The organism is Pseudomonas farsensis (genome assembly GCF_014268805.2).
Taxonomy (GTDB): Bacteria; Pseudomonadota; Gammaproteobacteria; order Pseudomonadales; family Pseudomonadaceae; genus Aquipseudomonas; species Aquipseudomonas farsensis.
In genome coordinates this window covers 1,261,906-1,375,947 of sequence record NZ_JABWRF020000002.1, presented here as the reverse complement: position 1 = coordinate 1,375,947, position 114,042 = coordinate 1,261,906, and the positions used below count along the sequence as shown (strand labels likewise).

104 protein-coding genes, 1 other RNA gene and 1 pseudogene (1 of these 106 only partly in view) are annotated in these 114,042 nt (G+C 62.0%); 61 read left to right on the top strand and 45 right to left on the bottom strand.

Features of this window, described 5'->3' with window-relative positions; genetic code table 11:
* The 15 genes from lldD to HU719_RS15475 form a co-directional block, all read left to right on the top strand.
* Positions 1-1,101, top strand: the 3' portion of a protein-coding gene (lldD, locus tag HU719_RS15540; RefSeq protein ID WP_186522053.1) for an FMN-dependent L-lactate dehydrogenase LldD. Its footprint begins 45 nt before the window's first position; only the last 1,101 of its 1,146 coding nucleotides appear in the window; its start codon lies off the left edge, out of view; it ends in the stop codon at positions 1,099-1,101.
* A gap of 75 nt (positions 1,102-1,176) precedes the next feature.
* Entirely contained in the window at positions 1,177-3,987 is a 2,811-nt protein-coding gene (locus HU719_RS15535; RefSeq protein ID WP_186536677.1) for an FAD-binding and (Fe-S)-binding domain-containing protein, read from the top strand.
* 490 nt (positions 3,988-4,477) lie between these two features.
* On the top strand, positions 4,478-4,717 hold the full coding sequence (locus HU719_RS15530; protein ID WP_186536676.1) for a hypothetical protein: 240 nt from the start codon (positions 4,478-4,480) through the stop codon (positions 4,715-4,717).
* The gene (locus HU719_RS15525) at positions 4,714-4,965 is read left to right on the top strand and encodes a DUF3077 domain-containing protein (protein WP_186536675.1); all 252 of its coding nucleotides are present in this window, start codon (positions 4,714-4,716) and stop codon (positions 4,963-4,965) included. The genes HU719_RS15530 and HU719_RS15525 overlap by 4 nt, the downstream gene beginning before the upstream one ends.
* A 331-nt stretch (positions 4,966-5,296) precedes the next feature.
* Positions 5,297-5,590, top strand: a complete 294-nt coding sequence (locus tag HU719_RS15520) for a PA2433 domain-containing protein (RefSeq protein WP_186522060.1) — start codon at positions 5,297-5,299, stop codon at positions 5,588-5,590.
* A gap of 97 nt (positions 5,591-5,687) precedes the next feature.
* Positions 5,688-6,079, top strand: a transfer-messenger RNA (tmRNA) gene (gene ssrA / locus HU719_RS15515).
* A gap of 187 nt (positions 6,080-6,266) precedes the next feature.
* Positions 6,267-7,523: an integrase domain-containing protein gene (locus HU719_RS15510; protein ID WP_186536674.1), complete on the top strand. Its 1,257-nt coding sequence runs from the start codon at positions 6,267-6,269 to the stop codon at positions 7,521-7,523.
* A gap of 964 nt (positions 7,524-8,487) precedes the next feature.
* Positions 8,488-9,885 carry a YfjI family protein gene (locus HU719_RS15505; RefSeq protein WP_186536673.1) on the top strand — a complete coding sequence of 466 codons (1,398 nt, stop codon included), beginning with the start codon at positions 8,488-8,490 and terminating at the stop codon, positions 9,883-9,885.
* Positions 9,869-10,228 carry a hypothetical protein gene (locus HU719_RS15500; RefSeq protein ID WP_186536672.1) on the top strand — a complete coding sequence of 120 codons (360 nt, stop codon included), beginning with the start codon at positions 9,869-9,871 and terminating at the stop codon, positions 10,226-10,228. The genes HU719_RS15505 and HU719_RS15500 overlap by 17 nt, the downstream gene beginning before the upstream one ends.
* Positions 10,206-11,186, top strand: coding sequence for an integrase domain-containing protein (locus HU719_RS15495; protein ID WP_186536671.1), 981 nt, complete (start codon positions 10,206-10,208; stop codon positions 11,184-11,186). The genes HU719_RS15500 and HU719_RS15495 overlap by 23 nt, the downstream gene beginning before the upstream one ends.
* Positions 11,183-11,509, top strand: a complete 327-nt coding sequence (locus tag HU719_RS23620; RefSeq protein ID WP_225917242.1) for a hypothetical protein — start codon at positions 11,183-11,185, stop codon at positions 11,507-11,509. Before HU719_RS15495 ends, HU719_RS23620 begins: the two co-directional genes overlap by 4 nt.
* A 282-nt stretch (positions 11,510-11,791) precedes the next feature.
* On the top strand, positions 11,792-13,219 hold the full coding sequence (locus HU719_RS15490) for an ATP-binding protein (protein WP_186536670.1): 1,428 nt from the start codon (positions 11,792-11,794) through the stop codon (positions 13,217-13,219).
* Positions 13,220-15,916 carry a Z1 domain-containing protein gene (locus tag HU719_RS15485; RefSeq protein WP_186536669.1) on the top strand — a complete coding sequence of 899 codons (2,697 nt, stop codon included), beginning with the start codon at positions 13,220-13,222 and terminating at the stop codon, positions 15,914-15,916.
* On the top strand, positions 15,909-16,892 hold the full coding sequence (locus HU719_RS15480; protein ID WP_186536668.1) for a PD-(D/E)XK motif protein: 984 nt from the start codon (positions 15,909-15,911) through the stop codon (positions 16,890-16,892). The genes HU719_RS15485 and HU719_RS15480 overlap by 8 nt, the downstream gene beginning before the upstream one ends.
* The gene (locus HU719_RS15475; RefSeq protein ID WP_186536667.1) at positions 16,889-18,964 is read left to right on the top strand and encodes an AIPR family protein; all 2,076 of its coding nucleotides are present in this window, start codon (positions 16,889-16,891) and stop codon (positions 18,962-18,964) included. Before HU719_RS15480 ends, HU719_RS15475 begins: the two co-directional genes overlap by 4 nt.
* 188 nt (positions 18,965-19,152) lie before the next feature.
* Here the strand turns inward: HU719_RS15475 and HU719_RS15470 are convergent, their stop codons facing one another.
* Complete coding sequence (locus tag HU719_RS15470) at positions 19,153-20,820, bottom strand: DNA cytosine methyltransferase (protein WP_225917241.1); 1,668 nt, start codon at positions 20,818-20,820, stop codon at positions 19,153-19,155.
* A gap of 280 nt (positions 20,821-21,100) precedes the next feature.
* Between HU719_RS15470 and HU719_RS15465 the strand changes: the two genes are divergently transcribed.
* Complete coding sequence (locus tag HU719_RS15465; RefSeq protein WP_186536666.1) at positions 21,101-21,604, top strand: very short patch repair endonuclease; 504 nt, start codon at positions 21,101-21,103, stop codon at positions 21,602-21,604.
* Positions 21,605-22,033: 429 nt separating this feature from the next.
* On the opposite strand, the gene HU719_RS15460 is transcribed toward HU719_RS15465, so the two are convergent.
* Complete coding sequence (locus HU719_RS15460) at positions 22,034-22,372, bottom strand: YkvA family protein (RefSeq protein ID WP_186536665.1); 339 nt, start codon at positions 22,370-22,372, stop codon at positions 22,034-22,036.
* Between the two features lie 905 nt (positions 22,373-23,277).
* Between HU719_RS15460 and HU719_RS23915 the strand changes: the two are divergent.
* From HU719_RS23915 to HU719_RS15430, 7 genes and pseudogenes are all read left to right on the top strand, one after another.
* Positions 23,278-24,051 (top strand): annotated as a pseudogene (locus HU719_RS23915) (CHASE3 domain-containing protein); the annotation flags it as partial.
* On the top strand, positions 24,046-24,909 hold the full coding sequence (locus HU719_RS23910; RefSeq protein ID WP_437179680.1) for a methyl-accepting chemotaxis protein: 864 nt from the start codon (positions 24,046-24,048) through the stop codon (positions 24,907-24,909). The pseudogene HU719_RS23915 and the gene HU719_RS23910, both read left to right, overlap by 6 nt.
* A 199-nt stretch (positions 24,910-25,108) precedes the next feature.
* A complete protein-coding gene (locus HU719_RS15450) occupies positions 25,109-25,660 on the top strand; it encodes a hypothetical protein (protein ID WP_186536663.1) in 552 nt (183 codons plus the stop codon).
* Positions 25,657-26,001, top strand: coding sequence for a hypothetical protein (locus HU719_RS15445; RefSeq protein ID WP_186536662.1), 345 nt, complete (start codon positions 25,657-25,659; stop codon positions 25,999-26,001). The genes HU719_RS15450 and HU719_RS15445 overlap by 4 nt, the downstream gene beginning before the upstream one ends.
* The gene (locus HU719_RS15440; protein ID WP_186536661.1) at positions 25,991-26,746 is read left to right on the top strand and encodes a hypothetical protein; all 756 of its coding nucleotides are present in this window, start codon (positions 25,991-25,993) and stop codon (positions 26,744-26,746) included. The genes HU719_RS15445 and HU719_RS15440 overlap by 11 nt, the downstream gene beginning before the upstream one ends.
* 63 nt (positions 26,747-26,809) lie before the next feature.
* Entirely contained in the window at positions 26,810-27,121 is a 312-nt protein-coding gene (locus HU719_RS15435) for a ParE family toxin-like protein (RefSeq protein WP_186536660.1), read from the top strand.
* Positions 27,118-27,621: a glycine-rich domain-containing protein gene (locus HU719_RS15430; RefSeq protein WP_186536659.1), complete on the top strand. Its 504-nt coding sequence runs from the start codon at positions 27,118-27,120 to the stop codon at positions 27,619-27,621. Before HU719_RS15435 ends, HU719_RS15430 begins: the two co-directional genes overlap by 4 nt.
* 181 nt (positions 27,622-27,802) lie before the next feature.
* On the opposite strand, the gene HU719_RS15425 is transcribed toward HU719_RS15430, so the two are convergent.
* The 3 genes from HU719_RS15425 to HU719_RS15415 all read right to left on the bottom strand — a co-directional run bounded on the left by HU719_RS15425 (position 27,803) and on the right by HU719_RS15415 (position 32,276).
* Positions 27,803-29,194 (bottom strand): amino acid permease, encoded by a 1,392-nt coding sequence (locus HU719_RS15425; RefSeq protein ID WP_186536658.1) that lies wholly within the window; start codon positions 29,192-29,194, stop codon positions 27,803-27,805.
* 349 nt (positions 29,195-29,543) lie between these two features.
* Positions 29,544-30,887 (bottom strand): MFS transporter, encoded by a 1,344-nt coding sequence (locus tag HU719_RS15420; RefSeq protein WP_186536657.1) that lies wholly within the window; start codon positions 30,885-30,887, stop codon positions 29,544-29,546.
* A gap of 444 nt (positions 30,888-31,331) precedes the next feature.
* On the bottom strand, positions 31,332-32,276 hold the full coding sequence (locus tag HU719_RS15415) for a 2-hydroxyacid dehydrogenase (protein ID WP_186537493.1): 945 nt from the start codon (positions 32,274-32,276) through the stop codon (positions 31,332-31,334).
* Positions 32,277-32,375: 99 nt separating this feature from the next.
* Here HU719_RS15415 and HU719_RS15410 point away from each other — a divergent pair, with 99 nt between their 5' ends.
* Positions 32,376-33,263: a LysR family transcriptional regulator gene (locus tag HU719_RS15410; protein WP_186537494.1), complete on the top strand. Its 888-nt coding sequence runs from the start codon at positions 32,376-32,378 to the stop codon at positions 33,261-33,263.
* A 421-nt stretch (positions 33,264-33,684) separates the two neighbouring features.
* Here HU719_RS15410 and gudD read toward each other — a convergent pair whose 3' ends face one another.
* Both gudD and HU719_RS15400 read right to left on the bottom strand, forming a co-directional pair.
* Entirely contained in the window at positions 33,685-35,034 is a 1,350-nt protein-coding gene (gene gudD / locus HU719_RS15405; protein WP_186537484.1) for a glucarate dehydratase, read from the bottom strand.
* A 15-nt stretch (positions 35,035-35,049) separates the two neighbouring features.
* Positions 35,050-36,402 (bottom strand): MFS transporter, encoded by a 1,353-nt coding sequence (locus HU719_RS15400; protein ID WP_186537485.1) that lies wholly within the window; start codon positions 36,400-36,402, stop codon positions 35,050-35,052.
* Between the two features lie 257 nt (positions 36,403-36,659).
* On the opposite strand from HU719_RS15400, the gene HU719_RS15395 reads away from it, so the two are divergent.
* Positions 36,660-37,358 carry a FadR/GntR family transcriptional regulator gene (locus tag HU719_RS15395; RefSeq protein WP_186523579.1) on the top strand — a complete coding sequence of 233 codons (699 nt, stop codon included), beginning with the start codon at positions 36,660-36,662 and terminating at the stop codon, positions 37,356-37,358.
* A gap of 489 nt (positions 37,359-37,847) precedes the next feature.
* Here HU719_RS15395 and HU719_RS15390 read toward each other — a convergent pair whose 3' ends face one another.
* From HU719_RS15390 to HU719_RS15380, 3 genes are all read right to left on the bottom strand, one after another.
* Entirely contained in the window at positions 37,848-38,438 is a 591-nt protein-coding gene (locus HU719_RS15390) for an HAD family hydrolase (RefSeq protein WP_186537411.1), read from the bottom strand.
* Complete coding sequence (tesB, locus tag HU719_RS15385) at positions 38,435-39,304, bottom strand: acyl-CoA thioesterase II (RefSeq protein ID WP_186519211.1); 870 nt, start codon at positions 39,302-39,304, stop codon at positions 38,435-38,437. Before tesB ends, HU719_RS15390 begins: the two co-directional genes overlap by 4 nt.
* Before the next feature lie 89 nt (positions 39,305-39,393).
* Positions 39,394-39,963: a GNAT family N-acetyltransferase gene (locus tag HU719_RS15380; protein WP_186537410.1), complete on the bottom strand. Its 570-nt coding sequence runs from the start codon at positions 39,961-39,963 to the stop codon at positions 39,394-39,396.
* A gap of 184 nt (positions 39,964-40,147) precedes the next feature.
* On the opposite strand from HU719_RS15380, the gene pmrG reads away from it, so the two are divergent.
* The 3 genes from pmrG to HU719_RS15365 all read left to right on the top strand — a co-directional run bounded on the left by pmrG (position 40,148) and on the right by HU719_RS15365 (position 43,183).
* Positions 40,148-40,813, top strand: a complete 666-nt coding sequence (pmrG, locus tag HU719_RS15375) for a lipopolysaccharide core heptose(II)-phosphate phosphatase PmrG (RefSeq protein ID WP_189660053.1) — start codon at positions 40,148-40,150, stop codon at positions 40,811-40,813.
* A gap of 70 nt (positions 40,814-40,883) precedes the next feature.
* Positions 40,884-41,798: a histone deacetylase family protein gene (locus tag HU719_RS15370; protein WP_186537409.1), complete on the top strand. Its 915-nt coding sequence runs from the start codon at positions 40,884-40,886 to the stop codon at positions 41,796-41,798.
* A gap of 149 nt (positions 41,799-41,947) precedes the next feature.
* Entirely contained in the window at positions 41,948-43,183 is a 1,236-nt protein-coding gene (locus HU719_RS15365; RefSeq protein ID WP_186537412.1) for a TIGR03862 family flavoprotein, read from the top strand.
* 185 nt (positions 43,184-43,368) lie between these two features.
* Here HU719_RS15365 and rhlE1 read toward each other — a convergent pair whose 3' ends face one another.
* From rhlE1 to HU719_RS15350, 3 genes are all read right to left on the bottom strand, one after another.
* Positions 43,369-44,700, bottom strand: coding sequence for an RNA helicase RhlE1 (gene rhlE1, locus HU719_RS15360; protein WP_186519205.1), 1,332 nt, complete (start codon positions 44,698-44,700; stop codon positions 43,369-43,371).
* Positions 44,701-44,754: 54 nt separating this feature from the next.
* Entirely contained in the window at positions 44,755-45,234 is a 480-nt protein-coding gene (locus tag HU719_RS15355) for an NYN domain-containing protein (RefSeq protein ID WP_186537408.1), read from the bottom strand.
* Between the two features lie 86 nt (positions 45,235-45,320).
* Complete coding sequence (locus HU719_RS15350) at positions 45,321-45,944, bottom strand: DUF2076 domain-containing protein (protein ID WP_186537407.1); 624 nt, start codon at positions 45,942-45,944, stop codon at positions 45,321-45,323.
* Between the two features lie 155 nt (positions 45,945-46,099).
* Here HU719_RS15350 and HU719_RS15345 point away from each other — a divergent pair, with 155 nt between their 5' ends.
* Positions 46,100-46,756: a YciC family protein gene (locus tag HU719_RS15345; protein WP_186537406.1), complete on the top strand. Its 657-nt coding sequence runs from the start codon at positions 46,100-46,102 to the stop codon at positions 46,754-46,756.
* 60 nt (positions 46,757-46,816) lie between these two features.
* Positions 46,817-47,884: an endonuclease/exonuclease/phosphatase family protein gene (locus HU719_RS15340; protein ID WP_186537405.1), complete on the top strand. Its 1,068-nt coding sequence runs from the start codon at positions 46,817-46,819 to the stop codon at positions 47,882-47,884.
* A gap of 385 nt (positions 47,885-48,269) precedes the next feature.
* Here HU719_RS15340 and hrpB read toward each other — a convergent pair whose 3' ends face one another.
* Complete coding sequence (gene hrpB, locus HU719_RS15335; RefSeq protein ID WP_186534759.1) at positions 48,270-50,795, bottom strand: ATP-dependent helicase HrpB; 2,526 nt, start codon at positions 50,793-50,795, stop codon at positions 48,270-48,272.
* Positions 50,796-50,912: 117 nt separating this feature from the next.
* Between hrpB and pmcY the strand changes: the two genes are divergently transcribed.
* Both pmcY and HU719_RS15325 read left to right on the top strand, forming a co-directional pair.
* The gene (pmcY, locus tag HU719_RS15330; protein ID WP_186519192.1) at positions 50,913-51,332 is read left to right on the top strand and encodes a periplasmic Zn2+ metallochaperone PmcY; all 420 of its coding nucleotides are present in this window, start codon (positions 50,913-50,915) and stop codon (positions 51,330-51,332) included.
* 25 nt (positions 51,333-51,357) lie between these two features.
* Positions 51,358-52,227, top strand: a complete 870-nt coding sequence (locus tag HU719_RS15325; protein ID WP_186534758.1) for a cation diffusion facilitator family transporter — start codon at positions 51,358-51,360, stop codon at positions 52,225-52,227.
* Positions 52,228-52,230: 3 nt separating this feature from the next.
* Here the strand turns inward: HU719_RS15325 and HU719_RS15320 are convergent, their stop codons facing one another.
* On the bottom strand, positions 52,231-53,061 hold the full coding sequence (locus HU719_RS15320; protein ID WP_186534757.1) for a DUF6515 family protein: 831 nt from the start codon (positions 53,059-53,061) through the stop codon (positions 52,231-52,233).
* A 378-nt stretch (positions 53,062-53,439) separates the two neighbouring features.
* Here HU719_RS15320 and HU719_RS15315 point away from each other — a divergent pair, with 378 nt between their 5' ends.
* Entirely contained in the window at positions 53,440-53,916 is a 477-nt protein-coding gene (locus tag HU719_RS15315; protein ID WP_016712159.1) for an Lrp/AsnC family transcriptional regulator, read from the top strand.
* Between the two features lie 53 nt (positions 53,917-53,969).
* A complete protein-coding gene (locus tag HU719_RS15310) occupies positions 53,970-54,173 on the top strand; it encodes a DUF2788 domain-containing protein (RefSeq protein WP_186519186.1) in 204 nt (67 codons plus the stop codon).
* 180 nt (positions 54,174-54,353) lie between these two features.
* On the opposite strand, the gene HU719_RS15305 is transcribed toward HU719_RS15310, so the two are convergent.
* The 4 genes from HU719_RS15305 to HU719_RS15290 form a co-directional block, all read right to left on the bottom strand.
* Positions 54,354-54,983: a pseudouridine synthase gene (locus tag HU719_RS15305; RefSeq protein WP_225917239.1), complete on the bottom strand. Its 630-nt coding sequence runs from the start codon at positions 54,981-54,983 to the stop codon at positions 54,354-54,356.
* Positions 54,984-54,989: 6 nt separating this feature from the next.
* Complete coding sequence (gene amn / locus HU719_RS15300; RefSeq protein ID WP_186534756.1) at positions 54,990-56,477, bottom strand: AMP nucleosidase; 1,488 nt, start codon at positions 56,475-56,477, stop codon at positions 54,990-54,992.
* A gap of 200 nt (positions 56,478-56,677) precedes the next feature.
* Positions 56,678-58,321, bottom strand: coding sequence for an acyl-CoA dehydrogenase family protein (locus HU719_RS15295; RefSeq protein ID WP_186534755.1), 1,644 nt, complete (start codon positions 58,319-58,321; stop codon positions 56,678-56,680).
* Positions 58,322-58,406: 85 nt separating this feature from the next.
* The gene (locus tag HU719_RS15290) at positions 58,407-60,398 is read right to left on the bottom strand and encodes a sensor histidine kinase (protein ID WP_186534754.1); all 1,992 of its coding nucleotides are present in this window, start codon (positions 60,396-60,398) and stop codon (positions 58,407-58,409) included.
* A gap of 263 nt (positions 60,399-60,661) precedes the next feature.
* Here HU719_RS15290 and HU719_RS15285 point away from each other — a divergent pair, with 263 nt between their 5' ends.
* The 8 genes from HU719_RS15285 (at position 60,662) to lnt (ending at position 68,261) form a co-directional block, all read left to right on the top strand.
* Positions 60,662-61,459, top strand: a complete 798-nt coding sequence (locus HU719_RS15285; RefSeq protein WP_186534753.1) for a hydroxymethylpyrimidine/phosphomethylpyrimidine kinase — start codon at positions 60,662-60,664, stop codon at positions 61,457-61,459.
* Between the two features lie 15 nt (positions 61,460-61,474).
* Entirely contained in the window at positions 61,475-62,098 is a 624-nt protein-coding gene (thiE, locus tag HU719_RS15280) for a thiamine phosphate synthase (RefSeq protein WP_186519176.1), read from the top strand.
* A 17-nt stretch (positions 62,099-62,115) separates the two neighbouring features.
* Positions 62,116-63,399 (top strand): glutamate-1-semialdehyde 2,1-aminomutase, encoded by a 1,284-nt coding sequence (hemL, locus tag HU719_RS15275; RefSeq protein ID WP_186519174.1) that lies wholly within the window; start codon positions 62,116-62,118, stop codon positions 63,397-63,399.
* A 154-nt stretch (positions 63,400-63,553) separates the two neighbouring features.
* Positions 63,554-64,099 carry a tetratricopeptide repeat protein gene (locus HU719_RS15270; protein ID WP_186519172.1) on the top strand — a complete coding sequence of 182 codons (546 nt, stop codon included), beginning with the start codon at positions 63,554-63,556 and terminating at the stop codon, positions 64,097-64,099.
* Between the two features lie 305 nt (positions 64,100-64,404).
* On the top strand, positions 64,405-65,403 hold the full coding sequence (locus HU719_RS15265) for a PhoH family protein (RefSeq protein ID WP_186519170.1): 999 nt from the start codon (positions 64,405-64,407) through the stop codon (positions 65,401-65,403).
* Positions 65,396-65,869, top strand: coding sequence for an rRNA maturation RNase YbeY (gene ybeY, locus HU719_RS15260; RefSeq protein ID WP_186519168.1), 474 nt, complete (start codon positions 65,396-65,398; stop codon positions 65,867-65,869). Before HU719_RS15265 ends, ybeY begins: the two co-directional genes overlap by 8 nt.
* A 26-nt stretch (positions 65,870-65,895) precedes the next feature.
* Positions 65,896-66,735, top strand: a complete 840-nt coding sequence (locus HU719_RS15255) for a CorC family transporter (RefSeq protein ID WP_186519166.1) — start codon at positions 65,896-65,898, stop codon at positions 66,733-66,735.
* Between the two features lie 8 nt (positions 66,736-66,743).
* Entirely contained in the window at positions 66,744-68,261 is a 1,518-nt protein-coding gene (lnt, locus tag HU719_RS15250) for an apolipoprotein N-acyltransferase (protein WP_186534752.1), read from the top strand.
* A 48-nt stretch (positions 68,262-68,309) separates the two neighbouring features.
* Here the strand turns inward: lnt and HU719_RS15245 are convergent, their stop codons facing one another.
* The gene (locus HU719_RS15245) at positions 68,310-69,071 is read right to left on the bottom strand and encodes a YdcF family protein (RefSeq protein ID WP_186534751.1); all 762 of its coding nucleotides are present in this window, start codon (positions 69,069-69,071) and stop codon (positions 68,310-68,312) included.
* A gap of 125 nt (positions 69,072-69,196) precedes the next feature.
* The gene (locus tag HU719_RS15240; protein ID WP_186534750.1) at positions 69,197-69,505 is read right to left on the bottom strand and encodes a hypothetical protein; all 309 of its coding nucleotides are present in this window, start codon (positions 69,503-69,505) and stop codon (positions 69,197-69,199) included.
* 241 nt (positions 69,506-69,746) lie between these two features.
* On the opposite strand from HU719_RS15240, the gene leuS reads away from it, so the two are divergent.
* The 5 genes from leuS (at position 69,747) to HU719_RS15215 (ending at position 75,717) form a co-directional block, all read left to right on the top strand.
* On the top strand, positions 69,747-72,353 hold the full coding sequence (gene leuS / locus HU719_RS15235) for a leucine--tRNA ligase (RefSeq protein WP_186534749.1): 2,607 nt from the start codon (positions 69,747-69,749) through the stop codon (positions 72,351-72,353).
* A gap of 58 nt (positions 72,354-72,411) precedes the next feature.
* Positions 72,412-73,017: an LPS-assembly lipoprotein LptE gene (locus HU719_RS15230; RefSeq protein ID WP_186519156.1), complete on the top strand. Its 606-nt coding sequence runs from the start codon at positions 72,412-72,414 to the stop codon at positions 73,015-73,017.
* A gap of 36 nt (positions 73,018-73,053) precedes the next feature.
* Complete coding sequence (holA, locus tag HU719_RS15225) at positions 73,054-74,091, top strand: DNA polymerase III subunit delta (RefSeq protein WP_186534748.1); 1,038 nt, start codon at positions 73,054-73,056, stop codon at positions 74,089-74,091.
* Positions 74,092-74,177: 86 nt separating this feature from the next.
* Complete coding sequence (gene arfA / locus HU719_RS15220) at positions 74,178-74,342, top strand: alternative ribosome rescue factor ArfA (protein ID WP_186519152.1); 165 nt, start codon at positions 74,178-74,180, stop codon at positions 74,340-74,342.
* A gap of 61 nt (positions 74,343-74,403) precedes the next feature.
* Entirely contained in the window at positions 74,404-75,717 is a 1,314-nt protein-coding gene (locus HU719_RS15215) for a lytic murein transglycosylase (RefSeq protein ID WP_186519150.1), read from the top strand.
* A 155-nt stretch (positions 75,718-75,872) separates the two neighbouring features.
* Here HU719_RS15215 and HU719_RS15210 read toward each other — a convergent pair whose 3' ends face one another.
* From HU719_RS15210 to HU719_RS15150, 13 genes are all read right to left on the bottom strand, one after another.
* The gene (locus HU719_RS15210; RefSeq protein WP_186534747.1) at positions 75,873-76,811 is read right to left on the bottom strand and encodes a S66 peptidase family protein; all 939 of its coding nucleotides are present in this window, start codon (positions 76,809-76,811) and stop codon (positions 75,873-75,875) included.
* A 137-nt stretch (positions 76,812-76,948) separates the two neighbouring features.
* Positions 76,949-77,965: a lipoyl synthase gene (gene lipA, locus HU719_RS15205; RefSeq protein ID WP_225917238.1), complete on the bottom strand. Its 1,017-nt coding sequence runs from the start codon at positions 77,963-77,965 to the stop codon at positions 76,949-76,951.
* 2 nt (positions 77,966-77,967) lie between these two features.
* Positions 77,968-78,615 (bottom strand): lipoyl(octanoyl) transferase LipB, encoded by a 648-nt coding sequence (lipB, locus tag HU719_RS15200; RefSeq protein ID WP_186534746.1) that lies wholly within the window; start codon positions 78,613-78,615, stop codon positions 77,968-77,970.
* The gene (locus HU719_RS15195) at positions 78,615-78,890 is read right to left on the bottom strand and encodes a DUF493 domain-containing protein (RefSeq protein WP_186519143.1); all 276 of its coding nucleotides are present in this window, start codon (positions 78,888-78,890) and stop codon (positions 78,615-78,617) included. Before HU719_RS15195 ends, lipB begins: the two co-directional genes overlap by 1 nt.
* Positions 78,891-78,963: 73 nt before the next feature.
* Positions 78,964-80,124 (bottom strand): D-alanyl-D-alanine carboxypeptidase family protein, encoded by a 1,161-nt coding sequence (locus HU719_RS15190; protein ID WP_186519141.1) that lies wholly within the window; start codon positions 80,122-80,124, stop codon positions 78,964-78,966.
* Positions 80,125-80,400: 276 nt separating this feature from the next.
* Complete coding sequence (locus HU719_RS15185; RefSeq protein ID WP_186519139.1) at positions 80,401-81,405, bottom strand: septal ring lytic transglycosylase RlpA family protein; 1,005 nt, start codon at positions 81,403-81,405, stop codon at positions 80,401-80,403.
* Positions 81,405-82,415, bottom strand: a complete 1,011-nt coding sequence (gene mltB / locus HU719_RS15180; protein ID WP_186534745.1) for a lytic murein transglycosylase B — start codon at positions 82,413-82,415, stop codon at positions 81,405-81,407. Before mltB ends, HU719_RS15185 begins: the two co-directional genes overlap by 1 nt.
* Before the next feature lie 17 nt (positions 82,416-82,432).
* Positions 82,433-83,536 (bottom strand): rod shape-determining protein RodA, encoded by a 1,104-nt coding sequence (rodA, locus tag HU719_RS15175; protein WP_186519222.1) that lies wholly within the window; start codon positions 83,534-83,536, stop codon positions 82,433-82,435.
* A gap of 38 nt (positions 83,537-83,574) precedes the next feature.
* Positions 83,575-85,473, bottom strand: a complete 1,899-nt coding sequence (gene mrdA / locus HU719_RS15170) for a penicillin-binding protein 2 (protein WP_186519135.1) — start codon at positions 85,471-85,473, stop codon at positions 83,575-83,577.
* A 17-nt stretch (positions 85,474-85,490) separates the two neighbouring features.
* Positions 85,491-85,958 (bottom strand): 23S rRNA (pseudouridine(1915)-N(3))-methyltransferase RlmH, encoded by a 468-nt coding sequence (gene rlmH, locus HU719_RS15165; protein WP_186519133.1) that lies wholly within the window; start codon positions 85,956-85,958, stop codon positions 85,491-85,493.
* Between the two features lie 10 nt (positions 85,959-85,968).
* Positions 85,969-86,394 carry a ribosome silencing factor gene (gene rsfS / locus HU719_RS15160; protein ID WP_186534744.1) on the bottom strand — a complete coding sequence of 142 codons (426 nt, stop codon included), beginning with the start codon at positions 86,392-86,394 and terminating at the stop codon, positions 85,969-85,971.
* Positions 86,395-86,437: 43 nt separating this feature from the next.
* Complete coding sequence (gene nadD, locus HU719_RS15155; protein WP_186534743.1) at positions 86,438-87,097, bottom strand: nicotinate-nucleotide adenylyltransferase; 660 nt, start codon at positions 87,095-87,097, stop codon at positions 86,438-86,440.
* Between the two features lies 1 nt (position 87,098).
* Entirely contained in the window at positions 87,099-88,370 is a 1,272-nt protein-coding gene (locus HU719_RS15150; protein ID WP_186534742.1) for a glutamate-5-semialdehyde dehydrogenase, read from the bottom strand.
* Between the two features lie 251 nt (positions 88,371-88,621).
* Here HU719_RS15150 and HU719_RS15145 point away from each other — a divergent pair, with 251 nt between their 5' ends.
* On the top strand, positions 88,622-89,308 hold the full coding sequence (locus HU719_RS15145; protein ID WP_186534741.1) for a DNA-3-methyladenine glycosylase: 687 nt from the start codon (positions 88,622-88,624) through the stop codon (positions 89,306-89,308).
* A 3-nt stretch (positions 89,309-89,311) separates the two neighbouring features.
* Positions 89,312-90,628: a bifunctional DedA family/phosphatase PAP2 family protein gene (locus HU719_RS15140; RefSeq protein WP_186534740.1), complete on the top strand. Its 1,317-nt coding sequence runs from the start codon at positions 89,312-89,314 to the stop codon at positions 90,626-90,628.
* Positions 90,629-90,803: 175 nt separating this feature from the next.
* Here HU719_RS15140 and HU719_RS15135 read toward each other — a convergent pair whose 3' ends face one another.
* Genes HU719_RS15135 through HU719_RS15125 form a run of 3 tightly spaced genes read right to left on the bottom strand, consistent with a single transcriptional unit; the run spans position 90,804 to position 92,479 of the window.
* Positions 90,804-91,394, bottom strand: a complete 591-nt coding sequence (locus HU719_RS15135; protein WP_186534739.1) for an LON peptidase substrate-binding domain-containing protein — start codon at positions 91,392-91,394, stop codon at positions 90,804-90,806.
* Between the two features lie 9 nt (positions 91,395-91,403).
* Positions 91,404-92,120: an LrgB family protein gene (locus tag HU719_RS15130; RefSeq protein ID WP_186534738.1), complete on the bottom strand. Its 717-nt coding sequence runs from the start codon at positions 92,118-92,120 to the stop codon at positions 91,404-91,406.
* Entirely contained in the window at positions 92,117-92,479 is a 363-nt protein-coding gene (locus HU719_RS15125; protein WP_186534737.1) for a CidA/LrgA family protein, read from the bottom strand. The genes HU719_RS15130 and HU719_RS15125 overlap by 4 nt, the downstream gene beginning before the upstream one ends.
* A 148-nt stretch (positions 92,480-92,627) precedes the next feature.
* On the opposite strand from HU719_RS15125, the gene HU719_RS15120 reads away from it, so the two are divergent.
* From HU719_RS15120 to HU719_RS15110, 3 genes are all read left to right on the top strand, one after another.
* Entirely contained in the window at positions 92,628-93,083 is a 456-nt protein-coding gene (locus HU719_RS15120) for a MaoC family dehydratase (protein ID WP_186519114.1), read from the top strand.
* A gap of 86 nt (positions 93,084-93,169) precedes the next feature.
* Positions 93,170-94,903 (top strand): C13 family peptidase, encoded by a 1,734-nt coding sequence (locus HU719_RS15115; protein ID WP_186534736.1) that lies wholly within the window; start codon positions 93,170-93,172, stop codon positions 94,901-94,903.
* A 27-nt stretch (positions 94,904-94,930) separates the two neighbouring features.
* Positions 94,931-95,575, top strand: coding sequence for an oxidoreductase (locus tag HU719_RS15110; protein ID WP_186519110.1), 645 nt, complete (start codon positions 94,931-94,933; stop codon positions 95,573-95,575).
* A 207-nt stretch (positions 95,576-95,782) separates the two neighbouring features.
* Here HU719_RS15110 and HU719_RS15105 read toward each other — a convergent pair whose 3' ends face one another.
* The 4 genes from HU719_RS15105 to HU719_RS15090 all read right to left on the bottom strand — a co-directional run bounded on the left by HU719_RS15105 (position 95,783) and on the right by HU719_RS15090 (position 100,067).
* Entirely contained in the window at positions 95,783-96,043 is a 261-nt protein-coding gene (locus tag HU719_RS15105; protein ID WP_189659756.1) for a YceK/YidQ family lipoprotein, read from the bottom strand.
* A gap of 23 nt (positions 96,044-96,066) precedes the next feature.
* Entirely contained in the window at positions 96,067-96,696 is a 630-nt protein-coding gene (ubiX, locus tag HU719_RS15100) for a flavin prenyltransferase UbiX (RefSeq protein WP_186534734.1), read from the bottom strand.
* Positions 96,693-98,042, bottom strand: a complete 1,350-nt coding sequence (mpl, locus tag HU719_RS15095; RefSeq protein ID WP_186519856.1) for a UDP-N-acetylmuramate:L-alanyl-gamma-D-glutamyl-meso-diaminopimelate ligase — start codon at positions 98,040-98,042, stop codon at positions 96,693-96,695. The genes ubiX and mpl overlap by 4 nt, the downstream gene beginning before the upstream one ends.
* Positions 98,043-98,108: 66 nt before the next feature.
* Positions 98,109-100,067 carry a sigma-54-dependent Fis family transcriptional regulator gene (locus tag HU719_RS15090; protein WP_186534733.1) on the bottom strand — a complete coding sequence of 653 codons (1,959 nt, stop codon included), beginning with the start codon at positions 100,065-100,067 and terminating at the stop codon, positions 98,109-98,111.
* A 254-nt stretch (positions 100,068-100,321) separates the two neighbouring features.
* Here HU719_RS15090 and exaC point away from each other — a divergent pair, with 254 nt between their 5' ends.
* The 9 genes from exaC to HU719_RS15045 all read left to right on the top strand — a co-directional run bounded on the left by exaC (position 100,322) and on the right by HU719_RS15045 (position 109,657).
* Entirely contained in the window at positions 100,322-101,842 is a 1,521-nt protein-coding gene (gene exaC, locus HU719_RS15085; protein WP_186519858.1) for an acetaldehyde dehydrogenase ExaC, read from the top strand.
* Between the two features lie 197 nt (positions 101,843-102,039).
* The gene (gene eat, locus HU719_RS15080) at positions 102,040-103,488 is read left to right on the top strand and encodes an ethanolamine permease (protein WP_186534732.1); all 1,449 of its coding nucleotides are present in this window, start codon (positions 102,040-102,042) and stop codon (positions 103,486-103,488) included.
* A 49-nt stretch (positions 103,489-103,537) separates the two neighbouring features.
* Positions 103,538-104,932: an ethanolamine ammonia-lyase subunit EutB gene (locus HU719_RS15075; protein WP_186519860.1), complete on the top strand. Its 1,395-nt coding sequence runs from the start codon at positions 103,538-103,540 to the stop codon at positions 104,930-104,932.
* Positions 104,933-104,941: 9 nt separating this feature from the next.
* Positions 104,942-105,760 (top strand): ethanolamine ammonia-lyase subunit EutC, encoded by an 819-nt coding sequence (gene eutC / locus HU719_RS15070; RefSeq protein WP_186534731.1) that lies wholly within the window; start codon positions 104,942-104,944, stop codon positions 105,758-105,760.
* A gap of 109 nt (positions 105,761-105,869) precedes the next feature.
* Positions 105,870-106,328 (top strand): GNAT family N-acetyltransferase, encoded by a 459-nt coding sequence (locus tag HU719_RS15065; protein ID WP_186519862.1) that lies wholly within the window; start codon positions 105,870-105,872, stop codon positions 106,326-106,328.
* Between the two features lie 378 nt (positions 106,329-106,706).
* A complete protein-coding gene (locus HU719_RS15060) occupies positions 106,707-107,354 on the top strand; it encodes a DedA family protein (protein ID WP_186519863.1) in 648 nt (215 codons plus the stop codon).
* A 7-nt stretch (positions 107,355-107,361) separates the two neighbouring features.
* Complete coding sequence (locus HU719_RS15055) at positions 107,362-108,177, top strand: M90 family metallopeptidase (RefSeq protein WP_186534730.1); 816 nt, start codon at positions 107,362-107,364, stop codon at positions 108,175-108,177.
* A gap of 94 nt (positions 108,178-108,271) precedes the next feature.
* Entirely contained in the window at positions 108,272-108,799 is a 528-nt protein-coding gene (gene ppa, locus HU719_RS15050; protein WP_186519865.1) for an inorganic diphosphatase, read from the top strand.
* 162 nt (positions 108,800-108,961) lie between these two features.
* Positions 108,962-109,657, top strand: coding sequence for a LexA family transcriptional regulator (locus HU719_RS15045; RefSeq protein ID WP_186519866.1), 696 nt, complete (start codon positions 108,962-108,964; stop codon positions 109,655-109,657).
* A gap of 453 nt (positions 109,658-110,110) precedes the next feature.
* Here HU719_RS15045 and HU719_RS15040 read toward each other — a convergent pair whose 3' ends face one another.
* The 4 genes from HU719_RS15040 to HU719_RS15025 form a co-directional block, all read right to left on the bottom strand.
* Positions 110,111-110,482, bottom strand: a complete 372-nt coding sequence (locus HU719_RS15040; RefSeq protein WP_225917235.1) for a helix-turn-helix domain-containing protein — start codon at positions 110,480-110,482, stop codon at positions 110,111-110,113.
* Positions 110,483-110,942: 460 nt separating this feature from the next.
* A complete protein-coding gene (locus HU719_RS15035) occupies positions 110,943-111,710 on the bottom strand; it encodes a PP2C family protein-serine/threonine phosphatase (RefSeq protein WP_186534729.1) in 768 nt (255 codons plus the stop codon).
* Positions 111,710-112,462: a serine/threonine protein kinase gene (locus tag HU719_RS15030; protein ID WP_186534728.1), complete on the bottom strand. Its 753-nt coding sequence runs from the start codon at positions 112,460-112,462 to the stop codon at positions 111,710-111,712. The genes HU719_RS15035 and HU719_RS15030 overlap by 1 nt, the downstream gene beginning before the upstream one ends.
* Before the next feature lie 338 nt (positions 112,463-112,800).
* The gene (locus HU719_RS15025; RefSeq protein ID WP_186534727.1) at positions 112,801-114,006 is read right to left on the bottom strand and encodes an RtcB family protein; all 1,206 of its coding nucleotides are present in this window, start codon (positions 114,004-114,006) and stop codon (positions 112,801-112,803) included.
* Between the last annotated feature and the right edge of the window lie 36 nt (positions 114,007-114,042).

Below are 114,042 nucleotides of genomic sequence, written 5' to 3'. Positions count from 1 at the left end.
AAGCTGCCCCCTTTCCTGTTCCACTACGCCGACGGCGGCGCCTACGCCGAACACACCCTGCGCCACAACGTTTCCGACCTTGCCAGCATCGCCCTGCGTCAGCGCGTGCTGAAAAACATGTCGGAACTGAGCCTTGAGACGCGGCTGTTCGACGAAACCCTGAGCATGCCCGTGGCCCTCGCCCCGGTCGGCCTGACCGGCATGTACGCCCGCCGCGGCGAAGTGCAGGCCGCCCGCGCCGCCGCCGAGCACGGCATCCCGTTCACCATGTCGACGGTGTCGGTGTGCCCGATTGAAGAGGTCGCGCCGGCCATCAACCGGCCGATGTGGTTCCAGCTGTACGTGCTCAAAGACCGCGGCTTCATGCGCAACGCCCTGGAGCGCGCCAAGGCCGCCGGCGTGAAAACCCTGGTGTTCACTGTCGACATGCCCGTGCCCGGCGCCCGCTACCGCGACGCCCACTCCGGCATGAGCGGCGCCAACGGCCCGCTGCGCCGCATGCTGCAAGCCATGACCCACCCCGAATGGGCCTGGGACGTCGGCGTGATGGGCCGCCCGCACGACCTGGGCAACATCTCCAAATACCGGGGCAACCCCACGGGCCTGGCCGACTACATCGGCTGGCTGGGGGCCAACTTCGACCCGTCGATTTCGTGGAAAGACCTTGAGTGGATCCGCGAATTCTGGGACGGCCCGATGATCATCAAAGGCATCCTCGATGCCGACGACGCCCGCGATGCGGTCAAGTTCGGCGCCGACGGCATCGTCGTCTCCAACCACGGCGGCCGCCAGCTCGACGGCGTGCTGTCCAGCGCCCGTGCGCTGCCAGCCATTGCCGATGCGGTCAAAGGCGACATCAAGATCCTCGCCGACTCCGGTATCCGCAGCGGCCTGGACGTGGTGCGCATGATCGCCATGGGCGCCGACACCGTGCTTATCGGCCGCGCCTTCCTTTATGCACTGGCGGTCCACGGCCAGGCCGGCGTGAAAAACCTGCTGGAGCTGTTCGAGAAAGAAATGCGCGTGGCCATGGTGCTGACCGGCGCCAAGTCCATCAGCGAGATCACCCGCGACTCGCTGGTCCGCGAACTGGGCGCCTGAGCGCCCGCCCCCGATTCCGCCTGAATGACCGGGGCACGCCGCGCGCCAGACGCGGTGGCCCCGCGAGGAGACTGCATGAGCCTGCCCGCCGCGTTCCTGCGTGACGCCGAGCGCCTGATCCCCGCCGAACGCCGCTTCGACGACCCCACCTCGACCCTGGCCTTCGGCACCGATGCCAGCTTCTACCGGCTGATCCCCAAGCTGGTGGTGCGCGTCGAATCCGAGGACGAAGTGGTCGCGCTGATCCAACTGGCCCAGCGCGAGCGCGTGCCGGTGACCTTCCGCGCCGCCGGTACCAGTTTGTCCGGCCAGGCCATCAGTGATTCGGTGCTGATCGTGCTCGGTGACAACTGGAACGGCCGAGAGATACGCGGCCAGGGCGAACAGATCCGCCTGCAGCCCGGCGTCATCGGCGCCCAGGCCAACGCCTGGCTGGCCCCGTACGGGCGCAAGATCGGCCCCGACCCCGCCTCGATCAATGCCTGCAAGATCGGCGGCATCGTCGCCAACAACGCCAGCGGCATGTGTTGCGGCACCGCGCAGAACACCTACCACACCCTCGCCGGCCTGCGCCTGGTGCTGGCCGACGGCACCCGCCTGGACAGCGAAGACCCCGCCAGCGTCGCCGCCTTCGAACACAGCCACGCCAGCCTGCTCGAAGCCCTTGCCCGCTTGGGCCGCGAAACCCGCGCCAACACCGAGCTGGCCGACCGAATTCGCCACAAGTACCGGCTGAAAAACACCACCGGTCTGTCGCTTAATGCCCTGGTGGACTACGACCAGCCGCTGGACATCCTGCAGCACCTGCTGGTTGGGTCTGAAGGCACGCTGGGCTTTATCAGCGCCGTCACCTACAACACCGTGCCCGACCACCCGCACAAGGCCAGCGCCTTGCTGGTCTTCCCCAGCGTCGAAAGCTGCTGCCGCGCCGTCCCCGTGCTCAAACGCCAGCCCGTGTCCGCTGTAGAACTGCTGGACCGGCGCAGCATGCGCTCGGTGCAGGACATGCCCGGCATGCCGCTGTGGGTAAAAGGGCTGTCAGACAACGCCTGCGCGCTGCTGATCGAGTCCCGCGCCGCCAGCCAGAGCCTGCTGCACGAGCAACTGCAGCAGATCATGGCCTCCATTGCCGATTACCCCCTGGAGCAAAAAGTCGAGTTCAGCGAAGACCCCGCGGTGTACAACCAGCTGTGGAAAATCCGCAAGGACACCTTCCCCGCGGTCGGCGCCGTGCGCCAGACCGGCACCACCGTCATCATCGAAGACGTCACCTTCCCGGTGGAACAACTGGCCGAAGGCGTCAACCGCCTGATCCAGTTGTTCGACAAGCACCACTACGACGAAGCGATCATTTTTGGCCACGCGCTGGAAGGCAACCTGCACTTCGTCTTCACCCAAGGCTTCAACAGCCCCGCAGAAATCGCCCGTTACCAAGCCTTCATGGACGACGTCGCGCAACTGGTGGCAGTCGAATTCGGCGGCTCGCTCAAAGCCGAGCACGGCACCGGCCGCAACATGGCGCCGTTCGTCGAGCTTGAGTGGGGCAAAGACGCCTACCAACTGATGTGGTCGCTCAAACGCATGCTTGACCCCAACGGCATCCTCAACCCCGACGTGGTGCTGAGTGAAGACCCCGATATCCATCTGAAAAATCTGAAACCGCTGCCAGCTGCGGACGAAATCGTCGACAAGTGCATCGAATGCGGCTTCTGCGAACCGGTGTGCCCCTCCAAGGGCCTGACCCTCAGCCCCCGCCAGCGCATCGTGATGTGGCGCGACATCCAGGCCAAGACCCGCGCCGGCATCGACACCCGCGAGCTGCTGCAAACCTACCAGTACCAAGGCATCGACACCTGCGCCGCCACCGGCCTGTGCGCCCAGCGCTGCCCGGTGGGCATCAACACCGGGGAACTGGTGAAGAAGCTGCGCAGCCAGGCCGCCGCGCACCTCAAGACCGCCGACTGGCTGGCCGAACACTTCCACACCACCCTGCGCGGCGCCCGCCTGACCCTGGCCGCCGCCAACAGCGCGCGCAAACTGCTCGGCGCGCCGCGCATGGCCCGCCTCAGCGCCACCCTGAACAAAGCCAGCAACGGCCGCCTGCCGCAGTGGACCCCGGCCATGCCGCAGCCACTCAAGCCCATCGCCTTCGGCCCGGCCAGCCACGACGCCCGCCCTCGCGTGGTCTACCTGGCCGCCTGCGTATCGCGAGTAATGGGCCCGGCCTACGCCGACCGCGAGCAAAGCTCGCTGCTCGACAAAACCCGCGCCCTGCTGGAAAAAGCCGGTTACCAAGTCATCTTCCCCGACAACGCCGACAGCCTGTGCTGCGGCCAGCCGTTCGCCTCCAAGGGTTACCCCGAGCAGGCCGAGCACAAGCGCCAGGAGCTGATCAACGCCCTGCTGCACGCCAGCCGCGGCGGCCTCGACCCGATCTACTGCGACACCAGCCCCTGCACCCTGCGCTTGGTGCAAGACCTCGGCGAAACCCGCCTCGACCTGTACGACCCGGTGCGCTTCATCCGCACCCACCTGGTCGAGCGCCTGGAGTTCCACCCCCAGGACGAGCCCGTGGCCGTGCACGTCACCTGCAGCACCCAACACCTGGGCGAAAGCCAGGCCCTGATCGACCTGGCGCGGCGCTGCAGCAAACAGGTGGTCATCCCCGAAGGCATTCATTGCTGCGGTTTTGCCGGCGACAAAGGCTTCACCACGCCCGAGCTGAATGCGCATTCGCTGCGCACGCTGAAGGACGCCGTGCAGTATTGCAGCGAAGGCATTTCGACCAGCCGCACCTGCGAGATTGGCCTGTCGAGCCACAGCGGCATCGACTATCACGGCCTGGTGTACCTCGTGGACCGAGTCACCCGCGCAAGAAGCATCTAACCATAGCCCCCCCTGTGGGAGCGGCCTTGCGCCGCGAAAGGCCCGCAAAGCGGGCCCGGCAATCCCGCTTGGTGGGCAACACCCGCCCACAGCATCAACAACGCAAGCGGGCCCATAAACTGTGGGAGCTGGCGCCAGCCTGCGATAGGGCCCCCACAGGCCAACCCTGTAGGACATGTCCTAACTTGATACCAAATGCTTCTGCCAATCAGTCTTCGGACCTATCCTACGCAACTGTCGGAAGCCGCCGCGTTGTTCAGAAAGCACCTCAGGGATAACTTCACCGGGTCGCCACATTTGGTGACCAGGTGTGAGAATCCTGAAGCTTAAGAAATTCGCGTTTGCTCTATGGCAGCCGTGTGCGGGCAGACTTCGGTCTGACCGGGTTTCTTGTGCCCCGGATTCTCACCCCGCCCACGGCTGCCGCCCTTCGGCTTGTGAGATTGCTCGGAGGGTGGTGCTTCCCTGAGACAGCACAAGAGATACACCCATGAAAAAACTAGTCCCAGATCCCCCTCAACTACACCCCTACCTCATCCTCTCCCCAGCCCTAACCCCCGAAGCCGCCCGCTACGAAGCCACCGTGCTGATGAACTGCCTGCACCACGTCCTCAACATCTACTTCGCCAGCACCGACGCCCCCTTGCGCAACACCCTGCTCACCACCAGCCTGTACCTCAGCCAGCTCCTGCAACCCCTGACCGAACGCGTCCAGGAGCAGCCCCAATGACCACCCCACCGCCCAACCTCACCACCGCCGGCATCACCCAGTGCCTGGACCTCTACCGCATCCAGCCCGGCATCCCCTTCCAGCACGCCTTCGGCGAGCTCTCCGTCCTACTAGGCTGCATCCGCCACCTGACCTGCGAAGCCGAAATGGAAAACGACCAGATCGCCGCCAGCACCGCCCGCATCCTCAGCGCCCTGGCCAAAGCCCTGATCGACGACCTGGAAATCGGCATGAACCGCACCCAATAGCGATTCCATGCTTCCAGACACCTCGCCTCCAGTCGTGGTAGGAGCGGCCTCGTGTCGCGAAAGGGCCGCAAAGCGGCCCCGGCGATCCTGCATAAGCCCCAGATTTCGGGGCAACCCCGCCCCCCCTGTGGGAGCTGGCGACAGCCTGCGATGAGGCCATCACAGGCCGGCACATACCTATATCCCCAAAACATGGCGTATGACCGGGCATGCCCCGCGCGCCCGTCAAAGCCAGTGCCATCCCCCCCAACCCAACCGGATTGAACCCTCGCCACCCGCCCACAGTCCACCCAACAGGCCCACCTTCCAGAGGCCTCACGAGGAGACACCCATGAAAGGTACTGCGCTTTCCGCCCTATTCGCGGCCGCCACCCTGCTGGCCTCGCCTGTATTCGCCGCCGACGACCTGTGCGCGATCAACCTGCAGAAAATCAACGACAGCATGGCCACCACCGGCGCCACCTCCGAAGGCCTGGACAAAGCCATCACCGAGCACGTCGACAAAGCCAAGGCCGCCCAAGCCAGCGGCGACACCAAGGAATGCATCGCCATCACCAGCAAAGTGCTTGAGCGCCTCGAAAAAACCGAGAAAGGCAGCGGCACCTCCGGCGGCAGCGGTACCTGATGTAGAGCGGGCGGCGCATCGCCTGTCGACGCCGCCCGCGTAACGGCGTATACTCCACCCCACGTGCCGAAAGGTGCGGTCAGCTAGAGCTGAGTGTGGGGCCGATTAGGATTCGACGCCGGTAGCGAAACTCTAGGTGCATGCCGAGTTGGTAACAGAACTCGTAAATCCACTGTTGCAACTTTCTATAGTTGCCAATGACGAAAACTACGAGGGTTACGCTCTCGCTGCGTAAGCAGCCGAGCCCGCTCTCCTGGTAGCTTCGGCTCCAGCAATCACTAGGGGATGCCTGTAAACCCGAAGTGATTGTCATACAGAACAGGATCGTCGTGCAGCACGTTGGGGGCGAATCGACTAAAACTTACCCAACTCGTCCAAAGCACCCTGCCCGTCGGGCGGCTGCGGATTAACTCAGTAGACACGGCTAAGCATGTAGTACCGACAGCGGAGTACTGGCGGACGGGGGTTCAAATCCCCCCGGCTCCACCAAATGATCAATCAAAGACGTCCACGGACGTCTTTTTTTGTGCCTCCGACCCAGTAAATACGCGGCTTCCAGCGCTTTTGTGGTCTTTTGAGGGTTTTTGAGTTCCAACCGTTCGGGTATTCCCGGTGGTATTCCCGCCTACCTAGGGCTAATCTTGGGAATACCAAAAGGTGTCAGGGAGCTCATCCCATGTGCGCTCAAACAGCTCGTCTCTCCGACCGCCAGCTCAAGGCAGTCAAGCCCAAAGACAAGGACTATGTCATCACGGATGGCGACGGCCTCCAGCTCCGCGTCCGGGTCAATCGCTCGATGCAATGGAATTTCAACTACAGGCATCCGGTCACCAAAAATCGAATCAACATGGCGCTCGGCTCCTATCCCGAAGTCTCTCTAGCGCAAGCTCGGCGGAAAGCGGTTGAGGCTAGGGAAGTACTTGCGCAGGGGATCGACCCAAAAGCTCAGCGCAATGATCTCGCGCAGGCCAAGCTAGCCGAGACGGAACATACGTTCGAGAAAGTAGCTACCTCCTGGTTCGAGCTGAAAAAGGACTCGGTCACGCCGGCTTATGCCGAGGACATCTGGCGCTCACTCACGCTGCACATTTTCCCGAGCATGAAATCGACTCCGATCTCGGAAGTCAGCGCACCGATGGTGATAAAAATTCTTCGTCCCATCGAAGCCAAAGGCAGCTTGGAAACCGTGAAGCGGCTTAGCCAGCGCCTCAACGAGATCATGACCTATGGGGTCAATTCGGGAATGATTTTCGCGAACCCCCTAAGCGGGATTCGGGCGGTATTCAAGAAACCGAAGAAAGAAAACATGGCGGCACTATCACCCGAGGAGCTTCCTGAGCTCATGCTGGAAATAGCGAATGCCAGTATCAAGCGCACGACCCGCTGCCTGATCGAGTGGCAGTTGCACACCATGACTCGCCCCGCTGAGGCGGCAACTACTCGCTGGGTAGACATCGACTTTGAAAGGCGTGTCTGGACCATCCCGCCGGAGCGGATGAAGAAGCGCCGCCCGCACAGCATCCCGTTGAGCGATCAAGCCATGTCATTGCTGGAGATACTGAAGTCCCACAGTGGTCATCGGGAATACGTCTTCCCCGCAGACCGAAACCCTCGTACTCATGCCAATAGCCAGACCGCCAACATGGCATTGAAACGCATGGGCTTCCAGGACCGCTTGGTCAGCCACGGCATGCGCTCGATGGCCAGCACCATCTTGAATGAATATGGGTGGGACCCGGAGCTCATCGAAGTGGCGTTGGCGCACGTCGACAAGGATGAGGTGCGCAGTGCCTACAACCGAGCCGACTACATCGAGCGACGGCGGCCGATGATGGCTTGGTGGAGCGAGTACATTCTGAAGGCGTCGACGGGCAATCTCTCGGCCAGCGCGATGAATGCGGCTAGGGATCGAAACGTAGTACCCATCCGATAGGGCGGCGACAACGGCGACACTGGCGACAGACCGCGTGCCATCTACATCCTTGCCGTCTGAGCGGATGGCGACAGTCGCCAACTCGCCTCGACTTTGGCTTCTCCGGCTAAGCCCGTGAGCATGGGGAGGCTTCGCATCCCCATGCTCACGGGCTAACACTAGAAAAGCGACAAACGGCCACTTTGCCACTGACACCCACCGACTTCCATAGCACGCCAGAGGTGAAATCTGGCGCATTTCCATGTGCCCTTCACCAATTGACCCCTGCCGCGGTGACCGATAGAACGAAGGTTCAAAGCGCTGCCTTAGGCAGCCCCCCAGATGACCAGAGCCTTCAAGGTCATGCCGCTAACCCGGTGGTTCATCCCAAAGTGCGATTCGCGCCCGGAGGCTCGCACGGTCATTCGCCAGAATGATGGACGCCCTCTAAACAATCCGCCTAGTGCGGCTGCCCGCTAACCGTTTAGCCCTGCAGCAACGAACCTGCTCGGCCAACGTTTTGCGCCAACCGCTCGCCCGTCTCTTTTTCCAGAAAAGAGACGGGCGCTCCTACCACTGCTGCAGCCCTCATCGCACAGGGCTTTGCGGCAATTCCCCTCGTGACAATCGGCGTGACAAACGCAGATGTCACCAGCGACAGCCCTGTAGATGATGGTGCCGCAGACCAAGGAATGGACTGCACCTGACTGACAGTCAGGCATGCCCCGGTCATCGCAGTGCTGCTTGCTCCTGGCTCAGGATCTCGCGGCGCTGGTCTCGTCAGCCAGTGCAGCCTCCACCCGCCCACCGGTAACGGTGCTCAGGAGGCCAGATCATGAGATGCCCTTGCTCCTGGTCGTAAGGAGCCGCCAGTCCCGCGTCAGTGGACACCCTCACAGGTCGCAGGGGCCTTGATCCCTGATAACACTCAACATTCTTGGCGGGATGACGTGAGGGAGAGATCGGTAATTTATGGAGGACGGCTATGCAACTGCGCGAAGTACAAGGGCCACCACGCCCCTTGTTGGAACAGCAGATTACGCCCCTACCCTACCCGGTCGCGGCGCTGGGCGATCTATTAGGGCCTGCGGTGGAACGCATGTCCGATGTGATCGGCGTGCCCTGCGCCATGGCCGCGCAATCTGTTCTAGCCACGGCAGCTTTGGCGAGCCAGGCGCACGCCAATGTTCACCTCGACGGCCGAATTTATCCGTTGTCGCTGTACTTGCTGACGGTGGCTTGCTCGGGTGATCGCAAAAGCGCGGTGGACCATATTGCGCTGCAGGCCGTACGCGATTGGGAAAGACAGCAGTGGATCGCTTATGGCGAACAACTCAAGGCGCACCGAGCTGCAATGAGCCTCACCGCGAGATCGCCAACCTCGAAAAAGTCAGCACAGCTAGCGCTGGACGCCCAACCTGAACCCGTCCAACCAAGACTGCTCACTGCTGAGCCGACCATTGAGGGCCTTGTCAAAAGCCTGTGTCACGGCTTGCCCAGCATGGGGCTGTTCAGCGATGAGGGCGGGCAGTTTTTGGGCGGCAGCACCATGAGCAAGGACAACATGATCAAGGCGATCACTCACTTGTCGACGCTGTGGGACGGTAGCCCGATTGATCGGTCGCGCGCGATGACTGGAGAAAGTCTGCGTGCCTATGATCGCCGGCTCAGCATGCACTTGATGCTTCAACCCCGCCTGGCAGACCGCTTGCTTCAGGACGCAGATATCAAAGACCAGGGCATCCTGGGGCGCTGCCTGGTCAGTTGGCCCGAGCGTCTGGTTGGACAACGGCTGTACAAACCCATCGATCTGACCCGAGATCCAAAGGTGCACCTGTACCAGCAGCGCATTGCCGCGCTGATGCAGAAGCCTTGGTCACGGCATACAGATGGTGGCCTCACACCTGCGGTCATAGAGTTGAGCCCACGCGCCCGTGAAGCATGGATTGCCATTCACGACACCATTGAATGCGAGTCAGGGGAGTTCGGCGAACTGGTCAACGTCCAAGCTGCAGCGAGCAAAGCCGCCGCGAACGTACTACGCATGGCTGGTGTGATGGCGGTGGTTGAGGAATCGACTGTATTGGAAGACATGCACATTCAGCGCGCCTCTACGCTGATGGACTACTACCTGGCCGAGAACCAACGACTGACTGAACAAGAACCGCTGAATAAGCTTCGCGCAGAGGCCGATTGCCTGCTGCGCTGGTTGATAAAGAAGAACTGGCCACCGTTTCGCCTCCGCGATATCACACGCAACGGCCCTCGCTTTGCCCGTAAAAGCACGCGGCACACCTTCGAGTTATTGCTGCAACTGGTTGCCCATAACTGGCTGAACAATGACGGGGACATATTCGAGGTGCGCCATGTTCCGGCTCAATGACGCCGTGCGCCGCTATAGAGCGCAACATCGCTCGCCGACCGAGTTACGAAGTGTCGCCGCCACTGCCACCACTCTGTCGCCACGTGCCAATCCAGATGCGGCGGGGGTTGTCGCCAGTGTCGCCGCTGTCGCCGCTCCAACATCTGAGTCAATCAACCTCGCTCGGCTTATCGAGCAGTTGCAAGAAGAAGGGGCTCTGCTGCAACGCAGCGAAAATGCCCTCCTCATCCGCCCAGCACACTGGGGACAGTTGGACACCATCGGCCCGCACTGGAAAGCCCTGCTGCTGCTCCTACAAGCCAACGATCAAGGTGAAGACAATGGCGCTGGTCGGTCGGCGTGATGGTCGCAATTTTGGCTACGGTCGCCAACTGAGCTACGCCGGTCGGCAGGCCCTGAAAGATCTGTTTGCCGGCGGCCACTTCGCCACCGTCAAAGCACACAGCGATCGCTGGCAAGCCTTCGTGCGTTGGTGCCGATCGGAGGACGGCCCCGGTTACAACGATGCACGCCAGATTGATCGACAGACGCTCCAAGACTACGCCACATACCTGCGTCATCAGATCCAACAAGGCAATCTGCGCATCGCTACCGCGCAAAACCGCCTGAGCAGCGTCAACCGTACCCTCGCTGCGCTGCGCGGTGATCAGGAAGTGAGAATCATCAGCCCGAGCCAGACGTTGGGGCTGCAGCGCTCTAACGTGCGCATACGTGTACCGGACGGCCAAGACCGTCAACAAGTGCAGCGAGTGGTGCATGCGCTGATTGGTCAGCAGTACGAGCGGGTGGCCGCGATTGTCATGCTGGCCCGGACTACCGGTATGCGCCTACGCGAAGCGATCCTAGCGGACCTGCCGCGCTTGCACCGCGAATCCAAACAGTTGGGCCGTATCAACATCCAGGATGGCACAAAAGGCGGCCGATCAGGGGCATCAGCACCGCGCTGGATCATAGCCACTGAGCAAGTTAAAGCGGCGCTCCAGTTAGCGCGTGCAGCATCGCCGGTCGGCAGCCGCAACCTGCTGGCCCAAGATGAAACCTATGCCGCATTCATGCAACAGACTGTGCTACCTGCTCGCGAAGTGTTGCATGAACATGGACTCAAAGGCTTCCATGAATTACGTGCAGCTTACGCCTGCGACCGTTACGAACATCTCACCGGCCAGGCAGCGCCAATCTACGGCGGCCTATGCTATAGAGTCGACCGTGGACTTGATCGCCAGGCACGCCGGCAAATCAGCCTTGAGCTCGGACACAACCGAGTTGATGTAGTCTCGGCCTACATCGGTGGACGAACATGAGTAAGCCATTTGACATGGCCTTGTTCCTAAGCGGCGTACTGACTGGCTCGAGCTCGACTCAGAAACGACACCTGCGCCAAGCACGAACCATGCAAGCGGCCATTCAACATCGATGGCAGCGAGACAATCCGTGGACTTGGCAGCTCAAGCATGTCCGCTGGTTTCTCACCGAGTACTTGAAAGACCACTCCAATGCCACCCGTTACTACTATCGCCTAACCAGCCTATTGATCTGGAAAAGATTAGATCGCGACGTGAAGCTGCTTCGAGGCAATGAGGTCATATTTTTCCTCGAAAGTGAGGCTATCCTACAGCGCCTGTAGGGCCCGCTGCCACCAGTTGCCCCTGACCGGAAACCGAGCCGCGGCTACATTCCAGAAGCCGTGTAGAGGACATCGGCCTGCAATAGAGGCAATTTACCACCATAACCGTGCTTTATGTGGTAAATGCAACGTTCGAGAGCTATCGAAAACAGCCAAATCTCGGATACGCTCGGCTGATCGAAGTCAAAAAACGTTAAGCAGGGGGCTTTCCCCAGTGTCATGTGTCGAGTTGAATGGGGATCTATGAGGCATGTAAATAATCCTCCTGATGCGTCCGCGCTGATGACCTCAGCGCGTAGCTTCGGGAATTACGACCTGTCAAGTGCTCTTGCAGATCTGCTAGATAACAGCATCAAGGCGAGAGCCCAGAACATCGACATCAAATGCATCCGGAAGGATGATGGGCCCGAGGTCAGGATTTTAGACGACGGATCCGGAATGACATCGGCCGAACTTCATCGGGCAATGAGACCTGCCAGCACCAATCCCAATGAAGAGCGAGCTCCTGATGACCTCGGACGCTTCGGGTGGGGCATGAAGTCGGCATCACTGTCACAATGCCGGCATTTGACCGTAGTCACGAGTCAGGATGGAGCACTTTCCGGCGCATCGTGGAATCTGGATGACATCGAAAACTGGAAGATGGGAGTTCTTGAGCCAGATGAGATTGAAGCCCAGGCCGATCAGCGGCTCCTTGAGCGCAACGGGACAGAGATCATTTGGAGAATGTGCGATCGCCTTTCCGAGTATGGACAAGTTGCTGGCAAGGGTTTTAACGATCTAGTCGCACACGCTCAAAAGAAGCTGTCACTCATTTTCCATCGCTACTTAGGAGGCGAGGAAGGCCTTCGGAAACTCAAAATCAGTTTTAATGGTATCCCACTGAAGCCGAGAGATCCCTTTTTCCGCGACCATGATGCAACGCAGGCCCAGCCGAGGGAGATCCTTAACTTTAATGGACAGCCAATCGGAGTGCAGGCCTTCATCCTACCGCACTATTCGAAATTGACTGCGGGCGAGCACGATCAGCTCGGCGGTGAGGAAGGTTTCGTTCGAAATCAAGGCTTCTATGTTTATAGACAGCACCGCCTCATCATACATGGGACGTGGTTTAGACTGGTAAGGCACGGCGAGCTATCACAACTTGTCAGGGTCGCTATCAACATCCCCAACACGCTAGATGCGATATGGAAAATCACTCTCGATAAGGCAGACGCGCAGCTACCCTCAGGGCTTAAAAACCGCTTGAAGGACATCGTCGGCCGGCTCAAAAGTAGATCTGGAAAGGTATTTCAGTCCAGAGGCGGGCGGATCCAAGAAAAAGCTGGAAAAACGTCGGTCTGGGCGAAGTACGTGCGGAACGGTGAAGTTCGCTACTATATCAACCGCGAGCACCCCCTAATTACAGGGATGCTAGAGGACAAAGATAGAGATAGAGCCAAAGCCTTCGCAGCAGCACTCGGAATCATTGAAGATTGCTTCCCTATTGTAAGCATCGGCGAGGACTATTCTTCTCGTCCAGAAATGATGAATCAAGGTTTTGTAGACAGAGACAGATTTCTCGAAAAGCTCGACACGGCGCTCCCTTCACTGCTGCTTCATTCAGGCGGGGACATGAAAGCACTGCGTGAGCTTCTTGCTTCAACTGAACCGTGGGCGAGTCAGGCCGACCTCGTCGTAAAACACCTCAAGGACAAAGGGTGGTGGTAAATGTTTAAAAGCGAACTTGCGTTTTTCCGCTCGAAAATCGAAGAGCAATATGGTGACGATATTGCTCAAGGACAAGGCTTACCTGAAGGTACGATCCCTTCTATAGTTCGCGACGGGCCGTTTCAGCGTCTTGACGAGCCAGCAATCATTGCGATTATCCGCGAACTGGAAGCTAGCTTTACAGTTACCCAGAAGCGAGGGGCGGTTATTACAAAAGGCCACCGGCCTTGGCTAGATGCCAAGCGCCCGGAGCTTGATTTCTACTATTGGAATCGCCTACGGAAATACTACCTCGAGACGGGGACACTTCCTTCGCCCGTGCTGGCGACCCTACACTCGGATACTGATGAAATTCTGGACCAGTGCGGCGATCCAAAAGACGAGTTCTACGGTGCAGTTCGCGGCATGGTCATGGGTAACGTCCAGTCGGGTAAAACCACCAACTATTCTGCTCTGATCTGCAAAGCAGCCGATGCGGGCTATCGTGTAATTATTCTACTTGCAGGGATAACCAACTCGCTGCGCGCCCAGACGCAGGAAAGGATTGATGAAACATTCATCGGCAAAATCTCGATGTTTGGCGCGGCTGCTCAGCAGTCATTGCCAATCCAGACTTATGCAACGGCGCGAAGAATTCCTTCCTATGGAACAACGCGGGTAGCCGATTTTTCGAGTGGTGCAGACGGCATTTATTTCGGCCTGGCAGGTCATCAAGAGCCGATGATCTTTATTACCAAAAAGAACAAATCCATCCTTGAACGTCTCGCACAATGGATTGAAACACAGGGAGAGACCGGTGGCTATGACCTACCACTTCTGCTGATCGACGACGAAGCCGACAACGCGTCTATTAACACCGCCTCTGACCCCAAGCGGACCACTGCCATCAACGGCATCATCCGACAAATTCTCTCGCGCTTTCCTCGCTCTGCATATGTCGGCTATACCGCTACACCGTTCGCCAACATTTTCATCGACCCAGAAACGACAGAGGAAATGGAGACGGATGACCTCTTCCCCGGAAACTTCATCAAGGCGCTTGATCCACCAACTAACTATGTAGGTTCACATCGAGTTTTCCGTGAGGGCGGAAACTTACGCTCTAACATGGTCAAGATCATTGACGACTATCGAACTCTACTACCGCTGAAGCACAAAAGCGGAGACAATGTTTCCGACATGCCGGCAAGCTTGCGTCACGCGATCCGTGTTTTTTGCATAACAAGGGCCATAAGGGTATTGCAAGACAAGGGCAAAGCCCACTGTACGATGATGATCAACGTCAGTCGTTTCAACGCCATCCAAGAAAAGATCCTCGGACTTGTTTACGAATATGTTACGGAGATCCAAGACGCGATCTCGGTACATGCATCGCTGCCGCTGGATGAAATCAATGATGACATCATGGATGATCTCGAACGTAGCTTCGAAATCGAGTTCAGTAGCTCTGGACTGAATTGGTGCGACCTGCTTGAAGTACTCAATGAAGGTGTCCAGCCCATCAAAGTCCTAACCGTCAATATGCGGGGCGGTAAACTGGACTACTCGCGACATAAATCAGATGGTCTCCATATAATAGCCATCGGCGGATTAGCGCTTTCACGTGGTCTGACGCTAGAAGGTCTGACGGTCTCCTATCTACTGCGGAATACTACTGCAAGCGATACACTTATGCAAATGGCGCGCTGGTTCGGCTATCGACCGGGCTACGAAGAGTATTGCCGACTCTATCTTCCTCAGGTGTCCTTCGACCACTACGAGTATGTAGACGAAGCTACAGAAGAACTAAGAAGCGAGATCAAACGCATGAAGGCCGCGCACCGCACACCGCGTGATTTCGGCCTCAAAGTCCGGCAAAGCCCGCTCGCTATCAGGGTCACTGCGGCAAACAAGATGCGGACGGCGGAGAAGCTTAAAATCGCCCAAGACTATTCGGCACGTCACATCGAGGGTTTCGCGCTTCCAAATGATCCTGCTATTGGAAATACGCATAGCAGTGCAGTAGAGCAATTTCTCATTGCACTCGGAACCCCTGCAGAAATACAGAAAGGCTTCATTCGCTGGGCTGCGGGAGGACGCGACGTACTAAATCTTATGCGCCAATTTCAGTTCGTAGACCATCCCGATCTCTCGGTGATTTCCGATACATCTCTCTTCGGGGATTACGTCAAGGACCGTGTCACGGATGAACTCGATAAATGGGATGTAGTACTTCCCATGCGCCAATCGGGCGAATCCATTTCATTTGCTGGTCATAATGTGAACTTAAGGTCTCGGGATCAAGGGACAGTACAAAAGGGTACCTATCGAGTATATGGTAACAAAAACCGCGTTGCTGATCCTGGAGATGCTCAGATCGGACTAAACGATCTACAAAAAGCGAAGGCAGATGCTGCCCACCAAGCTGGAACGTACAAGAAGGAACGCGCCGCATGCTCCGTGCGCGAGCGGCCGATGATGCTGGTGCACATCTTCAATGCGAAGCTGCGGAACGATCGAGATGATCAAGCCGATCCAAAAGAGGTTCTCAAACATGAACATCACATCGTAACCCTTTCCTTCTGCATGCCCGAGACTAATAAACCCGCAAAGGAGAGAACCTACCAAATAAATGCTGTCTATCGACAGCAACTTGAGAGCTTTGCCGCTGAGGAAGATGATGACGCCGAGGCGATGGTGGAGGCCCAGGATGCTTGATGAATGGAAGTCTATCGCCCTGCCAACAGATCCAGGTTGCTACAACATTCGACTTGCTGACAGCAGCCATCCGCTCGATTTCAGAATAGGCCGTGACTTCAACGGGTATTTTGTATTTCAGCTGGATGGCGATTGCGTATTGCATGGAATGCCTAGCCTGCCAAGGATGTCAGCAGTGACCTGCGAGATGCATTCAGTAGCCCCCGGATGCTCACGATTAGTACTGAGCCTAAGTAATGCTGCCGATTTCAGAAATTTCGCGCTTATGTGCAAGAGCCTCATGCTTGCAACCGAACGGTTTGCACCGACGCAGTCCGGGAAAGGGCTCCTACAAGCAATCAAAGAGGTTCATCGCTGGCAGGAGATGCTTAGCCATCGGGCCGGCCGTTTACTTTCAAAAAGTGAACGGATTGGTTTGATAGGCGAACTGCTTTTTCTGCGGGATGTTCTTAGTGACCGCGTTGGTTGGAACGCTGCTATCAAATGCTGGAATGGTCCTGGCGGTCATGAGCAAGATTTTGTGGTAGCCGGCTCCATATTTGAGGTAAAGACGCAGGTAGTAACCGCCGACCGACGAATTCGAATTTCCTCCGAAGATCAACTGGACGCAGTTCAGGGGCGGATCCTGATTTGCAACCAAGGCATAGCCCCAACTCCATCCGTCGCAACATCGGCGCGGACTCTCAATGCTCTTGTATCAGAGATACGAGACGCTATTTCCGGGACAAGTGCAAATGCTTTGGAATGCTTCGAGATCGCTTTACTGGAAGCAGGATATCAAGAGATGCCGGAATATGGTGAAGAGAGCTGGGTTCTCGTTGATCGAATTTTCTACGAGGTGTCCAATGACTTTCCTCGTATCGAACGCAGTGATCTCCGCACCGGCGTCGAGATGGTTAACTACAGCATTCGTGTGAGCGACTGCTCTCCCTTCATCGTCAGCTGTGATGATGCCTTCGAGGGAATAGAAGCATGAGTGGGTTGCAGCAAGCATTCGAAGCACTCCGAGAAGATATACTTTTAGAAGCGGAGGCACGCGGCATATTTCAGCAAGAAGCTTTTTTCGAGCTATATGCCGCAACGGCGTCAGATAACGGTGACACCATAGACTTGGAATACACGCACAGTCACAAGGAAGGAGGACGGCGCCCTTACCGAATCGACGGCTATGGATTTGATGTCGATCGTGGAACGCTTTATCTTGCTATCTGCGATTACCGCGACGGAACGAAACTTGAATCAATAAACAATGACCGCCTAACCTCAGCGTTCAAGCATGCCTCCGCCTTCTTCGAAAATGCCTGCTCATCGACTTTCATCAATTCTATTGAAGAAACAAGCCCAGCGTTTGCTGCAGCCTACCCCATATATTCAGCACGCGACCTCATCAAGAGAGTGCGAATCATTCTTTTCTCCAACGCCCGCTTGGCAACTAAACGACCGCCACAACTTGGCGAGCAAATAGGCGGAGTACCTATTGTTTACAGCGTACTTGATGCAGTTCGCTACTTCGAAATTCAAAAAAGCTTCCACTCGCCTGAATCTATCGAAGTCAATATCGCCGAGATAGCTGGAGGGCCAATCGCGTGCCTCAAGGCTTCAACAAATACCGAAGAGCATCAATCCTTCCTCCTTGCTATCCCGGGGCCCGTGCTTGCCGAGGTCTATGGCCTATACGGTGCAAGATTACTCGAGCAGAACGTTCGGACCTATCTCCAAGCCAAGACCAAGGTAAACAAGGGCATCTTGGAAACAATCAAAAAGACGCCCGACATGTTCTTCGCATACAACAACGGGCTAACCGCGACCGCATCTGCGGTTAAGCTTGAGGTACTCGAAGACGGACAGCTAGGGATTGCGGCCATCCATAACCTTCAGATTGTGAATGGTGGTCAAACAACAGCATCTATTCTGTATGCAAAGGATGTTGCAGACTCACCGCTTGATCGCGTCTACGTACAAATGAAACTATCAGTAGTTCCATCTGCAAGAATCGAGCAGGTAGTCCCGAAAATTTCGCGTTACGCCAACACCCAGAATCGAATCTCAGAGGCGGACTTCTTCTCGAGCCATCCGTTCCATCTCCAAATGGAACGTCACTCCCGGACGATAACTGCTCCGCCTCAAAACGGTGCAATGACGGGTGAAAAGTGGTTCTATGAGCGCGCCCGCGGGCAGTACCGTGACGGCACGGCGTACGCGTCCGTGGCCGAAAAGAAAAAATTTCTGCTGGAGTTCCCTAAGGACAAGCTTATCGAAAAAACCGAGCTTGCCAAATACTTTCTCAGCTTCGAAAGGAAGCCGTACATTGTATCCAGAGGCGCGCAGAAAGCGTTCATGGCATTTGCTGATCAAATCGCGAAAACGTGGAAGTCGTCGCCCACCCAATTCAACGAGCTTTGGTATAGGAACACTTGTGCAATGGGGCTGGTATTCCGCTGGACCGACAAGCACATTGCTAGCTCCGAATGGTATAAGGATGATCGCGGATATAAATCACAGACAATTGCTTATACACTCTCTTGGATTGCCGAAAAAATTTATCACCAAACAAAGGCTAACCTAAATTGGGGGGCAATCTGGAGCATACAATCCGTCCCGGAAGAACTCCAGGAAATCATAACATCTCTTACTCCACTAATCGCTGACGCCATCAGAAATGCTCCGGCAAATGTTCGCAACGTCGGGGAGTACTGCAAACTTGAAGCTTGCTGGCAAAACATCAGCACACAAGAATTTAAAATACCGCCTATCCCTAAGCATTTGACGCTTGATATAGGTGATATTACGCAAGAAAAAAAGGAAGCGAAATCGTCTGCAAGGATTGACAGTGAAATCGACTTCGAAATACTTTTGCACTCACTCGCCCCTAAGGCCGAGATCATTCGTCGGACCGCCGAACAGCATAGATTCCTGTCGCCAAAGGCTGACCAGGCCCTTCGGAAAATCGGATCGGGAAACCTAAACCTAGCAAGGCCAGATAAGAATGCAGTCAAGCTGCTTATAAAGAGGATGGCAGAGGAAGGAATGCCAGTGGAGGATATGTAAGACCGATTAAATAACATATCCTTCTAAAATGAAGTTCGAGCTTGAGCAGTCATTAAAATCGGTTACAACAATCATCCAGCAATGCTCTGCTACAAGCTCACAATTCACGGAGTTAGGGGGCCTTGGCGACAACCAAATAGCGGCGCCGTATAGCTCTGCTCGACAAGTGGACGATCCTCATCTCATACTTACAACTCATCCGAACCATTTTTTTGACGTTCAGAAATTCTTCGACAAACAACGTCGTAGACAATTTTCGCAATCTTGTTAGCCAGCAGAGGCGGTACCGCATTACCCACCTGATGGTACTGCTGAGTTCGGTTCCCTTCAAAATAGTAGTTATCCGGGAATGTCTGAAGTCGCGCAGCCTCGCGAACAGTTAGGCTACGACATTGCGCAGGGTCGTAATGGATGAAATAGTGCCCATCCTTCGAAATATGGCTAGTAATAGTCGTAGCTGGATATTCTGCAAGCTGCACTCGAAAGCGATCGCTAAACTTACCGCTTTCCCAATTCTTGTGGGCGGGCGCAAGACCAGGAAGTGAGAACTGCTCATGCCCCTTAGGGGAGGTTTTATTCCGCGCGGCAAAGGTACTAGCAAAAACATATCGTCGCAGGTCCGACCGCATATGGCTTCGGGCATCATGACTAATCCAGTACTTGATTTCTGGATCGTTATACCAAGCATCCAGTGATGATATCCCAGTAAGCCCCTGCCCCTTCTCCTTTGGCACCCGTTCAGCGCCAGAACTACGCGGTCCTTCGAATAGCGCTCGCCGAGTATCTTGAAGAGGGCCAATCATTTCGCCACTCTCAAGTTGAGCGCAGCGTAATAAATCATCTACCTCATCGGCAACAGTCCGATACCATTCTGCTTGACAATCCGCGCGCCGCGATAACTTGCTTCTCAGCTTAGGAAGTCCTCCTATAGCCTCCCGGACCGATACAGGATTAGATCTCTCCAAAAGGTCATGCCCGGGAACTTTACCACTCTCATCTAGAGCCACCCCAAGAAGGATCACGCGGTGGCGGGCCTGCGGTATCCCGTACTTTTCAGCTTCAATAATAAACGACTTTGGCTTCACGCTATCTATACAGTCTGAAAAACCGTAAGACTCTTCAGAAACCAGTGAGCAAATTTTATATTTTTGACCACCATCTACCCCGTCTAACGCCTTACTTGGGTCTACTAGATCTTGCAAAATCTGTCGAAAAATACCTTTCCCTCCAACTTTGGACGATAAGATACCTTTAACATTCTCCATAACAAAGACAGTCGGACGATAATCTTTAATTATACGTAGATAATCCTTATAAAGAAAATGCCGATGATCATTCTCCGCCACATAGTCTTGCTTGGCTTGGTTTCTCGCTCTACCAACGATCGAGTATGCTTGGCATGGAGGTCCCCCAATGAGTACCCATGGGCGCCCCACCTTATTCAACCTGTCCTGAATGATACCATTTAACTCTTTATCGCCTTCCTCCGACCCCAAGGTTATCTGCCGTGCTTCCTGTTCGGCACGCTTCCAGAACACTGCGGTCTCGGGGCTGCTGCTAGGTTCATCTGTTTCTCCATTACAGTACCGATAGTAGTCCATTAACCCGTCAGGGTATTCGCGCTTCAGCAATCGGTAGTAAGCACGGAGTTTTAACGTCTTCCTGGCAACAGGATCCATTTCAGCAGAGACGATGATATCGAAATGTTTGCCTTTGCCGGAGGATGAAAAGCCCTCGCCCAACCCGCCAGGGCCAGCGAATAGGTCTACGACCTGGATAGCATCCTCGACCGCGATAGCTGGCTTGGCGGTAGTGGCCGGCGGGAACAGGGAGTTCTGGTATTCAATCATGGGCATCGAAGGTCTAGATATCAAGAAGGCAACAGCGTAGGTAGCAGAGCCGAGCTACTGTACCAGGAATGGGGCAGTAGTGCAGCTACATCCAGCTTGATGCCGCATGTACGATCACTAGATCACCTGCGAAGGTGAAAACACAATTTCACGCCGAGCCCATCGCTTGGCACACCGAAAGCACTCCCAATGCCCTAGAGACGGCGTAGGGCAAGGATTTGTATAAAATTACGGAACGCCACGTCGTAAGCCTAATCGGGGTCAGCTGCATCTGAGGGAAAAGTCGATGGATAACGTCAGTAAAGACGTCAGGTCGCGCATGATGGCCAGCATTCGCAGTAGCAATACTGCTCCGGAGATGAAGGTCAGGAAGCTGCTCCACAGAAACGGCTTCAGATTCCGCCTGCATCCACGAAAGCTAACGGGCCGTCCCGACGTAGTGTTGCCCCGATACCGCGTCTGCATTTTCATTCACGGCTGTTTCTGGCACAGGCATCCCGATTGCAAATACGCGACCACCCCCAGCTCTCGCGAAGATTTCTGGCGCTTGAAATTCGAGCAAAACGTGAAGAGAGACATGAAGAACAGGAACGAACTGCTCAAGCAAGGTTGGCGCGTTTTTGAGCTCTGGGAGTGCGGAATCCGCAAGCCGGAAGCTGAATTGAAATGGCTTCTGGAGGCTGTGACGAACTGTAATCTGCAATATATCTCGTGGCCCTCTCTGCCTACCGTAGCAGGTGCTAACCGCGATGTGCAGACTAGCTATCCCGATAGATCGCTGCATGACTAGAAATACTTGTTGCGGTATTCCAATTGGTATTCCACCGACATGTAACAAATCAATGTTTACGCTATAAATCAAACAATTAGGCAGGCAATTCAAATTACCCCGGCCCACCAAATCCGAAAAAATAAGATGACGCTCTTGGGCGTATTTTTTCTGCTATACAGTCGCTCCTAAGATTGACACATCCTATATCCGCTAGGTGTGGACATACGGGCGCCACCGCGCCTGCACGGCGCTCGCGGAGAACAGCCGCATTTTGAAAACTCCCGTTAGAGCAAACGGATACTTCTACTCCTCTCAGCCCTGCGGCCCTGCCAACTTAATCGAATGGCAGTGGCGCACGTCAAACGCCCTGTCAAATGGTTGGCAGACACCGACTGAATGTGATTAGCAGTCGCCGCTATTTCAAACTACGCCGTTTTAATTAGGCGCTTACGAGAACCATTGCGCTAAGGTTTCCTTGGCCTTAGCCACATGCTCATTTTTGATATGCGCGGCAGTAGCAGCCAAAGCTGCGCACAAAACGCCGATATCATCGGTATAGCCAACGAACGGTGTTACATCAGGAATCACGTCAATCGGAGAGATAAAGTAGCCAAGAGCACCGTAGATAGTGGTCTTAGCCCAGATGGGCGTATCATTATCGATAGCTGAGTAATACATTTTGAGCGCTGGCTCCAGCGCCGACTCGCCAGCAGCTATGGCGAAGTTCTTAACCTTGTCCCAGAACGAGTCTTCTGAATAGATGTTTTCAAATTTTTCGTTTGCCATGATTAGCTCCAATAAAGTACATGCGTTGAGAAGCCCACAAAACCGTAGATGACAGCGTCTGTAAATCATGGCACCTGGCGACTATTGCGTGGCCAATATTTGTATGAGGATTGATCAACGTGCGTCTTGGAGCCCTGTGCATTAGCTGCTCCGTTGACACCTGCTGGACCCGGAAATCAACCTATCCATACCTAAGTGCTCAAGGTGCGGGAGGAACACGTCTGTCACGAGCGATAGTCTTTGCCTATGAATAGACGCGCAACGGGCAGAGAGGCTGATAACGCGCCATTGGATCCGCCGCCGAGCCAAATCCATTACTACGTCGAGATGGCCCATGGCCACCCTTGGATAGTAACCGACACCAAGGTGGGATCCAACTTTTTGTGAAAATAATGGAAGAACAGCCCACGACGAGGGTAGCCCCCCCATAGATTAATCAGGTCTATCCACGTCGATGGTTCGTAGACACTGATGGCAAAAGTTGACTTCGAACATGCCCCTGATCTCTAGCTGAGTCTCTCGGTATTCCGTCTATAGATCAACCAACCCTTTCCCCCGCCCACATTGGCATGCAGCGGTCGCAAAACGTGTTCTGGCAAAACCGCCGGTCCGGCGTTCAGATCTCGACCATCTTCGCCCCTCCAGAAGCAACAAATCCCGCCTCGACAACCTCAGCCATATCCCAGCATCGAACCTCCCTCAAGCAGAAATCCCGCCCTTCACACACCGCCCCACACAAGACCTCAACCCCGCCATCTCCCCAAGAAAAAAGATCAAACCTGTACAAAGAACTTTTCCTGTACACCCACACTCATACGGGTTGATATCAAAACGTCACTACGCACCACCCTCCCCAAGAGAGTCCACCGTAGCGTCCAGCCAGGCCCTGAAGAGTAGCCCCCACCATGTTCTCCACCCTCACCATCTCCAAAAAGCTCTACACCGGTTTCGGCGTTGTCCTACTCATCATCGCCGTCTTGGTCCTCTGCGCCCTACGAGGCTTCGACCAGGTCAGCACCAGCGTCAAACGCAACATCCACAGCTACGAAGTCCTAAACCGTTCCACCAGCATCCTCAACAGCCTGGTAGACATAGAAACCGCCATGCGCGGTTTCGCCCTCACCGGCCAGGACAGCTTTCTAGAGCCCATGGTCAAAGGCGAGGAAGTCTTCGCCGACTCCCTCAATCGAGTGAAAAAAGCCACAGCAGACAACCCGCAGCAGCAAGCGCGGCTGGATCGCCTGCAACAGGTCTACCAACAGTGGCTGCAGCAAGACATGCAAACCAGCATCAACTTACGCCGTGAGGTCAATGCCGACCGGGCGCCGCTGACAGCCCTGATCACCCAAATCAGCTCCGGGCAGGCCAAAGCCAAGATGGATGCGATGCGAGTGGTCATCAGCGAATTCCAGGAGGCCGAAAAAGCGCTGCAGGACGAGCGCACCCTTCTGATGAACCAATCCAAATCCACGGCATTTACCATCCTCATCGGGGGTGGGTTGGCGGCGGCGGTTTTGGCAGTGCTGATCGCCTCGTTCCTCGCCAGCACCATCAATGGTCGCCTGGCTGAGGCTGTCACGCTCGCGCGCAATATTGCTGACGGGCGCCTGGACAATAAAATCGAGCCCAAAGGCAACGACGAGGTCAGCACGTTGCAACATGCCTTCGTCGCCATGCAAGACCGCCTGCGCGGGATGATTCGTGAAATCAGGTTCAGTGCCGAACAGTTGGTGGGGGCTGCGGACAGTATTTCGACGGCATCGCTGCAACTCTCGTCGTCCGCTCAAGAACAATCCCACTCGGCGTCATCCATGGCGGCCACGGTGGAAGAGCTGACGGTGAGTATCAACCATGTTTCGGACAATGCTGTCGAAGCCCATGCGCAGTCCACTGAGTCTGGGCGCCAGTCCAGTGAAGGGGGCAGTGTGATTCAGGAGACGCTTGAACGCATGAACCTGATTGCGGACACCGTAGAGGCGTCCGCCAGCCAGATCAGCGACCTCGATAGCCATGCTGAGCAGATCAGCAGTATCGTCAGCGTCATTAAAAGCATTGCCGAGCAAACCAACCTGCTTGCCCTGAACGCCGCCATCGAGGCCGCTCGTGCGGGTGAACAGGGCCGTGGGTTTGCGGTTGTGGCCGACGAAGTTCGCTTGCTCGCACAACGTACGGGCAACTCGACCCAGGAAATCACGGAGATGGTCAAGCGCATCCAGACCGGTACGCGTGATGCTGTGGGGCAGATGGAGGTTGGCGTGCATCAGGTGAAGGGCGGCGTGGAACTTGCGCAACGTGCAGGGGATGCGATCGTCAATATTCGTCAGTCTTCGGGTGACGTGGTGCGCATGGTGGATCAGATTTCCCTGGCGCTGCGCGAACAGACGGCCGCAAGCCAGGATGTGGCGCGCAATGTGGAGCGGATTGCACAGATGTCCCAGCAAAACAGCCAGGCCGTGGAGCAGACGACTGAAACGGCGACCACCTTGCAGCAGCTCGCACAGGGGCTGCATAAGCAAGTTGGTGTCTTTCAGCTTTAAATGAAGTGATAGCGCCGGGGGGTTTAGCCCCCGGCGAACTTGCCATCACCCCACGGCAAAATAATCGCTATCTACCTGCTTAACGCAAAATGCCACCTAGCGATGCGAGCGGCAAGGTGAGCCACCTGCGACAGAGCCATTACTATGGCATCATTGCTGACATGACTCACGCTCTCCACAAGGATGTGAAAGCCTCGACATGCCTCCCACTCAATTGCCGCTGTTTGCAAAGCTAGACCTCGGGTTAACGAAAGCCTTGCGAGTGCTGCTGCGCTGGTGTGCGCTTGGTGGCTGCTGGCTGCTAGGCCTTTCCACTTTGGTGCTCATGCCCTTCGGCATTTTTACCTACGATGAGGGGCTGTCAGATATCTCCTTGGTTGAAGCAGGCGCCGTCCTATCACTGCTACCGCTGCTATGGCGCCACGTCCGCTACTGTCGCCACTTCAAGGCAGGCTTCTGGCACAGCCTCAACCGCGTCTTACTTGCCCAAGGCTTGATGTGTGCCTTCTGCCTGTTGCTGGTGGGGCTGGGCATCTGTGTAACGCTCAACGGAGGCGACCTGCATGCCCATATTCGCGACCTGCAAACCGGCACACTGCTGAGCGAATGCTTGACGTACGCATCAGTCCTTCTGGCGCTCTACCTTGCGGCCCCGACTAGCAACAATAAGCCGCTGCCTCGTGTCGACGACACCACCATCGGAGTTACACAACCCGACTCCGTCTATGCGACCCGGGAGGACAGCCTTTGAAATCCGCAATGCGCCCGCTGGTTTGGCTCGCGGCAAGCCTGTTTTTGTCTGTGGCTCAGGCTGATGAGCCAGCAGAGCCTTTGATCAGCAATTGCCAGGCATTGGTGAAGATTTACCAAACGAGGGATGAGCAACGTTTGCTCGCGGGGGTCTCCACCAGCGTGTCCGATGCGTTGCGCGCGGGCTGGTGCAAGGGGGTGCTTGATGAGTACCGCCGTAGCTATACCTGCGCGACTAACGACTGGTTTACCCAGGCGCAAAAGATTGCCGCTACACCTGTAGCGCTAGACGAAGGCATGCACAACGTTGAGGATTTGCTGGAGAAGTCCTGTGCGCAGTGAAGCCCGAACATGGCCTGAGTTTTCGCGCGTGCTGGAAGACTTACTGTGTAAACAGATAGGCCTGGCTAAACCACTGACGCAGCACGGCAAGTTGCTGGATGCCGTAAAGACACTGGCCGATGCGTTGAGCCCTTCGATCAAGGACAAGGTCTATCGCCACCCCGACAGACAAAAACTCATCTTGATCGAGCGCCAATGGCTGCCGATAGGCGGGGGCCCTGATAGCCGTAACAGGGTGCTGATCAACCCCGCTCACATAACCTTGCTGTGGAATGCCATCCTGCTTCAGGGCGTATTCGGTGAACCTAAGGCAGTCATCGACATCATCAAACCAGGTGCCAAACGCCAAGGCATGATCGACTGGGCAAGGGAATTATTCCTGGACCGGCAGTCACTCGCCGGGCTTGGCCTGCTGCGCCAAGAGCTCATCCACTTCCTGGACAGGCTGCCTGTCGCCGACCTTTACCAAGAACGCCTGAGCAATCCATTCGCCGACGCATTACCGCAAATGGGGCTCGGCCAGTTGCACGGCAATCTGCTTAAAAGCCTGGCAGCGCAAACTGCCACGCTGTCCTTGGGCGACAGCATGATGGCTCACTACTTCAGCGGCGACCTGCAAAAGGCTTACGAAAAAGCTCGCGATGCGCAGCCCTGTAACGGCCTGCTGCAGCATTACCGTGACCTGATTATCCGTGAATACGATGAAGCGAACAGCTTCGACAACCTTTTGGATAGCTGGCGCTAAAAGTAGGAAGGTTGTGGATTCCACAGATCAACACTGGCTCCGTCATCAAGTACGGAGCCTGTCATGCACACCATTCAATCGATCATCGCCCGCTGCCCGCATCAGGTCGGTAGCTGCTACAAATCCAAAGCCCTCGATATCCACCGCGCCCTGATGGCCGGGATACCGTTCACTGTGTTGGGCGGTAAGCGCGTGCGCAGTTGTGATGGCTTGCTGCGCTTTAAGTTGGGGAGCGACTGGCGCCTGCTTTATCAAGTTACGTCCAATGGCTACAGCCCGTGCGCGCTGGTCAGCCGTCAACGCTTCGAGCGTGAGTTGAAACGAAGGCGGCCTATCAAGGCCGTTAACCGTAACTCACAGGAGAAACATCCATGAACGCAGTCTTGTCACTGACTCAACCTCTGCTCGCCGCCAATGGCCTGGACCTGAACGTCGATCGTTTGGACTTTCAGCGTTTGAAGCATAAATACACGGCCTCTTCTGAGGCCGAGATGAGCACAACCGAATGGGATTTGGGTGAACTGGAGTACCGCCGTTTTCTGACGCTCAAGCGTTTCTACCCGTCGGTATCGCTTGTTCCCAGCAAGGCTGTGGATGCTATCTGGCATGCTCATATTCTGGACACGCGCGCCTATCGTGAAGACTGCCACCACGTATTCGGCCGCTTCATCGACCACTACCCCTACTTCGGCATCTATGGCCAAGAGGACTATCAGGAACTGCAGAACGCTTTCGCCCAGACCATTGCGCTTTATGAGAAACACTTTGGCGCCTACCCAGGTGGCGGCAACGAGGCTCAAGCCATGCGTTGCAAGGACCACGCGTGCCATGTACCTACCAGTTGCGCCTGCCGCGTATCAGGGGCTTGCAACTAATCAGCGCATTGCATGAGCGGGGCACGTCAGTATGCAGGCAGAGAATGTCGCGCATCTGATCTCGCTCGGCAGCGCCACGGCAATGCCCACATCTCCAGGGTGAGGTCGTGCACCGCCGCCGCTGTTCCAACAAAAAAGGGCGCCCTCGGCTAAGGCGCCCTCCTCGCTCATACCACCCCAATCACCCAACCGCCCCCGCCGCCACCGCCCGTTTGTGCCCGCGGGTAGTCACGATGCCCAGGAACGAAATCAAGATCGCCAGGCTCAGCGTCGCGCTCACTTCTGCGCGGTGTTCTTCGGTGTACATCATCACGCCCAGCGCGCAGCTGATGAAGATGATCACGCCCCAGGTCAGATACGGGAACAGCCACATGCGGAACTTCAGGTCGGCGTTCTCGCGCTCCAACCGCCCACGCATGCGCAGTTGCGAAATGGCGATCACCAGGTACACCAGCAGCGCAATGGCGCCGGAGCTGGCCAGCAGGAACTCGAACACGCCCTTGGGTGCGAAGTAGTTCAGCACCGCGATGGCCGCGCCGATCAGGGTGCTGCCGAACACAGCGGCCCAAGGCACGCCGGCGCTTGAGGTCACTTTCAGCATGGCCGGCGCGTCGCCGCGCTTGGCCAGGGAGTACATCATGCGCGAGGCGATGTAGATGGACGAGTTCATGCAGCTGGTCACGGCCACCAGCACCACCAGGTCGACCATCAGCGCGGCGTTGGGGATATTCATGATTTCCAGTGCGCGCTGGTACGAGCCCACCACGGCCAGCTGTGGGTCGTTCCACGGCACCACCGAGATGATCACGAAGATCGACAGGATATAAAAAGTACTGATGCGCCAGATCACCGAGCGGGTGGCCTTGGCGATGTTGCGCGCTGGGTCCGAAGACTCCGAGGCCGCGATGGTGACAGCCTCGGTGCCGATGAAGCTGAACATCACAGTGATGAACGCGCCGATCACCGCCGACCAGCCTTTCGGGGCAAAGCCGCCGTGTTCGTTGATCAAGGTGCTCAGGCCGCTGACTTCGCGGTTGGGCAGCCAGCCCATCAGGGCGGCGAAGCCCAGGCTGATGAAGCCTAGAATGGCGGTGACTTTAAGGATGGCGAACCAGAACTCGAACTCGCCGTACTTGGCCACGCTGAACAGGTTGGTGCCGGCCAGCAGCAGTACCGAGGCCAGGGCGAAGATCCAGCTATCTATCTGTGGGAACCAGGCGTTGAGCACATGCCCGGCCGCCAGGGCTTCGATGGGGATCACCAGCACCCAGAACCACCAGTACAACCAGCCGATGGTGTAGCCGGCCCAGCGGCCAATGGCCTGGTCGGCGTAGGTGGAAAACGAGCCGGTGTCGGGGTGCGCCACGGCCATTTCGCCGAGCATGCGCATTACCAGCACCACCAGGGTGCCGGCAACGAAATAGGAAATTATGGTTGCGGGCCCGGCTGCCGCAATGGCGTGCCCGGAGCCTACGAAAAGTCCTGCACCGATAATGCCGGCAATCGACAGCATCGTTACATGACGTGGCTTGAAACCTTGTGCAAGGTTGCCATCAGTTCCCACGGTGTTCATTGATCTTGTTCTCTTTTTGCTGACACAAGGAAGGGACGGGCAGGCGTAGGCGAACAGTATCTCCTTGAAAACACTAAGAATGACACGTCGCTCACGCTCTGTTGTTGACCTTCTTCACGCTTTACAGAGCAACGCACCGGTGAATACGGGGTTTATTTAATCCGCGACCGGCCGGTCAAAATTGTTCGAGAGCGCCGTGAAGGTGCGCGATCACGACAGGGGTTGCCGGTTCGCGCCAGATGTCGTGATTGGCATGTCTGGAAACGACAAGTGCCATCAGCGTGCCTTGTGTTTGTGCCAGGCGAAAAAAAGCCCCGGTTTCCCGAGGCTCTGTTGCCGAGGCGTCTGCCTACGCCTGCCCGGTACGCTCGAAGCGTCGGGCCAGCAACAGGTAAGCGAAGATCCCTAGCACGCCATGGGCGGCCACGAACCACAATGCGTTGTCGAACGAGCCGGTGCTGGCCACGACATAGCCAATTACCAGCGGGGTGACGATGCCGGCAACGTTGCCGATGCCATTGAACACGCCGCCGCACAGGCCGACCATTTTCTTCGGCGCCACATCCGACAGCACCGCCCAGCCCACCGCTGCCAGGCCCTTGCCGAAGAAGGCCAGGGTCATCAGGGCGATCACGGCGGCGTTGCCGTCGACGAAGTTGGCCAGCACCAGGCTGGTGGACAGCGCCATGCCGATCACGAACGGGGTTTTGCGGGCCGTGGACGGGTGCACGCCACGGCTGATCAGGCAATCGGAGATGAAGCCGCCGAGGATGCCGCCGGTGAAGCCGCAGATGGCCGGCAGCGCGGCGACCCAGCCGGCTTCCATGATGGTCATGCCGCGGCCTTTGATCAGGTAGATCGGGAACCAGGTAATAAAGAAGTAGGTGAGCGCGGTGATGCAGTACTGGCCCAGGTACACCGCCCACAGGTTGCGGCTGGTGAACAGTTGCGCAATTTCGGCGCGGGTAGGTTTGCTCTTGGCGGTTTTGCGCTCTTGCTCAAGGTCTACCAGGGCGCCGCCTTCGCGCATGTAGTCGAGCTCTTCGCGGCTCAGGCCAGGGGCGCTGTGCGGCTCGTGGTACAGGCGGAACCACACCACGCTCAGCGCCAGCCCCAGCACGCCCATCCAGATGAACACTTGCTCCCAGCTCAGGGTGTGGGTCATCCACGCCATCAGCGGGGCGAACACCACCACGGCCATGTATTGCGCCGAGTTGAACAGCGCCGAGGCGGTGCCGCGTTCGCGGGTGGGGAACCAGCAGCTGACGATGCGCGAGTTGGCCGGGAAGGCCGGCGACTCGACCAGCCCGAGCATGAAGCGCAGCGAGAACAGTGCCACCGCCGCCGACACCCCGGCCAGGCCCATCCAGCCGACGGTGCCCTGCAGCAGGGTGAACAGCGACCAGAGGATCAGGCTGATGCCATACACCCGGCGCGCGCCGAAGCGGTCGAGCAGCCAGCCGCCGGGCACCTGGCCCAGGGCATAGGCCCAGGCGAAGGCCGAGAAGATCATGCCAAGCATCACCGGGTCCAGGCCCAGGTCGCTGAGTACCTGGGTGCCGGTGATCGACAAGGTGGCACGGTCGGCGTAGTTGATCACGGTGATGACGAAGATCAGCGCCAGGACCTTGAAGCGATGGCGGCCGATACTTGCCACTATCGGCGCGGCTGCGGCGGCGGATTTGCTGTTCATGTGGACCCTCTTGCTTCTCTTGGGAAGCGATTGTTTTTGTCGGACAGAAGGTGGGGCTTTGTGGTGTTGCTGATGGCCTCATCGCAGGCTTCGCCAGCTCCCACAGTGATCGCGTCGCTGCTGATTTTTGTGGGAGCTGGCGAAGCCTGCGATGAGGCCCTGGCGCTAGGTCACCCGGTTCGGCGGCACCTCCCACAAAAATCAGCAGCGATGCGATTACTGTGGGAGCTGGCGATAGCCTGCGATGAGGCCCTGAAGCTAGGTCACCCGGTTCGGCGGCACCTCCCACAAAAATCAGCAGCGACGCGATCACTGTGGGAGCTGGCGATAGCCTGCGATGAGGCCCTGAAGCTAGGTCACCCGGTTCGGCGGCACCTCCCACAAAAATCAGCAGCGACGCGATCACTGTGGGAGCTGGCGATAGCCTGCGATGAGGCCCTGAAGCTAGGTCACCCGGTTCGGCGGCACCTCACCAGCAAAGCGCGCCTGAAGGTTGCGCAAGACGATGCGCCCCATCTCCAGCCGGGTCTGCAACGTGGCGCTGCCCCGGTGCGGCTGCAGGCTGACCTGGTCCAACGCGCACAAGGTCGGCGGCACATAAGGTTCGTCGACGAACACATCCAGCCCGGCGCCGGCAATCCGCTGTTCGCGCAGGGCCTCGACCAGCGCCTGCTCATCCACCAACTTGCCGCGCGCGACGTTGATCAGGTAACCCTGCGGCCCCAGTGCATCGAGCACCTCGGCGGTCACCAGCACCTGCCCGCCATCGGCCGAGGCGGCCACCACCAGCACATCCACCGAGCGCGCCAGCGCCACCAGGTCGGCTTCATAGCGGTAGCCGCTGTCAGGCTGTTCATGGCGGCCGTTGTAGGCGATGTCCATGTCGAAGGCTGCGGCGCGGCGGGCAATGGCTTTGCCCACCTGGCCCAGGCCGATGATGCCCAGCGCGGCCCCGCTCACCCGGCGGGCCAGCGGCAGGTTCAGCGCACCCCACTGCCCGTCGCGCACCAGCCGCTCGCCCTCGCCGAGGCGGCGCAAGGTGCTGATGATCAGGCCCATGGCCAGGTCCGCGACATCGGCGGTGAGTACGCCGGGGGTGGTGGTGACATCGATGCCGCGAGCGGCGGCGTGGCGCAGGTCTACCGCGTCGGTGCCAATGCCGCTGATGGCGACAATCTGCAGCGCTGGCAACTGGTCCATCAGGGCGTTGGAAATACCCTTGGCGCCGCCGGTGACCACACCGCGAATACGCGGGCCCACGTCGGCCAGCAGTTGTTGCGGGTTGGCGTGCTGGTACAAGCGGTGCACCTGATAGGCGCTGGCAAGCTCGGCGTCGATGGCCTCGGGCACAGGTTGGGTCAACAGCACGTCGATGGGGGAAGCGTTCATCGTTGGCATCCGGCAGTTCGAAGACATGAGTCGATGCTAGGCCGGCATTCGATACAGGTCTAATATAGATGACGCATCGAATAATCCAGGAATTGAATCATGGAATTGCACCAGTTGCGCTGTTTCGTGGCCGTTGCCGAAGAGCTGCACTTCGGCCGCGCCGCCGTGCGCCTGCACATGACCCAGCCGCCGCTGAGCCGGCAGATCCAGTTGCTTGAGCATTCGCTTGGGGTGTTGCTGCTTGAGCGCAACAACCGCCAGGCGCGGCTGACGCTGGCCGGGCAGGCGTTTCTGGAAGATGCCCGGCGCATCTTGCAGATCAGCGAAGCGGCCAGCCGTTCGGCCCGGCGCATCGCCCACGGCGAGGCCGGGCGGCTGACACTGGGCTTCACGGCGGTGGGCGCCTACAGCATGATCCCGCGCTTGCTGGTGCATGCCGGACAAACCTTGCCCGATATCGAACTGGTGCTGAGCGAGCGCATTTCGGCCACCCAGGTGCATGACCTTGAAGCCGGGTTGATCGATGTGGGGTTGGTGCGCCAGGTGCTGCCGAGCGCGCGGGTGGAGTATTTGCCGATTCACCGCGAGCCGTTTGTCGCCGCCCTGCCCGCCGGGCATGGGTTGACCGCTCGCGAGCGGCTGCGGCCGGGGGATTTCGATGGCCAGCCGTTCGTGATGTACAGCGCCAACGAAGGGCGTTATTTCCATGACCGCATCGCCAATCTGTTCGCCCGCCATGAGGTGCAGCCGCGGTATCTGCACCAGTTGGGGCAGACGCATTCGATTCTGGGGTTGGTGAATGTCGGGCTTGGCTGCGCGGTGGTGCCCGCTTCGGCGCAGGCGCTGCGGCTGGAGCAGGTGGTGTTCAAGCCGTTGTTGGGGATGGAGCAGCAGGCGGAGATTTTCCTGGCGTACTGCCGGGACAACCCCAACCCGGTGCTGGGGGCGTTCGTGGCCATGGCCCGGGCGTTTTTCGCGGCGGGTTGATGTGCCCATTGGGAGCGGGTGAACCCACGTCGGTTTTCTGCAATCCTGCACCGGCCTCATCGCAGGCTCCCACAAAGACAGCGCCGAGCACTGATATAGGTGCCCGGCGCAGATTCTGTGGTTTTGTGAAAGCCTGTTCCCGCCAGACATATCTCCTTGTGGCGAGCTCCCTTGTGGCGAGCGGGCTTGTCCCGCGTTGGGCTGCGCAGCAGCCCCTGGGGTTTTCAGGGCTGCTGCGCAGCCCAACGCGGGACAAGCCCGCTCGCCACGACGCTCTATCATTTCCCAAAGGATTGGGCCCAACCAGCAATGTTGCGGTTGAGCACGGCCCCTGTGGGAGCTGGCGCTAGCCTGCGATGAGGCCGGTGCAGGCTTGCATCAAACCCTGGGATTTCCCAAACAGCCCAGCGACAGCCGTGGCTCAGCGCACCAGGCACGGCCGCTTGTTATCAAACGTCCACCCCGGGATCAAGAACTGCATCGCCACACCATCATCGCGCGCGCCCAAGCCCATGTTGCGGTAGCACTCATTGGCCTTGGCCAACTGGTCTTCATCAATTTCCACACCCAACCCCGGCCGCGCCGGCACGTGCACATGGCCATCGACAATCCGCAGCGGCTCGCGGGTCAGGCGCTGGCCGTCCTGCCAGATCCAGTGGGTATCGATAGCGGTGATCTCACCCGGCGCCGCTGCAGCCACCTGGGTGAACATCGCCAGCGAAATATCAAAGTGGTTGTTGGAATGCGAACCCCAGGTCAGCCCCCAGTCGTTGCACATCTGCGCCACCCGCACCGAGCCTTGCAAGGTCCAGAAATGCGGGTCGGCCAACGGAATATCCACCGACTGCAACTGGATCGCATGGCCCATCTGCCGCCAGTCGGTGGCGATCATGTTGGTGGCCGTACGCAGCCCGGTGGCGCGGCGGAACTCGGCCATCACTTCGCGCCCGGAATAGCCGTTTTCGGCGCCGCAAGGGTCTTCGGCGTAAGCCAGTACATCGTGCTTGTCGCGGCACAGGGCAATGGCTTCCTTGAGTGACCAGGCGCCATTGGGGTCCAGGGTGATGCGCGCTTCAGGGAAGCGCTCGGCAAGCGCCGTTACCGCTTCCATTTCTTCTTCGCCGCGCAGCACGCCGCCCTTGAGCTTGAAGTCGCTGAAGCCATAACGCTTTTGCGCAGCCTCCGCCAGGCGCACCACCGCCTCGGCGGTCATGGCCTTTTCATGGCGCAGGCGCAGCCAGTCGTCATCGGCGTCATCCTCGTTGCGGTAGGCCAGGTCGGTCTGCTGGCGGTCGCCAATGTAGAACAGGTAACCGAGCATCTTCACCGCGTCACGCTGCTGGCCCTCGCCAAGCAAGGCGGCCATCGGCACGTTGAGGTGCTGGCCGAGCAGGTCGAGCAGCGCCGATTCGATGGCGGTCACCGCATGCACGGTGATGCGCAGGTCGAAGGTCTGCAGGCCACGGCCCGCCGAATCGCGGTTGGCGAAGGTCTGGCGCATGGCGTTGAGCACGCGCTGGTAATGGCCGATGGGCTGGCCGACCACCAGGCTGCGGGCGTCTTCGAGGGTCTGGCGGATTTTCTCGCCGCCAGGCACCTCGCCCAGGCCGGTGTTGCCGGCGCTGTCGCGCAGCACCACGACGTTACGGGTGAAGTACGGGCCGTGCGCGCCGCTGAGGTTGAGCAGCATGCTGTCGTGGCCGGCCACCGGAATCACGCGCAGGTCGGTGACCACGGGCGTCTGGGTATGGAGGGCGGTTTGCATGTTCATGGGGATACCTCGCAGTCAGTGGGTCTGGCTCAGGGCCGACGGGGCCTTGGGCACGGAAGAATCGGCGCCCTTGGGGCGGGTACGGACGAAGAACACGGCAATGGCGGCCAGCACCGAGGTCACCGCCAGGCCATACAGCCCGCCCTGAATGGACCCTGTGTGCTGCTCCAGTAAGCCGAAGGTGGTCGGCGCGACGAAGCCGCCCAGGTTGCCCACCGAGTTGATCAAGGCGATGACCGCCGCCGCGATGCGCGCATCCAGGTAGCCCTGCGGGATCGGCCAGAACAGCGACGACGCCGACTTGAAGCCAATCGCGGCAAAGCAGATGGCGACAAAGGCGAACACCGGCCCACCGGTGGTGGACATGAACATGCCGATGGCGGCGATCACCAGCGCGGCGGCTACCCAGGCCTGCTGGAACTTCCAGCGCACCGAGCCGGAGGCGAAGGCGTACATGGCGATGATCGAGATCAGCCACGGGATGGAGTTGAAGAAGCCGACCTGGATATCGCTGAGGTCGCCCATGCGTTTGATGATGCTCGGCAGCCAGAAGGTGGCGGCGTAGATGGTCAGCTGGATGCAGAAGTAGATCAGGCAGAACAGCACGATCTGGCGGTCCTTGAGCAGGCTCCAGGCCGAAGCTTTCACCGGCCCCGACGCTTCGCGTTCACGCTGTTCGCGATCGATGGTGTCCACCAGCGCGGCCTGCTCCGCCGGCGTCAGCCACTTGGCGTCCTGCGGCTTGGAATCGAGCCAGAAGAACACGAAGAAGCACAGCGTCACCGAGGCCATGCCTTCGATGAACAGCATCCACTGCCAGCCGTGCAGGCCCAGGCCCTGAATCTGCATCAAGGCCCCAGCCAGAGGGCCTGAAATCAACGAAGCCAGCGCCGAGCCGCTGAGGAAAATGGCAATTGCCTTGCCGCGCTCGGCGCCCGGCAGCCAGCGGGTGAAGTAGTAGATAACGCCTGGGAAGAACCCGGCCTCGGCCACGCCGAGCAGAAAGCGCAGCACATAGAACTGGGTTTCGTTCTGCACAAACGCCATGGCGGTTGCCACCAGGCCCCAGGTGAACATGATGCGGGTCAGCCACAGCCGCGCACCGACGCGCTGCAACAGCATGTTGGACGGCACCTCGAACAGCGCGTAGCCGATGAAGAACAGCCCGGCGCCAAAGCCATAGGCGGCGGCGCTGATACCCAGGTCGCTTTCCAGGTGCGGGCGGACGAAGCCGATATTGACGCGGTCGAGGTAATTGACGATGAACATGATGACGAACAGCGGCAGGACGTGGCGTTTGACCTTGGCCACGGCACTGGCCAGCGCATCGCCTCCCATCCGGGCGGACGGATCGAGGGTGTCGTTCACTTGTGTATCTCCCACTATTTGTTTTTGTGCGGGTAGGTTGTCTGACAGGGCAGTGGGACGGAGCATAGGCTTGGCGCAGTTGTACGACAAGCCCTGTAAATTCGCTTAAATGGCAAAATACAAGCTGTAAAACCACGATAGTGTGGCGATCACGCGGCCAAGTGTTAAACCTTGAATAAACCCGGCAGGCAAAATTCGAGCAAAAAAAGTTGTATCGATTAACTTGTCGTACAAGTTGATTTGCCAGGTGCAACGCCATGACCCAGCCCGCCAAACCCCGCAGCCATAGCCGCGCCCACGATCTGGTTTCCAGCCTGACCCAGCAAATTTTGCTGGGCACCTTCAAGGCCGGCGACAAACTCCCCTCGGAAAACACCCTGGTGCGTGAGCACGGCGTCAGCCGTACCGTGGTGCGCGAAGCGCTGTCCAAGTTGCAGGCTTCCGGGCTGGTGGAGCCGCGCCATGGCATTGGTACTTTTGTCATGGAGCGCCTGCCCCATGCCGGGCTGCGGGTGGGTGCGGAGAACGCCGCCAGCGTACGCGACCTGCTGGAGCTGCGTATTGGCCTTGAGGGGCAGGCCGCGGCGCTGGCGGCGATGCGCCGCAGCGACGAGCACCTGCTGCGCATGCGCCAGGCGCTGGATGACTACCAGGACCTGGCGGCGGCGGGCGACAGTTGTATCGAGGCGGACCGGCGCTTTCACCTGTTGATTGCCGAGGCGACGGGAAACCTGTATTTCAGCGAGATGATGGGGCAGTTGGGCAACGGGCTGATCCCGCGCAACCGCCTGGGCATGGAAGCGCGCGCCGGGGCGCGGCTGGCAAGGCAGGCGTACCTGGCCAACCTTGAACACGAGGCCATTTTGAACGCCATCCGCCGGCAAGACCCGGATGCCGCCCGGGCGGCGATCTGCCTGCACCTGTCCAACAGCCGCGACCGGCTGGTGCCGGACTGATGCATAGCAGGCCCAGCCTCATCGCAGGCTGTCGCCAGCTCTCATAGAACAAACGCTAACTATATGATTTACATGGATAACGTGGGAGCGGGCTTGCCCCGCGATAGCGATAGCACTGCCAACATCGCATCGCGGGGCAAGCCCGCTCCCACGGTGCCCAGTTCTCTGCGCGACAGCGCAGCCCGGAAGGGCTGGGTGATCTCCCACAGAGAACCGCGTACATCCACAACCTTGAGGTCTGGCCCAGATACCTGTGGGAGATTTCTATGGTTTTGTACAAACCTGTTGCCGCCAGACATATCTCCTTGTGGCGGGCTCCTTTGTGGCGAGCGGGCTTGTCCCGCGTTGGGCTGCGCAGCAGCCCCTGTGGTTTTCAGGGCTGCTGCGCAGCCCAACGCGGGACAAGCCCGCTCGCCACGACTCTCCATCATTTCCCACAGAATTGGGTCCAACCAGCCATGTTGCGGTTGAGCACGGCCAGCGTGGGAATCAGGCCAGCAGCGCCTGCAGCGCTCGGCAATCGGCTGCATGCCAGTCGGCCAGCTCCGGCCACGGGTTGTCTGGCAGGTTCACCAGCACCGTGCGCGTGCCAGCAGCACGCCCGCAGTCCAGGTCAAAGCGGTAATCACCCACCATCACCATCTGCGCAGGTGCCACGCCCCAGGCCTGGGCAATCTGCAACAGGCCATCCGGGTCAGGCTTGGGCGCCGCCTCGTCACGGCCAAGCACGTGCTCGACCGGGAAGCAGTCAGCCAGGCCAATCGCCTCAAGCGTCACATGCGCCAGCTCGCGCGCATTGCGGGTCAGGATCGCCAGCCGGCAGCCGCGCGCCGCCAGTTCACGCACCAGCTCCACCGCCCCGTCTGCCGCCTTCGAGGCTACCGCCAGGTCACGTTCGTGCTCCAGCAGCCAGGCATGCTTGGCCGCCGCTTGCGCCGCCGGCAGCGCGGCCAGGTGGGTCAGGATGTCGTCGTCGGCGGGGATGTCGAGCGCCTCGCGGATGGCTGCAAAATCATGCACCGCGACCGTCAGCGTGCCATCCATGTCGAACACCCAATGGCGGATCGCGGCGAGGTTCATGCCCAGTCCTTGCGGTGGCGAATCAGGCCTTCCTGGCTGGACGAGGCCACCAGTTGCCCGGCGCGGTTGAAGATACTGCCGCGGCAGAAACCACGGGCATTGCCGGCCCACGGGCTGTCGGTGGCGTACAGCAGCCATTCGTCTGCGCGCAGGTTCTGGTGGAACCACAGCGAGTGGTCGAGGCTGGCGATCTGCATGTCCTTCTGCCACACCGATTTGCCATGCGGCAGCAGTGCGGTGGTCAGCAGGCCGAAATCCGAGGCGTAGGCCAGCAGGTACTTATGCAACGCCGGGGTATCGGCAAGGTTGCCGTCGGCGCGGAACCAGGTGTACTTGACCGGGTCACCCGGCTTTGGGTTGAACGGGTCGCGCTCGGTCACCGGGCGGATCTCGATCGGCTTGCGGCACAGCATCTTGTCGCGGATGCGCTCGGGCAGATGCTCGGCCATGGCGCGCGCCAGCTCCACTTCGCTGGGCAGGTTTTCCGGGCCGACCACATCAGGCATTTGCGCCTGGTGCTCGAAGCCGCCTTCATCGTACTGGAACGACGCGCTGCAGGTGAAGATCGGCTGGCCTTTCTGGATGGCGGTGACGCGGCGGGTGCTGAAGCTGCCGCCATCGCGCACGCGGTCGACCGAATACACCACCGGCATGCTGGCATCGCCGGGGCGCAGGAAGTAGCCGTGCAGCGAATGCACATGGCGGGCGTCTTCAACGGTCTGGCTGGCCGCTGACAGCGACTGGCCAAGCACCTGGCCGCCGTACAACTGGCGGAAGCCCAGGTCCTGGCTGCGGCCGCGGAACAGGTTTTCTTCGATGGGTTCGAGGCTCAACAGGTCGACGAGGTCGTCCAGCACATGGCTCATTTAAAGGTTCTCCTGGCAAGGCAAATCAGCGTGTTTCCAAGGCGCAGATGATACAGGGTTTGTCATTCGGCCCGTCGATAGCCACGCATTCAGGCGCGCAGGGTCTGCTGCCAGTGGCTACGGTCGATGCGGTACAGCACATGCGGGCGCAGCGGGTGGCCGGCCGGCAGGCGTGGGTGCTCGAAGCTGCCTTCGACATCCTGCTGCATGCCAATGGCCTGCATCACCTTTTGTGAAGGCAGGTTGCCCTCGGTGGTGAACGACACCACCTCCTCCAACTGCAACTGGGCGAAGGCGCAGCGCAGGCAGGTCCACGCCGCCTCGCTGGCAAAGCCCAGCCCCCAATGGCGCCGAGCCAGGCGCCAGCTGATTTCCACCGCAGGGCCAAAGGGTGCGTCGAAGTCGACATTGAGCAGGCCCGTCATGCCGATGAACGCGCCAGTGTCCTTGCGCTCCAGCGCCCACAGGCCGTAGCCGAATTCGTTGAAATGGCCACGAATACGGCCGATCAGCGCCGCCGTTTCCAGGCGCGTCATGGGCGCTGGGAAGTAGCGCATCACCTGCGGGTCGGCGCACAGCGCGGCGAACTCGGTGAGGTCGTCGTCATGCCACTGGCGCAGTACCAGGCGAGCGCTTTCCAGTACGGGGATAGGGGTCATCGGGTGGCTCCGAAAAGGCGGTCTGCCAGTGTACAGCGTAGGCGGATGAATGAAATTTCACCCTTCGCTGTAGGCCACGATGGATTTTTCACACCCCGTTCACCGGCCTCCTACAGCCAGCTTCGCAAAATGCCGGCAAATACAGCGGCCACACGTCGACGCCGCACTGCCATCGGAGCGACAGATGCTTTCACTCACACTGGACAACCCGCCGCGCACCGTGCGCCGCCGCCCGCAGCCATGGGCCTTGGCAATGGTGATCGTGCTGGCCGGGTTGGCCGCCTGGCTAGCGACGAGGACTCACATCGTGGACCTTGGAAACGAGCAACAACTGAACAACAGCGGCCTGCTGCAAGCGTGGAAAAACGGCGCGGTGCTGGTGATGATCCGCCACGCCGAACGTTGCGACAGCGCGCCGGGGCCATGCCTGGATGACAGCACCGGTATCACCGTGGCCGGCAGCCAGGCGGCTGCACGCGTCGGCCAGGGCTTGCAGCGCCTGGGCCTGGCCGAGGCCGACATGCTCGACAGCCCCAAACTGCGCACCCGCCAAACGGCGCACTACCTGCTTGGCCAGGAGGCCGAGAGCGCCCAGTGGCTGGAAACCTGCGACGCGCAGTTCCCCAGCGAAGCCCTGGCGCACAAACGTGCCGGGCACAACCTGGTGCTGGTGACCCACAACGGCTGCATCGACCACTTCGCGCGCCAGCAAGGTGTGCCCGGCGGTGAACGCGAAAGCGGCTATGCCAGCGCGCTGTTCGTGTCGGTGGACGGCAACGGCAAGGCGCGGATTCTTGGGCGCATGAACGAGCCGCAGTGGCAGCGGGTACTGGCCAGCACCGCCAACTGAGGCCATCTGCCCTCGGCAGCGGCTGAGGAAAACTGGCAAGATCAGCGCAGGCCCTGACTTTGATACCGCCATGCCCCTGCCGCTGATCTACCACGACGACTACAGCCCCGAGTTCCCCGCCGACCACCGTTTCCCGATGGACAAGTTCCGCTTGCTGCGCGACCACTTGGTCGACAGCGGGCTGACCACGGACGCGGCGTTGCTGCGCCCGCAAATCTGCCCCAACGATATCCTCGCCCTGGCCCACGACCGCGGCTATATCGAGCGCTACATGAACGGCGAGCTGTCCCGCGAAGACCAGCGCCGCCTCGGCCTGCCGTGGAGCGAAGCGCTGGCCCGGCGCACGGTGCGCGCGGTTGGTGGCTCGCTACTGACCGCAGAGCTGGCCTTGCAGCACGGCGTTGCCTGCCACTTGGCCGGCGGTACCCACCACGCCCACTACGACCACCCGGCCGGGTTCTGCATCTTCAATGACCTGGCGGTGATCAGCCGCTACCTGCTCGAAGCGGGGCGGGTACAGCGGGTGCTGATCTTCGATTGCGACGTGCACCAGGGCGACGGCACGGCGCGCATCCTCCACGACACCCCCGAGGCGATCACCGTGTCGCTGCACTGCGAGCAGAACTTCCCGGCGCGCAAGGCCCAAAGTGACTGGGATATCCCCTTGCCACGCGGCATGGACGACAGCGCCTACCTGAAAGTGGTCGAGGACACCCTTAATTACCTGCTGCCGCTGTACCAGCCCGACCTTGTGCTGTACGACGCCGGCGTCGATGTGCACAAGGACGATGCCCTGGGCTACCTGCAACTGACCGACCAGGGCCTTGCCGCCCGCGATGAGCAGGTGCTGCGCCAATGCCTTGGCCGCGATATCCCGGTAATGGGTGTGATCGGCGGCGGCTACAGCAAGGACCGCGAAGCGCTGGCGCGGCGCCATGGCATCCTTCACCACAGTGCGGCGCGGGTCATGGGTTGTTCACAATGACTGTGGAACCGCCTGTGGATAACCTGCGCGAAAGCCTCGCCAGGCCTTTAACGGCGTGGCCTGCGCAAAGCTGATCATTTTTTGACCAGTGGTTGTGCACAGCCCGCTGGGGTAGAATGCGCGGCCTTGTCCACAGCCTGCTGCCCGCCATGACCGATACCCGCCCTGCCCCACGCCCTGTCGTCGCTGTTATCGGCGCCGGCCCCGCTGGCCTGATGGCCGCCGAGGCCCTGGCCCTGCGGGGTGTAGCGGTGCAAGTGTTCGACGCCATGCCGTCGGTGGGCCGCAAGTTCCTGCTGGCCGGGGTCGGCGGCATGAACATTACCCACTCCGAGCCCTACCCGGCGTTCGTCAGCCGTTATGGCCAGCGCCAGGGCGAGGTCGACGCGCTGCTGCGCGGCTTCGATGCCGACACGCTACGCCAGTGGATTCACGGCCTGGGCGTTGAAACCTTCGTCGGCACCTCGGGCCGGGTATTCCCCCGCGACATGAAAGCCGCGCCACTGCTGCGCGCCTGGCTCAAGCGCCTGCGCGACAGCGGCGTAGTTATCCACACGCGCCACCGTTGGCTCGGCTGGGGTGCAGAGGGGGCGCTGCGCATCAGTTATCCACAAGGCGAACTGAGCGTGCACGCCGATGCCGTGATACTGGCCTTGGGCGGCGGCAGTTGGGCGCGGTTGGGGTCCGATGGCGCCTGGGTGCCGATGCTGGCTGAGCGGGGTGTGGATATCTCGGCGTTGCAGCCGAGCAACTGTGGTTTCGAGGTGGCCGGCTGGAGCGAGGTGCTGACCGCCAGGTTTGCCGGCGCTCCGCTGAAGAACATCGCCTTGAGCGTGCCCGGCGCCGCGCCGCGCAAGGGTGAGTTCATTCTGACCGCGCAAGGTGTCGAGGGCAGCCTGGTGTATGCCTGGTCTGCGGCGGTGCGCGAGGCGATCAACCGGGACGGGCATGGCACCTTGCTGCTCGACCTGTTGCCTGACCGGCCTGTGGACAAGATAGCCCAGGCGTTGGCCAAACCGCGAGGGTCGCGGTCGATGGCCAAGCATCTGCATGGGCAACTGGGTATCGACGGGGTAAAAGCTGCGCTGCTGCGTGAGCTGACCGATGCGGCGACCTTCGCCGACCCAGCGCGCCTGGCGGCGGCCATCAAGGCGCTGCCGATCGAGCTGGTGCGCACGCGGCCGCTGGATGAGGCGATCAGCAGTGCGGGCGGGGTGCGCTTTGAAGGGTTGGATGACGGGTTGATGGTGCGTACGCTGCCGGGGGTGTTCTGTGCCGGCGAGATGCTCGACTGGGAGGCGCCGACCGGGGGGTATTTGCTCACCGCGTGTTTTGCCAGCGGGCGCAAGGCTGGTGAAGCCGCTGCCGAGTGGGTGCTGGGCTGACCCGACATCACTACCGCAGCTGACGCGGCCCCCTGTAGGAGCGGCCTTGTGCCGCGATGGGGCGCGCAGCGGCCCTGAAATCGCGGCTATACGCAAAATCGCTGGGGCCGCTGCGCGCCCCATCGCGACACAAGGCCGCTCCTACACGATCAAAAGCGACATTCCTAAAGCCCGCAGACGCCCACTCACGGCTTACGCTTGGCCGGCTTGCCGCCAAAGCTCGGCACCTTGCGCACGGCCTTGACCGCAGGCGCCGCCGGGGCTGAATCGGCGTTGTCCATCCAGCGCCCCAAACCGCGCTTGGCGCTGTTTTCTTTGGGCTTCTTCGGCTTCTTGGCCTTCTTCACCACCTGCCCGCTGGCATCGATCTGCGGCACGCGGTGCTCGGGGATGAAGTCCGGCTCTTCATGGCGCGGCAACTGCTGGCGGATCAACGTTTCGATCGAGGCCAGCAACTGCACCTCATCGGCACACACCAACGAAATCGCCTCGCCCTTGTTGCCCGCACGGCCGGTACGGCCAATGCGGTGCACGTAGTCTTCGGCAACGATCGGCAGGTCGAGGTTGACCACCAGCGGCAAGTCGTCGATATCCAGGCCACGGGCCGCCACATCGGTGGCCACCAGCACCTGGATTTCGCGCAGCTTGAAGGTATCCAGCGCACGCTGGCGCGTAGCTTGTGGGCGGTCGCCGTGAATACCGTCGGCGTTGATGCCCTCGGCCAGCAGGCGCTCGACCAGTTGGTCGACCCCGTTGCGGGTCTTGGCGAACACCAGCACCTGGGTCCAGCGCTGCTTGCGCAGCAAATGGCAGAACAGGTCGGCCTTGCGCTTTTTATCCACCGTTACCAGCCACTGCTTGACGGTGCTGGCCGTGGTGTTGCGCGGGCTGACTTCGATGCTCAACGGGTCGTTCAGCGCCAGCCCCGCCAACATGCGGATCTGCTCGGAGAAGGTCGCCGAAAACAGCAGCGTCTGGCGCTTGCGCGGCAGCGCTGCGTACACCGCCTGCAGCTCTTCGGCAAAGCCCAGGTCGAGCATGCGGTCGGCTTCATCCAGCACCAGCATCTGCACCTGGCCAAACTTGACGGCTTTCTGGCGGAACAGGTCGAGCAGCCGGCCTGGCGTTGCCACCAGAATGTCGACACCCCGGCGCAGGCGCATCATCTGAGGGTTGATGCTGACCCCGCCATACACCGCATAAGTGGATACCGGCAGCTCTTCGGCATACTCGCGCACGTTGGCGTGCACCTGCTCGGCCAGCTCACGGGTAGGCACCAGCACCAGCGCGCGCACCGAGTTGGGCGCTACTTTCTCGCCCTCCAGGGCCAGGCGCTGCAACACCGGCAGGGCAAAGCCTGCGGTCTTGCCGGTGCCGGTCTGGGCCGCAGCCATCAGGTCGCGGCCGGCGAGCACGGCGGGGATGGCCTTGGCCTGGACCGGGGTTGGGGTGGTGTAGTCGAGCTTCTGCAAGGTACGCAGCAGCGGTTCGATCAGGCCGAGTTGGGCGAAATTCATGGCAATACCGTCGGGGGGTTCAGCGAAGCCGGCAAGTTTACACCGAGTTGCCACTCAGTGACGCAGCAGCAACTTGCCCTCGATCGGCACATAGCGGCTGGCGGCGCGAATCACCGACAGCGCGGTGAGCCCCGGCACGCCATACACCACGGTTTCGACGCCATAGCGCTGCATCGCCCGCTCCAGCAGCAGGTCGAAATCACCGTCACCGGAGGCCAGCACCACAATGTCTACCCGCGCGGCAGCCTCGATCACATCCAAGGTGATGCCCACGTCCCAGTCGCCCTTGGCCGAACCGTCGGCGCGCTGTATATAGGGCTTGAGGCGCACCTCGAAACCCAGGTTGCGCAAAATCTGCTGAAACTGCTGTTGCTTGCTGTCGCCACGGTCGATGGCGTAGGCCAGCGCTTCGACGATTTGCCCTTCACGGCTGACGTCGGCCCACAGTGCGGCGTAGTTGAAATGGCAGCCGTGGCCCTGGCGAACCGTGTAATAGAGGTTCTGCACGTCGGCAAACAGCGCGATTTTTTTCAAGTTGGCCACCTGTGGGTCTGCTGACGCAACCGGGGGCGGGCTTGCGCCCCGGCGCGTTGGGTAAGCCCGGCAGTATGCCAGAGGCCTCAGACGTAGTCGTCGTCGGAGAAAAACCCGCCGTCGTCACTGCTGTAGTCGGTGTCGCTCATGGCCCCTTGGTCATTCCAGCCGCCCTGCTGGCCTGGTGCATCGTGGAACACCTCCACCACTTCCTCGGGCTGCGAATGGTGGCCGAACAAGCTGCTGATGCCCTGCGCCAGCAACACACCCCCAGCCACCCCGGCGGCGGTCTTCATGGCGCCGCCCATGAAGCTGCTGCCGGCGCTGGGCGCAGGTTGCGGTGGCGCGTAGGGCTGCGGTGCCGGGTCGCGCCAGCCACCGCCAGGGGCAGGTGGGCGCTGCGGCTCAGGGGTGCGTGTACCACCGCCGAACAGCCCGGACAGAAACCCACCGCCACTGTTGCCGGCCGGGGCGGTGGCGCGGGCCTGCTTGAGCTCGGCTTCGAGTTGCTTGTTCTGTTCGTCCAGGCGCTTGAGCGCCGCTTCCTGCACCAGAATCGCCTGGGCCATGTAGTACGGCGCTGCCGGCTGCTGGCGCAGGTGCTCTTCGATACGCGCCTGGGCCTGGGCATCGCGTGGCTGGGCGGGGTCTTCGGCTTGTTTGAGGCGGCTGAACAGGCCGTCGATCAGGGTTTGTTCATCAGTGTTCATCGGGACAACCTCGTACGCTGAACAGGACATCGGACAGCGTCAAAGATGGGGCGCGGGGCGGGGCGAATCAATTGAAAGGGCGATGAAAGTTTTTTCAGCATCGCGGCGGTCTGGGCTAAAGTTATGCCCGGTTTTTCCTGACTGCGATGTTACCGATGAATCCGCTTAGCGTTCTGCGCGACTCCCTGCACTTCTTCCAGCGCCACCTGGCGAGCATCCTGCAACTGTGCCTGCCGCTGGTAGTGCTCGAAGCGCTGTGCACACAGGTGCTGTACCGCCAGATGGGCGAACAGGCCTCGCCGGGCTACGGCATGCTGGTGAGCCTGGTGTTCTACCCGCTGTACAGCGCCGCACTGATTCTTTACCTCGACACCCGCAGCAACGGCCAGCACATCGCCAAGCGCGACCTGTTCGCCCGCGCCGTGCAATTGTGGCCGACGCTGACCGTGCTGATTCTGGTCAGCTCGCTGCTGATCATGGCGGGGCTGGCGCTGTTCCTGCTTCCGGGCGTGTGGGTGATGGTCAACCTGGTGTTTGCCGAGTACCTGCTGGTGCTGCGCGGGCTGCCGGTGCTGGAGGCCATGCGCACCAGCTCGCGCATGACCACCGGGCACTTCATGCGCATCATGGTGTGCATGCTCGCCGTGCTGGCGCCGCTGTGGCTGATCGACGGCCTGCTGCTGACAGTGTTCCCCGACCCGCAACCGGGTGTGCAACTGGCCTTGGACAGCCTCAGCGGCTTCCTGCAGTTGTTCAGCACCGTGGTGCTGTACCGGCTGTTCATGCTGCTTGAAAGCGAAACCAGCGCCTGACTGGCAGCCCGACGAACGGCTCGGTTATGCTGGCGGCACCTGCCCCGACAAGCCGAGCCAATGATCCGCTTACTGCGCAATGCCTTGCTGTTTATGCTCCTGCTGCTCACCGCCCTGTGGTTGCTGGCCGACCACCTTGGCTGGCAGCCCGCCCCGCGTGAAACCCTGCCCGTCGCCTGCCAAGGCGGCCCCGCGCCGCTGACGCCGGGCCAGTCGCTGAAGGTGATGAGCTGGAACGTGCAGTACCTGGCCGGCAAGCGCTATGTGTTCTGGTACGACCAGGGCCGTGGCAGCGACACCCGCCCAAGCGCCGAAGACCTGGCCTTCAACCTCGACGAAGTCGCCCGGGTGATCCGCGCCGAACAGCCCGATATCGTCCTGCTGCAGGAACTGGACCGCGATGCCAAGGCCACCGGTTACCAGGACCAGCTGGCCCTGCTGCGCGAACGCCTGGCCGACCTGTACCCCTGCAGCGTGCAGGCGTATGACTGGCAATCAGGCTTTGTGCCAGACCGGCACATCTTCGGCAGCGTAGGCCGCACGCTCGCCACCTTGAGCCGCTACCCGATTGCCAAGGCCGAACGCCTGCAACTGCCCAACGCCGCCGACGGCGCCCTGGCCCGCCTGCGCGAGCGCCAGCCAGCGCTGCTGGTGAGCTATCTGCCGATCAGCGACGGCACCCGCCTGGCCGTGCTCAACACCCAGCTTTCGGCTTTCCAGCCGGGCAGCGACTTGCAACTGCGCCAGGTACGGCATGTAGCCAAGGTGCTCGACCGCCTGGAAACCCAAGGCACGCCCTGGCTGATCGGCGGCGATTTCAACCTGTTGCCGCTAGGCCAGTACCGGCGCCTGCCGCCAGCCATGCGTGGCAATTACCCGGCTGACAGCGACTTGCATCTGCTGTGGGACAAATACCCGATGATCCCCAGCAACGCCGAAGCCGGCGGCGCCGAGCGCAGCGCATGGCTGACCCATTTCCCCAACGACCCGGCCGTCAGCGCGCCGGACCGGACGCTGGATTACCTGCTGCACAGCCCGCGCTTGCTGCGCCAGCAGGCGCAGGTGTTGCAGGAGGATACCTTGCAGATTTCCGATCATTTGCCGGTGCTTGGGGTTTTGCGGTTGTGACGTTGTCGCAGGCTCATGGTTTTATACAAGCCTGTACTGGCCTCATCGCAGGCTGTCGCCAGCTCCCACAGGATCTGGGCAAAGCCTCAGTTTTGCGACTGTGCGCAGTCTCTGTGGGAGATTCTATGGTTTCGGGCAAGTCGCTTTTGATTGTGTAGGAGCGGCCTTGTGTCGCGAAAGGGCTGCGAAGCAGCCCCAGCGATTCTGGTGGTTGCTCAGATCCTGGGGCTGCTTCGCAGCCCTTTCGCGACACAAGGCCGCTCCTGCACTGACCGCGTAGACGGCGTCGATATGAAGATGGGCGAGCTCTGTGGGAGCTGGCGATAGCCTGCGATGAGGCCGGAACAAGCCTGCACAGAAGTGTGCCTCAGCCCCCTCCTGAAGCCTAAGTCCCCCGTGGCTTGGCCCGGGCTGTGGCCTCCGCCACCAGCGGGTCATCCGGCCAGTAATGCTTCGGATACCGCCCTTTCAGGTCCTTCTTCACCTCGGCATACGTGGTGCGCCAGAAGTTGGCCAGGTCCTGGGTCACCTGCACCGGCCGGCGAGCCGGCGACAACAGGTGCAGCTTCACCTGCTGGCGTCCGCCAGCAATGCGCGGGGTGTCGGCCAGGCCGAACAGCTCTTGCAGGCGCACGGCCAGAATCGGCGGCTGCTCGCTGTAGTCCAGGCGAATGTTCGAACCCGACGGTACGCTCAGGTGCACCGGGGCCAGTTCGTCCAGGCGCTGCGGCAACGGCCAGGGCAACAGGTTGCGCAACAGCGATGGCAAATCGAGCGCCGCAAAGTGGCTAAGCCGCGAGACTTTGCCCAGGTACGGCTGCAACCAGTCTTCCAGGCTGGCGAGCAGCGCTTCGTCGCCTAGGTCCGGCCACTCGCTGGCGCCGTTTTTTTGCAGGTCCAACTCGCGCAGCAGCGCGACCCGCGCCTGCCACTGGCGCAGCTCTGGGGTCCAGGTCAGCAGGTTCAGGCCTTTGCGCCGCACCAGGCCCAGCAACGCGCGGGCGCGGGCGTCGTCGTCCAGCCCCGGCAGCGGCTCGCGGCTCAGTACCAGCTCGCCGACCTTGCGCTGGCGCTCGGCGCGCAGCACCTGCTCGCGCTCATCCCAGTCGAGCAGGTCGAGGGTTTCGACTTGCTCTGCCAGTACATCGTCAAACAGCGCCGGGTCGAACTCAGCCGCCAGGTAGATACGCTCTTCACGCTGGCCCTGCCGGCTGCCCAGGTCGGCGATTACCAGCCAGGGCTGCTTCATCAATGCGTCGGCTTCGCTGAACAACGCGGCGCGGCCATTGGCCAGGCGATACTCTGCGCCGCCCTCGCGGCGTTGCCGGGCCACGCGGTCGGGGTACGCCAGCGCCAGCAGGGCGCCGAGCCAGCGCGAGTGGTCGGGGTCAGCAACCGGGTTACGCGGTTTGCCGCCCAGCTGCCCACGGTACTGGCGCGCCAGCTGCCGGGCACGCTGCACCCCGCCCTGCCCGCCCCGCGCCACTTTGCCTTCGCCGCTGAGCAGGGCCAGCCGAGTGTGCAGGTCGGCACCGCCGCCGCGCTGGATGTCGCGTTCGCCCAGCAAGGCGGCCAGGTCGCAGGCCATGTCCGCCAGGCCAAGCTCCTGGCCACGCAGCAGCAAGTGGGCGATGCGGGGGTGTGCGGGCAGTTCGGCCATGGCCTGGCCGTGTGCACTGAGGTTGTCGCGGCTGCCGGGCTTGAAGGCGCCGAGCCTGGCCAGCAGGTCCTGGGCCTGGCCGTAGGCGGCCGTCGGCGGCTGGTCGAGCCAGCTCAGTTGATCCGGCGTCACGCCCCAGCGCGCCAGTTGCAGCGCCAGCCCGGCGAGGTCGGCCTGGAGCATCTCTGCGCTGCCATGGGCGGCCAGTTGGTCGTGCTGGGCTTCAGACCACAGGCGGTAGCACACCCCAGGCTCCAGTCGCCCGGCACGGCCGGCGCGCTGGGTGGCACTGGCGCGTGAGATGCGCTGGGTGTCGAGGCGGGTCATGCCGCTGCCGGGGTCGAAGCGCGGCACCCGCGCCAGGCCTGCGTCGATAACCACGCGCACGCCGTCGATGGTCAGGCTGGTCTCGGCGATGTTGGTCGCCAGCACCACCTTGCGCAGGCCCTTGGGCGCAGGTTCGATGGCGGCGCGCTGGGCGTTGAGGTCGAGCTCGCCATGCAGCGGGCACAGCAACACCTCGGGGCGCTCGCCGAGGCTTTCTTGCAGCGCTTGGTGCACGCGGCGAATCTCGGCCTGGCCCGGCAGAAACACCAACACGCTGCCGCTCTGCTCGGCCAGCGCTTGCAGTATGCACTCCACCACGCGCGGTTCGATGAACTCGCCGGGCTGGTAGGGGCGGCCCCACTGGATATCCACCGGGTGCATGCGGCCCTGGCTGCTTACCACCGGCGCATCGTCGAGCAGTTTCGAGAGCCGCTCGCCCTCCAAGGTGGCCGACATCAGCAGAATTTTCAGCGGCTCGTCGCGCAGCAGCGCGCGGCCGTTGAGGCTCAGGGCCAAGGCCAGGTCGGCGTCGAGGCTGCGCTCGTGAAACTCATCGAATATCAGCAGCCCAACGCCCTCAAGCCCGGGGTCGGCCTGCAGGCGCCGGGTGAGGATGCCTTCGGTGACCACTTCGATACGGGTCTTCGGCCCGACCTTGCTGTCCAGGCGAATGCGGTAACCCACCGTTTCGCCGACTTTCTCACCCAGTTCACTGGCCAGCCGTTCGGCCGCAGCGCGTGCAGCCAGGCGACGCGGTTCGAGCATGACGATGGTCTGCCCGGCGAGCCAGGGCGCGTCCAGCAGTGCCAAGGGGACGCGGGTGGTCTTGCCAGCGCCGGGTGGCGCTTCGAGCACCGCTTCGTCACGGGCGGCCAGCGCCTGGCGCAGGTCGGGCAGTACAGCATCGATCGGTAATGAAATCATGGTGGTCCTCGAACAATCGTCCGAGTATAACGGCGAACCGAGCCGGCCCGATCATGGTCTGAGCTTCAGGCGAGCGCGAATGCACGCCCCTTGTAGTGTCTATTTTCGGAGAAACACATGCGCATCCCTTCCCGTGTCATCGGCGGCGCCCTGATCGCCACCCTGCTGACCCAAATGACGGCCTGCGGCACCATCTTCTACCCTGACCGCCGCGGTCAGATCGAAGGCAAGATCGACCCCGTCGTTGTGGCAATGGACGCCATCGGTATTCTGTTCTACGTCATCCCCGGCCTGATCGCCTTCGGTATCGACTTCGCCACCGGCGCCATCTACTACCCCGGCGGCAAGAGCGCACAAATCGACCCGGCCAAGCTCAAGCCGGCGATCAATGCCGATGGCAAGGTCGACAACGCCAAGCTGCAGGCTATTCTCGAAAGCGAACTGGGCCAGCGCCTGCCGCTGGACGACCCACGGCTGATCCAGCATCGCGGCAGCGTCGAGCAGTTGGCGGCCTACGGCCTGGTGCCAGCCGCTTGAGCCAACCTCTCGCCGGGCCAGCAGCATGACCGTCAGCGCCGAACACCAACGCCTGCTGCGCCTGGCCACCCGCGCCTCGCTAACGGTGGCGAGCATCCTGGTGGTGACCAAGGCCATCGCCTGGTGGCTGAGTGGTTCGGTGAGCCTGCTGGCCGGGCTTACCGATTCGGCGCTGGATGCGGTCGCGTCATTCCTTAATTTGCTCGCGGTGCATTACGCATTGCGCCCGGCCGATGACGACCACCGCTTTGGCCACGGCAAGGCCGAGGCCCTGGCCGGCATGGCGCAGGCGCTGTTCATTGGCGTCAGTGCGGTGTTGATCGGGGTGCAGGCGGTGCAGCGGTTACAGGCGCCGCAACCCTTGGGCGACACGGCGGCCGGCATCGGCGTGATGGTGCTGTCACTGGTGCTGACCGTGGCCTTGCTGGCGTTCCAGCGCAAGGTGATCCGCCTCACCGGCTCCACCGCCGTGCGCGCCGACTCGCTGCATTACCGCTCCGACCTGCTGCTCAACGGCAGCATTCTGCTTGCACTGGTGCTGGCGCGTTTTGGCTGGCCGCAACTGGATGCGCTGTTCGGCCTGGGCATCGCCGTGTACATCCTCTGGAGCGCGCTGCAAATCGCCCGGGAAAGTACCGCGATCCTGATGGACCAGGAACTGCCCGCCGATATTGGCGAGCGCATGCTCGAAATGGTGCTGGCGATACCTGGGGTGCAAGGCGTGCACGATTTGCGCAGCCGGGTATCGGGCAGCCACTGGTTCGTGCAGTTGCATCTGGAGTTGCCCGGCGACCTGCCGCTGCACCAGGCCCACGAGCTGTGCGTGCAGGCCTCGGCGGCAATCCGCGAGCGCTACCCGCGGGCCGATGTGATGGTGCACGCCGACCCCGTGTAGCCGTCAGTTGATGCTGTAACCGCGCCCGCCCAGGCAGGCACCGAGGGCGCGCCGATAGTTGTCGGCGACGTTGGCCGGTGGCGCGTAGGTGGCCGTGGCCGGGTCGAAGCCAGACTGGCTAACGGCCCAGCGGTGGCACTGGAAGCGGTCCTGCTCCTGCTGCTCGGGGCCTTGGCCGTACATCGGGTAGGCGACCACGTCATAGCTGTTGCCTTGTTGCTGCACTGGCAGCGGCGCTGGCGCCTGCACCGGCGGGCTGACCACCACATACTCCTGGCTGCTCGACTGGTACTGGTACCAGGTGTCGGCCACCAGAAAGAACAACGCCCCGCCCGACCAGACTTCCCGCGCATAGGACGGCAGGTAACTCACCCGCACCCCATAAGGCGGGTTTACCACGATATAGCTGCCGCCATTGGGGCGATACCAGTAGCCGCCGGAGTAGTAATACTCCTGGCCCCGGTACGGCACCTTCCATGGACGCTCAGGGAAACGGTCGATGCTGTGGCCCGGCCGATACTGCGGCCCCGGCCCCCAGCCATTACCGTGGCCGTCCGGGCGCCCGGCCCATTCGCCGCCGTGGCGCTGATCGGGGCCGCCGGCCTGCCATTGGCGATTTTCGCCGGGGCGCCGGGGGATATCCTGGTAATAGCCTTGGCGCGGCGGTTGGGTCTGGCGCACTTCATCGCGCGAGTTAAGCGGCGAGCCACGCCCACCATTGCCATTTGCATTGGGGTCCTGTGGACCGTCGCCCGGCCCTTGGGCCAACGCGCCCAGGCTGATGCCCAGGCCCAGCAGACCAACACCTGCCAACTGCCAGATGCGCGACCTCATGTTTTGCCTCGCTATGGAAAACCTGCAGGCCGCCAGTCTACCGCGCAAGGCCGTGGCGCAGGCATGAAAAAAGGGAGGCCTTGCGGCCTCCCTTCGGGAAATGTTGTCCGTGCTCGGCGCTTGTGACACCGGCTCACCTCGTACCGTCTTCTGGACAGTGCGTAGCCCGGGGGCTGCAAAACCGATCGGTTCGCTAGCCGCGACCGCCCGCCTGGGGCGCGTCGCCGTGGACTGATGTCCGGGCAGTGATTCTGGTGTTAAAGATAGGCCACAGGCGCCAGCACAGGATTGCGAAGATTGCTCTGATAAATAGCACTTGCGCAATTTTTCACTCAGGTTCGATAATTCACCGCAATCCGTATAGAAAAGGCCCCTTTCATGAGCAAGCTCGACCGCTACGACCTGAGCATTCTTGCCGAATTGCAGCGCGACGCGCGCATCTCCAACCAGGAACTGGCCGAGCGCATCGGCCTGTCGCCTTCGCCGTGCTCGCGCCGGGTCAAGCAGCTCGAAGACGACGGCTATATCTCGCGCCAGGTGGCGCTGCTCGACCGCAAGAAGCTGGGGTTGAGCCTCACCGCGTATGTGCTGATCGGCATGGACCGGCACACCCCTGAGCGTTTCGAGACGTTCGAGGCGGCCATCCGCAACCTGCCACAGGTGCTCGAATGCAGCTTGGTGACCGGGATGGACGCCGACTATCAGTTGAAAGTGGTGGTGCCAGACATGGACCATTACCAGAAATTGCTGCTCGGCAGCCTGACGCGCATCGAAGGGGTAACCAGCGTGCGTTCGAGCTTTGTGCTGAACCAGGTGTTGGCCAGTACCGAGATGCCATTGACCCACCTGCGTTGAATCACCTGCCGCCCGGCGTATGATCGGGTTTTCAACCTGCCCGGAGCGAACAGATGGATCCCGCCGTATTCGAAGAATGGATGATGATCATCCTGGTCACCGTACTGATCGGTTTCATGGGTTTCATCGTCTGGGACCTGGCGAAGAAGTCCAAGGCCGGGCGCTTCGGCACGATGATCCTGTTCTTTGTGCTCGGGCTGGGGGTGCTGGCGTTCATCATCAAGAGCGTGGTGGTGGGCTTTATCGAAGGGGTGTAAGCCCGCCAGGGCCGTATCCCTGCGCTATCGCGCCCCTCTGTAGGAGCGGCCTTGTGCCGCGAACGGGGCGCGTAGCGACCCCGGCGATACTGCATGAAGTCGCGATATTGGGGCTGCTACGCAGCCCTTTCGCGGCACAAGGCCGCTCCTACAGAGGCCGGGGCCAGCCGCTGTGGCAAGTCAGAGCGTGGCCGGCACTTCGCGCCAGCAGCCTTGGTCCAGGCCGTCGAGGGTCCAGTCGCCAATCTTCACCCGCACCAGGCGCAAGGTCGGCAGCCCGACCGCAGCGGTCATGCGCCGCACCTGGCGGTTGCGCCCTTCGCGAATCACCAGCTCCAGCCACGCCGTCGGCACGCTCTTGCGAAAACGTACCGGCGGGTTGCGCGGCCATAGCTGCGGCTCATCGAGCACGCGCGCCTCGGCCGGCAAGGTTGGCCCGTCGTTCAACTCGACACCCTCGCGCAACCGCTGCACCTGCTCGGCGCTCGGCTCGCCCTCCACCTGCACCCAGTAAGTCTTGGCCAGCTTGTGCTTGGGGTCGGCGATGCGCGCTTGCAGGCGCCCGTCGTTGGTCAGCAGCAGCAGGCCTTCACTGTCGCGGTCCAACCGCCCGGCCGGGTAGATACCGGGGATATCGACGTAGTCCTTGAGCGTGGCGCGGCCCTCGCCGTCGCTGAACTGGGTGAGTACGTCGAACGGCTTGTTGAACAGGATCAGGCGTGGCTCGGCCGGCGGCGCCTTGGGCTGGCGCCGTGGGCCGGCAGGACGCGCCGCCGGGCGGCGCGGGGTGTTGCGGGGAGGCAGGGGCATGGGTCCTCAGCGGAACGGCGGCTCATCGAAGCTGCGCAGTTTACGCGAGTGCAGCGAGTTGAGCTCGGTACGCAGCAGGTCCAGCGCCGCGATGCCGATTTTCAGGTGCTGGCTGACCGCGCGGTTGTAGAACGCATTGGCCGAGCCCGGCAGCTTGATCTCGCTGTGCAGCGGCTTGTCGGAGACACACAACAACGTGCCGTACGGCACGCGCAGGCGATAACCCTGGGCGGCGATGGTGCCGCTTTCCATGTCTACCGCAACGGCACGCGACAGGTTGATCAACGGCCGTTCCTGGGCCCAGCGCAGCTCCCAGTTGCGGTCGTCGTAAGTCAGCACGGTGCCGGTGCGCAGGCGTTTCTTCAACTGCTCGCCACGCTCGCCGGTAACTTGCGCCGCCGCTTCCTGCAAGGCCATTTGCACCTCGGCCAGCGCCGGGATGGGGATGTTCGGCGGCACCACGCGGTCGAGAATACCGTCGCGGCGCATGTAGGCGTGGGCCAGCACATAGTCGCCGATGGTCTGCGACTGGCGCAGGCCGCCGCAGTGGCCAATCATCAGCCAGCAGTGCGGACGCAACACGGCCAAGTGGTCGGTGATGTTCTTGGCGTTGGAAGGGCCGACGCCGATGTTGACCAAAGTGACCCCGTCACCGTCGGCGGCGATCAAGTGGTAGGCCGGCATCTGGTAGCGGTGCCAGACCACACCGGCAACCAGTGCCTGGGCCTCGCCGTTGTCCATGGCCTTTTCGATGACCACGTTGCCGGGCAGCACCATGCGCACGAAGCGCGGGTCATCGCGCAGTTGCTCAAGGCCATGGGCGATGAACTGGTCGACATAGCGGTGATAGTTGGTCAGCAGAATCCACGGCTGCATGTGCCGCCAGTCGCTGCCGGTGTAATGCACCAGGCGGCGCAGCGAGAAATCGGTGCGGGCGGCGTCAAACAGCGCCAGCGGCAGGGTTTCGGCGCTTTCCCAGTCGTACAGGCCGTCGGCAATGTTGTCAGTGGCCGCCGACAGGTCGGTGCTGGGGAATACCCGCGCCAGCTGCGCGGCGGTGATGCCGCTGCCGGCCAGCTCGTCGCCCTGATCGACCACATAGGGGTACGGGATGTTCTGCTCGCTGACACCGACTTCGACGGTGACGGTGTAGTCATGCATCAGCGGGCGCAGTTGCTCGAGCAGATAGCCGCGAAATGCAGCGGGCTGGGTGACGGTGACGCTGTAGGTGCCGGCCACTTGCACCTTGGCGTAGGCACGGGTGGTGGCGGCCACTTCGCCTTGGCTGAAGTAGGTCAGGCGCAGCGCCGGGTAGCGGTACAGCGCGCGCTCGTCTTCACCGGGTTCGGTGCGGTCCTTGAGGTAACGCTTGAGCGCCTGGCTGAGGGCACCGGTGGCTTGTTCATGCAGGGCCGCCAGACGGTCGACGGCCTGTTCAGGGGTAGTAACGACTTCAAACGCTTGGCTCACGCTAGGTATCCTGTCTTCAGACATGCATGACAGCCATCTTGCCTGCGTTGCAAGGTAAATACACCCCCGTAAAGTGCTCGCCAGAGCGTGATCATGTAGGAGCGGCCTTGTGCCGCGATGGGCTGCGAGGCGGCCCCGGCAATTTTGCGCGATACGCAGATCCTGGGGCTGCTGCGCAGCCCATCGCGACACAAGGCCGCTCCTACACAGGCGTGAGCAGGTAATTACAGCGGTGTAACACGCGCCACCAGTGCCTCGGCATCCACCCCGCGTGGCAGCGCGCCGTACGCCCGGCCACCACCGGCCAGCCGGCTGGAGATGAACGCATCACTGACCGTGGCATTTCCGGCTTCGAGCAACAGTTTGGCCTGCAGCGCCAGGGCGATGTCTTCGGTCAACTGGCGGGCGCGGTAAGGCAGGTCGGCGGTGTCGGTAAACGCCCCTTTGAGGTTGCCGATGAACGCTGCCAGACGCGGGTCGCCGTGGCCATCGCCCAGTTCGGCAAACAGCGCATCCAACACGCCGGGCTCTTTGGACAGGGCGCGCAGTACATCCAGGCACTGCACGTTGCCCGAGCCTTCCCAGGTCGAGTTGACCGGCGCCTCGCGGTACAGGCGCGGCAGGATGCTGTCTTCGACATACCCCGCGCCGCCCAGGCATTCGGCGGCCTCGTTGATCATCGCCGGGGCGCGCTTGCACACCCAGTACTTGCCCACCGCGGTGACCAGCCGGGCAAAGTGCACCTGCTGCGGGTCGTCGGGCTGGTCCAGCGCCTGGCCCATGCGCAGGCTCAGCGCCAGCGCGGCCTCGCTTTCGAGTGCCAGGTCGGCAAGCACGTTCTGCATCAACGGCTGCTCGGCCAGCAGGCGCCCGCCCACCTTGCGATGCGCGCAGTGGTGCGCTGCCTGGGTCAGGGCCTGGCGCATCAGTGCGCTGGAGCCGACCATGCAATCGAAGCGGGTCATGCCGACCATTTCAATGATGGTCGGCACACCGCGGCCTTCTTCACCGACCATCCACGCCAGCGCGCCGCGAAACTCGACTTCGCTGGACGCGTTGGAGCAATTGCCGAGCTTGTTCTTCAGGCGCTGGATATAGAACTGGTTGCGCTGGTCGTCAGGGCGGTGGCGCGGCAGCAAAAAGCAGCTCAAGCCTTTGTCGGTCTGGGCCAGGGTCAGGAAGGCGTCGCACATCGGCGCCGAGCAGAACCACTTGTGCCCCACCAGCTCGTAGGGCTGCGCCGGGCCGGGGGCGCCCACCGGGTAGGCGCGGGTGGTGTTGGCGCGCACATCGGTGCCGCCCTGCTTCTCGGTCATGGCCATGCCGAAGGTGACCCCGGCCTTGTGCTGGGCCCCTACGTTGCGTGGGTCATACTCGCGGCTGAGCAGTTTGGGCAGCCAGTAGCCGGCCAGCTCCGGTTGCAGGCGCAACGCCGGCACCGCCGCGAAGGTCATGGTCAGCGGGCAGCCGCTGCCGGCTTCGGCCTGGCTGTGCAGGTAGGTCATGGCCGCGCGGGCGACATGGGCGCCCGCGCGCGGCTCGGCCCAAGGCAGCGACGGCAGGCCATGCTCGACGGCAGTGCGCATAAGCTGGTGGTAGGCCGGGTGAAACGTCACCAGGTCGATGCGGTGCCCGTAGCGGTCGTGGCTACTGAATTCGGGCTTGTGCGCATTGGCCAGAAACCCTGCGTCCATCAGCGGGCCACCGGCCAGCGCACCGTAGGCATCGATGCGCGACTCGGCCCAGCCGGCCCCACAGCGCCGCACCCATTCCTGCAGGGGCAGGTCGAGGCGGTAGAGGTTGGCGCCGTCCAGCGGTGGCGGCTGGTTGCTGACTTCGTGGGTTTCAGCGAACTGATGCAGGTTCATGGCGGGCCTCCTGGTTCAGGTCATGCCTGGACATCCAGTGAAGCACTGCAATCCGCCCCGTCAAAGTGACAAAACGGACTAATGCTCAGCCGCCCTGCACACCCTTGCTCAGCCGATCCGCCGGCATCTGCGCCTTGGCCAGCGCCAGGTTCAGGCTCAGCTCGAAGCGGCTGCCCAGGCCCGGCGTCGATTCGTGGGCCAGCGTGGCGCCGATCAGGTCGCCCATTTGCCGGCAGATCGACAGGCCAATACCCAGGCCGCCATAGCGCCGGGTCATCGACCCATCAACCTGGTAGAAACGCTGGTACAGCACCGCCTGGTCGAGGTCTTCGAAGCCGATGCCGCTGTCGCTGACGGTGATGCACAAGGCCAGCGTCTGTGGCCCGGTGAGGCGCCCGCGCGCTTGCACGGTAACGCCACCCTGATGGGTGAACTTGAGGCCGTTGTCCACCAGGCAGGCAAGGCAGCGGGCCAGTTTTTGCGGGTCGCCGATCAGGTTGTCGGGCAGCTCCGCCGGCAGGTCCAGGCTCAGGTACAGGCCCTTGGCCAAGGCCTGGCCGGCGTAGCCTGCGCGCAGCTCCTGCAACAAGCGGCGCAGGCTGAACGGCACGCCATGCTTGCGCAGGCGCCCGGCCTGCAGCTCGGTGAGCAGCAGAATGTCGTCGACCATGGTCATCATGTCTTGCGCCGAGCCTGTGGCGGTGCGGTGGTACTGGGCCTGCTCGGCGCTCATCGGCAAGGTGTGCAGCAGCTCCAACGAGCCAATCACGCCGTTCATCGGGGTGCGCAGTTCGTGGGTGACCGTGGCCAGGAACTCGTCCTTGAGGCGGTTGCTGTGCGCCAGTTGCTGGTTCAACTGCTCAAGGGTGCGGCCGGTTTCGCGCAGGGTCCGCGCCTGTTCGTCACGCAGGCTGTTGATGCGGTCGGCCAGCGCCAGCGACAGCAGCGCCACTTCAAGCGCCGAGCCAAGCTGGCTGGCGTACATGGTGATGAACACGTTGGGCAGGTAGCCCAGCACCATCAGGGTATTGACCAGCCCGCCAAGCAGGAACGCGCTCCAGGCAATGATGAACCAGCGCGCCACCCGCAGCCCACGCCACCAGGCGTAAAGCCCGGCGCTGAAGATGCCGACGGTGAACAGCAGCGCCAGCACCGTGGCCATGCGCAGTGCCACGCCGTAGCGCAGGGTCACCGCCAGCACCATCACCAGCGCGCCGCCTGCCATCAAACCCAGCAACAGCCGGTCGAAGGCACGGCTGAGCCGGTTCATCTGCAGGAAGTGGCGGGCGAACTGGCAGCCAAACAACCCGGCAGCGCCAATGAACAGCGGCGTCGAGGCATTCGCCCACCAGGGGTTGTCCGGCCAGAAATAGGCAATGCCGGCGCCGTTGACCGACACCTGGTACAGGCCGAACGAGCCGATATAAAGGATGTAGTACAGGTAGCTGACGTCGCGTACGGCCAGGAAGATAAACAGGTTGTACACCAGCATCACCAACAGCACACCGTAGATCATGCCCAGCACATACAGGCGCGTGGGCTGGTCTTCCATGTAGGCCTCGGGCGACCACAAGGTCAGCGGCGCCTGCACTGAACCCTCGCTGTGCAGGCGCAGGTACACCGTGGTTTCCTCGCCCGGCGTCATGGGCAGCTCGAACAGGTAGTTGTTCTGGCGGATCTGCCGGCTGGCATACGGCAGCGCGTCGCCGGTACGCTGGGTCAGGCGGTACTGGCCCTGCGGGTCGGGCAGATAGAGTTCGAGGTGATCGAGCGGCGGGTAGGCGAGTTCCAGCAGCCATTGGCGCGCGGTGGCGTTGGCCGTGGCGAGGTAGTGCAGGTCGATGCGCAACCAGAACACCGAGCTGGAGTAGCCGGCGTTGAGCACCTCGTAGGGGTGCGTGTGGAAGCGGCTGGCGAACGCAGGCGAGCTGACCTGGGCGATGCTTGCGCTGCCGTCGGTATCCTCGAAGACCTGCATGTGCCGCCCAAGCGGCAGGCGCCCGGTGGCGTCGTCGAAATCGACCGCCCCAGCGAACAGGGGCAAGCAGCCCAAAAGCAAAATCAGCAGATAGCGCATACAGCCCCAGCATGGTCAGTCCAGTTGCGTCGCGGTGGCCTCCTTTCCTTTTGAGACGACGTAAGCCGGCAGAACCCGTTATCGATTTGTGCGCGCACTCTAGCATAGCTTCCAGGCATCAGCCGAGAGGCCGCGCAATTTGCCCCTGAAGGCTCTAGCCAGCCATTTACAGCCCCTCCTGGCACGTTACCTGACGTCGCGATCAGCAACTCTTGCGCGGCGACCGAGCCGCGCAAAAGGGTTTGGTGATAAGCTCGCCGACCATGAATACCTACAGCTCCCGCCCCGTTGTCCTCTGTCTCTCCGGCCACGACCCCAGTGGTGGCGCCGGGCTGCAGGCAGATATCGAAGCCCTGCTCGCCCAAGGCTGCCATGCCGCGCCCGCGGTAACCGCCCTGACCGTGCAGGATACCGTCAACGTCTCCGACTTCCGTGTGCTCGACCGCGAGTGGGTGCTGGCCCAGGCCAATGCCGTGCTGGCCGACTCCACGGTGGCTGCGGTCAAGCTCGGCATGCTCGGTTCGATCGCCATGGTCGATACCGTCGCCGAACTGCTTGCCGCCCACCCGCACCTGCCACTGGTCTGCGACCCGGTGCTGCGCGCAGGTGGCGGCGGCCGGCTGGGCAAGGATGAAGTGGGCTACGCGGTGCGTGAGCGCCTGCTGCCACTGGCGACCATCGCCACCCCGAACCTGCCCGAAGCGCGCATCCTGGCCGAACTGCCCGAGGGCACGGCCGATGAATGCGCCGAAGTACTGCTGCGCTTCTGCCGGCACCTGCTGATTACCGGCGGCCACGGCGACGAGGACGAAATCCACAATCGCCTGTACAGCCGCAATGGCGAGCAACACACCTGGACCTGCCAGCGCCTGCCGGGCAGCTACCATGGTTCAGGCTGCACCTTGGCCAGTGCCCTGGCCGGCCGCCTGGCCCACGGCGAGCAACTGCAAAGCGCAGTGCGCAGTGCCCTGGACTACACCTGGCGAACCCTGCGCGACGCCGAGCAACTGGGCAAAGGCCAGTATGTGCCGCGCCGCCTGCCCCTGGATTTCTGTTCCTGACACGAGGCCACCCCGATGACGCTCCGCGGTCTGTATGCGATCACCGACAGCCAGCTGCTCGCCGGCCGGTTTTTGTCCCACGTCGAAGCGGCGCTGGCAGGCGGTGTGTGCCTGCTGCAGTACCGCGACAAGGGCGACGATGCGGCGCGCCGGCTGCGTGAAGCAGAAGCCCTGATGAAACTCTGCGAACGCTACGGCACGCAGCTGATCATCAACGACGACGCCGAACTGGCCGCGCGCCTGGGCGTGGGCGTGCACCTGGGCCAGACCGACGGCCCGCTGACCCCAGCCCGCGCCCTGCTCGGCCGCCACGCGGTGATCGGCGCCACCTGCCACGCCAGCCTTGAGCTGGCCCGGCAGGCCGCCAGCGAGGGGGCAAACTACGTCGCCTTCGGGCGCTTCTTCAATTCTGTAACCAAGCCGGGCGCACCGGCTGCAAGCCTTGACCTGCTGGAGCAGGCCCGCGCCCAGGTTCGCCTGCCGATCGCCGTGATCGGCGGCATCACCCTCGACAACGCCGCCCCGTTGGTCGCCCACGGCGCCGACCTGCTGGCGGTGATCCACGGCTTGTTCGGTGCCGACAGCGCGCAGGAAGTCACCCGCCGCGCCCGCGCCTTCAACGCCCTGTTCGCTTGCTGATTCAAAGAGAAAATTCCATGTCCCGTTCCGAAGACCTGTTTGCCCAAGCCCAGAAACACATCCCCGGTGGCGTCAACTCGCCTGTGCGCGCCTTCAAGAGCGTCGGCGGCACGCCGCTGTTCTTCAAGCACGCCGAAGGCGCCTACGTCATCGATGAAGACGACAAGCGCTACGTCGACTATGTCGGCTCCTGGGGCCCGATGATTCTCGGCCACGGCCACCCCGAGGTGCTGGATGCGGTGCGCAACCAGTTGCAGCACGGCCTGTCCTACGGCGCCCCGACCGCCATGGAAACCGAAATGGCAGACCTGGTCTGCTCGATCGTGCCGTCGATGGAAATGGTGCGCATGGTCAGCTCCGGCACCGAAGCCACCATGAGCGCCATCCGCCTGGCCCGCGGCTACACCGGCCGTGACGCCATCATCAAGTTCGAAGGCTGCTACCACGGCCACTCCGACAGCCTGCTGGTAAAAGCCGGCTCCGGCCTGTTGACCCAAGGCGTGCCGAGCTCGGCCGGGGTGCCGGCAGACTTTGCCAAGCACACCCTGACGCTGCCGTTCAACAACATCGCCGAGGTTGAAAAGACCCTGGCCGAAGTCGGCCAGACCGTCGCCTGCATCATCGTCGAGCCGGTTGCCGGCAACATGAACTGCGTGCCCCCGGCGCCGGGCTTCCTCGAAGGCCTGCGCAGCCTGTGCGACAAACACGGCGTGGTGCTGATCTTCGATGAAGTGATGACCGGCTTCCGCGTTTCGCTGGGCGGCGCCCAGGGCCACTACGGCATCACCCCGGACCTGTCCACCTTCGGCAAAATTGTCGGTGGCGGCATGCCGGTCGGCTGCTTCGGCGGCAAGCGTGAAATCATGGGCTGCATCGCCCCGCTGGGCCCGGTGTACCAGGCCGGCACCTTGTCGGGCAACCCACTGGCCATGGCGGCAGGCCTGACCACCTTGCGCCTGATCAGCCGCCCAGGTTTCCATGCCGAGCTGACCGACTTCACCAGCCGTATGCTCGATGGCCTGCAACAGCGCGCCGATGCTGCCGGTATTCCGTTCGTCACCACCCAGGCCGGTGCAATGTTCGGCCTGTACTTCAGCGGCGCTGACGACATCGTCACCTTTGAAGATGTCATGGCGAGCGACGCCGAGCGCTTCAAGCGCTTCTTCCACCTGATGCTCGAAGGTGGCGTGTACCTGGCGCCGAGCGCATTCGAGGCCGGTTTCACCTCCATCGCCCACGGCGACAAGGAGCTGCAGATCACCCTGGATGCCGCCGAACGCGCGTTCGCCAAGCTCAAGTAAGCCCGCCAGGCAGGGCTGTGATGCACGTCACAGCCCTGTGCTTCGCGCCGCCCTTGCAGAAATGTCAGTAAAACTTTGTAAGGTTGGCGCTGCTTATCCCATAATGTGCCACCAGAGACATTGGTCGCAGTTTTGCAGAGGTAAGTCGATCCCCATGAACCGCACCGGCCGCGCCCTGACCCTGGGCTGCCTGTTGCTTCTTCAGCCTTTGCTGGCCCTGGCAGAGGGCGGTAACTCGTTGCTGATTCCGGCGACGGGGCGCTGCACGCTGAACGTGGCACCAGAGGACCTGGAGAACGCCCTCAAGGCCTGCGAGCGGACGGCACAAAGCGGGGACGCCTCGGCGCAGTACGAACTCGGCGAGTTCTACTACAGTGCCACGCCGCGCAACCTCGAAAGCGCCCTGAAGTGGTTCGAAAAAGCCTCGCTGCAAGGCAACGCCCAGGCGCAATACCGCCTCGGCTCGATGTTTTATCGCGGCGAAGGGGTCAAGGCCAACAACGTGCAGGCCTATATCCTGCTGAAAATGGCCGCGGTCAACGGCGCTGAAGATGCGCTCGACCTTGCCGACGAAGTCACCGAACAGATGCCCCGCGACGAACTCGAACACGCAACCCAGGTGCTCGGGCAGATCTTCCGCAGGTATCTGCTGGAACTGCAAAACGCCGAAAGTCGCTCGCCGTTCTCGCCACTGCCCTGAGCCGTCAGCGCAGGCTCCTGAAAAGACCTATGCCTCCAGGCAAACCACTTCGTTTGTGTAGGAGCGGCCTTGTGTCGCGAAAGGGGCGCGCAGCGGCCCCAATACTTTGGCCCCATGCAGAAATCTTCGGGGCTGCTGCGCAGCCCTTTCGCGACGCAAGGCCGCTCCTACAGAAAACTGCGACCAGCTGTGACAGGGCCCGGACAGGCGCTGCATACCCTTGATCGTTTCAGTGCTTTCGCCACTGCCCAGCAAGGGTTATTCTTGGTCCACATTCATTGCCGACGAGCGGCTAAAAAACCACCTTGAACGCACCCATACAACCCCATCGCTTCATCCTCGAACCGTTCGAGGCCCATCGTTTCGCCAACTTGTGCGGCCAGTTCGACGAGCACTTGCGCCTGATCGAGCAACGCCTGGCCATCGAGATCCGCAACCGCGGCAATCAGTTCGAACTGATTGGCGAACCCCGGACCACTGCCGCTGCCGAACAGCTGCTGCGCCGCCTCTACCGCGAGGCCAAGGCCACTGACCTGTCGCCGGAAACCGTCCATCTCTACCTGCAGGAATCGACGGTCGAAACCCTCGACAACCCAGCAGTCAACGAGGTCAGCGTATCGCTGCGCACACGCAAGGGCGCCATCCGCCCGCGTGGGGCCAACCAACAGCGCTACGTGAAAGAAATCCTCGCCAACGACATCAACTTCGGTGTGGGCCCGGCCGGTACCGGCAAGACTTACCTGGCCGTGGCCTGCGCGGTAGATGCGCTGGAGCGCGAGCAGGTGCGCCGCATCCTGCTGGTACGCCCGGCGGTCGAGGCCGGCGAAAAGCTCGGCTTCCTGCCCGGCGACCTGGCCCAGAAAATCGACCCGTACCTGCGCCCGCTCTACGACGCCCTGTACGAGATGCTCGGCTTCGAGCACGTGGCCAAGCTGATCGAGCGCCAAGTCATCGAAATCGCCCCGCTGGCCTACATGCGCGGGCGCACGCTTAATAACAGCTTCATCATTCTCGACGAAAGTCAGAACACCACGCTTGAGCAGATGAAGATGTTCCTCACCCGCATCGGTTTCGGCTCCACCGCCGTGATCACCGGCGACATCACCCAGGTCGACCTGCCGCGCGGCACCAAGTCGGGGCTGGCGCATGTCATCGAGGTGCTGCGCGACGTGCCAGGCATCAGCTTCACCCATTTCCAGCCCAAGGACGTGGTGCGCCACCCGTTGGTGCAACGCATCGTCGAGGCCTACGAGCGCTTCGAAAGCCGTCAGGCCGGCCCCGAGGGCAGCAACAAAGATGCTTGAACTTGACCTGCAACGCGCAACCGACGCCGCTGCGCCCGACGATGCTGCCTTCCGCCGCTGGTGCGAACTGGCCCTGCGCCAGCGCAGCGCCGACTCGGAAATGACCATTCGCCTGGTCGACGAAGCCGAAGCCCGCGAGCTGAACCACACCTACCGGCACAAGGACTACGCCACCAACGTACTGTCCTTCCCGGCCGATGTGCCCGACGACCTGCTCGACATCCCGTTGCTGGGCGACCTGGTCATCTGCGTGGCCGTGGTCGAGCGCGAGGCTGCCGAACAAGGCAAGGCGCTTGAGGCGCACTGGGCGCACCTGGTTATCCACGGCTGCCTGCACCTGCTCGGCTACGATCATATCGACGATGACGAAGCCGAAGAAATGGAAGCGCTGGAACGAGAATTGCTGGCTGAACTGGGTCACCCCGACCCCTACGCCTGCGACGAAACCGACTCAATCACACACTGACACTGCAAGGAACACGAGTAACCGCCATGAGCGAAGACCGATCGAGCAACGGGCAAAAGTCCTGGCTGGGCAAACTGACCCAGGCTTTTGCCCATGAGCCGAAAAACCGCCAGGAGCTGCTTGAGCTGCTGCGCGAAGCCCATCAGAACAAGCTGCTCGACAGCGAAGCGCTGACCATCGTCGAAGGCGCCATCCAGGTCGCTGACCTGCAGGTGCGCGACATCATGGTGCCGCGCTCGCAGATGATCAGCATCAAGGCCAGCCAGACGCCGCGCGAATTCCTGCCGGCAATCATCGATGCGGCGCACTCGCGCTACCCGGTGATCGGCGAAAGCCATGACGATGTGCTCGGCATCCTGCTCGCCAAGGACCTGCTGCCGCTGATCCTCAAAGAGAACGGCGACAGCTTCAACATCAAGGACCTGCTGCGCCCGGCCACCTTCGTGCCCGAGTCCAAGCGCCTGAATGTGCTGCTGCGCGAGTTCCGCGCCAACCACAACCACATGGCCGTGGTCATCGACGAATACGGCGGTGTGGCGGGCCTGGTGACCATCGAGGACGTGCTCGAACAGATCGTCGGCGACATCGAAGACGAACACGACGTCGAGGAAGACAGCTACATCAAGCCGCTGCCCAGCGGTGACTTCCTGGTCAAGGCACTGACCCCGATCGAGAACTTCAACGAGTTCTTCGACAGCGAGTTCTCCGACGATGAGTTCGACACGGTCGGCGGCCTGGTCATGAGCGCGTTCGGGCACCTGCCCAAGCGCAACGAAACCACCGAGATCGGCGCCTACAAGTTCCGCATCCTCAATGCCGACAGCCGCCGCATCCACTTGCTGCGCCTGACCCCGATTACCCGCTAAGGACCAACATGCGCTGGATCACCCGCCCCGGCTGGCCCGGTAACCTGCTGGCCATGGCGGCCGGCGCTTCCACCCTGCTGGCCCTGGCGCCATTCGACATCTGGCCACTGGCGCTGCTGTCGATTGCCCTGTTCTACCTTGGCCTGCGCCAACTGAGCCCACGCCAGGCACTGGCCCGTGGCTGGAGCTTCGGCTTTGGCCTGTATGGCGCCGGCACTTGGTGGATCTACGTCAGCATGAACACCTACGGCGGCGCCTCGCCGTTGCTGGCGATCCTGCTGCTGCTGGGTTTCTTCGCCTTGCTGGCGTTGTTCTTCGCCCTGCCCGCCTGGCTATGGGCGCGCTGGCTGCGCCGCGATGAAGCGCCACTGGCCGATGCCTTGAGCTTTGCCGCGCTGTGGCTGCTGCAAGAGGCGTTCCGCGGCTGGTTCCTCACCGGGTTCCCTTGGCTTTATGCCGGCTACAGCCAGCTCGACGGGCCGTTGGCGGGGCTGGCGCCGGTCGGCGGGGTGTGGCTGGTGTCGTTCGCCCTGGCCATGAGCGCCGCGTTGCTGTGCAACCTGCCGCGCCTGCGTGCGCGGCCGTCGTTCCTGGCGGTTGGCGCTGTGCTGTTGGTGGCGCCTTGGGTGATCGGCATGGCCTTGAAGGGCCATGCCTGGACCCAACCTGCCGGCGAGCCGCTGAAAGTGGCCGCACTGCAAGGCAACGTCGAACAGGACCTGAAATGGGACCCGGCCCACGTCAATGCGCAACTGGCGTTGTACCGCGACATGAGTTTCAGCTCAAAGCCGGTTGACCTGCTGGTGTGGCCAGAAACGGCGGTGCCGGTGCTCAAGGACCAGGCCCAGGGTTACCTCGACATGATGGGCGCATTTGCCGCCGAGCGGCATACCGCGCTGATTACCGGGGTGCCGGTGCGCCAGGTGGTCCATCAGCAGCGCCGCTACTTCAATGGGGTGACGGTTACCGGTGAAGGCGACGGCACCTACCTCAAGCAAAAGCTGGTGCCATTCGGTGAATACGTGCCATTGCAGGACATGCTGCGCGGCGCCATCGAGTTCTTCAACCTGCCGATGTCGGACTTCGCCCGTGGCCCGGACGACCAGCCACTGCTGCAGGCCAAGGGCTATCAAATCGCGCCGTACATTTGCTACGAAGTGGTCTACCCCGAGTTCGCCGCAGGCCTTGCGGCACGCAGCGACCTGCTGCTGACGATCAGCAACGACACCTGGTTCGGCACCTCGATCGGGCCGCTGCAGCACCTGCAAATGGCACAAATGCGAGCGCTCGAAGCGGGCCGCTGGATGATCCGCGCCACCAACAATGGCGTGACTGCGCTGATCGACCCGTTTGGCCGCATCACCACGCAGATTCCGCAGTTCGAACGCGCCGTGCTGTACGGCGAAGTCGTACCCATGCAACAGCTGACGCCTTACCTGCAATGGCGTTCGTGGCCACTGGCAATCGTCTGTGGGCTGCTGTTGGGCTGGGCGCTGCTGGCCGGGCGGATCGCCAAGACCGTTTGACCGCACCGCTATTGGCTCTTTGCAGGCAATGCCTGCAAAGCGCCGTTGTCAGTAGAACAAGCGATACCCCAGCAACCCCACCGCCTCATTGAGCAACTGCCCGTTTTGCCACACTGCGCGGCTTTCCGGCAGCAGCCCGGCGAATGGCCGCGCATGCTCGCGCCCCAGGAAGCCCACCGGCGCCGGCACCACCTCGAAACCGTTCTGCTCGAAGCTCCAGCGTGCGCGCTGCATGTGCCAGGCCTGGGTGACCACGATCACTCGGCGGATGCCCAGGGGTTGCAGCACCTTGGCGGTGTATTCGGCGTTCTCCCAGGTGGTGCGGCTAGTTTCTTCCTTCCAGGCCACACTGACGCCAAAGTCCGCTTGCAAGCGTTCGGCCATCAATTGCGCCTCGCTAGGCGGTGTGCCGTAGTGCAGCCCGCCGCTGGTCAGCACCGGCACGCCTGAGGCTTTGGCCAGTGCCGCGGCATACCGCATGCGCTCCAACGCCATGTAGCTAGGCTGGTCACTACCGCCCCATGCCGGGTCGCCACGCTCGCGCCCTGCCCCCAGCACGATGATGGCGTCGGCCTGTTTCGCCAGGTTCGCCCAACTGGACGGTGCCAGCGCAGCCTCGGTTTCAAGGCGCCGCGCCGCCTGTTCGACCACCAGCGGCAGGCTCATCAACAGCAAGCCCCCGGCGCCCAGGCAAAAGCAGCCCAGCGCCAGGCGCGGGTGGCGCAGGCGCAGCCACCACGCAGCGAGGAGCAGGAGCAGCAGCAGGCCCGGTGGCATCAGCCATTGTTTGATGAAAAAGCGAATCGGCATTACACACCTCCATGGAAGGCATGCAGCCTAAAAGTATCGGCGCCGGGCCTCAAGAGGCTACCGGCGCCGGACAGTGCAGGGTAATGATGAACCTGCGCGATGACTGCGCAGGCCTGCCTGAACGACTAACGCGACATTCGCGTCCTGGGCTTGGCGTGCGCATCGCTGCGCTTGCGATCCTTCAGCCAGATGATGCTGGCCGAAGCCGGTTGCGCGCGGGTAGCGGCGCTGGCATCGCGGCCTTCCGGGAGGGATTCCAGGTAGGCCTTGATCACCTCGAACTCGGCGTGGCTAAGCCCACTCAATTCGAGCTCTGCAGGCATCTCGTCGCGTAATCGTACCGAGGTTCTGGCCGTTTCAAGTGCCAGCCCAAGACGGTCGATCAGGCGTTCATACAGCTCCGGTTTGATAGCGGTTAGTTGCGAATCTCCCATCCGTTCACCTCATTGAAGGTCAGAATATCTCCCCCCACAAATCAGCTTAGCGGTGCCTGCGAAAGCAGCCGGTCGCTGCGACCAACGGCCCACGCGGCGGGCGATGCAATCAGGGTTTCCCACGATACGCGGCGCTCATGTATGCTACGGCGTTCACTCTATCGACACCGCAGTGCCGGTCGTTGCGAGCTTTCGCGGCCTGTGAACAGGGTCTTTCCTCTCTCAGTAAATTAAAGTAGCCATGCACGAACAATACACGCCCCGTGATATCGAAGCCGCCGCCCAGACCTTCTGGGACGAGCAACAGTCGTTCGCTGTTACCGAACAGCCAGGCAAGGACACCTACTACTGCCTGTCGATGTTCCCGTACCCGAGCGGCAAGCTACACATGGGGCACGTGCGCAACTACACCATTGGCGATGTGATTGCCCGCTACCAGCGCATGCTGGGCAAGAACGTCCTGCAGCCGATGGGCTGGGACGCCTTTGGCATGCCGGCAGAGAACGCCGCCATGAAAAACAACGTCGCACCGGCCAAGTGGACGTACGAAAACATCGACTACATGAAGACCCAGCTGCAAAGCCTGGGCCTGGCCATCGACTGGGCGCGTGAAGTCACCACCTGCAAGCCGGACTACTACCGCTGGGAACAGTGGCTGTTCACCCGCCTGTTCGAAAAAGGCGTCATCTACCGTAAAAACGGTACCGTGAACTGGGACCCGGCCGACCAGACCGTCCTCGCCAACGAGCAGGTCATCGATGGCCGCGGCTGGCGTTCGGGCGCGCTGATCGAAAAACGCGAAATCCCGATGTACTACTTCCGCATCACCGACTATGCCGACGAGCTGCTGGAAAGCCTCGACGAGCTGACCGGCTGGCCTGAGCAGGTCAAGACCATGCAGCGCAACTGGATCGGCAAGTCGCGCGGCATGGAAGTGGCGTTCCCTTACGATGTCGCAAGCATTGGCCACCAAGGCGCACTGAAAGTCTTCACCACCCGCCCCGACACCCTGATGGGCGCCACCTACGTGGCGGTCGCTGCTGAGCACCCGCTGGCCACCCAGGCGGCCCAGGGCAATGCCGCGCTGCAGGCGTTCATCGACGAATGCAAAGGCGGCAGCGTCGCCGAGGCCGACATGGCCACCCAGGAGAAGAAGGGCATGCCCACTTCCCTGTTCGTCGAGCACCCGCTCACCGGCGAAAAACTGCCGGTGTGGGTCGCCAACTACGTGCTGATGCACTACGGCGATGGCGCGGTCATGGCCGTTCCTGCCCATGACGAGCGCGACTTCGAGTTCGCCCAGAAGTACCAGCTGCCCGTCAAGGCCGTGGTGCGCACCAGTGCCGGTGACGAAGTCGGCACCGAATGGCAGGCCGCCTACGGCGAGCACGGCCAACTGATCAACTCCGGCGAATTCGACGGCCTGGACTTCGCCGGCGCCTTCGACGCCATCGAAGCCGCGCTGATCCGCAAGGAACTTGGCAAGTCGCGCACCCAGTTCCGCCTGCGCGACTGGGGCATCAGCCGCCAGCGCTACTGGGGCTGCCCGATCCCGATCATCCACTGCCCAGCCTGCGGTGACGTGCCGGTGCCGGAAGACCAACTGCCGGTCACCCTGCCCGAAAACGTCGTCCCGGACGGCGCCGGCTCGCCACTGGCGCGCATGCCTGAGTTCTACGAGTGCACGTGCCCGAAATGCGGCACCGCGGCCAAGCGCGAAACCGACACCATGGACACCTTCGTCGAGTCGTCCTGGTACTTCGCCCGTTACGCCTCGCCAAACTACGAAGGTGGCATGGTCGACCCGAAAGCGGCCAACCACTGGCTGCCGGTCGATCAGTACATCGGTGGCATCGAACACGCCATCCTGCACCTGCTTTACGCCCGCTTCTTCCACAAGCTGATGCGCGACGAAGGCCTGGTCACCTCCAACGAGCCGTTCAAGAACCTGCTGACCCAGGGCATGGTCGTTGCCGAAACCTACTACCGTGTTGCCAGCAACGGCGGCAAGGACTGGTTCAACCCGGCCGACGTCGAAATCGAGCGCGACAGCAAGGCCAAGATCATCGGCGCACGCCTGAAGACCGACGGCCTGCCGGTCGAAATCGGCGGCACCGAGAAGATGTCCAAGTCGAAGAACAACGGCGTCGACCCGCAATCGATGATCGAAGCCTACGGCGCCGACACCTGCCGCTTGTTCATGATGTTCGCCTCGCCGCCTGACATGAGCCTGGAATGGTCCGACTCCGGCGTCGAAGGTGCCAGCCGCTTCCTGCGTCGCGTCTGGCGCCTGGCCCAGGCCCACGTGGCCCAAGGCCTGCCGGGCAAGCTGGACACCGCCGCGCTGAACGATGAGCAAAAGGTCATCCGCCGTGCCATCCACGCTGCCATCAAACAGGCCAGCACCGACGTGGGCCAGTACCACAAGTTCAACACCGCCATCGCCCAGGTGATGACCGTTATGAACGTGCTGGAAAAAGCCCCGCAAGCCACTGCCCAGGACCGCGCATTGCTGCAGGAAGGCCTGGAAGCGGTCACCCTGCTGCTGGCGCCGATCACCCCGCACATCTCCCACTCGCTGTGGCAGCACCTTGGCCACGAGCAGGCGGTCATCGACGCCGGCTGGCCGAGCGTCGACGAAAGCGCGCTGGTGCAGGACACCGTCCCCCTGGTGGTGCAGGTCAACGGCAAGCTGCGTGGCCAGGTAGAAATGCCAGCCGCCGCCAGCCGCGAAGAAATCGAGGCTGCGGCCCGCAACAACGAAAATGTCCTGCGTTTCACCGACGGCCTGACCATCCGCAAGGTCATCGTGGTGCCGGGCAAACTGGTCAACATCGTCGCCAATTGATGGCAGCGCCCGCCCCCAATACAGGGCGGGCGTATCTGGCCCACGAGGGAGCTACAACATGATCAAACGCAATCTGCTGGTAATCGGCCTGGCCGTGCTGCTCAGCGCCTGCGGGTTCCAGCTGCGCGGTACTGGCGGCAACGAAATTACCATCACCGAGCTGGACCTCAGCGCGCGCAACGCCTACGGCGAAGTCGTGACCCAGCTGCGCCGCACGCTCGAAAACAGCGGCGTTAACGTGCACAAGGGTGCGCCGTACAAACTGGTACTGACCAACGAGCAGGATGAAGACCGCGCGGTCAGTTCCACCCGCGCTTCCCGCTCGGCCGAATACGAGCTGACCACCACCGTGGACTACGTCATCAAGGGCCGCAACGACGCCCTGCTGATGGGGGACAAAGTCGAAGTCCGCCGCTATTTCGTGCGTGACGGCAACAACGTCACCGCCGGCAGCCAGGAAAGCGAACAGATCCGCCGCGAAGCACGCCGCGAACTGGTTCAACGCCTGATGGTTCGCTTGCAGCAGATCACCCCGGAACACCTGGACGAACTGCAGCGCAAGGCTGACGAACGTGCCAAGGCCGAAGCCCGTGCCGAACAGGAAGCCCAGCGCATCCAGGACGAGACGCCGCAACAGTCGCCGATGCAGATGCCTGCGCAGTGAGCCTGAGCGGGGCACCCAGGGTGCCCCGCCTGCCTTATGAAACTATCCCCCGCCCAACTCAACAAGCACCTGCAAGGCTCGCTGGCGCCGGTCTATATCGTCAGTGGCGATGACCCGCTGCTGTGCCAGGAAGCTGCCGATGCCATTCGCGCAGCCGCCCGCCAGCAGGGCTTCGACGAGCGCCAGGTGTTCAGTGCCGACGCCAACTTCGACTGGGGCACCTTGCTCATGGCCGGTGCCAGCCTGTCGTTGTTCGCCCAGCGGCGCCTGCTGGAGCTGCGCCTGCCGTCCGGCAAACCGGGCGACAAGGGTGCGGCAGCGCTGATCGAGTACTGTGCCAAGCCGGCCGAGGACACGCTGCTGCTGATCAGCCTGCCCAAGCTGGACGGCAGCGCGCAGAAAACCAAATGGGGCAAGGCGCTGGTCGAGGGCGGCAACTGCCAGTTCATCCAGATCTGGCCGGTGGATGCCCACCAATTGCCGCAGTGGATCAACCAGCGCCTGGCCCAGGCCGGGCTTTCGGCGCAGCGCGATGCCGTCGACCTGATCGCAACGCGTGTCGAGGGTAACTTGCTGGCGGCAGCGCAAGAGATCGAAAAGCTCAAGCTGCTGGCCGAAGGTAACTCGATTACCGTCGAGACGGTGCAGGCAGCGGTGGCCGACAGCGCACGCTTCGATGTCTTCGGCCTGGTCGATGCGATTCTCAACGGCGAAGCAGGGCACGCCTTGCGCATGCTCGAAGGGTTGCGCGGCGAAGGTGTCGAGCCGCCGGTAATCCTCTGGGCGCTGGCCCGCGAACTACGCCTGCTCGCGGGGCTTGCGCAGCAGTTCAGCCAGGGCGTGCCGCTGGACAAGGCCTTCAGCCAAGCCAGGCCACCGGTGTGGGATAAACGCCGGCCGTTGGTAAGCAAGGCGCTGCAGCGCCTGTCGGCGCAGCGCTGGGCGATGCTGCTGCAGGATGCCCAGCACATCGATGCGCAGATCAAGGGCCAGGCGGTGGGTTCGCCATGGACCAGCCTGTCCCGCCTGGCACTGTTGATGGCCGGGCAGCGCCTGAACCTGCCGGCGCAATAGCAGCCGCCATATATACAATCAATTGGCCGAGCCGCCCGCTGCGGCCTAAAGTGCGCCCCGAAACCCACCCCCATCGGGAACATGCCATGAGCAAGAAGCCGCGCAAGCACGGCCCCAACAAGGCCAAATCCATCGTCGCCCAACCGCTGTTCCGTTGCCGCCAGGAACGGGCAGAAAAAGGCAAAGGCAGCTACCGCCGCGAAGCCTTCCAATCGAGAGATTGGGAGGCTTCTTCCTTTCTGGCGGCATGAAAGGCATGAATTGCGCAGGCATGATATGGTCGCTACCTGACCTGCAATTCTGGATTTGTGCATGCCCTCTAGTCTCACGCTTCGCCGGCAGCCCCGCCAACTGATCGCGGCCGCAAGCTTCATTCTTCTTGTCGCCTGTGCGGAAAAACCTACCGCCGCCGATGCTCTGCCGCTGGCACCTGCCCAGCCCGCTCCGGTTGTCACCCTGCCCGGCACCACTGCCGACGTCAGCAGCGAAATCCAGCCACTGCAAACCTTCGCCCAATGGCAGGCGGGCTTTCGTCAGCAAGCCCTGCAAGCCGGCATCAACCCGAGCCTCTTCGACCGTGCATTCCTCGGCGTCACGCCAGACATGGACGTGATCAAGGCCGACCGCAGCCAACCCGAATTCGCCCGCCCCGTGTGGGAATACCTCGACGGCGCGCTGTCGCCGCTGCGTGTGCGTAATGGTAAAAAACTGCTGGAACAGAATGCCGAGCTGTTGAGCCGCATAGAGCAGCGCTATGGCGTCGACCGCCAGGTGCTGGTGTCGGTGTGGGGCATGGAAAGCAATTTCGGCCAGTTCCAGGGCAACAAGTCGGTGATTCGCTCGCTGGCCACCCTGGCGTACGAAGGCCGCCGCCCGCAGTTCGCTCAGGACCAGCTGATCGCCGCCCTGCAGATTCTGCAAAACGGTGATATCCAGCCTGATGCCATGCGCGGCTCCTGGGCCGGCGCCATGGGGCAGACCCAGTTCATCCCCACCACCTATCTGACCCACGCCGTAGACTTTGACGGCGATGGTCGCCGCGATATCTGGAGCAGCACGGCGGACGCCCTGGCCTCGACCGCGCACTACCTGCAAAGCTCTGGCTGGAAGGCCGGCCAACCCTGGGGTTTCGAGGTGCAGGTACCGAGCGGGTTCGATTGGTGGCTGGCCGATGGCAGCCAGCGCAAGACCGTCGACCAATGGCTGCAACTGGGTGTGAAGCTGCCGAGCGGAACGCAACTGCCGGCCGGTAGCAACAACCTGTCTGCCGCCCTGCTGCTGCCCGCGGGTGCACGCGGCCCGGCGTTCCTGGTGCTGGACAACTTCCGTGCAATCCTCAAGTACAACAATTCGTCGTCGTACGCGTTGGCGGTCAGCCTGCTGGGCGACCGTTTCTCCAACTGGGGTTTCATCGCTGGTAGCTGGCCCAAAGACGACCTGCCGCTGAGCCGCAGCGAGCGTATCGAGTTGCAGACGCTGCTCAATGCCAGCGGGCATGAGGCGGGCAACCCGGACGGCATCATCGGCGCCAATACCCGCAAGGCCATCCGCAATGCCCAGCAGGCCCAAGGCTGGCCGGCCGATGGCTACCCTACCCACAAGCTGCTGGACAGCCTGCGCCGCTGAGGCGGCCAGGTCGCATCGCGGGGCAAGCCGCGCCGGGTGTGCCGCCTGCGCCGGCCTCATCGCAGGCTGGCGCCAGCTCCCACAGGAGATCAGTCAGACATCTCTAACACCTGCTGGCGCAGCATTTGTGGGAGTGGGCTTGCCCCGCGATCGCTTTATTCCTGGAACAAAGCCTGCAACAGGCTCAGATGTTGCGCGCTGCTATCCAACCGAACCTGCGCCCCCAAGGGCAGGCACACATTCGGGTCGCAATGGCCGCTGCGCCAGCCTGCCAGCACCGGCACGCCAAGCGGCGCGAAGATGTCCAGCAACAGCGGCGTCAGGGCTGCCACCGTCACGCCGGCAAAGTCCCCCACCAGAACCCCCTTCACCCCCGCCAGCTTGCCGGCCAGGCGCAGGTGGGTCAGCAGGCGGTCGATGCGGTACAGCGGCTCGTTGACGTCCTCGATGAACAGGATCACATCTTGGGTATCGATTTCGGCGGGCGTACCCAGCGTTGCGCCCAGCAATGACAGGTTGCCACCGACCAGGCGCCCGCTGGCCACGCCAGGTAGCACAGTGGTCAACGGCCAGGCCGCAGGGTGGCCAATGCTATCGCCCGCCGCAAGCTGCCCACGCAATTGTTCAAACAGCGATTGGACGGTCGGTTCCTGCTTGGCGCCCAGCAAGTCGGCATTGAGCATGCCGCCATGGAAGGTGATCAGCCCGGTTTGCCGGTTGATGGCCGTGTGCAGGGCGGTAATGTCGCTATAGCCCACCAGCGGCTTGGGGTGCTGGCGGATCAGTTCGAAGTCGAGCCGGTCCAGCAGGCGCATGCTGCCGTAGCCGCCGCGCAGGCACAGGATGGCGTCGATATCCGAGTCGCTGAAGGCGTCATGCAGGTCCTCAAGGCGCTGTGGGTCGCTGCCGGCCAAATAGCCCTGGGCCTGGCCCACACCCGGATAGATCCGGCAGCGGTAACCGCGCTGTTCGAACCACTGCCGCGCCTTGGCCACATCCAGCCGGGCTGGGCCCGCCGGGGCGATGATGGCGAAACAGGCGTCGGCCGGCAACGCCTTGGGCAACATCGACTCAGTGGTCGGCACATCGTTCATCAGGTAACTCCTTGCACGTTGGGGCGTGACAGTCTGCGCAACCCCATCAGAACTGCCGACGGGGAAACGATGCCCCACAAACAAAAATGCCGATGCCACCTCACGGCGCGCATCGGCATGTGCCACTCAAGCCCGTATCAGAGCTTGATCTTGGCTTCGTGAGCCTGCTGGTCGGCATGGTACGAAGAACGCACCAACGGCCCCGAGGCGACGTTCTTGAAGCCCATCTTGTAACCTTCCTCGGCGAACCAGGCGAAGGTGTCTGGGTGCACGAAGCGCTGCACTGGCAAGTGGCTACGCGACGGCTGCAAGTACTGGCCAAGGGTGAGCATGTCGATATCGTGCTCACGCATGCGGTGCATCACCTCGATGACCTCTTCGTCGGTCTCGCCAAGGCCCAGCATCAGGCCGGACTTGGTCGGTACGTGCGGGACCATCTGCTTGAACTTCTGCAGCAGGTCCAGCGACCAGTCGTAGTCCGAGCCCGGGCGCGCAGCCTTGTACAGGCGCGGCACGGTTTCGAGGTTGTGGTTGAACACATCTGGCGGCTCTTGCGCGGTAATGGCCAGTGCCACGTCCATGCGCCCGCGGTAGTCCGGCACCAAGGTCTCGAGCTGCACGCCCGGCGACAGGGCACGGATTTCACGGATGCAGTCGGCAAAGTGCTGGGCACCGCCGTCACGCAGGTCGTCGCGGTCCACCGAGGTGATCACCACGTACTTCAGGCGCAGGTCGGCAATGGCCACGGCGAGGTTTTTCGGCTCGTCCGCGTCCAGCGCTTTGGGCCGGCCATGGCCGACGTCGCAGAATGGGCAGCGACGGGTGCAGATGTCGCCCATGATCATGAAGGTGGCGGTGCCACCGGAGAAGCACTCACCCAGGTTCGGGCAGGACGCCTCTTCACAGACGCTGTGCAGCTTGTGCTTGCGCAGCAGCTGCTTGATGCGGTCGACTTCCGGCGAAACCGGAATGCGCACGCGAATCCAGTCAGGTTTTTTCGGCAGTTCGTCGGTGGGGATGATCTTTACCGGAATGCGCGCGACTTTATCGGCGCCGCGCAGCTTCACGCCGGCTTCGACTTTTTTTGGCGCCACACGCGGGGTCACGTCTTGCGCGGGGATCAGGTTCGGCACGGCTTCTTGCACAGTTGTCATAATCAGTCGATTCCGCCCGTCAGGGTCGTCTGCTCAGCATAGTCGAGGTGCCTGACCAGCTGTTCGCGCAGCCTCGTCCTGACCTCGTCGAGTTCGATCGGGCCTGCCAGGTCGCGCAGCTGGGTCATTGCCAGCCCCGCATACCCACAGGGGTTGATTCGGCGGAATGGCGCAAGGTCCATGTCCACGTTCAGGGCAAGGCCGTGAAACGAACGGCCATTGCGGATGCGCAGGCCAAGGGAGGCGATTTTCGCTCCATCGACATAGACACCGGGGGCGTCGGGCTTGGCCGCCGCCTCTACACCATAGCTTGCCAGCAGCTCGACCAGCGTCTGCTCGATGCGGCTGACCAGCTCGCGCACCCCCACACCCAGGCGGCGCACATCCAGCAGCAGGTAGGCCACCAACTGGCCGGGGCCGTGGTAGGTCACCTGGCCGCCGCGGTCGGTCTGCACCACCGGGATATCGCCGGGCACCAGCAGGTGCTCGGCCTTGCCGGCCTGGCCCTGAGTGAAAACGGCCGGGTGTTCGACCAGCCAGACTTCATCCTGGGTATCCGGCCCCCGCTGCCCGGTAAAGCGACGCATGGCCTCCAGCACCGGTTCATAGGGCTGCAGGCCAAGGTCGCGAATACCGAGACAAGCGCTCATCACAGCACCATTTTCACGATGCCGGTGGCGCGCAGGGCGCTGTTGATGTCGTGCAGCTGGTCTTCACCGGTGGCAACGATATGCAGTTGCACCGTGGTGTACTTGCCTTCCTTGCTTTGGCGTTCGGCCAGGGTCGTCAGGTCGACCTCAGCGTACTTCTTGAGGATTTCGATCACGGTGTCGCGAAAACCCACCACCGTATCGCCGATCACCTTGATCGGGTAGTCGGCGCAGGGGAATTCGATCTTGTGCGACTTGACGTCAGCTTCGCTCATGGCGGAAACGGCCTCGTAAGCCGTGGCAACAACAATGCCCCCGCATGGTGCGCGGGGGCCTGCAGGTCACGTATCAGTTGAACAACCCGTAGAAGAACAGACGGATGCTATCCCACATACGGCGCAAGAAACCACCTTCCTCGACGCCATCGAGGGCGATCAGGTCGGCGCTGTGGACCACTTTCTCGTCCAGTTTGACTTCCACTTTACCGATCACGTCACCTTTGGCGATTGGCGCGGTCAGTTGTGGGTTCATGGTCATCGAAGCTTGCAGGCGCTTCAGCTGGCCTTTAGGCAAGGTCATGGTCAGGTCGTTGGCCAGGCCCGCCTTGACTTGCGAGGTGGCGCCCTTCCACACCGGCGACTGGGTCAGCTCGGTGCCCTTCTGGTAGAAGGTCTGGGTTTCGAAGAAGCGGAAGCCGTAGGTCAGCAGCTTTTGCGTCTCGGCGGCGCGGGCCTGCTCGCTGTTGGTGCCGAAGACTACAGCGATCAGGCGCTGGCCGTCACGCACGGCCGAAGCGACCATGCAGAAGCCGGCCTCTTCGGTGTGGCCGGTTTTCAGACCATCGACGGTCTTGTCGCGCCACAGCAACAGGTTGCGGTTAGGCTGCTTGATGTTGTTCCAGAAGAACTCTTTCTGCGAATAGATGGCGTAGTGCGCGGGGTCTTCGTTGATGATCGCGCGGGCCAGCAGGGCCATGTCGTGGGCCGAAGAGTAGTGCTCCGGGTTAGGCAGGCCAGTGGGGTTCATGAAGTGACTGTTGCTCATGCCAAGGTCGGCGGCAGTCTTGTTCATCATGTCGGCGAAGGCGTCTTCGGAGCCTGCGATGTGCTCGGACAGGGCGACCGAGGCATCGTTGCCCGACTGGATGATGATGCCGTGCAGCAGGTCGCTGACGGTGACCTGGCTGCCCACTTTGATGAACATGCGCGAGCCGCCGGTACGCCAGGCGTTTTCGCTGACGGTAACCGGGTCGTTCTCGCCGATCTGGCCACGACGGATGTCCAGGGTGGCGATGTAGGCGGTCATCAGCTTGGTCAGGCTGGCAGGTGGCAGACGCTCGTCACCGTTGTTCTCGACCAGCACGTTGCCGCTGGACGCGTCCATCAGCACGTAGGACTTGGCAGCCAGTTGTGGAGGAGCCGGCATCATCTGCTCCGCTGCGAACGCAGCAGGGGTGATCAGCAGAAGAACGGGCAGGCAAAGTCGTTTGGCAAGGTTGGTGATGTTCATCCGTCTCTCGTAAATCGCTAATGGTCTGATGTTCCGCGGGCCACATCGTGTGCCCGGCGCCCCGTCAGTCTGGTTTTATGGCCTGAGGCCTGGCCCACGTCGCTGCGGCGTAATGCCGCTCTGGGCAAAAACGGGCATTGTACATGCCAAGGCCCGGCAATTCATGAACAAACCGACTGAAAGCAGCGGCAAGCCTTGAGCGGCAAGCTACAAGATAGAGCAGCTTCGCAGCCCGGCTTCTTCTTGCCGCCTGCAGCTTCACGCTTGCCGCTGCTGTCAGTCAGTTACAACTTTGGCCTGGCCCAGGTTGGCCAGGCGAATGCTGTCCTGCGCCTGCTGGATCTCGCCCTGGCTGCTGATCGGGCCGAGGCGCACACGGTGCAGGGTTTGCTGGTTGCGCACGATCGAGCTGATGAACACCGGCGCACTGACCATGGTGCTCAGTTTGGAGCGCAGCAGTTCGGCGGCATCCGGGTTGGCGAACGCGCCGACCTGCAGAATGCTGCCGCCGGCGCTGGACGGTACGTTGTTGCCACCGACCTGCACCGGCACCACCGGCGCCGCATGCTGCTGCGCAGGCGGCGTCCATTGCTCGACGCGGCCAGTGCTGGCCGGCAGCGGCTGGGCCTGGGCAACCTGCGGTTCCTTGAGCACCAGCGGCGGCTTCTGGCCACGCTCGGCCCACCACTGCTGCGGGTCGATACCCTCGACACGCACATGGGCGGTGCCGGTTTCGGCATAGCCGAGCTTCTTCGCGGCAGCGTAGGAAAGGTCGATGATGCGGTCGGAATAAAACGGCCCACGGTCATTGACCCGCAGCACCACGCTACGCCCGTTGGCAAGGTTGGTCACCCGCACATAGGCCGGCAGCGGCAGCGTCTTGTGCGCCGCGCTCATGCCATACAGGTCGTACAGCTCGCCGTTGGCGGTGTTCTGGCCATGGAACTTGGTGCCGTACCACGACGCGGTGCCCTCGGCGCGGTAGTTGCGCGAGTCCTGCATCGGGTAATAGGTCTTGCCCAGCACCGTGTACGGGTTGGCCTTGTAGTTACCGGTATGCACGGTCGGGGTGGCGTCAGGGATCTTGTTGACGTCGACGTCCCACCATGGCGCGCCGTCCTTGTGCGCCCGGTTGATGTCCAGGCCTGGCTGGGCGCGCACGGTGTTGCCGCTGCCACTGCTCTGCGAGGTCGGGCGGCTGGAGGAACAACTGACCAGCAACATGCCGACGGTCACGCAGGTCAGCAGCTTGAAGGTATTGGCAGAAATCATTGCGCGCATTACTTGACGCCCCGTGCTTGGACCAGCTGTTCAGCAAGCTGATGCACCGCCATGGCATACATCACGCTGCGGTTGTAGCGAGTGATCGCGTAGAAGTTCTTCAGGCCCATCCAGTATTCCGGGCCGTTTTCACCTTCCAGGCGGAAGGCGGTCACCGGCAGATCATCGCGCAGCGCATCATGACTCGACCACCCCAGCGCCTGCAACTGGGCTACGGTCTTGACCGGCTCGATGCCGGTGGTCAGGCCTTCATCGGCGCGCTCGCCGCGCACGGTGGCGCGGCTGACCACTGCTTCGCCGGCAACCCAGCCGTGGCGTTTGAAATAACTGGCAACGCTGCCGATGGCATCGTCCGGGTTGGTCCAGATGTTGATATGGCCGTCGCCATCGAAGTCCACCGCATAGTTGCGGAAACTGCTGGGCATGAACTGTGGCAGGCCCATGGCACCGGCGTACGAGCCCTTGAGGGTCAGCGGGTCGAGCTGCTCTTCACGGGCCAGCAGCAGGAATTCGCGCAGCTCCTTGCGGAAGAACTCGGCGCGCGGCGGGTAATCGAAGCCCAGGGTCGACAAGGCGTCGATCACCCGGTAATTGCCGGTATTGCGGCCAAAGAACGTCTCGACGCCGATGATCGCGACAATGTACTGGGCCGGCACGCCGTATTCCTGCGCGGCACGGGCCAGCACGGCCTCATGCTGGCGCCAGAAGTCCACACCACGGGCGATGCGCGCATCGGTGATGAACATTGGCCGGTATTCCTTCCACGGCTTGACCCGTTCGGCCGGGCGCGAAATCGCATCGAGGATCGCCTGCTTGCGCTGCACCTCGCGGAAAACCGCCATCAGTTGCTCGCCGGCAAAGCCGTAGTCGCGGGTCATCTCACCGACGAACTCGGCCACTTGGGGAGAGCCATCGTAGTCACCGGCCTGGGCCTGCTGGACAGCGCCAAACAACCCCAACGCGCCGATCCACGGCGCCAGTCGGGCAGCCCAGCCACGCACTGCTTGCATTGAATTCTTCACCTTTTTCAAACTTGCGCGATCCACTTGCGGTGCGTGTGGATCGACATCAGAACGCCAAACGCTGACAGCAGCGTCACCAACGAAGTTCCGCCATAGCTGATGAAGGGCAACGGCACGCCCACTACAGGCAAGAGGCCGCTGACCATACCGATATTGACGAATACATAAACAAAGAAGGTCATCGTCAGGCTGCCCGCCAGCAGCTTGCCGAACAAGGTTTGCGCCTGGGCGGTGATCATCAGGCCACGGCCAATCAGCAGCAGGTAGATGATCAGCAGCAGGCAGATACCCACCAGCCCGAACTCCTCGCCCAGCACGGCGATGATGAAGTCGGTGTGGCTTTCCGGCAGAAAGTCCAGGTGCGACTGGGTGCCCAGCAGCCAGCCCTTGCCCAGCACGCCGCCCGAACCGATGGCCGCCTTCGACTGGATGATGTTCCAGCCGGTGCCAAGCGGGTCGCTCTCGGGGTCGAGGAAGGTCAGCACGCGCTGCTTCTGGTAGTCATGCATGACGAAGAACCACATCGCCACCGCCACCGGCACTGCCGCGGCGATCACGCTGATGATCCAGCGCCAGCGCAAGCCACCCATGAACAGCACGAAGGCGCCGGAGGCCAGAATCAGCAGCGCGGTACCCAGGTCGGGTTGGCGCACGATCAGGATGAACGGCACGCCAATCAGCACCAGGCTGATCGCCACGTGCTTGAGGTGCGGCGGCAAGGTGCGCTTGGACAGGTACCAGGCGATGGTCGCCGGCATGATGATCTTCATGAATTCCGAGGGCTGAAAGCGGATCACCCCGGGGATGTTGATCCAGCGTGTGGCGCCCATGGCGTTGTGGCCCATCACGTCGACCACCACCAGCAGCAGCACGCCGGTCAGGTACGCCAGTGGCACCCAGCGCGCCATGAAGCGCGGTTCGAGCTGGGCGATGATGAACATCGACACCAGGCCAATACCGAACGAGCTGGCCTGTTTCATCAGCAGGTCCCAGTTCTTGCCGCTGGCCGAATACAGCACGAACAGGCTGCCGGCTGCCAACGTCAGCAAAATCAGCAGCAAGGGGCCGTCGACGTGGATGCGCTGCAGGAAGCTTGCCCGCCTGCGCATCACGTCTTCGCTTGAGAGCATACGATCAAAGTTGTTTATCACGGGGCCGTTTCCTGAGCGACTGTGGCAGGACCGGGCTCGGGCTTGAGCAGGCCGTTCTCATCGAGCAGCCAGGCATCCATGACCTGACGCATCACCGGGGCAGCAACACGGCCGCCCGCCTCGCCGTTCTCGATCATTACCGAAATCACGATGCGTGGCGCTTCGGCGGGGGCGAAGCCGACGAACAAGGCGTGGTCGCGGTGGCGTTCCTGGACCTTGTTGCGGTCGTACTTTTCACCCTGCTTGATCGCCACCACCTGCGCGGTACCACTCTTGCCGGCGATGCGGTACTGCGCACCGGTTGCCGCCGCCCGAGCGGTACCGCGGGCGTTGTGCATCACCTGCTCCATGCCGTGGGTGACTTTGTTCCAGTCGGACGGGTCACGCAGCACGATGTCAGCAATGGGGTTTTCATCCACCGGCGGCTGGCCTTCGATGGTTTTGGCCAGGTGCGGGCGGTACCACTTGCCTTTGCTGGCGATCAGCGCGGTAGCCTGGGCCATCTGCAACGGCGTGGTCTGCATGTAGCCCTGGCCGATGCCGAGGATCAACGTTTCGCCCGGGAACCAGGCCTGGCGGCGGGTGGCGCGTTTCCATTCACGGGTCGGCATCAGGCCTGAGGATTCTTCGAACATGTCCAGCGCCACTTTTTGCCCGAGGCCAAAGCGGTTCATGTAGCTCGACAGGCGATCGATGCCCATCTTGTGCGCCAGGTCGTAGAAGTAGGTGTCGTTGGAGCGCATGATCGCCAGGTCCAGGTCGACCCAGCCGTCACCGGTGCGGTTCCAGTTGCGGTACTTGTGGTCGTAGTTGGGCAGCTGGTAGTAACCGGGGTCGAAGACCCGGCTGCTGGCATTGACCACGCCGCTGTCCAAGCCGGCGATAGCGACCGCTGGCTTGATGGTCGAGCCCGGCGGGTACAGGCCGCGCAGCACGCGGTTGAACAGCGGCCGGTCGATGGAATCGCGCAGTTCGGCATAGGCCTTGAAGCCAATGCCGGTGACGAAAAGGTTAGGGTCGAAGCTTGGCTGGCTGACCATCGCCAGTACCTCGCCAGTACGCGGATCAAGCGCCACGATGGCACCGCGCCGCCCGCCAAGGGCTTGCTCGGCAGCTTCCTGCAGTTTGATGTCCAGGCTCAGCACAATGTCCTTGCCAGGCTTGGGGTCGGTGCGCTTGAGCACGCGCAATACGCGGCCACGGGCGTTGGTCTCGACCTCTTCGTAACCCACCTGGCCGTGCAGATCGTCTTCGTAGAAGCGTTCGATGCCGGTCTTGCCGATATGGTGGGTGCCGCTGTAGTTGACCGGGTCGAGGGTCTTGAGCTCTTTTTCGTTGATGCGCCCGACATACCCCACCGAGTGCGCAAAGTGCGCGCCCTGTGGGTAGTGCCGCACCAGTTGCGCGGCCACCTCGACGCCGGGCAGGCGGAACTGGTTCACGGCGATACGGGCGATCTGCTCTTCGGTGAGTTCGAACAGGATAGGCACCGGCTCGAACGGCCTGCGCCCCTGGCGCATGCGCTTTTCGAACAGGGCGCGGTCGTCGGGAGTCAGTTGCAGCACCTCGACGATGACATCCAGCACCTGCGCCCAACTGCCGGGGCTGCCGGCACGTTCGCGGGTCATCACCAGGCTGAAGCTTGGCCGGTTATCGGCGACGATCACGCCGTTTCGGTCAAAAATAAGCCCGCGAGTCGGTGGAATCGGTTGCACATGCACCCGGTTGTTTTCCGACAGCGTCGAGTGATAGTCGTACTGGATGACCTGGAGGAAATACAGTCGCGCAATCAGCACGCAGATGAGCAGCATGATCGCCACGGCGCCCACGACGACGCGGTTACGCACCAGGCGGGCGTCTTTCTCGTGGTCCTTGAGGGGGATCTGCTGCGGCATCGGGCGGGCTTACAGGCTCATTTGTGGTAAGGATGCCCGGACAACACGGTCCAGGCGCGGTAGATCTGCTCGCCGATGAGTATCCGTACCAACGGGTGCGGCAGTGTCAGCGGCGACAGCGACCAGCGCTGTTCGCTGCGCGCGCAGACCTCCGGTGCCAGCCCTTCCGGGCCGCCCACCATCAGGTTGACCGTGCGCGCATCCAGGCGCCAGCGGTCCAGTTCGCCGGCAAGCTGCTCGGTGCTCCACGGCTTGCCGTTCACCTCAAGGGTGACGATGCGCTCGCCGGGCTGCACCTTGCTCAGCATCGCCTCGCCTTCCTGACGAATCAGGCGGGCGATATCGGCGTTCTTGCCGCGGGTGTTCAGCGGGATTTCCACCAGCTCCAGCGCAAGCTCCGAGGGCAGGCGCTTGGCATATTCATGCCAGCCTTCCTCGACCCACTTGGGCATGCGCGAGCCGACCGCGATCAGACGCAGACGCACGGCGCTTTCCTTATTCCCGGTCCTTGAGCTTTTCGGAGTACTCGTGGGCGTTTTCCGGGTTGTGGTGCTTGCCATCGGCGGCCCGGCTCTGCTCGGCGCCCTGCCACAGACGCTCGAGGTCGTAGAACTGGCGAGCAGCGGCGGTCATCATGTGCACGATGACGTCGTTCAGGTCGAGCAGCACCCAATCGCTGTCGCCCTTGCCTTCTTCGCCCAGCGGCTGTGCGCCATGGGCCTTGACCACTTCACGGACCTTTTCCAGCATCGCGTTGATCTGGCGATTGGAGGTACCGGTGGCGATGATCATGTAGTCAGTCAGGCTGTGCTTTTCACGCACATCGATGATCTGAATGTCATTGGCCTTGACGTCTTCCAGCGCTTGAATGGCCAGTTTGACCAGTTCTTCGCCGTGCACGGTGTTCAGTTTCTTGCTCATATAAAACTCGTTCAACTCGTTGGATGAGGCGCCTCAAGCGCCGTCAGTTCGGCGCACGATACAGACCGTGCGCCTCGATGTAAGCCAATACGGCGTCCGGCACCAGGAACCGAACCGACTTGCCATTGGCCAGCAGCTGTCGGACCTGTGTGGCAGACACCGCAAGCGGGGTCTGCCAGACGAACGAAATATGCCCCGCCGGGCCGGACATGGCGGTGGGATCGCTCTGCGAACGGGCTGCCAGCAAATTGCGCAGCTCGTCAGGGGGTTCTACGTCGGCATCCGGGCGTTGCAGCACCAGGATGTGACAGTGTTGCAGCAATTCTTCCCAGCGGTGCCAGCTGGGCAGGCCGCAAAATGCGTCCCAGCCCAGCAGCAGGAACAGCTGGTCTTCAGGGTTCAGTTCAGCACGCACCGACTCCAGGGTGTCGATGGTATACGACGGCTTGTCGCGGGACAGCTCGCGGGCATCGACGCTCAGCCGGCCGGCGCCCTGCACGGCGCAGCGCACCATGGCCAGGCGGTCCTGCGGCGTCACCTGCGGGGTGTCGCGGTGCGGTGGCCGGGCGTTGGGCAGCAGGCGCAGCTCGTCCAGGCCCATGAACTCGGCCACTTCCAGCGCACTGCGCAGGTGGCCGATATGCACCGGGTCGAAGGTTCCGCCAAGAATGCCGATACGCCGGACTGCCGCCGCCTTGCTCAACTCAGCAGGACTCCTGGCCGCGCAGCTGGCCGTCGCCGATCACTACGTATTTTTCGCAGGTCAGGCCTTCGAGGCCGACCGGGCCACGGGCGTGCAGCTTGTCGGTGGAAATACCGATCTCAGCGCCCAGACCGTACTCGAAGCCATCGGCAAAGCAGGTCGGGGTATTGAGCATGACCGAGGCCGAGTCGACTTCGGCGATGAAGCGCCGCGACTGGCCCTGGTGTTCGGTGATGATCGAATCGGTGTGGTGCGAGCCGTAATGGTTGATGTGCTCGATGGCCTGGTCGAGGCCGTCGACCACGCGAACCGACAGGATCGCGTCCAGGTACTCGGTGTGCCAGTCGTCTTCGGTGGCCGCTTTGGCGTCGATGATCGCCTGGGTGCGCGGGCAGCCGCGCAGCTCGACGCCTTTTTCGGCGAAGCGGCGGGCCATTTCCGGCAGGAAGCGCTCGGCCACGGCAGCATCGACCAGCAGGGTCTCCATGGCGCCGCAGATGCCATAGCGGTAGGTCTTGGCGTTGAATGCCACGCGCCAGGCCTTGTCCAGGTCGGCGTGCTGGTCGACGAAGACGTGGCAGATGCCGTCCAGGTGTTTGATGACCGGCACCCGCGCATCGCGGCTGATGCGTTCGATCAGGCCGCGCCCGCCACGGGGCACGATCACGTCGACGTACTCAGGCATGCTGATCAACGCGCCGACCGCCTCGCGGTCGGTGGTTTCTACCACTTGCACCACCGCTGGCGGCAGCCCGGCTTCGGCCAGGCCGCGCTGGATGCAGGTAGCAATGGCGCGGTTGGAGTGAATGGCTTCGGAGCCGCCGCGCAGAATGGTGGCGTTACCCGATTTCAGGCACAGGCTGGCGGCATCGATGGTCACGTTCGGGCGCGACTCATAGATGATGCCGATAACGCCCAAGGGTACCCGCATCTTGCCGACCTGAATGCCCGACGGGCGGTAGCTCATATCGCGGATGGCGCCGACCGGGTCGGGCAGGCTTGCCACCTGGCGCAGGCCGGTGATCATGCCGTCGATGCGGGCCGGGGTGAGTGCCAGGCGATCGAGCAGCGCCGGCTCCAGGCCATTGGCGCGACCATTGGCCAAGTCCTGTTCATTGGCTGCGGTGAGCGCGTCGCGGGCTGCATCCAGAGCGTCTGCGGCGGCCTGCAGGGCGCGATTCTTCTGCGCGGTGCTGGCACGGCCGATCACTCGCGAGGCCTCACGGGCGGCGCGACCCAAGCGGGTCATATAGTCAAGAACGGACTCGGTCATGGGTTCGGTGTCTTGGCAAAGGGGAAATCGGCTGATTATAACTGGCGCGCCTCGGTACGCCCAGCGGCGGGTGGCGGATGGTAGAAAATGGCCGTAAGTAATGTTTAGGAAATATGTAGCGACCAGGCCGGAAACCCCTGACAGCCCTGCCCTATCAGCGGCTGCGGGGTGGCGGTAACAAAATGGCCATTCAGCCTCGATTAAGCGATTAATTGTTATCATCTGCGCCATCGCCCCCACGAACCGCCCGTATGCCGACGCCCAGCCCTGCCCGCGCGCTGCCCGACCGCTTTTTTGACCGCGATGCGCAAACCCTCGCCCGCGCCCTGCTGGGCAAGGTCATCCGCCATCGCCACGGCGACCTGTGGCTGGCCGCGCGGGTCATCGAGACCGAGGCTTATTACCTCACCGACAAAGGCAGCCACGCATCCTTGGGCTACACCGAGAAGCGCAAGGCGCTGTTTCTCGATGGCGGGCACATCTATATGTACTACGCACGCGGCGGCGACTCGCTGAACTTCAGCGCCCACGGCCCCGGCAACGCAGTGCTGATCAAGTCGGCTTACCCCTACGTCGATGCGCTGTCAGGCGCCAACAGCTTGGCGCAAATGCAATTGAACAACCCCGATGCCCGCGGCCAACTGCGCCCGCCTGAGCGCCTGTGCGCCGGGCAGACCTTGCTGTGCCGGGCGCTGGGCCTGAAGGTGCCGCACTGGGACGGGCAACGTTTCGACCCCGAGCGGCTGTATGTCGAGGACTGCGGCATTGCCGTGCCGAGGGTGATCCAGGCCCCACGCCTGGGCATCCCCCACGGCCGTGACGAACATCTGCCGTACCGCTTCGTCGACGCCGAATACGCCCGCCACTGCACGCGAAACCCTATGCGCCGCGGGCAGGTCGAAGGGCAGGATTTCTTCATTCTCGAACAAGGAAACTGAACCATGGGCCAATGGCTCGACAGCCTGACCGCCTGGCTGGGCGCCAACCCGCAGTGGCTGGGTGTTGCAATTTTTGTGGTGGCCTGCGTGGAATGCCTGGCCATTGCCGGCATCATCGTGCCCGGCACGGTGCTGTTGTTTGCCGTGGCGGTGCTGGCTGGCAGCGGCACGTTCAGCCTCGGCGAAACCCTGCTGCTGGGGTTTCTGGGGGGCCTGCTGGGTGACGTGCTGTCGTTCTGCATCGGCAAGTACTTCCACCAGAACATCCGCCGCCTGCCCCTGCTGCGCAGTCACCCGGAGTGGGTCGGCAGCGCCGAGGCGTACTTCCAGCGCTACGGCATCGCCAGCCTGCTGGTAGGGCGCTTTATCGGCCCGTTGCGGCCCATGCTGCCGATGGTTGCCGGCATGTTGGACATGCCCGTGCCGCGCTTCATCGGTGTCAGCCTGCTGGCCGGTGCTGGCTGGTCGGTGGCCTATCTGCTGCCGGGCTGGGCAACCGGCGCGGCCATGCGCCTGCCGCTGCCAGAAGGCTTCTGGCTGGACGCCGGCATCGTATTCGGCACCTTGGCCGTGTTGATCGGCCTGAGCCTGACCAGCAGCATTCGCGACCAGCGCCACGGCACCCGCCTGATCGCCGGGCTCAGCGGGATTGCTGTGGCGGCGCTGTTCGTTGGCTGGCCTTACCTGCATGAGTTCGACCAGGGTGTGATGACCTTGGTGCAGGAGCACCGCAGCGCTGCGTTGGACGGCATCGTGGTGGTGATCACCCGGCTTGGTGATTTCCGTACGCAGTTCTTCCTTGGCGGTTTGCTGACCGGCCTGTTGCTACTGACCCGGCAATGGCGCCACGCCGTGTTTGCAGGTGCTGCGCTGGTGGGCACGGCGGCGTCCAATGGCACGCTGAAATGGCTGTTCGCCCGCGCCCGGCCCGAAGTGCTGACGGACCCGCTGACCAGCTACAGCATGCCCAGCGGGCACAGTTCGGCGTCGTTTGCGTTCTTTCTGGTGTTGGCGATTCTGGCCGGGCGCAGCCAGCCGCCGCGCATGCGCCTGACCTGGGTGATGCTGGGCTGTATTCCGGCGCTGGCCATTGCGCTGTCGCGGGTTTACCTGGGGGCGCACTGGCCGACCGATATCCTGGCAGGGGCGTTGCTGGCGTGCTGCCTGTGCGCGCTCAGCCTGACGCTGGTGCAGTATCGCCAGCCGCTCACGGCGCTGCCGCAGCGGGTGTGGTGGCTGGTGCTGCCGGCATGTGTGGCGCTGCTGTCGTTCTTTGCGCTGCATGCGCTGCCGCAGGCACTGGTGCGCTATCAGTACTGATAGCGCTTCGCTGGAGGCCTCACCAACCGGGCCTCATGCCGTCATTGTAGGAGCGGCCTTGTGCCGCGAAGGGGCTGCGTTGCAGCCCCGGCATTATTGTATGAAACCCAGACATGGGGGCCGCTACGCAGCCCTTTCGCGGCACAAGGCCGCTCCTACACAGGCCAGCGCACGGTCAGGCAAACAACTCGCCTTGCATCCGCTCCAGCAGCGTCTGGATGGCTTGCAGCCGGGCCTGCGGGGAGTCCATCGCCAGCAGGTCAACCTTGTCCTGCTCCATGAACGGCAGCAGGTAGGCCAGCTGATTGGCCAGCGCCTGGCGGCCATCGACATCGCGCGGCATGCCCAGCGCCTTCACCATCGGGTGCTCGCCAAGCGCTACCAGCAGCGCCAGCAGGTCATCGTCGTCTTCTTGCAGCGGGGTATCGGCAAGCTCTGGCAGCCAATGCACTTCAGCGGTCAGTAGCTGGTCCTTGCGCACCTCGGTCTGCTCGACGCGAAAACGCCGCACGCCCTCGACTCGAATACCCAGCAGGCCGTTGTCCTGCTGCTCGAAATCGCGGATCAGCGCTTCGCAGCCGACCGAGGCAATCAGCGGCGGCGCCTTGCCCACCTGCTCGCCTTCAAGAATGCACACCACGCCAAACCCTTCGCCCTGCTTCATGCAGCGGCCAATCATGTCCAGGTAACGCGCCTCGAATATCTGCAAATCAAGCAGGCAGCCAGGAAACAACACGGTATTGAGCGGAAACAGCGGTAGCGTCATGTCCTGTCCTCAAGCCACCAGGCTGACCGCCAACGGCAGGAACACCGCTGTGGCCACACCCATCAGGCTCATTGCCAACGCGGCAAAAGCGCCGCATTCATCCCCTTCCTGCAAGGCCACGGAAGTGCCCACCGCATGGGCCGTGACGCCCAGCGCCATGCCGCGCGCCTCGGGGCTGAGCACGCCGAAGCGGCTAAGCAGCGCCGGGCCGAAGATCGCCCCGACAACCCCGGTGATCAACACGAACACCGCCGCCAGCGCCGCGACGCCGCCAATCTGTTCAGCCACCAGCATGGCAATGGGCGACGTCACCGACTTGGGCGCCATGGTCATCAGGATCATGTGCTCGGCACCGAACCACCACCCCAGCGCCACGCAGGCCACGGTGGCGAACAGCCCCCCGAGTACCAGCGTAGTAAAGGTCGGCCAGAACAGTTGGCGAATGCGCCGCAGGTTCAGGTACAGCGGCACCGCCAGCGCCACGGTGGCAGGGCCGAGCAGAATGTTCATGATCTCGGTGCTCTTGCGGTACTCGGCGTAGTCGATGCCGCACACCAGCAGCACAGCGATCACCACCAGCATCGATACCAACACCGGTTGCAGGAAGATCCAGCGGGTTTTGTCGTAGGCCGCCAGCACCAATTGGTAGGCCGCCAGGGTGACACCAATGCCGAACAACGGGTGATGAATGACCGCCTCAAGGGCGCCGTGCCAGTCGAAGATCATCGCCGCTCCTCCCGCCGGGCCTGGCGCTGGATGAGCTTTTGCATCAGCACGCCGACGAACACCAGGGTCAACAGGCAGGAAATAAACAGCGCGCCGACGATGGCCCAGAAATCGGCAGCGATGTCGCTTGCGTACACCATCACCCCGACCGCCGGCGGCACCAGCAGCAATGGCAGATAACGCAGCAGGCTGCTGGCCGCCTCGTTCAGCGGCTTGCCCACTTCGCCGCGCATCATCAGGTAAGCCAACAGCAGCAACAGGCCGATGATCGGCCCAGGCAGGATAGGCAGGAACAGGTGATTGATCGCCGTTCCCAGCAGCTGGAACAGCACCAGCCAGGTCAAACCACGCAACAACATACGGACCTCCCCAAAGCAGGTGGCCATTATAAGCACGCTAAGCAAGTGGCTATAAGGCGATATTCGCCGAAAAACCCTCAACTTGACTGAAACGGTTCGGCGTGCTGATCTTGCACCCTCGTGCCAAATGACAACCTGGAGAGTCGCGATGCCTTATGTACCGGTTACAGAGCTTTCGCAATATGTGGGCAAGGAGTTGGGCCATTCCGAGTGGCTGAAGATCGACCAGCAGCGCATCAACCTGTTCGCCGAGGCCACCGGTGATTTCCAGTTCATCCACGTCGACCCGGCCAAGGCCGCCAAAACCCCGTTCGGCAGCACCATCGCCCATGGTTTTCTGACGTTGTCGCTGATCCCCAAGCTGATGGAAGACATCCTCGTGCTGCCTGAAGGCTTGAAGATGGTGGTCAACTACGGGCTGGACAGCGTGCGCTTCATCCAGCCGGTCAAGGTCGACAGCCAGGTGCGGCTGAAGGTGGAACTCAAAGAGGTCACCGAGAAAAAGCCCGGCCAGTGGCTGCTCAAGGCTACTGCCACGCTGGAAATCCAAGGCGAAGAGAAACCGGCCTACATCGCCGAACCGCTGTCGCTCTGCTTCGTTTGACGGCAACCGGCTCATCGCAGGCTGGCAATAGCCTGCAATGAGGCCGGTGCGGCATACTCGGCGCATCGTTCCACCCGGAAAACGCCATGCGCCCTTTGCTCCCCCTGACCTTTGCCCTGCTGCTCACTGCCTGTGGCGACGGTGAACCGCTATCGCCACCCGACGCCCGCCTGCCCGACGGCGGGCGCTATCGAGGCCAGGTGGTCGATGGCCTGCTGCAGGGAGAGGGGCGTATCGACTACCCCAACGGCAGTTGGTACGCCGGCGCTTTCAAGGACGGCCAGTGGCACGGCCAGGGCGAATGGCACGGCAGCAACGGCGAAGTCTATCGCGGCCAGTTCAGCCAAGGGCTGTTCGAAGGGCTGGGCGAGCTGACCACACCGGGCAGCCGCTATGCCGGCACTTTCAAGCATGGCCGCCGCGATGGCGAAGGCACCCTCAAGCAGAACGACCAGACCTACAGCGGCCAGTTCAAGGACGACCAGTACCACGGCGCAGGCCAGCTTGAGCTTGCCGATGGCAGCCGCTACCAAGGCCTGTTCGCCAACGGCAAGCCAAACGGCGCCGGGGTGCGCAGCGATGCCGCCGGCAACCGCTATGGCGGCACCTTCGTCGATGGCCAACTGCAAGGCGCCGGCACTTACGACAGCGCCGACGGCGAGCAGTACATCGGTGATTTCAAGGACAACCGCCTGGAAGGCCGTGGCCGATACGAAAGCGCCGACGGTGACGTATGGATCGGCCATTTCAAGGACGGCTCGCTGGTGGGCGAAGGCGAACTGCTGGGCAGCGACGGCAGCCAGTACAAAGGCGGCTTTCGCGATTGGCGCTTCAACGGCATGGGCACCCTGCAACTGGCCGATGGCAGCCACTACAGCGGCGGCTTGCGTGATGATGTCTATCAAGGCCAAGGGCGCCTGACCCAGCCCGACGGGCAAGTTGAAGCCGGTTACTGGGCCAACGGCGTGCGCATCCGCGACGAGCAAGGCAAGGCCCTGCCCGACCCGCTGGACCTTGCCCTGCTCAAGCAAGGCAAGCTGCTCGACGAGGCGCTGGCCAAGGTGCCGGCATCGGTGCCGCCGGTGCAGCTTTACAGCCTGGTGGTGGCCGGGGACGGCCAGCAGAGCGTGTTCATGCGCGAGGCCGATTACGTCAGCAACATGCTCAAGGTGCGTTTTGGCGCCTATGGCCAGGTAACGCTGGTCAACCACCGCGACCATATGGCCGACCGCCCCATGGCCACCCGCGAGAGCCTTGGCCGTGCCGCGCGGGTGCTCGCCGAACGCACAGGTTCCGAGGACCTTGTATTCATCTACCTGACCAGCCACGGCAGCCAGGACCACCAACTGGTACTCGACCAGCCGCGCCTGCAACTGGCCGACCTGTCCGCCCGCGAGCTGGCCAGCGCCCTGGCGCCGCTGAAGAACCGCGACAAGGTGATTGTCATTTCAGCCTGTTATTCCGGGGGCTATATCGCCCCGCTCAAGGATGACCGGACCCTGATCATGACCGCCGCGCGCCCCGACCGGGTGTCGTTCGGCTGCTCGGAAGAGGCCGACTTCACCTATTTCGGCGATGCCTTGTTCGCCCAGGCACTGAACCAGACCGACGACCTGAAACAGGCGTTTGAACTGGCGCGGCAAAGCGTTGCCGAAAGGGAACGACGGGAAGGGTTTGAAGCATCCGAGCCGCAGCTCTGGGCACCGCCAGCGGTGCTTGCCCACTGGCAGCGGTTACGCAAGCAACAGGCCGAAACCGCGTTGCGCAATGAAGCCCAGCCTGCAGCCGGGGCGCAGGCAAAAACACCTCGCGCCCACTAAGCTGTGTTGTAACAAGGGAGAGACATCATGTACTTGACGCCTCAGCATGTCCTGCTTGCCGGTGCCACGGGTCTGACAGGTGAACACCTGCTCGACCGCCTGCTCAACGAGCCCACCATCAGCCGCGTGCTGGCGCCGACCCGCCGCCCGCTGGCCGAACATCCGCACCTGGAAAACCCAGTGGGCGACCCTGCGGTATTTCTGCCGCAGCTCGGTGGCAGGGTCGATATCGCTTTCTGCTGCCTGGGTACCACGCTCAAACAGGCAGGTTCCGAGACGGCGTTTCGCGCAGTCGACCTGGACATGGTGGTGGCCTTCAGCAAGCGCGCCAGGGAAATGGGCGCGCGGCACCTGCTGGTGGTCAGTGCGCTGGGGGCGGACCCGAAATCGTCGGTGTTCTATAACCGGGTCAAAGGCGAGATGGAGCAGGCGCTCAGGCAGCAGGACTGGCCACAACTGACCATCGTGCGGCCGTCGCTGTTGCTGGGCGAACGGCTAGAGCCGCGCCTTGGCGAAACCCTGGCGGCGCCGTTTTCCAAGTTGATTCCGGGCAAATATCGCGGCATCGAAGCCTGCACCCTGGCCCGGGCGCTGTGGCGTTTGGCGCTGGAGGAGGAAGACGGCGTGCGGGTGATCGAGTCGGATGAATTGCGCAGGCTGGGCAAGAACTAGGTCTTACTGTTCGGGCCTCATCGCAGGCTATCGCCAGCTCCCACAGAATGTGGCTTGTCGCTATATCGGTGCCGTTTTACGCGGTCAGTGTAGGAGCGGCCTTGTGTCGCGATATTGATATCTGGCTCAGATCACTGTGGGAGCTGGCGCCAGCCTGCGATGAGGCCAGAACAGGTTCACCCGGACTACCGAGCCAATGCGATACGGTTATAGCCCGCCGGTTGCGTTGAACCCCACCCCCGCCGCGGTCAGCAGCGACAGCGGCAGCAGCAGGGTATCGAGCAGCGCACTGCCCGGCAGGTCCAGCCCAGGCCACGCCGGGGCCTGCGCCCCGAAGCGGTCCAGCGGGCAGCAGCCGCCGTTCATCGCATACAGGTCCAACCGGGTGCCGGCGTACACCACAGGCGCCCCCGGCTTGTTGGCATCAAGCGTGCGCACCGTGGCGCAACCGCCCAGCGCGACCAGCATCAGCAGCGCCAGCAGCGGCTTTTTCACTCCTCAGCCCCGTAGTGATGCTCGCCCCAACGCGGCAGCATGTCCTGGGGGATGTCCAGCAGGTTGAGCACCCGCGCCACGACAAAATCGACCAGGTCGTCGATGGTCTGCGGCTGGTGATAGAACCCCGGCGCTGCCGGCAGAATCACCGCGCCCATCTGCGACAGCTTGAGCATGTTCTCAAGGTGAATGGTCGAGAACGGCGCCTCGCGCGGCACCAGAATCAACTGCCGACGCTCTTTCAAGGTGACGTCGGCAGCGCGCTCGATCAGGTTGTTGCAGGCCCCGGTGGCAATCGCCGACAGCGTGCCTGTGGAGCACGGCACTACGACCATCGCCGCCGGCGCGCCAGACCCCGACGCTACCGGCGACATCCAGTCCTCTTTACCGTACACGCGGATCTGCCCAGCGGCAGCGCCGGTGTATTCGGTCAGAAAAGCCTGCATGCCCTGCGGCTTGGCCGGCAGCACCACGTCAGTCTCGGTGGACATCACCAGTTGCGCGGCCTTGGAGATGAGAAAGTGCACCTCGCGGTCTTCGCGCACCAGGCAGTCGAGCAGGCGCAGGCCATATTGCGCGCCGGAGGCGCCGGTCATGGCCAGGGTGATGCGTTCCGGGCCGCTCACTTGAGCGCCTCGGCGAGCTTGCCGTGCAGGCCGCCAAAGCCGCCGTTGCTCATGATCACCACATGGGTGCCAGGGCGGGCCTGGCCCTTGATGCGCTCGATAATCGCCTCGAGGCTGTCGGCAACCACGCTCGGCACGGTGCATTCGGCGGCAGTACCCGCCAGGTCCCAACCCAGGTTGGGCGGCGCGTACCAGATCACCTGGTCGGCATCGTTGACGCTTTCCGGCAAGCCGTCGCGGTGCGCGCCCAGCTTCATGGAGTTGGAGCGCGGTTCGATCACGGCAATCACCGGCGCCTCGCCGACGCGCTTGCGCAGGCCGTCGAGGGTGGTGGCGATGGCAGTCGGGTGGTGGGCGAAGTCATCGTAGATGGTCACGCCCTGCACTTCGGCGACCTTTTCCATACGCCGTTTGACGCTCTTGAACGCGCTCAGGCCTTCGATGGCCATGGCGGGTACCACGCCAACATGGCGCGCCGCCGCCAGCGTGGCGAGGGCGTTGGCCACGTTGTGCTGGCCGGTCATGCCCCAGTCCACCACGCCTTGGGCCTCACCCTCGAACAACACTTCGAAGCGCGAGCCGTCGGGGCTGAGCAGGCGCGCCTGCCACTGGCCGCCGGCGCCGGTGGTTTGCACCGGGGTCCAGCACCCCATGCCAATCACCCGCTCTAGCGCAGGCTCGGTGGTGGGGTGAATGACCAGGCCTTCGCTCGGGATGGTCCGCACCAGGTGGTGGAACTGACGCTCGATAGCGGCAAGGTCCGGGAAGATATCTGCATGGTCGAACTCAAGGTTGTTGAGGATCGCCGTGCGCGGGTGGTAGTGCACGAACTTCGAACGCTTGTCGAAGAAGGCGCTGTCGTATTCGTCGGCCTCGACCACGAAGAACGGCGTACCACCCAGGCGCGCCGACACCGAGAAGTTCTGCGGCACACCGCCGATCAGGAAGCCCGGGCTCATGCCGGCGTGCTCCAGCACCCAGGCCAGCATGCTGCTGGTGGTGGTCTTGCCGTGGGTACCGGCCACGGCCAGCACCCAGCGGCCCTGCAACACATGGTCGGCCAGCCACTGCGGGCCGGACACATAAGGCAGGCCCTTGTTCAGTACGTACTCAACGGCGGGGTTGCCGCGCGACATGGCGTTGCCGATCACCACCAGGTCTGGCGCAGGGTCCAGCTGGGCGGGGTCGTAACCTTGGATCAGCTCGATGCCCTGGGCTTCGAGCTGGGTGCTCATGGGGGGATAGACGTTGGCGTCGCAGCCGCTGACGCGGTGGCCAAGGTCCTTGGCCAGCACCGCCAGCGAGCCCATGAAAGTGCCGCAAATACCGAGAATGTGAATGTGCATGATCGACCTCGCAAAACATCGAGGCAGGGTAGCCCAGGGCGAGGGAAATCGCACCCGCTGTTTCGCTTAGCCGGCCCTGGCGATGCCGTGTTTGCGCAGTTTCCGATACAGGGTGTTGCGGCTGATGCCCAGGTGCTCGGCGACCTGGGTCAAATGCCAGCGTTTTGCCTCGAGAATGCCGAGCAACGCAGCGCGCTCGGCGTGCTCAAGGCTGTCGCAGCGGGCTTGCCCGGCGATGGCACCGGCAGGGGGTTCAAGGGTGGCCGAGCGGGCGTCATCGCCGGGCAAGCCCGCGCCCACGCTGCGCACGACCTGGGGCAGGTCGTGGTACTCGACCCGACCGTCGTCACACAGCGCTGCCACGGTCCGTAGTACGTTGCGCATCTGCCGCACGTTGCCCGGCCAGGCAAAGCTCAGCAACGCCTGGCGCGCCGCAGGTTCGAGGGCGATGGGTTGGCCTTGCGCCTCTTGTTGCAACAGAAACTCCAGCAGTTGCGCCTTGTCGCTGCGCTCGCGCACAGCCGGCAACGGCACTTCCAGCCCATTGAGGCGGTAATACAGGTCTTCGCGGAAACTGCCCTGTGCGACCCGCTCCAGCAAATCGCGGTGCGTGGCGCTGATGATGCGCACATCAACAGGCTGCGGTTCGCCGCCAATCGGCACCACCTGGCGCTCTTCGAGCACCCGCAGCAACCGGGTTTGCAGCGCCAGCGGCATGTCGCCGATTTCATCCAGCAGCAAGGTGCCGCCGTCGGCCTGCAACAGCTTGCCGCGCATGCCTTCCTTGCGTGCACCGGTGAAGCTGCCGCCGCGGTAACCGAACAGCTCGCTCTCGATCAGGCTTTCGGGAATGGAGGCACAGTTGATGGCCACGAATGGCTTGAGCCGGCGCGCGCTGGCCTGGTGCACGGCCTGGGCAAAGGCTTCTTTGCCGCAGCCGGTTTCACCGCGCAGCAACAACGGCACGTCACGTTCGAATACGCGTACGGCGCGCTGGAGTTGGTGCTGCAGGGCTGGGTCGAGCAGACAGATGCCGGGCTCGGCACTGGGCAAGGCAGCCGCAGGCAATGCCTGTGGCAGCGACCACTGCGGCGCCTGCGCCCGGCCCCGCAGGCTTGCGAACACCTGGCGCCCGTCGCGGGTACGCAGCGGCCAGGCGGTGCTGCCGTGGGCGGTGGCGCGGCTGAACAGCTCGTCATGGCTACAGGCAAAGAACAGCTCCAGCGGCTGGCCCAGCACACCACCGCGCACAGTACCCAACAGGTTCAGCGCACTCTGGTTGGCCGCATGAATACGCCCGTCGCCATCGAACGCCAGCAAGCCTTCGCTGAACAGCCCCACCGACTCGGCCTGCAGATGAAAGCGCAGCAGCCAGTGCTGCTCGAACTGGCGCAGGAAATAACAGCTCTCGATCATCTTGGCCGACAGGTTGACCAGCGCCATGGTGTGGAACTGGCTTTGCCGCGACACATCGGCCCGCGCCGAGGACACATCGAGCACCGCCAGCAGCTCGCCATGGGGGTCGAAGACCGGGCTCGATGAACAGGTCAGGCCGGTGTGACGGCCACGGAAGTGTTCGTCCTGGTGAATGGTCAGGGCCTGACGTTCCACCAGGCAGGTGCCGATGCCGTTGGTGCCCTCGCGCGCCTCGCTCCAGTCTGCGCCCAGCCACAGCCCGGCGCGCTCGAAGATGCGCCGCTCGCTGGGTGCGGTGACGCAGTTGAGGATCACCCCACGGGCATCGGTCAGCAGCACCGCATGGCCGGCCCCGGAAAGCTGCTGGTGCAGGCTGTTCATTTCAGGGTCGGCGATCTGCAACACCTGGTGCAGGCTTTCGCGGCTTTCGAGCAGGCGGCCGTGCTCAAGCACAACCGGGGCCTGGGCGCGCGCGGGGTCGAGGTGGTAATCCTCAAGGCAACGCAGCCAGGAGCGGGCAATGGAAGGGTCGCTGCCCGGCCCGCTGGCCTGGCCGTGGGCCACGGTCAGTACTTGCTGGGCATGGCGGCTGAACGAGTTGCTCTGCATTTTTTTTGTTCTCCGCAGATAGAGCGTGCCCCAGCATCCTCCAGGCAGGGAAGCTTTGCAATGGCACCGGGTCAGGCTGTGTCGTCAACGGCACAAAGTGTCACCCAGTACGTACCACCCCTGGCACAGCGCGGCGCAACCCGCGCCGCAAAACTGACCCAAGTCATTGATTCGTAAAGGCTGCAAGGCGCTGGCCCGACCTTTGCTCTACGCTTTGAAACTCCGCAACAATCACAAAGAACTGGAGACACATCATGCGTTACGCACATCCCGGTACCGAAGGCGCGAAGGTTTCCTTCAAGAGCCGCTACGGCAACTACATCGGCGGTGAGTTCGTTCCTCCGGTAAAGGGTGAATATTTCACCAACACCTCGCCTGTGAACGGCCAGCCGATTGCCGAATTCCCGCGCTCCAGCGCCGAAGACATCGACAAGGCCCTCGATGCCGCCCACGCCGCCGCCGACGCTTGGGGCCGTACCTCGGTGCAGGACCGCTCCAACGTCCTGCTGCGCATCGCCGACCGCATCGAGCAAAACCTCGAAGTGCTGGCCATCACCGAAACCTGGGACAACGGCAAGCCGGTCCGCGAAACCCTCAACGCCGACATTCCCCTGGCCGTCGACCACTTCCGCTACTTCGCCGGCTGCCTGCGCGCCCAGGAAGGCGGCGCTGCCGAAATCAACGAAAACACCGTGGCCTACCACATCCACGAACCGCTGGGCGTGGTCGGCCAGATCATCCCATGGAACTTCCCGCTGCTGATGGCCGCCTGGAAGCTCGCCCCGGCCTTGGCCGCGGGTAACTGCGTGGTGCTCAAGCCGGCCGAACAGACGCCGCTGGGCATCACCGTGCTGATGGAGCTGATCGGCGACTTGCTGCCCAAGGGCGTGCTCAACGTGGTGCAGGGGTATGGCCGCGAAGCCGGTGAGGCGCTGGCCACCAGCAAGCGCATCGCCAAGATCGCATTCACCGGCTCCACGCCGGTGGGCTCGCACATCATGAAGTGCGCTGCCGAGAACATCATTCCGTCCACCGTCGAGCTGGGCGGCAAATCGCCCAACGTGTACTTCGAAGACATCATGCAGGCGGAGCCGGCGTTCATCGACAAGGCTGCCGAAGGCCTGGTGCTGGCGTTCTTCAACCAGGGCGAGGTGTGTACCTGCCCGTCGCGCGCGCTGGTACAGGAGTCGATCTACCCGCAGTTCATGGAAGTGGTGATGAAGAAGGTGCTGCAGATCAAGCGCGGCGACCCGCTGGATACCGACACCATGGTCGGCGCCCAGGCCTCGCAGCAGCAGTTCGAGAAGATCCAGTCGTACCTGCAGATTGCCCAGGAAGAAGGCGCCGAGCTGCTCACCGGCGGCAAGGTGGAAAAACTCGAAGGTGCCCTGGCCACCGGCTATTACATCCAGCCGACGCTGCTCAAGGGCAACAACAAGATGCGCGTGTTCCAGGAAGAGATCTTTGGCCCGGTGGTCAGCGTCACCACCTTCAAGGATGAAGCCGAGGCGCTGGCGATTGCCAACGACACCGAGTTCGGCCTGGGCGCTGGTGTCTGGACCCGCGACATCAACCGCGCCTACCGCATGGGCCGTGGCATCAAGGCCGGCCGCGTGTGGACCAACTGCTACCACCTGTACCCGGCGCATGCCGCGTTTGGTGGCTACAAGAAGTCCGGCGTCGGCCGCGAAACCCACAAGATGATGCTCGACCACTACCAGCAGACCAAAAACCTGCTGGTGAGCTACGACATCAACCCGCTGGGCTTCTTCTAAAGGGTTCTGATCGCGGGGCAAGCCCGCTCCCACAGAACGGTTGAATGCTGCTCTTGTGGGAGCGGGCTTGCCCCGCGAAGGGCCCGTCAATCCAGAAGCGGTTCGCGTGCACCAACCGCTCTGGCTCGCTTCCTGCAGTACCTATCACCAAGGGCCGGAATCCCACCCGGCCACCAAAAAAAAGAACAGGTGAATCCATGCCAAGCGAACATTCCGCCGGTACGCCGGCCAACGCGTCCGTCGACTTCGAAAAAGTAGGCTCGGACTATTTCCAGCAACGTGAACTGAAAAAAGGCGCCGCCGGCTGGGTGCTGCTGGTGGGCCTGGGTGTGGCCTACGTGATCTCCGGCGACTATGCCGGCTGGAACTTCGGCCTGGCCCAGGGCGGCTGGGGCGGCATGTTCCTCGCCACCCTGCTGATGGCCACCATGTACCTGTGCATGTGCTTCTCGCTGGCCGAACTGTCCTCGATGATCCCCACCGCTGGCGGCGGCTACGGCTTTGCCCGCAGCGCCTTCGGGCCATGGGGCGGGTTCCTCACCGGCACCGCGATCCTCATCGAATACGCCATTGCCCCCGCCGCCATCGCCGTGTTCATCGGCGCGTACTGCGAGTCGCTGTTCGGTATCGGCGGCTGGATGATCTACCTGGCGTTCTACATCGTGTTTATCGGCATCCACATTTTTGGCGTGGGTGAAGCATTGAAACTGATGTTCATCATCACCGCCGTCGCCGCCATCGCCCTGGCCGTGTTCCTGATCGGCATGGTGCCCCATTTTGATGCAGCCAATCTGTTCGACATCGCCAAGACCGACGCCGTTGGTGCAAGCAGCTTCCTGCCGTTCGGCTATGTCGGCGTGTGGGCAGCGATCCCCTATGCCATCTGGTTCTTCCTCGCCGTCGAAGGCGTGCCGCTGGCCGCTGAAGAAACCAAGAACCCCAAACGCGACCTGCCGCGCGGCCTGATCGGCGCGATGCTGGTACTGCTGGCCTTCGCCCTGCTGATTCTGGTGGTCGGCCCAGGCGGTGCAGGTGCCGATGCGCTCAAGGCATCGGGTAACCCGCTGGTCGAGGCGCTGTCCAAGGCCTACGGCGGTTCGACCTGGATGGGCGGCTTCGTCAACCTGGTTGGCTTGGCCGGCCTGATCGCCAGCTTCTTCTCGATTATCTACGCCTACTCCCGGCAGATCTTCGCGCTGTCGCGTGCGGGCTACCTGCCGCGCAAGCTGTCACAGACCAACAAGAGCAAGGCGCCGGTACTGGCGCTGATCATCCCCGGCATCATCGGTTTTGCCCTGTCGCTGACCGGCCAAGGTGACCTGCTGATTCTAGTGGCGGTTTTCGGCGCTACGCTGTCCTATGTGCTGATGATGGCCGCGCACATCACCCTGCGCATCCGTCGGCCGAAGATGGACCGCCCGTACCGCACCCCAGGCGGCATCTTCACCTCCGGCGTAGCCCTGGTGCTGGCGTGCATCGCCGTGGTGGCAGGCTTCCTGGTCGACCCTCGGGTGGTGATCGGTGCAGCGGTGATCTACGCCGTGCTCATCGCCTACTTCGCCTTCTACAGCCGCCACCACTTGGTAGCCGGCACGCCGGAAGAGGAATTTGCCGCGATCCAGCAGGCCGAAGAAGCCCTGCACTGATCGCCGATTTGCGCCGCAGGCCAGGCCTGCGGCGCCCTGGAGAGTTTGTATGGCAGTATTCGTACACACCGTAGGCAACCAGTTGTACCGCTTTGACAGCCTCAAGGAGGTCATGGCCAAGGCCAGCCCGGCGCGCTCTGGCGACTATCTGGCCGGGGTTGCCGCCAGCAACGATGGCGAACGGGTGGCTGCGCAGATGGCGCTGGCCGATATCCCGCTCAAGCATTTTCTGACCGAAGCGCTGATCCCCTACGAAGACGACGAAGTCACCCGGCTGATCGTCGACACCCACGATGCCAGCGCCTTTGCCCCGGTCAGCCACCTGACCGTCGGCGGGCTGCGTGACTGGCTGCTCAGCGAGCATGCCGATGAACACAGCCTGCGCGCCCTGGCCCCCGGCCTGACACCCGAAATGGCCGCTGCTGTTTCGAAGCTGATGCGGGTGCAGGACCTGGTGTTGGTGGCGCAGAAAATCCGTGTGGTCACGGCGTTTCGCGGCACCATGGGCCTGCGCGGGCGGCTGTCCACGCGCTTGCAGCCCAACCACCCCACCGATGAGCCGGCCGGCATCGCCGCCAGCATTCTCGATGGCCTGCTGTACGGCAACGGGGACGCCATGATCGGCATCAACCCGGCCACCGACAGCATTTCGTCGATCTGCGCCTTGCTGGAAATGCTCGATGCGATCATCCAGCGCTACGACATCCCCACCCAGTCGTGCGTGCTGACCCACGTCACCACCTCGATCGAGGCGATCAACCGCGGCGTGCCGCTGGACCTGGTGTTCCAGTCCATCGCCGGCACCGAGGCGGCCAACGCAGGCTTTGGCATCAACCTCAATGTGCTGCAGGAAGGCTACGAGGCGGGGCTTTCGCTCAAGCGCGGCACGGTCGGGCAGAACCTGATGTACTTCGAGACCGGCCAGGGCAGCGCGCTGTCGGCCAACGCCCACCATGGCGTCGACCAGCAAACCTGCGAAACCCGCGCCTACGCCGTGGCCCGCCATTTCAAGCCGTTTCTGGTCAACACCGTGGTCGGTTTCATCGGCCCGGAATACCTGTACAACGGCAAGCAGATCATCCGCGCAGGGCTCGAAGACCACTTCTGCGGCAAATTGCTCGGCGTGCCGATGGGCTGCGACATCTGCTACACCAACCATGCCGAAGCCGACCAGGACGACATGGACACCCTGCTGACGCTGCTGGGCGTGGCTGGCATCAACTTCATCATGGGTATCCCAGGCTCCGACGACATCATGCTCAACTACCAGACCACCTCGTTCCATGACGCGCTGTACGCTCGTCAGACCCTAGGCCTGCGCCCGGGGCCAGAGTTCGAAGACTGGCTGGCGCGCACCGGCATCTTCACCCAGGCCGATGGCCGCATCCGCTTTGGCGACAACCTGCCGCCGGCCTTCCGCCAGGCCCTGGCGCAGCTTGCATAGGGGAACCCCATGGACCGACACACACCCACCGCCGAAAACCCCTGGCTGGCGCTGCGCAACCTGACCCCGGCGCGCATCGCCCTGGGCCGCACCGGTATCAGCCTGCCGACCGGCGCGCAACTGGACTTCCAGTACGCCCACGCCCAGGCGCGCGATGCCGTGCACCTGGCGTTCGACCACCAAGGCCTGCGCCAGCAACTGAGTGACCGTGGCCGCGAAAGCCTGCTGCTGCACAGCGCAGCCAGCGACCGCCACCAGTACCTGCAACGCCCCGACCTGGGCCGCCGCCTGCATGAGGAGTCGGCGCAACGGTTGCGTGAGCACGCCCAGGCCAACCCCGGCGGCATCGACCTCGCCATCGTCGTCGCCGACGGCCTGTCGGCGCTGGCCGTGCACCGCCACACCCTGCCCTTTCTGAGCCGTTTTGAAGAGCAGGCCGCAGCCGACGGCTGGACCAGCGCCCCGGTGGTGCTGGTGGAGCAAGGCCGGGTGGCGGTCGCCGACGAAGTGGGGCAACTGCTCAATGCGCGCATGACCGTAATGTTGATTGGCGAGCGCCCGGGCCTGAGTTCGCCGGACAGCCTTGGGCTGTATTTCACCTACGCGCCCAAGGTCGGCCTGACCGATGCGTACCGCAACTGCATCTCCAACGTGCGCCTTGAGGGCCTGAGCTACGGCATGGCGGCGCACCGCTTGCTGTACCTGATGCGCGAGGCATGCAAGCGCAAGCTGTCCGGGGTGAACCTGAAGGATGAGGCCGAAGTTCACAGCATCGAAAACGAAGGTTCTGGCGGCAAAAACGGAAACTTCCTGCTCGGCGACAGGTAAAAAACATGTAATGGATGGCGGATTGCGCTTGCAGCGTGCTTTCGGCAGCATGGGACATACACGCTGCTGGCAACCCGCCGTATCTCCCAATGGACTCTGAGGCCCGCCCATGCGCATCATCAAGGCAACCCTGGAACACCTTGACCTGCTCACCCCGCTGTTCGTTAAGTACCGCGAGTTCTACGGCCAACTGCCTTACCCAGACAGCTCACGGTCGTTTCTGGAAAAACGCATCACGCGTGGCGAGTCGATCATCTACCTGGCCCTGCCTCTTGATGACGACAACAAGTTGCTCGGTTTCTGCCAGCTGTACCCCAGTTTTTCGTCGCTATCGCTCAAGCGCGTGTGGATTCTCAACGACATCTATGTGGCTGAAGATTCGCGGCGCATGCTGGTGGCCGACCACCTGATGCGCGAGGCCAAGAAGATGGCCCGCGAATCCAACGCGGTGCGCATGCGCGTGTCTACCAGCAGCAACAACGAGGTAGCGCGCAAGACCTACGAGTCGATTGGCTTTCGCAAAGACACCGAGTTCGAAAACTACGTGTTGCCGATCAGCCAGGACTAAAACCCCTACTGTTAGGTATGGTTTTTGTACAACTCTGTCTTGGCCTCATCGCAGGCTGGCGCCAGCTCCCACAGGATTTGAGCCAGACACCAATATCGCAGCTGACGCAGCCTCTGTGGGAGCGGGCGACAACCTGCGATGAGGCCGGAACAGGCCTGCACATAAGCGTGCCCCCAAAACCCGGCGTGAGAGCGGGCCGACGTTACCTTGTCGTAACCCCCCGCTACAAACTCCTCGGGCACTTTCCGGGCTTCGCCGTATAATCCTTTCCCTGTCGTGTGCGAAAAGTTACCCACCAAGCGGTAAACCCTCCCACGCCCAAGACGCCGTCCGTCATCGCGCGCCCGTAGTAGCGGGACCAGAACACAGGTGCTGTACATGGATTTCAACCCGCTGGACCTCATCCTGCATCTCGATGCCTACCTCGATCTGCTGGTCACCAACTACGGTCCCTGGATCTACGCCATCCTGTTCGCGGTGATCTTCTGCGAAACGGGCCTTGTGATCATGCCGTTCCTGCCAGGCGACTCGCTGCTGTTCATCGCCGGCGCCGTGGCGGCCGGTGGCGGCATGGACCCGGTCCTGCTGGCGGGCCTGCTGATGGCAGCGGCCATCCTCGGTGACAGCACCAATTACGTGATTGGGCGCACCGCAGGCGAACGCTTGTTCAGCAACCCGCGCTCGAAAATCTTCCGCCAGGACTACCTGCAGCGCACCCACGAATTCTACGAACGCCATGGCGGCAAAACCGTCACCCTGGCGCGCTTCCTGCCGATTCTGCGCACTTTCGCCCCGTTCGTCGCCGGCATCGCCCACATGCATTACCCGCGTTTTCTGGGCTTCAGCATCGCCGGTTCCCTGCTATGGGTCGGCGGCCTGGTTACCCTCGGCTACTTCTTCGGCAACGTGCCGTTCATCAAGCAGCACCTGTCGCTGATGGTGGTGGCAATCATCATCCTGTCGCTGGTGCCGATGATTCTCGGCCTGCTGCGTGGCCGCTTTGGCCGCGCCGCCAAGGCCCACTAAAGCGCCCATGTGGTCGTTCAGCGCCTGGCGCCGCCGGCGCACCCTGGCCCGTTATCCGCTCGATGAACAGCTGTGGCAGCAAGTGCGCGAGCAACTGCCACTGCTCGATGGCATCAGCGCCGAAGAAGACCACTGGCTGCGCGAAGCCTGCATCCTGTTTTTGCACGACAAGCACCTGACCACCCTGCCGGGCGTCGAGCTGGACGACGCCGGGCGCCTGCACCTTGCTGCCCAGGCGCAACTGCCGCTGCTGCACTTGGGCGAGCTGAACTGGTACCAAGGGTTTCACGAGATCATTCTCTACCCCGACGATTTCAAGAGCCCGCAGCGCCATCGCGATGCCAGCGGCGTCGAGCACGTGTGGGACGCCGAGCACAGCGGCGAGGCCTGGCAGCAAGGCCCGGTGATCCTGGCCTGGAACGGCGTGCGCAGCGGCGGTGGCTGGGAAGCCTACAACCTGGTCATCCACGAGCTGGCGCACAAGCTCGACATGCTCAATGGCGACGCCAACGGCCTGCCGCCCTTGCACACAGGCATGCAGGTCGAGGCCTGGGCAAGTGCCATGCAACACGCCTATGAAGACCTCAATCGCCAGCTCGACGCCAACCCGGACTGCGAAACCGCCATCGACCCGTACGCCGCAGAAAACCCGGCCGAGTTCTTTGCCGTCACCAGCGAATACTTCTTCAGCGCCCCCGACCTGCTGCACGAGGCTTATCCAAAGGTCTACCAACAACTCGCGCTGTTCTACCGCCAGGACCCGCTGAGCCGTCTGGCACGCCTGTTGGCGGAGCATCCGGCGTATCGCCAGGAGCATGCCTGAGGCCCGCCACACATCAGGCCGGGCGTGGCATGCACTGGCGGAATGTGTCTATAATCGCCGCCACTTTTTTGATCAAACACGGGGACATTGCCCAATGAGCTACAGCAAGATTCCGGCTGGCAAAGACCTGCCGAACGACATCTACGTCGCGATCGAGATTCCGGCCAACCACGCGCCGATCAAATACGAGATCGACAAAGACAGCGACGCCCTGTTCGTCGACCGCTTCATGGCCACCCCGATGTTCTACCCGGCCAACTATGGCTTCATCCCCAACACCCTGGCTGACGACGGTGATCCCCTCGACGTGCTGGTCGTGACCCCGTACCCGGTAGCGCCAGGCTCGGTCATCCGCGCCCGCCCGGTTGGCGTGCTGAACATGACCGACGACGGCGGCGGCGACGCCAAGGTCATCGCCGTCCCGCACGACAAGCTGAGCCAGCTGTACGTTGACGTGAAGGAATACACCGACCTGCCGCCGCTGCTGATCCAGCAGATCGAGCACTTCTTCGCCAACTACAAGGATCTGGAGAAGGGCAAGTGGGTCAAGATCGAAGGCTGGGCCGGCGCCGACGCCGCCCGCGAAGCGATCACCAAGTCGGTTGCAGCTTACAAAGGCTGATCGGCTGAACCCAAAGAGCCCTGCTTATGCGGGGCTTTTTTATGTCTGCAGAAAACTCCTACACAAGCCTAGGAGCCCGCCTACATTTCCCCGACGTTCCTACAATTTCCCTACACAACCGGTTCATTTATCAACGCGTAAGACGGCGATAGACTCATCGCCATGAATACATCCGGTGAACGCCTTAAAGCCCTCCTGCTGGAGTGCGACCTGACCCCTTCGGACTTTGCGGCGCTGCGCAAGGTCTCGGCCCAGCACATCAACAACTGGTTCAGGCGCGGCGTACCGCTCGCCCGTCTCGAGGACGTTGCCGAGCAGTTCAGTGTGCGCCAGCGCTGGCTGAGCCATGGCGAAGGCCCCAAGTACATTGACCTGCGCACCGCCGCCCAGCACGCGGCCATCCCAGAGCGGCCGTTACCCTTGGGCGAGCTGCCCCAGGCGGCGGTGCCGGTGCCCTTCTATCGCATGAACCAAGGCCGGCTGGAGCATGCCACCGAGTTGCACCCCCTGATCCCGCCACAGGCGCTGAAGCGCCTGGGCATCGCGGTGCAGCACAGCTTCTGCATCGAAATGCCAGAAGACAACCTGGCGCCGCAGTTGCCCCAAGGCACGCTGCTGGCCGTTGACCGCAGTTTCAGCAAGGTGGTGGATGGCGAATATTACGCCCTGCTGCACAATGGTCGCCTGCGCGTGCATCAGCTCAGCCGCAGCCCGGGCGGCATCTTGTGCCTGCACAGCCACGACCGCTTCAACCACCCGACCGAGCGCTACACCACCGCGCAACGCCGGGAACAGCAGCTGGAAATCGTCGGCTGGGTATTCTGGTGGTCATGCGTACGCCCGAGTCGCCCAGGGTGAAACACACTGAACCAATTTTTGCTGGGCATCGCTGGCGCGCCCGAGTATGCTACGGCCCACATCACGCCCCCTGATGGTGCAAGCCGCATTACAGAGGGCCTGGCGACGGCCGACACAGCCGCCAGCCATCTTTTTCAGGCCATGTTGCCACCCGTTTAAGGCGGTTGCGGCTTATCAAAAATGAGCCAAAACCGTCCCCGAGAAGCCGGCCACAAGCCGGCTTTTTAATTACTACAGGCCTTGATTTGCGGGGCTCCCACTTAGACAGCCAAAACCAGCCCATACCTTGGCCCATACGTTGGCGGCAATCTGCATTATTTCTCTACCAGTAACGACCCGTTGAGCTGGACCGCCACCACAACTCTTTCGGTAGCCGCTCTGCGGGCCTGGAGTTGAAAGCACGGGGATACTTGAGGATTGAGCAGGATTCGTCCTGTGACTGCCCGAGCAGCTTCAGGAACTCGATGACAAGCCTGCGATTCTTGGAATGAGCGTCTGGAAGTTCAGGTGCACCAAGATCACCTCGTTCCTCTGATCTGATGCAGCCTCTTCGCTACCTTTCGACTCGGATTCCGCGACAGCATACGGCTCAGACGTTTTCGTGCCAAGCGCGTGGCTGAGCTTGTGCAGTAGTTCCAGAGACGGCAGTTGCTGCGATCTTTCGAGCTTGGACAGGTTGCCCGCCTCCATAGTGAACCCCTTTTCCAGTCGAGCCTTGCGTTTAGTCGCGCCGATATTCATCAGGGGATTCTGTGGATGGCTTTCCAGCAGCGCAAAGTTACAAATACAAATTGTTCGCAGATATTTTTTTTCATGCGAGAACATTTACTGAGCGGCGGATTGCTTCAGGGCAATTTCGTCAACTGGCGTGGCCTCCAAAGGCGGAGAGCGGATTGGTGCTCAGCAGAGAATGGTAAGAAGGCACGATCTGGACGGCAAAGCGCGTGCGATGCGGGATCAGCCAGTAGCGTCTGGGCTGGCTCACCGCCTGATTCAAGAGTAGTCCGTTTTATTCGGAAATGGTTGCGATACTCGAAGAGATGGTGAATTAGTACGGGGGGGCTAGTGAAACGCGGAGAAAAAATCTCTGGATATGAGTGATCAGACGCATCGACCAAAGAAGCGTGCAAATCACGGGAGCCCAAAGGAATGCAACCCAAGTCTTTATGGGGTCCATCTGAAAATAAAGTGCGGGTGCGTGCCGCTTAGACACTAAATATTCAACCGACCACGTATATCCGGCTACACTGCGCGATTCAATGTAGCCACCACAAACGAATTTATCCTAATCAAACAACTCCAACTGTGATGCCCTGACAAATCTAGCAGCCACCAAAGAACAGTCGTCTACTGGATGTAACCTCATGATTCGTCTACGTAAATTAGAAGCGAACCGATTGGGATCATCCAAGGTACTTTCTAAAAAGCGCGGCCTTACCTCCCAAGAATGATAGGCCCCATCTGACATCAAGAACAAGCTTATGCTTCCATCCTTATCACAAAAATCGTTATAACTTATAAAAACTTCTTGGAAGTGCAAGCTTACGTTCTTTGAAATCGCTGAAAACAGCGTACTTTTCCCTCTTACTTCCTTGAGCTCCGACGGTCTGTACAGTCCCTCATCAATAAGTTTCTGATGCTGCGTATGGTCCTTAGTAACCTGTCGAAGCTTGCCATTCTCCTTGAGATAAACGCGACAATCGCCTACATGACCGATTCTGACTCCATACTCGCCTGCATAACAGAACGTTAAAGTCGTCGCAGCTTCGAAGTAACTTGGGTTTTCCGTAACCAGATTGGATATACGACTTCTGATCTGCTCAAAAATTTGTTTTGTAGCATCACCGCCCTCGAACGCGGATGGTGGTAGGCTTGTCAAATAATCAATAGCTGATTCAGACGCACTGCTGGCACCAGCGTATGCACCCACGCCATCTGCTACAGCCATTAAAAATCCGTCGCCGACCTTACGAGGTGGCAAAATCGAGTCTTCATTCTTTCTAGGCGGCTCTTTGGGGAACGAAAATGAGCTTGAGCTTAAAAGCTTAATCATTACCTTTCTCCTTGGACGGCAGCGACTAAATCATCTCGCATGTCTTGCACCTCGGCATAACGATCATTAGGCCGACGGGTAGTACTTCTTTTAAAAACCTCATGGACACCTGGATTACCCAGCATATCCAAATCCTCCAACAACACACCTAAAGCAAATATATCACTTCTCTTACTGTAATCTCCAGCCGCAGAAATTTCAGGAGCCATGTAATTTGCAGTCCCCATAGCCATAGCGATTTTTGTAATAACTTCGGACTCGGCACTTTTATCCAGATTCTTAACCAATCCAAAATCTGAAACCTTGTATACGTCGCCGAACCTGAGTATATTTGACGGCTTAATATCGCGATGCAGATAACCCAAAGAGTGCAAATATATCAACCCATCGAGCACCATTAAAATAATTTTAATCTTCTGCGATACCGTCAGAGCGCCACTGTCAATATCGTCCTGCAAATCACCGTCAGCGAGATCCATGATAAACCATGGCTGCTCAGACTTCAGATCGCAAAGATAAATATTTGCGACATTGGTGTGCACACACGAAGCTTGGTAGGATACTTCACGAGCAAAGCGCCTACGAAATTCTTCCCTTATTTCTTTATCTAGATCGCTAAGACACTTACGTGCGTATTCGCCACACCGAACACCTTCAATATTAAAAAGCTCAATTCTCTCGACAAAACCAAAACCACCTTTCCCAATACGCTTTATTATTCGATATTTATAGTTTCCGTGATAGCCATCCATTTTGTGATCCATGCTCCCTAAAAAATTCCAGCCCATTCATTGAAACGCATATTGCTTCGTGGGCCTAACCCGCCTCGACATAGCATCATAGTGCCATGACGGCGTCAAAGGTGTCTCTAGCGACAGTCGACAGGTTGCTGAGCCCCCCCCGGGGGGGGCGCAGACTAGTGCGTGAATCGTTGAAGAGATGGTATGGCGGAGCTGGATCTGCTGCTTGCAAAAATGAGCTGTTCGAAGATAAGGCGCTTGAGATAGCACCTAAGCGCCTTACCGCCAGCAGTTTGAGTCCTGAAGCGGGCTCCCGCTGAGAGCATCAATCTTTGCAGGACCGGGTACTGTTAGCCCTTGACGCAAACCACCTGCCGCAAGGTATGCACCACCTCCACCAACTCCCGCTGCGCCTGCATCACTGCATCGATGTCCTTGTAGGCCATGGGGATCTCGTCGATCACCTGTTTGTCCTTGCGGCATTCCACATGGGCCGTGGCGCGCTGCTGGTCGGCGACGGTGAACAGGCTTTTGGCCTTGGTCCGGCTCATCACACGGCCGGCGCCGTGGCTGCATGAGCAAAACGCCTCTTCATTGCCCAGGCCGCGCACGATGAAGCTTTTGGCGCCCATGGAGCCTGGGATGATGCCCAGCTCGCCCTTCTGCGCCGACACCGCACCTTTGCGCGTCACCAGCACTTCACGGCCAAAGTGCTGCTCTTTCTGCACATAGTTGTGGTGGCAGTTGACGGCCTCAAGGCGCGCCTCGAAGGGGCGGCCGAGCACGCTGCGGGTGGCGGCGACGACTGCCAGCATCATCAGCTCGCGGTTGTGCCGGGCGAAGTCCTGCGCCCACTCCACTGCCTCGACGTAGTCGGCGAAGTGCTGGCTGCCTTCCTCGAAATAAGCGAGGTCTTTGTCTGGCAAGTTGGCGATATGCTGGCGCATGTCGGCCTGGGCCAGTTCGATGAACAGGTTGCCGATGGCGTTGCCTACACCGCGCGAACCGCTGTGCAGCATGAACCAGACGCTGTCGGCTTCATCCAGGCACACCTCGATGAAGTGGTTGCCGCCGCCCAAGGTGCCCAAGTGCTGGCGGTTGTTGGTCTTTTCCAGGCGTGGGTACTTGTCGGTGATCGCCTTGAAGCGCCCGGCGAGGTTTTGCCAGACCTGGTCGGCCTGGCCGGGTACGTCGCTCCAGGCGCCTTGGTCGCGGCGGCCGAAGGTCTTGCCGTGGGGGACGGCTTTTTCAATGGCGCTGCGCAGGCCGTGCAGGTTGTCCGGCAGGTCGCGGGCGTGCAGCGAGGTGCGGGCGGCGATCATGCCGCAGCCGATGTCCACACCCACGGCCGCGGGGATGATCGCGCCGAGGGTCGGGATCACGCTGCCGATGGTCGAACCTTTGCCCAGGTGCACGTCGGGCATCACGGCCAGGTGCTTGAAGATGAACGGCATCTTTGCGGTGTTCTGCAACTGGCGGCGCGCGTCGTCTTCGACCGGCACGCCGTCGGTCCACAATTTGATCGGCTTGCCGCCGGCGACTTCGAGAATGTTCATTACGGGGTTTCCTTGTTACCGGGTCCAGCGTGCGCC

Excerpts from the sequence above, each read along its gene's own strand:
- HU719_RS15535 (WP_186536677.1), top strand. The coding sequence starts at position 1,177 with ATGAGCCTGCCCGCCGCGTTCCTGCGTGACGCCGAGCGCCTGATCCCC.
- HU719_RS15530 (WP_186536676.1), top strand. The coding sequence starts at position 4,478 with ATGAAAAAACTAGTCCCAGATCCCCCTCAACTACACCCCTACCTCATC.
- HU719_RS15525 (WP_186536675.1), top strand. The coding sequence starts at position 4,714 with ATGACCACCCCACCGCCCAACCTCACCACCGCCGGCATCACCCAGTGC.
- HU719_RS15520 (WP_186522060.1), top strand. The coding sequence starts at position 5,297 with ATGAAAGGTACTGCGCTTTCCGCCCTATTCGCGGCCGCCACCCTGCTG.
- HU719_RS15510 (WP_186536674.1), top strand. The coding sequence starts at position 6,267 with ATGTGCGCTCAAACAGCTCGTCTCTCCGACCGCCAGCTCAAGGCAGTC.
- HU719_RS15505 (WP_186536673.1), top strand. The coding sequence starts at position 8,488 with ATGCAACTGCGCGAAGTACAAGGGCCACCACGCCCCTTGTTGGAACAG.
- HU719_RS15500 (WP_186536672.1), top strand. The coding sequence starts at position 9,869 with ATGTTCCGGCTCAATGACGCCGTGCGCCGCTATAGAGCGCAACATCGC.
- HU719_RS15495 (WP_186536671.1), top strand. The coding sequence starts at position 10,206 with ATGGCGCTGGTCGGTCGGCGTGATGGTCGCAATTTTGGCTACGGTCGC.
- HU719_RS23620 (WP_225917242.1), top strand. The coding sequence starts at position 11,183 with ATGAGTAAGCCATTTGACATGGCCTTGTTCCTAAGCGGCGTACTGACT.
- HU719_RS15490 (WP_186536670.1), top strand. The coding sequence starts at position 11,792 with ATGACCTCAGCGCGTAGCTTCGGGAATTACGACCTGTCAAGTGCTCTT.
- HU719_RS15485 (WP_186536669.1), top strand. The coding sequence starts at position 13,220 with ATGTTTAAAAGCGAACTTGCGTTTTTCCGCTCGAAAATCGAAGAGCAA.
- HU719_RS15480 (WP_186536668.1), top strand. The coding sequence starts at position 15,909 with ATGCTTGATGAATGGAAGTCTATCGCCCTGCCAACAGATCCAGGTTGC.
- HU719_RS15475 (WP_186536667.1), top strand. The coding sequence starts at position 16,889 with ATGAGTGGGTTGCAGCAAGCATTCGAAGCACTCCGAGAAGATATACTT.
- HU719_RS15470 (WP_225917241.1), bottom strand. The coding sequence starts at position 20,820 with ATGCCCATGATTGAATACCAGAACTCCCTGTTCCCGCCGGCCACTACC.
- HU719_RS15465 (WP_186536666.1), top strand. The coding sequence starts at position 21,101 with ATGGATAACGTCAGTAAAGACGTCAGGTCGCGCATGATGGCCAGCATT.
- HU719_RS15460 (WP_186536665.1), bottom strand. The coding sequence starts at position 22,372 with ATGGCAAACGAAAAATTTGAAAACATCTATTCAGAAGACTCGTTCTGG.
- HU719_RS23910 (WP_437179680.1), top strand. The coding sequence starts at position 24,046 with ATGCAAGACCGCCTGCGCGGGATGATTCGTGAAATCAGGTTCAGTGCC.
- HU719_RS15450 (WP_186536663.1), top strand. The coding sequence starts at position 25,109 with ATGCCTCCCACTCAATTGCCGCTGTTTGCAAAGCTAGACCTCGGGTTA.
- HU719_RS15435 (WP_186536660.1), top strand. The coding sequence starts at position 26,810 with ATGCACACCATTCAATCGATCATCGCCCGCTGCCCGCATCAGGTCGGT.
- HU719_RS15430 (WP_186536659.1), top strand. The coding sequence starts at position 27,118 with ATGAACGCAGTCTTGTCACTGACTCAACCTCTGCTCGCCGCCAATGGC.
- HU719_RS15425 (WP_186536658.1), bottom strand. The coding sequence starts at position 29,194 with ATGAACACCGTGGGAACTGATGGCAACCTTGCACAAGGTTTCAAGCCA.
- HU719_RS15420 (WP_186536657.1), bottom strand. The coding sequence starts at position 30,887 with ATGAACAGCAAATCCGCCGCCGCAGCCGCGCCGATAGTGGCAAGTATC.
- HU719_RS15415 (WP_186537493.1), bottom strand. The coding sequence starts at position 32,276 with ATGAACGCTTCCCCCATCGACGTGCTGTTGACCCAACCTGTGCCCGAG.
- HU719_RS15410 (WP_186537494.1), top strand. The coding sequence starts at position 32,376 with ATGGAATTGCACCAGTTGCGCTGTTTCGTGGCCGTTGCCGAAGAGCTG.
- gudD (WP_186537484.1), bottom strand. The coding sequence starts at position 35,034 with ATGAACATGCAAACCGCCCTCCATACCCAGACGCCCGTGGTCACCGAC.
- HU719_RS15395 (WP_186523579.1), top strand. The coding sequence starts at position 36,660 with ATGACCCAGCCCGCCAAACCCCGCAGCCATAGCCGCGCCCACGATCTG.
- HU719_RS15390 (WP_186537411.1), bottom strand. The coding sequence starts at position 38,438 with ATGAACCTCGCCGCGATCCGCCATTGGGTGTTCGACATGGATGGCACG.
- tesB (WP_186519211.1), bottom strand. The coding sequence starts at position 39,304 with ATGAGCCATGTGCTGGACGACCTCGTCGACCTGTTGAGCCTCGAACCC.
- HU719_RS15380 (WP_186537410.1), bottom strand. The coding sequence starts at position 39,963 with ATGACCCCTATCCCCGTACTGGAAAGCGCTCGCCTGGTACTGCGCCAG.
- pmrG (WP_189660053.1), top strand. The coding sequence starts at position 40,148 with ATGCTTTCACTCACACTGGACAACCCGCCGCGCACCGTGCGCCGCCGC.
- HU719_RS15370 (WP_186537409.1), top strand. The coding sequence starts at position 40,884 with ATGCCCCTGCCGCTGATCTACCACGACGACTACAGCCCCGAGTTCCCC.
- HU719_RS15365 (WP_186537412.1), top strand. The coding sequence starts at position 41,948 with ATGACCGATACCCGCCCTGCCCCACGCCCTGTCGTCGCTGTTATCGGC.
- rhlE1 (WP_186519205.1), bottom strand. The coding sequence starts at position 44,700 with ATGAATTTCGCCCAACTCGGCCTGATCGAACCGCTGCTGCGTACCTTG.
- HU719_RS15350 (WP_186537407.1), bottom strand. The coding sequence starts at position 45,944 with ATGAACACTGATGAACAAACCCTGATCGACGGCCTGTTCAGCCGCCTC.
- HU719_RS15345 (WP_186537406.1), top strand. The coding sequence starts at position 46,100 with ATGAATCCGCTTAGCGTTCTGCGCGACTCCCTGCACTTCTTCCAGCGC.
- HU719_RS15340 (WP_186537405.1), top strand. The coding sequence starts at position 46,817 with ATGATCCGCTTACTGCGCAATGCCTTGCTGTTTATGCTCCTGCTGCTC.
- hrpB (WP_186534759.1), bottom strand. The coding sequence starts at position 50,795 with ATGATTTCATTACCGATCGATGCTGTACTGCCCGACCTGCGCCAGGCG.
- pmcY (WP_186519192.1), top strand. The coding sequence starts at position 50,913 with ATGCGCATCCCTTCCCGTGTCATCGGCGGCGCCCTGATCGCCACCCTG.
- HU719_RS15325 (WP_186534758.1), top strand. The coding sequence starts at position 51,358 with ATGACCGTCAGCGCCGAACACCAACGCCTGCTGCGCCTGGCCACCCGC.
- HU719_RS15320 (WP_186534757.1), bottom strand. The coding sequence starts at position 53,061 with ATGAGGTCGCGCATCTGGCAGTTGGCAGGTGTTGGTCTGCTGGGCCTG.
- HU719_RS15315 (WP_016712159.1), top strand. The coding sequence starts at position 53,440 with ATGAGCAAGCTCGACCGCTACGACCTGAGCATTCTTGCCGAATTGCAG.
- HU719_RS15310 (WP_186519186.1), top strand. The coding sequence starts at position 53,970 with ATGGATCCCGCCGTATTCGAAGAATGGATGATGATCATCCTGGTCACC.
- HU719_RS15305 (WP_225917239.1), bottom strand. The coding sequence starts at position 54,983 with ATGCCCCTGCCTCCCCGCAACACCCCGCGCCGCCCGGCGGCGCGTCCT.
- amn (WP_186534756.1), bottom strand. The coding sequence starts at position 56,477 with ATGTCTGAAGACAGGATACCTAGCGTGAGCCAAGCGTTTGAAGTCGTT.
- HU719_RS15295 (WP_186534755.1), bottom strand. The coding sequence starts at position 58,321 with ATGAACCTGCATCAGTTCGCTGAAACCCACGAAGTCAGCAACCAGCCG.
- HU719_RS15290 (WP_186534754.1), bottom strand. The coding sequence starts at position 60,398 with ATGCGCTATCTGCTGATTTTGCTTTTGGGCTGCTTGCCCCTGTTCGCT.
- HU719_RS15285 (WP_186534753.1), top strand. The coding sequence starts at position 60,662 with ATGAATACCTACAGCTCCCGCCCCGTTGTCCTCTGTCTCTCCGGCCAC.
- thiE (WP_186519176.1), top strand. The coding sequence starts at position 61,475 with ATGACGCTCCGCGGTCTGTATGCGATCACCGACAGCCAGCTGCTCGCC.
- hemL (WP_186519174.1), top strand. The coding sequence starts at position 62,116 with ATGTCCCGTTCCGAAGACCTGTTTGCCCAAGCCCAGAAACACATCCCC.
- HU719_RS15270 (WP_186519172.1), top strand. The coding sequence starts at position 63,554 with ATGAACCGCACCGGCCGCGCCCTGACCCTGGGCTGCCTGTTGCTTCTT.
- ybeY (WP_186519168.1), top strand. The coding sequence starts at position 65,396 with ATGCTTGAACTTGACCTGCAACGCGCAACCGACGCCGCTGCGCCCGAC.
- HU719_RS15255 (WP_186519166.1), top strand. The coding sequence starts at position 65,896 with ATGAGCGAAGACCGATCGAGCAACGGGCAAAAGTCCTGGCTGGGCAAA.
- lnt (WP_186534752.1), top strand. The coding sequence starts at position 66,744 with ATGCGCTGGATCACCCGCCCCGGCTGGCCCGGTAACCTGCTGGCCATG.
- HU719_RS15245 (WP_186534751.1), bottom strand. The coding sequence starts at position 69,071 with ATGCCGATTCGCTTTTTCATCAAACAATGGCTGATGCCACCGGGCCTG.
- HU719_RS15240 (WP_186534750.1), bottom strand. The coding sequence starts at position 69,505 with ATGGGAGATTCGCAACTAACCGCTATCAAACCGGAGCTGTATGAACGC.
- leuS (WP_186534749.1), top strand. The coding sequence starts at position 69,747 with ATGCACGAACAATACACGCCCCGTGATATCGAAGCCGCCGCCCAGACC.
- HU719_RS15230 (WP_186519156.1), top strand. The coding sequence starts at position 72,412 with ATGATCAAACGCAATCTGCTGGTAATCGGCCTGGCCGTGCTGCTCAGC.
- holA (WP_186534748.1), top strand. The coding sequence starts at position 73,054 with ATGAAACTATCCCCCGCCCAACTCAACAAGCACCTGCAAGGCTCGCTG.
- arfA (WP_186519152.1), top strand. The coding sequence starts at position 74,178 with ATGAGCAAGAAGCCGCGCAAGCACGGCCCCAACAAGGCCAAATCCATC.
- HU719_RS15215 (WP_186519150.1), top strand. The coding sequence starts at position 74,404 with ATGCCCTCTAGTCTCACGCTTCGCCGGCAGCCCCGCCAACTGATCGCG.
- HU719_RS15210 (WP_186534747.1), bottom strand. The coding sequence starts at position 76,811 with ATGAACGATGTGCCGACCACTGAGTCGATGTTGCCCAAGGCGTTGCCG.
- lipA (WP_225917238.1), bottom strand. The coding sequence starts at position 77,965 with ATGACAACTGTGCAAGAAGCCGTGCCGAACCTGATCCCCGCGCAAGAC.
- lipB (WP_186534746.1), bottom strand. The coding sequence starts at position 78,615 with ATGAGCGCTTGTCTCGGTATTCGCGACCTTGGCCTGCAGCCCTATGAA.
- HU719_RS15195 (WP_186519143.1), bottom strand. The coding sequence starts at position 78,890 with ATGAGCGAAGCTGACGTCAAGTCGCACAAGATCGAATTCCCCTGCGCC.
- HU719_RS15190 (WP_186519141.1), bottom strand. The coding sequence starts at position 80,124 with ATGAACATCACCAACCTTGCCAAACGACTTTGCCTGCCCGTTCTTCTG.
- HU719_RS15185 (WP_186519139.1), bottom strand. The coding sequence starts at position 81,405 with ATGCGCGCAATGATTTCTGCCAATACCTTCAAGCTGCTGACCTGCGTG.
- mltB (WP_186534745.1), bottom strand. The coding sequence starts at position 82,415 with ATGCAAGCAGTGCGTGGCTGGGCTGCCCGACTGGCGCCGTGGATCGGC.
- rodA (WP_186519222.1), bottom strand. The coding sequence starts at position 83,536 with ATGCGCAGGCGGGCAAGCTTCCTGCAGCGCATCCACGTCGACGGCCCC.
- mrdA (WP_186519135.1), bottom strand. The coding sequence starts at position 85,473 with ATGCCGCAGCAGATCCCCCTCAAGGACCACGAGAAAGACGCCCGCCTG.
- rsfS (WP_186534744.1), bottom strand. The coding sequence starts at position 86,394 with ATGAGCAAGAAACTGAACACCGTGCACGGCGAAGAACTGGTCAAACTG.
- HU719_RS15150 (WP_186534742.1), bottom strand. The coding sequence starts at position 88,370 with ATGACCGAGTCCGTTCTTGACTATATGACCCGCTTGGGTCGCGCCGCC.
- HU719_RS15145 (WP_186534741.1), top strand. The coding sequence starts at position 88,622 with ATGCCGACGCCCAGCCCTGCCCGCGCGCTGCCCGACCGCTTTTTTGAC.
- HU719_RS15140 (WP_186534740.1), top strand. The coding sequence starts at position 89,312 with ATGGGCCAATGGCTCGACAGCCTGACCGCCTGGCTGGGCGCCAACCCG.
- HU719_RS15135 (WP_186534739.1), bottom strand. The coding sequence starts at position 91,394 with ATGACGCTACCGCTGTTTCCGCTCAATACCGTGTTGTTTCCTGGCTGC.
- HU719_RS15130 (WP_186534738.1), bottom strand. The coding sequence starts at position 92,120 with ATGATCTTCGACTGGCACGGCGCCCTTGAGGCGGTCATTCATCACCCG.
- HU719_RS15125 (WP_186534737.1), bottom strand. The coding sequence starts at position 92,479 with ATGTTGTTGCGTGGTTTGACCTGGCTGGTGCTGTTCCAGCTGCTGGGA.
- HU719_RS15120 (WP_186519114.1), top strand. The coding sequence starts at position 92,628 with ATGCCTTATGTACCGGTTACAGAGCTTTCGCAATATGTGGGCAAGGAG.
- HU719_RS15115 (WP_186534736.1), top strand. The coding sequence starts at position 93,170 with ATGCGCCCTTTGCTCCCCCTGACCTTTGCCCTGCTGCTCACTGCCTGT.
- HU719_RS15110 (WP_186519110.1), top strand. The coding sequence starts at position 94,931 with ATGTACTTGACGCCTCAGCATGTCCTGCTTGCCGGTGCCACGGGTCTG.
- HU719_RS15105 (WP_189659756.1), bottom strand. The coding sequence starts at position 96,043 with ATGCTGGTCGCGCTGGGCGGTTGCGCCACGGTGCGCACGCTTGATGCC.
- mpl (WP_186519856.1), bottom strand. The coding sequence starts at position 98,042 with ATGCACATTCACATTCTCGGTATTTGCGGCACTTTCATGGGCTCGCTG.
- HU719_RS15090 (WP_186534733.1), bottom strand. The coding sequence starts at position 100,067 with ATGCAGAGCAACTCGTTCAGCCGCCATGCCCAGCAAGTACTGACCGTG.
- exaC (WP_186519858.1), top strand. The coding sequence starts at position 100,322 with ATGCGTTACGCACATCCCGGTACCGAAGGCGCGAAGGTTTCCTTCAAG.
- eat (WP_186534732.1), top strand. The coding sequence starts at position 102,040 with ATGCCAAGCGAACATTCCGCCGGTACGCCGGCCAACGCGTCCGTCGAC.
- HU719_RS15075 (WP_186519860.1), top strand. The coding sequence starts at position 103,538 with ATGGCAGTATTCGTACACACCGTAGGCAACCAGTTGTACCGCTTTGAC.
- eutC (WP_186534731.1), top strand. The coding sequence starts at position 104,942 with ATGGACCGACACACACCCACCGCCGAAAACCCCTGGCTGGCGCTGCGC.
- HU719_RS15065 (WP_186519862.1), top strand. The coding sequence starts at position 105,870 with ATGCGCATCATCAAGGCAACCCTGGAACACCTTGACCTGCTCACCCCG.
- HU719_RS15060 (WP_186519863.1), top strand. The coding sequence starts at position 106,707 with ATGGATTTCAACCCGCTGGACCTCATCCTGCATCTCGATGCCTACCTC.
- HU719_RS15055 (WP_186534730.1), top strand. The coding sequence starts at position 107,362 with ATGTGGTCGTTCAGCGCCTGGCGCCGCCGGCGCACCCTGGCCCGTTAT.
- ppa (WP_186519865.1), top strand. The coding sequence starts at position 108,272 with ATGAGCTACAGCAAGATTCCGGCTGGCAAAGACCTGCCGAACGACATC.
- HU719_RS15045 (WP_186519866.1), top strand. The coding sequence starts at position 108,962 with ATGAATACATCCGGTGAACGCCTTAAAGCCCTCCTGCTGGAGTGCGAC.
- HU719_RS15040 (WP_225917235.1), bottom strand. The coding sequence starts at position 110,482 with ATGTTCTCGCATGAAAAAAAATATCTGCGAACAATTTGTATTTGTAAC.
- HU719_RS15035 (WP_186534729.1), bottom strand. The coding sequence starts at position 111,710 with ATGATTAAGCTTTTAAGCTCAAGCTCATTTTCGTTCCCCAAAGAGCCG.
- HU719_RS15030 (WP_186534728.1), bottom strand. The coding sequence starts at position 112,462 with ATGGATGGCTATCACGGAAACTATAAATATCGAATAATAAAGCGTATT.
- HU719_RS15025 (WP_186534727.1), bottom strand. The coding sequence starts at position 114,006 with ATGAACATTCTCGAAGTCGCCGGCGGCAAGCCGATCAAATTGTGGACC.